General features: G+C 33.3%; 96 protein-coding genes, 1 riboswitch and 2 other annotated features (2 of these 99 cut by a window edge). Of the genes, 75 read left to right on the plus strand and 21 right to left on the minus strand.

All coding sequences use genetic code 11. The features are described from left to right. Both ribB and ribH read left to right on the plus strand, forming a co-directional pair. Window positions 1-171, plus strand: partial view of a 3,4-dihydroxy-2-butanone-4-phosphate synthase gene (gene ribB, locus JN168_RS05425; protein WP_042738374.1) — the 3' portion only. The gene continues 1014 nt to the left of window position 1, outside the view; the window shows 171 of its 1185 coding nt (coding positions 1015-1185); the start codon falls outside the window, past its left edge; its stop codon occupies window positions 169-171. Window positions 172-184: 13 nt separating this feature from the next. Then, window positions 185-646 carry a 6,7-dimethyl-8-ribityllumazine synthase gene (ribH, locus tag JN168_RS05430; protein ID WP_042738375.1) on the plus strand — a complete coding sequence of 154 codons (462 nt, stop codon included), beginning with the start codon at window positions 185-187 and terminating at the stop codon, window positions 644-646. A 189-nt stretch (window positions 647-835) separates the two neighbouring features. On the opposite strand, the gene JN168_RS05435 is transcribed toward ribH, so the two are convergent. Continuing rightward, a complete protein-coding gene (locus JN168_RS05435; RefSeq protein WP_107513106.1) occupies window positions 836-1837 on the minus strand; it encodes a proline dehydrogenase family protein in 1002 nt (333 codons plus the stop codon). Between the two features lie 271 nt (window positions 1838-2108). On the opposite strand from JN168_RS05435, the gene JN168_RS05440 reads away from it, so the two are divergent. From JN168_RS05440 to JN168_RS05450, 3 genes are all read left to right on the plus strand, one after another. Next, window positions 2109-2933 (plus strand): alpha/beta fold hydrolase, encoded by an 825-nt coding sequence (locus JN168_RS05440; protein ID WP_042738377.1) that lies wholly within the window; start codon window positions 2109-2111, stop codon window positions 2931-2933. A 387-nt stretch (window positions 2934-3320) separates the two neighbouring features. After that, entirely contained in the window at window positions 3321-4277 is a 957-nt protein-coding gene (locus tag JN168_RS05445) for an L-lactate dehydrogenase (RefSeq protein WP_042738378.1), read from the plus strand. A 145-nt stretch (window positions 4278-4422) separates the two neighbouring features. After that, a complete protein-coding gene (locus JN168_RS05450) occupies window positions 4423-4824 on the plus strand; it encodes a transcriptional regulator, SarA/Rot family (RefSeq protein ID WP_042738379.1) in 402 nt (133 codons plus the stop codon). A gap of 426 nt (window positions 4825-5250) precedes the next feature. Here the strand turns inward: JN168_RS05450 and mnmM are convergent, their stop codons facing one another. Further along, window positions 5251-5811, minus strand: a complete 561-nt coding sequence (mnmM, locus tag JN168_RS05455; RefSeq protein WP_042738380.1) for a tRNA 5-(aminomethyl)-2-thiouridylate-methyltransferase MnmM — start codon at window positions 5809-5811, stop codon at window positions 5251-5253. After that, a complete protein-coding gene (gene mnmL / locus JN168_RS05460) occupies window positions 5808-6761 on the minus strand; it encodes a tRNA modification radical SAM protein MnmL/YtqA (RefSeq protein ID WP_279526218.1) in 954 nt (317 codons plus the stop codon). The genes mnmM and mnmL overlap by 4 nt, the downstream gene beginning before the upstream one ends. A gap of 106 nt (window positions 6762-6867) precedes the next feature. Here mnmL and JN168_RS05465 point away from each other — a divergent pair, with 106 nt between their 5' ends. From JN168_RS05465 to JN168_RS05475, 3 genes are all read left to right on the plus strand, one after another. Then, on the plus strand, window positions 6868-8043 hold the full coding sequence (locus JN168_RS05465) for an MDR family MFS transporter (protein WP_042738382.1): 1176 nt from the start codon (window positions 6868-6870) through the stop codon (window positions 8041-8043). 92 nt (window positions 8044-8135) lie between these two features. Continuing rightward, window positions 8136-8335 (plus strand) — a binding site (T-box leader). 49 nt (window positions 8336-8384) lie between these two features. After that, window positions 8385-10799, plus strand: a complete 2415-nt coding sequence (gene leuS, locus JN168_RS05470) for a leucine--tRNA ligase (RefSeq protein WP_107642304.1) — start codon at window positions 8385-8387, stop codon at window positions 10797-10799. 17 nt (window positions 10800-10816) lie between these two features. Next, the gene (locus tag JN168_RS05475) at window positions 10817-11128 is read left to right on the plus strand and encodes a rhodanese-like domain-containing protein (protein WP_229367298.1); all 312 of its coding nucleotides are present in this window, start codon (window positions 10817-10819) and stop codon (window positions 11126-11128) included. 147 nt (window positions 11129-11275) lie between these two features. Here JN168_RS05475 and JN168_RS05480 read toward each other — a convergent pair whose 3' ends face one another. After that, window positions 11276-12544: a BaiN/RdsA family NAD(P)/FAD-dependent oxidoreductase gene (locus JN168_RS05480; protein WP_229367297.1), complete on the minus strand. Its 1269-nt coding sequence runs from the start codon at window positions 12542-12544 to the stop codon at window positions 11276-11278. A 327-nt stretch (window positions 12545-12871) separates the two neighbouring features. On the opposite strand from JN168_RS05480, the gene JN168_RS05485 reads away from it, so the two are divergent. The 8 genes from JN168_RS05485 (at window position 12872) to JN168_RS05520 (ending at window position 21455) form a co-directional block, all read left to right on the plus strand. Beyond that, complete coding sequence (locus JN168_RS05485; protein ID WP_042738386.1) at window positions 12872-14509, plus strand: putative polysaccharide biosynthesis protein; 1638 nt, start codon at window positions 12872-12874, stop codon at window positions 14507-14509. Beyond that, window positions 14506-15204, plus strand: a complete 699-nt coding sequence (locus JN168_RS05490) for a pseudouridine synthase (RefSeq protein WP_279526219.1) — start codon at window positions 14506-14508, stop codon at window positions 15202-15204. The genes JN168_RS05485 and JN168_RS05490 overlap by 4 nt, the downstream gene beginning before the upstream one ends. 14 nt (window positions 15205-15218) lie before the next feature. Then, on the plus strand, window positions 15219-15623 hold the full coding sequence (locus JN168_RS05495; RefSeq protein WP_042738388.1) for a YtxH domain-containing protein: 405 nt from the start codon (window positions 15219-15221) through the stop codon (window positions 15621-15623). A gap of 680 nt (window positions 15624-16303) precedes the next feature. Beyond that, window positions 16304-17713, plus strand: coding sequence for a dipeptidase PepV (gene pepV / locus JN168_RS05500; protein WP_042738389.1), 1410 nt, complete (start codon window positions 16304-16306; stop codon window positions 17711-17713). A gap of 2 nt (window positions 17714-17715) precedes the next feature. Continuing rightward, window positions 17716-18591 carry a D-amino-acid transaminase gene (gene dat, locus JN168_RS05505; protein WP_279526220.1) on the plus strand — a complete coding sequence of 292 codons (876 nt, stop codon included), beginning with the start codon at window positions 17716-17718 and terminating at the stop codon, window positions 18589-18591. A gap of 435 nt (window positions 18592-19026) precedes the next feature. Further along, entirely contained in the window at window positions 19027-19818 is a 792-nt protein-coding gene (locus JN168_RS05510; protein ID WP_042738391.1) for a phosphotransferase family protein, read from the plus strand. A gap of 12 nt (window positions 19819-19830) precedes the next feature. Then, window positions 19831-20469, plus strand: a complete 639-nt coding sequence (gene trmB, locus JN168_RS05515) for a tRNA (guanosine(46)-N7)-methyltransferase TrmB (protein WP_229367296.1) — start codon at window positions 19831-19833, stop codon at window positions 20467-20469. 158 nt (window positions 20470-20627) lie between these two features. Beyond that, on the plus strand, window positions 20628-21455 hold the full coding sequence (locus tag JN168_RS05520; protein ID WP_042738393.1) for a YtnP family quorum-quenching lactonase: 828 nt from the start codon (window positions 20628-20630) through the stop codon (window positions 21453-21455). A gap of 147 nt (window positions 21456-21602) precedes the next feature. On the opposite strand, the gene JN168_RS05525 is transcribed toward JN168_RS05520, so the two are convergent. After that, on the minus strand, window positions 21603-21923 hold the full coding sequence (locus tag JN168_RS05525) for a PepSY domain-containing protein (RefSeq protein ID WP_279526221.1): 321 nt from the start codon (window positions 21921-21923) through the stop codon (window positions 21603-21605). Between the two features lie 82 nt (window positions 21924-22005). Between JN168_RS05525 and JN168_RS05530 the strand changes: the two genes are divergently transcribed. The 10 genes from JN168_RS05530 (at window position 22006) to ccpA (ending at window position 35405) form a co-directional block, all read left to right on the plus strand. Then, window positions 22006-23082: a M42 family metallopeptidase gene (locus JN168_RS05530; protein WP_042738395.1), complete on the plus strand. Its 1077-nt coding sequence runs from the start codon at window positions 22006-22008 to the stop codon at window positions 23080-23082. A 14-nt stretch (window positions 23083-23096) separates the two neighbouring features. Further along, complete coding sequence (locus JN168_RS05535; RefSeq protein WP_042738396.1) at window positions 23097-23408, plus strand: thioredoxin family protein; 312 nt, start codon at window positions 23097-23099, stop codon at window positions 23406-23408. A 125-nt stretch (window positions 23409-23533) separates the two neighbouring features. After that, entirely contained in the window at window positions 23534-24397 is an 864-nt protein-coding gene (locus JN168_RS05540; protein ID WP_042738397.1) for a DUF1444 domain-containing protein, read from the plus strand. A gap of 17 nt (window positions 24398-24414) precedes the next feature. Next, entirely contained in the window at window positions 24415-25014 is a 600-nt protein-coding gene (gene ytpR / locus JN168_RS05545) for a YtpR family tRNA-binding protein (protein WP_107512672.1), read from the plus strand. A gap of 15 nt (window positions 25015-25029) precedes the next feature. Next, on the plus strand, window positions 25030-28983 hold the full coding sequence (locus JN168_RS05550; protein ID WP_279526222.1) for a DNA translocase FtsK: 3954 nt from the start codon (window positions 25030-25032) through the stop codon (window positions 28981-28983). A gap of 40 nt (window positions 28984-29023) precedes the next feature. After that, on the plus strand, window positions 29024-30337 hold the full coding sequence (gene murC, locus JN168_RS05555) for a UDP-N-acetylmuramate--L-alanine ligase (RefSeq protein WP_042738400.1): 1314 nt from the start codon (window positions 29024-29026) through the stop codon (window positions 30335-30337). 70 nt (window positions 30338-30407) lie between these two features. Further along, window positions 30408-30920, plus strand: coding sequence for a DUF948 domain-containing protein (locus JN168_RS05560; RefSeq protein WP_042738401.1), 513 nt, complete (start codon window positions 30408-30410; stop codon window positions 30918-30920). Window positions 30921-31001: 81 nt separating this feature from the next. Further along, window positions 31002-32381, plus strand: coding sequence for a hypothetical protein (locus JN168_RS05565; RefSeq protein ID WP_279526223.1), 1380 nt, complete (start codon window positions 31002-31004; stop codon window positions 32379-32381). A gap of 594 nt (window positions 32382-32975) precedes the next feature. Further along, the gene (locus tag JN168_RS05570) at window positions 32976-34067 is read left to right on the plus strand and encodes a bifunctional 3-deoxy-7-phosphoheptulonate synthase/chorismate mutase (RefSeq protein WP_042738403.1); all 1092 of its coding nucleotides are present in this window, start codon (window positions 32976-32978) and stop codon (window positions 34065-34067) included. 348 nt (window positions 34068-34415) lie between these two features. After that, on the plus strand, window positions 34416-35405 hold the full coding sequence (gene ccpA / locus JN168_RS05575; RefSeq protein WP_042738404.1) for a catabolite control protein A: 990 nt from the start codon (window positions 34416-34418) through the stop codon (window positions 35403-35405). Window positions 35406-35592: 187 nt separating this feature from the next. Here ccpA and JN168_RS05580 read toward each other — a convergent pair whose 3' ends face one another. Together JN168_RS05580 and JN168_RS05585 are read right to left on the minus strand one after the other, a co-directional pair. Continuing rightward, a complete protein-coding gene (locus tag JN168_RS05580; RefSeq protein ID WP_042738405.1) occupies window positions 35593-36750 on the minus strand; it encodes an acetoin utilization protein AcuC in 1158 nt (385 codons plus the stop codon). Window positions 36751-36763: 13 nt separating this feature from the next. Next, complete coding sequence (locus JN168_RS05585; protein WP_042738406.1) at window positions 36764-37396, minus strand: GNAT family N-acetyltransferase; 633 nt, start codon at window positions 37394-37396, stop codon at window positions 36764-36766. A gap of 179 nt (window positions 37397-37575) precedes the next feature. Here JN168_RS05585 and acsA point away from each other — a divergent pair, with 179 nt between their 5' ends. Continuing rightward, window positions 37576-39285 (plus strand): acetate--CoA ligase, encoded by a 1710-nt coding sequence (acsA, locus tag JN168_RS05590; RefSeq protein ID WP_042738407.1) that lies wholly within the window; start codon window positions 37576-37578, stop codon window positions 39283-39285. A 577-nt stretch (window positions 39286-39862) separates the two neighbouring features. After that, window positions 39863-41530, plus strand: a complete 1668-nt coding sequence (locus JN168_RS05595; protein WP_232155067.1) for a formate--tetrahydrofolate ligase — start codon at window positions 39863-39865, stop codon at window positions 41528-41530. Between the two features lie 40 nt (window positions 41531-41570). On the opposite strand, the gene JN168_RS05600 is transcribed toward JN168_RS05595, so the two are convergent. Continuing rightward, complete coding sequence (locus tag JN168_RS05600; RefSeq protein ID WP_279526224.1) at window positions 41571-42482, minus strand: transglycosylase domain-containing protein; 912 nt, start codon at window positions 42480-42482, stop codon at window positions 41571-41573. Between the two features lie 380 nt (window positions 42483-42862). On the opposite strand from JN168_RS05600, the gene tyrS reads away from it, so the two are divergent. After that, a complete protein-coding gene (gene tyrS / locus JN168_RS05605) occupies window positions 42863-44125 on the plus strand; it encodes a tyrosine--tRNA ligase (protein WP_042738410.1) in 1263 nt (420 codons plus the stop codon). A 108-nt stretch (window positions 44126-44233) separates the two neighbouring features. Here the strand turns inward: tyrS and JN168_RS05610 are convergent, their stop codons facing one another. Further along, window positions 44234-45556 carry a S1C family serine protease gene (locus tag JN168_RS05610; protein ID WP_279526225.1) on the minus strand — a complete coding sequence of 441 codons (1323 nt, stop codon included), beginning with the start codon at window positions 45554-45556 and terminating at the stop codon, window positions 44234-44236. A gap of 166 nt (window positions 45557-45722) precedes the next feature. On the opposite strand from JN168_RS05610, the gene JN168_RS05615 reads away from it, so the two are divergent. The 3 genes from JN168_RS05615 to JN168_RS05625 all read left to right on the plus strand — a co-directional run bounded on the left by JN168_RS05615 (window position 45723) and on the right by JN168_RS05625 (window position 49498). Then, window positions 45723-46343 carry a lysophospholipid acyltransferase family protein gene (locus JN168_RS05615; protein ID WP_107527626.1) on the plus strand — a complete coding sequence of 207 codons (621 nt, stop codon included), beginning with the start codon at window positions 45723-45725 and terminating at the stop codon, window positions 46341-46343. Between the two features lie 171 nt (window positions 46344-46514). Then, a complete protein-coding gene (nagE, locus tag JN168_RS05620) occupies window positions 46515-48014 on the plus strand; it encodes an N-acetylglucosamine-specific PTS transporter subunit IIBC (protein ID WP_232138709.1) in 1500 nt (499 codons plus the stop codon). A 362-nt stretch (window positions 48015-48376) separates the two neighbouring features. Beyond that, window positions 48377-49498: an HAD family hydrolase gene (locus tag JN168_RS05625; RefSeq protein ID WP_042738414.1), complete on the plus strand. Its 1122-nt coding sequence runs from the start codon at window positions 48377-48379 to the stop codon at window positions 49496-49498. Between the two features lie 266 nt (window positions 49499-49764). Here JN168_RS05625 and serA read toward each other — a convergent pair whose 3' ends face one another. The 3 genes from serA to JN168_RS05640 all read right to left on the minus strand — a co-directional run bounded on the left by serA (window position 49765) and on the right by JN168_RS05640 (window position 53141). Beyond that, window positions 49765-51381, minus strand: coding sequence for a phosphoglycerate dehydrogenase (gene serA, locus JN168_RS05630; protein ID WP_042738415.1), 1617 nt, complete (start codon window positions 51379-51381; stop codon window positions 49765-49767). Next, complete coding sequence (locus JN168_RS05635) at window positions 51374-52534, minus strand: pyridoxal-phosphate-dependent aminotransferase family protein (RefSeq protein ID WP_042738416.1); 1161 nt, start codon at window positions 52532-52534, stop codon at window positions 51374-51376. Before JN168_RS05635 ends, serA begins: the two co-directional genes overlap by 8 nt. A 166-nt stretch (window positions 52535-52700) precedes the next feature. Then, window positions 52701-53141 (minus strand): SACOL1771 family peroxiredoxin, encoded by a 441-nt coding sequence (locus JN168_RS05640; RefSeq protein ID WP_042738417.1) that lies wholly within the window; start codon window positions 53139-53141, stop codon window positions 52701-52703. Between the two features lie 79 nt (window positions 53142-53220). Between JN168_RS05640 and JN168_RS05645 the strand changes: the two genes are divergently transcribed. Beyond that, a complete protein-coding gene (locus JN168_RS05645) occupies window positions 53221-53967 on the plus strand; it encodes a glycerophosphodiester phosphodiesterase (RefSeq protein ID WP_279526226.1) in 747 nt (248 codons plus the stop codon). A 66-nt stretch (window positions 53968-54033) separates the two neighbouring features. Here JN168_RS05645 and JN168_RS05650 read toward each other — a convergent pair whose 3' ends face one another. From JN168_RS05650 to JN168_RS05660, 3 genes are all read right to left on the minus strand, one after another. After that, window positions 54034-54561: a GNAT family N-acetyltransferase gene (locus tag JN168_RS05650; protein WP_042738419.1), complete on the minus strand. Its 528-nt coding sequence runs from the start codon at window positions 54559-54561 to the stop codon at window positions 54034-54036. A 209-nt stretch (window positions 54562-54770) separates the two neighbouring features. Continuing rightward, a complete protein-coding gene (rpsD, locus tag JN168_RS05655) occupies window positions 54771-55373 on the minus strand; it encodes a 30S ribosomal protein S4 (protein ID WP_042738420.1) in 603 nt (200 codons plus the stop codon). 254 nt (window positions 55374-55627) lie between these two features. Further along, window positions 55628-56092 carry a GAF domain-containing protein gene (locus JN168_RS05660; protein ID WP_107512807.1) on the minus strand — a complete coding sequence of 155 codons (465 nt, stop codon included), beginning with the start codon at window positions 56090-56092 and terminating at the stop codon, window positions 55628-55630. A 227-nt stretch (window positions 56093-56319) separates the two neighbouring features. Between JN168_RS05660 and ezrA the strand changes: the two genes are divergently transcribed. From ezrA to JN168_RS05695, 7 genes are all read left to right on the plus strand, one after another. Beyond that, window positions 56320-58011 carry a septation ring formation regulator EzrA gene (ezrA, locus tag JN168_RS05665; protein ID WP_042738422.1) on the plus strand — a complete coding sequence of 564 codons (1692 nt, stop codon included), beginning with the start codon at window positions 56320-56322 and terminating at the stop codon, window positions 58009-58011. 242 nt (window positions 58012-58253) lie between these two features. Further along, a complete protein-coding gene (locus JN168_RS05670) occupies window positions 58254-59390 on the plus strand; it encodes a cysteine desulfurase family protein (RefSeq protein ID WP_042738423.1) in 1137 nt (378 codons plus the stop codon). Further along, window positions 59387-60610 (plus strand): tRNA uracil 4-sulfurtransferase ThiI, encoded by a 1224-nt coding sequence (gene thiI / locus JN168_RS05675; protein ID WP_042738424.1) that lies wholly within the window; start codon window positions 59387-59389, stop codon window positions 60608-60610. The genes JN168_RS05670 and thiI overlap by 4 nt, the downstream gene beginning before the upstream one ends. Window positions 60611-60688: 78 nt before the next feature. Continuing rightward, complete coding sequence (locus tag JN168_RS05680; RefSeq protein ID WP_042738425.1) at window positions 60689-61462, plus strand: sulfite exporter TauE/SafE family protein; 774 nt, start codon at window positions 60689-60691, stop codon at window positions 61460-61462. 357 nt (window positions 61463-61819) lie between these two features. Next, the gene (gene tpx / locus JN168_RS05685) at window positions 61820-62314 is read left to right on the plus strand and encodes a thiol peroxidase (RefSeq protein ID WP_042738426.1); all 495 of its coding nucleotides are present in this window, start codon (window positions 61820-61822) and stop codon (window positions 62312-62314) included. A 169-nt stretch (window positions 62315-62483) separates the two neighbouring features. Further along, on the plus strand, window positions 62484-63437 hold the full coding sequence (locus tag JN168_RS05690; RefSeq protein ID WP_107512808.1) for a class I SAM-dependent methyltransferase: 954 nt from the start codon (window positions 62484-62486) through the stop codon (window positions 63435-63437). 87 nt (window positions 63438-63524) lie between these two features. Continuing rightward, complete coding sequence (locus tag JN168_RS05695) at window positions 63525-64724, plus strand: acetate kinase (RefSeq protein WP_042738428.1); 1200 nt, start codon at window positions 63525-63527, stop codon at window positions 64722-64724. Window positions 64725-64858: 134 nt separating this feature from the next. On the opposite strand, the gene JN168_RS05700 is transcribed toward JN168_RS05695, so the two are convergent. Both JN168_RS05700 and JN168_RS05705 read right to left on the minus strand, forming a co-directional pair. Continuing rightward, window positions 64859-66037 carry an esterase-like activity of phytase family protein gene (locus JN168_RS05700; RefSeq protein ID WP_279526227.1) on the minus strand — a complete coding sequence of 393 codons (1179 nt, stop codon included), beginning with the start codon at window positions 66035-66037 and terminating at the stop codon, window positions 64859-64861. A gap of 359 nt (window positions 66038-66396) precedes the next feature. Beyond that, window positions 66397-66900, minus strand: a complete 504-nt coding sequence (locus JN168_RS05705) for a universal stress protein (RefSeq protein WP_042738430.1) — start codon at window positions 66898-66900, stop codon at window positions 66397-66399. 143 nt (window positions 66901-67043) lie between these two features. On the opposite strand from JN168_RS05705, the gene ald reads away from it, so the two are divergent. Beyond that, entirely contained in the window at window positions 67044-68159 is a 1116-nt protein-coding gene (gene ald / locus JN168_RS05710; protein ID WP_042738431.1) for an alanine dehydrogenase, read from the plus strand. Window positions 68160-68299: 140 nt separating this feature from the next. Here the strand turns inward: ald and JN168_RS05715 are convergent, their stop codons facing one another. Together JN168_RS05715 and JN168_RS05720 are read right to left on the minus strand one after the other, a co-directional pair. Continuing rightward, the gene (locus JN168_RS05715) at window positions 68300-68929 is read right to left on the minus strand and encodes a copper homeostasis protein CutC (RefSeq protein ID WP_279526228.1); all 630 of its coding nucleotides are present in this window, start codon (window positions 68927-68929) and stop codon (window positions 68300-68302) included. Further along, entirely contained in the window at window positions 68926-69978 is a 1053-nt protein-coding gene (locus JN168_RS05720; protein WP_232155062.1) for a M24 family metallopeptidase, read from the minus strand. The genes JN168_RS05715 and JN168_RS05720 overlap by 4 nt, the downstream gene beginning before the upstream one ends. A 190-nt stretch (window positions 69979-70168) precedes the next feature. On the opposite strand from JN168_RS05720, the gene JN168_RS05725 reads away from it, so the two are divergent. Beyond that, complete coding sequence (locus JN168_RS05725; RefSeq protein WP_042738434.1) at window positions 70169-70858, plus strand: metal-dependent hydrolase; 690 nt, start codon at window positions 70169-70171, stop codon at window positions 70856-70858. Window positions 70859-71138: 280 nt separating this feature from the next. Here the strand turns inward: JN168_RS05725 and JN168_RS05730 are convergent, their stop codons facing one another. After that, complete coding sequence (locus JN168_RS05730; protein ID WP_042738435.1) at window positions 71139-71552, minus strand: universal stress protein; 414 nt, start codon at window positions 71550-71552, stop codon at window positions 71139-71141. 230 nt (window positions 71553-71782) lie between these two features. On the opposite strand from JN168_RS05730, the gene JN168_RS05735 reads away from it, so the two are divergent. The 8 genes from JN168_RS05735 (at window position 71783) to pyk (ending at window position 83899) form a co-directional block, all read left to right on the plus strand. Then, a complete protein-coding gene (locus tag JN168_RS05735; RefSeq protein WP_042738436.1) occupies window positions 71783-73075 on the plus strand; it encodes a DRTGG domain-containing protein in 1293 nt (430 codons plus the stop codon). 38 nt (window positions 73076-73113) lie between these two features. Next, a complete protein-coding gene (locus JN168_RS05740; RefSeq protein WP_107580085.1) occupies window positions 73114-74049 on the plus strand; it encodes a DHH family phosphoesterase in 936 nt (311 codons plus the stop codon). A gap of 21 nt (window positions 74050-74070) precedes the next feature. Beyond that, window positions 74071-77271 carry a DNA polymerase III subunit alpha gene (locus tag JN168_RS05745; protein WP_229367282.1) on the plus strand — a complete coding sequence of 1067 codons (3201 nt, stop codon included), beginning with the start codon at window positions 74071-74073 and terminating at the stop codon, window positions 77269-77271. A gap of 249 nt (window positions 77272-77520) precedes the next feature. Then, window positions 77521-78753 (plus strand): NADP-dependent malic enzyme, encoded by a 1233-nt coding sequence (gene ystJ, locus JN168_RS05750; RefSeq protein ID WP_042738439.1) that lies wholly within the window; start codon window positions 77521-77523, stop codon window positions 78751-78753. Window positions 78754-78830: 77 nt separating this feature from the next. Continuing rightward, entirely contained in the window at window positions 78831-79697 is an 867-nt protein-coding gene (gene accD / locus JN168_RS05755) for an acetyl-CoA carboxylase, carboxyltransferase subunit beta (RefSeq protein ID WP_042738440.1), read from the plus strand. Continuing rightward, window positions 79690-80634, plus strand: a complete 945-nt coding sequence (locus JN168_RS05760) for an acetyl-CoA carboxylase carboxyltransferase subunit alpha (protein ID WP_042738441.1) — start codon at window positions 79690-79692, stop codon at window positions 80632-80634. Before accD ends, JN168_RS05760 begins: the two co-directional genes overlap by 8 nt. Before the next feature lie 514 nt (window positions 80635-81148). Next, window positions 81149-82117 carry a 6-phosphofructokinase gene (gene pfkA / locus JN168_RS05765; protein ID WP_042738442.1) on the plus strand — a complete coding sequence of 323 codons (969 nt, stop codon included), beginning with the start codon at window positions 81149-81151 and terminating at the stop codon, window positions 82115-82117. 21 nt (window positions 82118-82138) lie between these two features. Beyond that, window positions 82139-83899, plus strand: a complete 1761-nt coding sequence (pyk, locus tag JN168_RS05770) for a pyruvate kinase (RefSeq protein ID WP_042738443.1) — start codon at window positions 82139-82141, stop codon at window positions 83897-83899. Between the two features lie 646 nt (window positions 83900-84545). Here the strand turns inward: pyk and JN168_RS05775 are convergent. Next, entirely contained in the window at window positions 84546-85904 is a 1359-nt protein-coding gene (locus tag JN168_RS05775; RefSeq protein ID WP_042738444.1) for an amino acid permease, read from the minus strand. A 359-nt stretch (window positions 85905-86263) separates the two neighbouring features. Between JN168_RS05775 and JN168_RS05780 the strand changes: the two genes are divergently transcribed. The 25 genes from JN168_RS05780 to JN168_RS05900 form a co-directional block, all read left to right on the plus strand. Further along, window positions 86264-87382 (plus strand): citrate synthase, encoded by a 1119-nt coding sequence (locus JN168_RS05780; RefSeq protein WP_279526229.1) that lies wholly within the window; start codon window positions 86264-86266, stop codon window positions 87380-87382. 110 nt (window positions 87383-87492) lie between these two features. Beyond that, window positions 87493-88758, plus strand: a complete 1266-nt coding sequence (gene icd, locus JN168_RS05785; RefSeq protein ID WP_042738446.1) for an NADP-dependent isocitrate dehydrogenase — start codon at window positions 87493-87495, stop codon at window positions 88756-88758. A gap of 560 nt (window positions 88759-89318) precedes the next feature. Then, entirely contained in the window at window positions 89319-90029 is a 711-nt protein-coding gene (locus tag JN168_RS05790; protein WP_042738447.1) for a response regulator transcription factor, read from the plus strand. Then, window positions 90029-91732, plus strand: a complete 1704-nt coding sequence (gene pnpS / locus JN168_RS05795; protein WP_042738448.1) for a two-component system histidine kinase PnpS — start codon at window positions 90029-90031, stop codon at window positions 91730-91732. Before JN168_RS05790 ends, pnpS begins: the two co-directional genes overlap by 1 nt. A gap of 221 nt (window positions 91733-91953) precedes the next feature. Further along, window positions 91954-94584, plus strand: a complete 2631-nt coding sequence (polA, locus tag JN168_RS05800) for a DNA polymerase I (RefSeq protein ID WP_279526230.1) — start codon at window positions 91954-91956, stop codon at window positions 94582-94584. Between the two features lie 15 nt (window positions 94585-94599). Then, entirely contained in the window at window positions 94600-95472 is an 873-nt protein-coding gene (gene mutM, locus JN168_RS05805; RefSeq protein ID WP_042738450.1) for a bifunctional DNA-formamidopyrimidine glycosylase/DNA-(apurinic or apyrimidinic site) lyase, read from the plus strand. Window positions 95473-95488: 16 nt separating this feature from the next. Next, window positions 95489-96109 carry a dephospho-CoA kinase gene (coaE, locus tag JN168_RS05810; RefSeq protein WP_042738451.1) on the plus strand — a complete coding sequence of 207 codons (621 nt, stop codon included), beginning with the start codon at window positions 95489-95491 and terminating at the stop codon, window positions 96107-96109. Between the two features lie 453 nt (window positions 96110-96562). Then, the gene (gene gap / locus JN168_RS05815) at window positions 96563-97591 is read left to right on the plus strand and encodes a type I glyceraldehyde-3-phosphate dehydrogenase (RefSeq protein ID WP_279526231.1); all 1029 of its coding nucleotides are present in this window, start codon (window positions 96563-96565) and stop codon (window positions 97589-97591) included. A 423-nt stretch (window positions 97592-98014) separates the two neighbouring features. Beyond that, window positions 98015-98485: a transcriptional regulator NrdR gene (gene nrdR, locus JN168_RS05820; protein ID WP_042738453.1), complete on the plus strand. Its 471-nt coding sequence runs from the start codon at window positions 98015-98017 to the stop codon at window positions 98483-98485. Continuing rightward, window positions 98486-99883, plus strand: a complete 1398-nt coding sequence (locus tag JN168_RS05825) for a replicative helicase loading/DNA remodeling protein DnaB (protein ID WP_229367275.1) — start codon at window positions 98486-98488, stop codon at window positions 99881-99883. 3 nt (window positions 99884-99886) lie between these two features. After that, window positions 99887-100810, plus strand: coding sequence for a primosomal protein DnaI (gene dnaI, locus JN168_RS05830; RefSeq protein ID WP_042738455.1), 924 nt, complete (start codon window positions 99887-99889; stop codon window positions 100808-100810). Window positions 100811-101154: 344 nt separating this feature from the next. Continuing rightward, entirely contained in the window at window positions 101155-103092 is a 1938-nt protein-coding gene (thrS, locus tag JN168_RS05835; RefSeq protein WP_279526232.1) for a threonine--tRNA ligase, read from the plus strand. Between the two features lie 62 nt (window positions 103093-103154). Then, window positions 103155-103326: riboswitch (Lysine riboswitch) on the plus strand. A 209-nt stretch (window positions 103327-103535) separates the two neighbouring features. Continuing rightward, on the plus strand, window positions 103536-105023 hold the full coding sequence (locus tag JN168_RS05840) for an amino acid permease (protein WP_042738457.1): 1488 nt from the start codon (window positions 103536-103538) through the stop codon (window positions 105021-105023). A 62-nt stretch (window positions 105024-105085) separates the two neighbouring features. After that, window positions 105086-105213, plus strand: a sequence feature (ribosomal protein L20 leader region). Window positions 105214-105236: 23 nt separating this feature from the next. Then, window positions 105237-105764: a translation initiation factor IF-3 gene (gene infC / locus JN168_RS05845; protein ID WP_042739018.1), complete on the plus strand. Its 528-nt coding sequence runs from the start codon at window positions 105237-105239 to the stop codon at window positions 105762-105764. A gap of 27 nt (window positions 105765-105791) precedes the next feature. Further along, window positions 105792-105992, plus strand: a complete 201-nt coding sequence (gene rpmI / locus JN168_RS05850) for a 50S ribosomal protein L35 (protein WP_042738458.1) — start codon at window positions 105792-105794, stop codon at window positions 105990-105992. Between the two features lie 60 nt (window positions 105993-106052). Continuing rightward, window positions 106053-106409, plus strand: a complete 357-nt coding sequence (gene rplT / locus JN168_RS05855) for a 50S ribosomal protein L20 (protein ID WP_042738459.1) — start codon at window positions 106053-106055, stop codon at window positions 106407-106409. A gap of 156 nt (window positions 106410-106565) precedes the next feature. Continuing rightward, the gene (locus JN168_RS05860) at window positions 106566-107177 is read left to right on the plus strand and encodes an NUDIX domain-containing protein (RefSeq protein WP_042738460.1); all 612 of its coding nucleotides are present in this window, start codon (window positions 106566-106568) and stop codon (window positions 107175-107177) included. A gap of 12 nt (window positions 107178-107189) precedes the next feature. Then, a complete protein-coding gene (locus JN168_RS05865; protein WP_107511967.1) occupies window positions 107190-108113 on the plus strand; it encodes a hypothetical protein in 924 nt (307 codons plus the stop codon). A 176-nt stretch (window positions 108114-108289) separates the two neighbouring features. Beyond that, on the plus strand, window positions 108290-109600 hold the full coding sequence (gene tig, locus JN168_RS05870; protein ID WP_229367274.1) for a trigger factor: 1311 nt from the start codon (window positions 108290-108292) through the stop codon (window positions 109598-109600). A gap of 184 nt (window positions 109601-109784) precedes the next feature. Further along, window positions 109785-111047 (plus strand): ATP-dependent Clp protease ATP-binding subunit ClpX, encoded by a 1263-nt coding sequence (gene clpX / locus JN168_RS05875; RefSeq protein ID WP_042738463.1) that lies wholly within the window; start codon window positions 109785-109787, stop codon window positions 111045-111047. A gap of 210 nt (window positions 111048-111257) precedes the next feature. Next, a complete protein-coding gene (gene yihA, locus JN168_RS05880) occupies window positions 111258-111845 on the plus strand; it encodes a ribosome biogenesis GTP-binding protein YihA/YsxC (RefSeq protein ID WP_232138591.1) in 588 nt (195 codons plus the stop codon). Window positions 111846-112016: 171 nt separating this feature from the next. Further along, window positions 112017-113348, plus strand: coding sequence for a glutamyl-tRNA reductase (gene hemA, locus JN168_RS05885; RefSeq protein WP_042738465.1), 1332 nt, complete (start codon window positions 112017-112019; stop codon window positions 113346-113348). A gap of 21 nt (window positions 113349-113369) precedes the next feature. Further along, entirely contained in the window at window positions 113370-114191 is an 822-nt protein-coding gene (locus tag JN168_RS05890; RefSeq protein WP_042738466.1) for a cytochrome C assembly family protein, read from the plus strand. Between the two features lie 65 nt (window positions 114192-114256). After that, window positions 114257-115183 carry a hydroxymethylbilane synthase gene (hemC, locus tag JN168_RS05895; RefSeq protein ID WP_107511961.1) on the plus strand — a complete coding sequence of 309 codons (927 nt, stop codon included), beginning with the start codon at window positions 114257-114259 and terminating at the stop codon, window positions 115181-115183. 19 nt (window positions 115184-115202) lie between these two features. Continuing rightward, a protein-coding gene (locus JN168_RS05900) for a uroporphyrinogen-III synthase (RefSeq protein ID WP_107511960.1) crosses the window boundary here: on the plus strand, window positions 115203-115343 show its 5' end (the start). The gene runs 546 nt beyond the window's last position; 141 of the gene's 687 nt are visible here — the first part of the coding sequence; the start codon lies at window positions 115203-115205; the stop codon falls past the right edge of the window.

Here is a 115343-nt window from a genome sequence, read left to right on the forward strand (position 1 = left end):
TACTTTGGTATTGAGCAAGTCAATTTATTGAGCAATAACCCTAAGAAATTTGAAAGTTTACAAAACTATGGTGTTCAGATTGCACAAAGAATTGAGCTTGTTGTACCAACAAACAAATATAATCAAGATTATATGGATACAAAAAAAGTAAAAATGGGTCATTTAATATAGGAGGAAATTTGATATGAATTTTGAAGGTAAATTAATAGGTTCTGATTTAAAGGTAGCAGTAGTTGTAAGTAGGTTTAATGATTTTATTACAAATCGTTTGTTAGATGGTGCGAAAGATACACTCGTACGTCATGAAGTGGCAGCAGAGAATATTGATGTTGCTTATGTGCCAGGTGCATTTGAAATTCCGTTAGTTGCTAAAAAATTAGCACAAAAAAATGAATATGATGCAATTATTACTTTAGGTTGTGTTATTCGTGGTGCGACGACACATTACGATTATGTTTGTAATGAAGTGGCGAAGGGTGTTTCTAAAGCAAATGATGTATCGGATACACCAGTTATATTTGGTATTTTAACTACTGAAAATATTGAACAAGCAGTTGAACGTGCGGGTACAAAAGCAGGTAATAAAGGTTCAGAAGCTGCAGTTAGTGCAATTGAAATGGCAAACTTATTAAAATCTATTAATTAAGTTATAGCTTTTAATAAATGTCATTGTTCAATTGACTGTCAATTCAACTTTAAGGAAATAAAAAACAGTAATCTAGGCTATGACTTAGATTACTGTTTTTTATTTTAATGGTTTAGACATTGTGAAGTACTTTCATAATGCATCATCCATGTTTATTTATTGTAGTTACAAAATCACTTTAATACTGTGTTATTTTGAAGTGAACTTTTTGAAAAGTGCAATAGTTGCACCTAAAGCTGTTACACCTGCTGCAACAATACCAGCCTTTTTAAGCACTTCAGGTTTTGTAAATTCTTTGAACATTAAATTAAGGTTTTGTGGTCTTTCCGCTAAGCGTCTCATGAAATAACCAAACCAATCATCACCAAATGGTACATAAATACAGAAATTATAGCCATCTTTAGCGATTTCTTCAGCTAATTCAGTTCTAAATCCATATAACATTTGGAATTCATATCGATGTTTAGGTATATTATTATCCTTAATAAATTGTAAGATGTGAGTGATGACACGATCATCGTGCGTAGCAATTGATGTAACATTCTTAGCCGTCAATAATCTTTTCTTGATTAGACGTATGTAGTTTTCATCAATTTCCTCCTTGGTTTGGTAAGCAATATTATCAGCTTCTTTATAAGCCCCTTTAACCATTCTTAATCTAAGTTCTGGATATTTATCTACCAAAGCATCTGCTTTATATAAATATGCTTGAATAACAGTACCTACATTTTTAAATTCACCTTTTAAACGATCTAGCACTTGCGTGATATCGAATAAACTATCATACTTCTCAGTATCAATATTAATATGCATATTATTGAATTCATTGGCTTTCAATAATATTTCACGTAAATTACGATAAGCTAAATCAATATCAAATTCTGAACCTAATTGGCTCAGTTTAATAGACATATGGCCATTTAAATTATGATTATTAATCGCATACATCACTTCTAAGATTTGATCTTTTGCTTGTATCGCTTCGCCTTCGGTGTCCACAAATTCACCTAGGCAATCAACAGTAACTGTAATTCCTTTATCGTTTAAACGTTCAATTGTGTCTAACAAAGCAGGGATTGTGTTTCCTGCTACAACTTTATTCGCTCCTAACATGGGACCGATTTCTTTAGCTGCATTATTTAATAAAGTATTGTTAGATAGTCCTATAAAAAAATTTTTCACAATTGGCATATTAATTCCTCCCATTCTGCTAATAGCTTACCTTTCTATAATAGTGTAGCATGAATCAATTGTTAAAGAAATCGTTTACAATAAAATATATTACACTTTATATTTCATAGTACACTCATGTAATTGGTATAGAAGTGTTTTTATATATATAATGGCACAAAAATTAAATCATTCACGACAAACTACATGTTTAAAATGGAAATATCGTATACGATTTTGATACAATAAATGTAATGAATTAAATTTTTATATAGAAGGGGAAGTAGTAATTATGTGGAAATGGGAAACAGAAAATGAAGCTAAAGGCGTCATTGTGATCGCTCACAATATGCTAGAACATACAGGACGCTATGCATATGTTATTACCATGCTTCGCCGTAATGGATACCATGTGATTATGGGCGATTTACCAGGTCAAGGCCAAACTTCTCGTTCTAATAAAGGTCAAATTGAAAATTTTGACGTTTACCATGAGCATATACTTGAATGGATAAGAATCGCAAATGAATATAAGATTCCTACATATGTATTAGGTGTTGGATTAGGCGGCTTAATTATGTTGAATCTACTTGAAAAGGTCGACGTACCTATTGAAGGACTTATGTTAATTTCACCATTATTAGAATTTAAAAAAGGCAATAAAACACGTAAAGATAAAGTGATTTCAAACGTAGGGAAAATGGCCAAGGATAAACGCTTTAAAGTAGGTATAAAGGTTGAAGATTTAACACGTAATGAAGAGGTCATTGAAGAAACGATGAATGATCAATTGATGTTGCAAAAAGTTACATATAATTGGTACAAACAAATTACAGACATTATGAAAGAAACAGTGACACATTTAAAGGATATAGAATCTATACCTTTATTATTGATGTATGGTGATGCAGATAAGGTGGCAGATATCACTGCAATGAAACTAGTTAAAGATAAGGTCACAACCAATGAACTGTATTTTAAAGAATGGAAAGGTTTGTATCACGAGGTACACAATGAACCTGAACGTGATGAGGTAATGCGCTATATCTTAGCTTTCTTAAATAATAGTTCAAGTAATAATGGATTTGTAATTGATGATGAAAATGAACCTTCATAATGTGTCATGAATTAGTTATTTAGTTGAAAATTTATGATTGCTAGTTGGATTTTGAGTTGAAAGGTTATACGCCATATCTCAAGTTTTTGGTTTGGTTGATAATTTTCCCGCTCAAAATTAAAAAATACAAGTTGCTGTTGAGATACTCCGTTTAAAGTAGACACTGAAAAGTGAAGCCTTTGAAGGGAGTATTTTTATAATCTGCAATTCATTTAAAATGTAATACTTCTGAACTGTATGAATATATCAATAAAATATTGTGATTATTTTCACAAAAAATATTGCAAAAACTAAAATTGTTTGGTATATTTAATTTGTGAAAAAAATCACATAACAAACATAAATTAAATAAACTTTTGAATAGTATTTGAGGGAGGCAGTTTTAATATGGAAATGATTAAAGGAAACAAAGTTGTATTAGTTGGTGATGGAGCAGTTGGTTCTAGTTATGCATTTGCAATGGTTGCCCAAGGTATTGCTGATGAACTTGTTATTATAGATTTAGCGGAAGAGAAAGTGAAAGGTGATGTATTAGACTTAAATCACGGAGCACCTTATGGCGATTCCCCAGTTAATGTTAAAGCAGGACGATATAGTGATTGTAGCGATGCAGATTTAGTTGTTATAACAGCTGGTGCAGCACAAAAACCTGGTGAAACTAGACTAGATTTAGTTGAAAAAAATACTAAAATATTTAAATCTATCGTAAGTGAAATTATGGATTCTGGATTTGACGGTATATTTTTAATCGCAAGTAATCCAGTTGATGTATTAACTTATGTTACTCATAAAGTTTCTGGCTTACCTAAAGAACGTGTTATTGGTTCAGGAACAATCCTTGATACTGCACGTTTCAAATATGAATTAGCACAAGAATTTGGCGTATCTCCAAGTAGTGTTGAAGGTTCAATTATTGGAGAACATGGTGATTCAGAATTAGCTGTTTGGTCACAAACACGCATTGCAGGACAACCTTTATATAATATGTTAAAAGATGATCCTAGCAAACAACATAGAATTGATGAAATTTTCGTTAATACGCGTGATGCTGCTTATGATATTATCAAAGCTAAAGGTGCGACATACTACGGTATTGCAATGGGCTTATTACACATCACAAAAGCAATTTTGAAAAATCAAAATGTAGTTTTAACAGTATCTAGCTATTTAGAAGGTGAGTATGGACAAGACGATGTTTATATGGGTGTTCCTACATTAGTAAATAGAAATGGAGCAGTAAAAATATTTGAAACACCATTAAATGATGAAGAAATTAAATTATTTGAGCATTCTTCAAAAGTTTTGAAAGAAATGCAAAATAAAATCACGGATATAATTGCATAATTCATTGTTTATATTTAAACTGTAAATAAGATTAATTTTGTTTTAAAATCAAATATTTATAAAGAGTAGATTTACCACTCTTGGGGAATGTGATTTTACAAGTTAATCTAACATATATCATTTACTATGATTGGGGGAGTACTCTATGGGAAAGACACTTGCCGATAATGTTGATGGTGTATTGAGATTAGAATTAGTATTGCAAGACATCAATGATATCTTTAGCAAAGTTCAGAAGCAGTACAAAATGTCTAAAGAAGAAATCTTAATACTTCTTACTTTATGGAAAGAAGGATCAATGACTTTAAAGGAAATGGATGGTTTCGTTCAAATTAAATCATACAAACGTACAAGAACGTATAATGATTTAGTTGAAAAAGAGTGGATCTTAAAAGAAAGACCACAAAATGATGAACGTACAGTTATTATTCATTTCAATGAGAAATTGAAAGATCAAAGGGAAGATCTTTTGTCATTCTTTAAAGAAGAAATTGATTCAAAGTCATCAAGCATGCAAAACAGTCTTAAATCTATTTTAAATTTATAGGGAATGTTAAAGTAGGTTGAATTATAACTTTTACTGTAACATTAAATGCGTGAAATAATTATATTTGCGTAAATAGAGATTGGGACATGAACTCCCAATCTCAAAGGTAAAGAGCTGATCTGTAATGGATTGGCTCTTTTTTAAAAATTTTACACTATAACACAATACACAAGACGGATTGTAGTTCAATGTGCGACCAATTATATAAAAGCAAAAAACGTTAATTTCTATATGTTCTAAATAGAAATTAACGTTTTTGTTAAAGCTGAGCGCTGTGTATGTGTACATGCTACCATATGAAATTCACAGTGTATCGATATATGACATTAATAAAGTCACTAACTTGACTGCTATAATTTTGATTAAGATATTAAATTTATTTGCTTTAAATTTGTTATGCGCCTTATTGTTTGAAGTGTTCGGTATTTATCTTTTTTCTATTGCGCATATAAAAGGTGGATTATTTTGTTGATTAATAAATTGATATTGTAATACATGGGCTTGTTCTTGGTCGATTTGTGTTAAATAGTCAAATAATGCATCCTTTTCGATTTTCCCTTCAGGATGTCCATGATAAATCACTAATATAATGATACCTTCTTTGGATAATATTTGAAAAATATCCTCAATAGCTGCAATCGTCGTTTGTGGTTTGGTAACAACTGATTTATCTCCTTTAGGTAGGTAGCCTAAATTGAAGATTGCTGCATCGATATGACCATAATCAGTAGGTGGTATATATGTTTGCACATGCTCATGGCCGTCTTGAATCAATGTTACATTATCAAGGTGTTTCGTACGTTCAAAGGTATTCTGAATTGCTGTTTTTTGTATATCAAATCCATAAACTTTACCATCAGGTACTTGCTCAGCTAAAAATAATGTATCATGACCATTACCACATGTAGCATCAATCACAATGCTTTCTGAATTAACATGACTGGTAATTAATGATTTGGCAAATGGTAAAATGCGTTCTACCTTCATGATTTTACAGTACTTTCAAAGTATTTACCTTGATAAGAATTTCTTCTTGTTAATTCATTATCAATTTCATTTAGTACTTCCCATTTATTGACACTCCACATAGGACCTACCATTAAATCTATCGGTCCATCTCCTGTAATTCTATGAACGATCATTTCTTGTGGGATGATTTCTAATTGGTCACATACCAAGTTTGTATATTCTTCTTGAGACATGAATTCTAACATACCCTTATCGTATTGTTTGACCATCGGTGTACCTTTTAACAAATGTAATAAATGTATTTTAATACCTTGAACGTCCATTTTTGCAACTTCTCGAGCTGTTTCCATCATCATATTGTAATCTTCGCCTGGTAAACCATTAATGATGTGTGTGCAAATGTTAATATTATGCTTTCTCAATTTTGCAACACCATCATGATACGTTTGCATATCATGAGCTCTGTTTATTAAATCAGATGTTTCTTGGTGTACGGTTTGTAATCCGAGTTCCACCCATAAATAAGTACGTTCGTTTAATTCTGCTAAATATTCAACCACGTCATCTGGTAAACAATCTGGACGTGTTGCTATAGATAAACCAACGACACCAGGTTCCTTTAATACTGCTTCGTATTTTTCGCGTAATACTTCAACAGGGGCATGTGTGTTTGTAAAAGCTTGGAAATAAGCTATATATTGACCTTCGTGCCATTTTTCATGCATGCGATCTTTAATTTGTTGGAATTGTACTTCTACTGGGTCTGCGCGATTCCCAGCAAAGTCACCACTACCTGCAGCTGAACAAAATGTGCAGCCACCATGTGCAACAGTGCCATCTCTATTAGGACAGTCGAATCCGCCATCGATTGCTACTTTAAATATTTTTTGTCCAAATTTATTTTTTAAGTGGTAATTCCATGTATGATATCTTTTGTTTTCAAATGCGTAAGGGAAAAATTGACCCATGAGACATTTTCCTTTCTAAATTCATTCTAGTTAAAGATTTTAACATATTTTAATGCTATAGTGTTTAGAGTGAAATGAGAAAATTTGAAAGAAAGGAGCCTTTTAAATGAAAATGCCTAAATCTGTTTGGTGGTTGGTAATTGGTATGGCATTGAATATAACTGGCTCAAGTTTCTTGTGGCCGTTAAATACAATATATATGAATGATGTTTTGCACAAAAGTTTAACAATGGCAGGACTAGTGTTAATGATTAATTCTATAGGTATGGTTGTGGGTAATTTACTAGGTGGTACATTATTTGATAAATTAGGCGGCTACCGCACGATTATATTAGGAACTATCATTTGCTTGATGAGTACGACGCTATTGAATTGTTTCCATGGTTGGCCTTGGTATGCAGTTTGGTTAGTTGCTTTAGGTTTTGGCGGTGGAATGATTGTGCCAGCAATTTATGCTATGGCTGGTGCTGTATGGCCCAATGGTGGTAGACAGACATTTAATGCAATTTATTTAGCTCAAAATTTAGGTGTTGCGATTGGTGCTGCATCAGGTGGATTTGTTGCTGAGTTGAGCTTCAACTATATATTTATTGCGAATTTACTGATGTATGTGTTATTTGCAATTGTAGCAATAACACAATTCAATATTAAAATAGATGTCAAAGTTAAATCACCAGAAGCATTAAAGTTATTTTCTAAGTCTTATAGATTGTACTTTAAAGCGTTGATTGCATTATGTGTCTTATTCGCTATTTGTTGGATTGCTTATATTCAATGGGAGAGTACAATTGCTTCCTTCACACAATCTTTAAATATTACGATGGGTCAATATAGTTTGTTGTGGACAGTAAATGGTATTTTGATATTAGTGGCACAACCTCTGATTTATCCATTTATTCGGCTGATGAAAGGTAATTTAAAGAGACAAATGTTTGTAGGTGTCTGTATTTTTATAGTTTCATTTTTTGTAACAAGCTTTGCAGAACAATTTTCAGTATTTATGATAGGAATGATAATTTTAACATTTGGAGAAATGTTTGTGTGGCCTGCAGTTCCAACGATTGCAAACAAATTGGCTCCAGAGGGTAAACAAGGTTCGTTTCAAGGTTATGTAAATTCAGCATCGACAATAGGAAAAGCGATTGGACCATTGTTAGGTGGCATGATTGTAGATATTTATGATATTCAAAAAATGTTTCTAATTATGATGTGCTTATTATTCATCGCTATAATTTGTATATTTATCTTAAGTCACTATTTGAATAAGATAAATGCTTCATAACTTAAAAGTTTAGTAATTACAATGAACAATGAATCAAGCGAATAAAGCTTTAAATACATTTTACTACTTGAAATAAAGTGTTATTTAAAATATTATTAGTAATGTATAGGAGTAGTAACTTAAATACTTATCATCAGAGAGCTAGGGGATGGTGAAACCTAGTGTTAAGTGTTAAGTGAACTTACCAGAACGTAAAGTGAATTGATAACATCTCAAACTATTAATTGAAACGAGTGCACAAGATTTGTGAAGCAGGGTGGTACCGCGGCTGATTTAATTTGTCGTCCCTTTGAATTAAATAATAGTTAGGGATGTTTTTTTATTGAATAGGAGGAAAAGTAGTGAATTACAATCATAATAAAATCGAAAAAAAATGGCAGGATTTTTGGGAAGAACATAAAACATTTAAAGCAAGTGATAATCTTGGACAAAAGAAATTCTATGCATTAGATATGTTCCCGTATCCATCAGGTGCAGGTTTGCATGTTGGACACCCAGAAGGATATACTGCTACAGATATTGTTTCTCGTTATAAACGAATGCAAGGCTACAATGTTTTACATCCGATGGGGTGGGATGCATTTGGGTTGCCTGCAGAACAATATGCATTGGATACAGGCAATGATCCTAGAGAATTTACTAAGCAAAATATAGCAACTTTCAAGCGTCAAATTAAAGAACTTGGTTTTAGTTATGATTGGGACAGAGAAGTAAACACAACGGATCCTCAATATTATAAATGGACGCAATGGATTTTTATTCAATTATATAATAAAGGGCTAGCATACGTAGATGAAGTAGCGGTTAACTGGTGTCCAGCATTGGGAACTGTATTATCGAATGAAGAGGTAATTGATGGGGTATCTGAACGAGGAGGACACCCAGTTTATAGAAGACCAATGAAACAATGGGTCTTAAAAATAACTGAATATGCTGATCGCCTACTAGAAGATTTAGATGATTTAGATTGGCCAGAATCATTAAAAGATATGCAAAGAAATTGGATTGGAAGATCTGAAGGTGCAAGTATTAACTTTGATGTTGAAAATAGTAATGCCCAAATCGAAGTATTTACCACACGTCCAGATACAACTTATGGTACAACATTCTTAGTGCTTAGTCCTGAACATGAGTTGGTTGACGAAATTACTACCGATGATAAAAAGGAAGCTATTAAGCAATACCAAGAAGAAGCGGCGAAAAAATCTGATTTAGAACGTACTGGTTTATCAAAAGAAAAATCAGGCGTCTTTACAGGGGCATATGCAATTAATCCTTTATCAGGTGAGAAGGCTCAAATTTGGATTGCAGATTATGTACTTTCAACTTATGGGACAGGTGCGGTTATGGCTGTACCAAGTGGTGACCAACGTGACTATGAATTTGCTAAAGCATTTGATTTACCGATTGTTGAAGTCATCGAAGGTGGCGATTTAACTAAAGAAGCTTATACTGGTGATGGACCACATATTAATTCAGGTGAGTTAAATGGTCTTTATAACGAAGCTGCCATTAAAAAAGCGATAGAGTTATTAGAAGAAAAAGGTGTTGGAACTAAAAAAGTCAATTACAAACTAAGAGATTGGTTGTTCAGTAGACAAAGATACTGGGGTGAACCAATTCCAGTTATTCATTGGGAAGATGGTTCAATGACTACTGTTCCTGAAGAAGAATTACCATTATTGTTACCAGAAACAGATGAAATCAAACCATCAGGAACAGGTGAGTCGCCATTAGCGAATATTGATGAGTTTGTAAACGTTGTTGATGAAGAGACAGGAATGAAGGGACGTCGCGAGACAAATACAATGCCACAATGGGCTGGTAGCTGTTGGTATTATTTGAGATATATTGATCCAGATAATGAAAAAATGCTTGCTGATCCTGAAAAGCTTAAGCACTGGCTGCCTGTTGATTTATATATTGGTGGAGTAGAACATGCAGTATTACACTTATTATATGCAAGATTTTGGCATAAAGTATTGTTTGATTTAGGCGTTGTTCCAACAAAAGAGCCATTCCAAAAATTATTCAACCAAGGTATGATCTTAGGTGAAGGTAACGAAAAAATGAGTAAGTCAAAAGGTAATGTAATTAATCCTGATGATATTGTACAATCACATGGTGCAGATACATTACGCCTATATGAAATGTTTATGGGACCACTAGATGCTGCAATTGCTTGGAGTGAAAATGGACTCGACGGTTCACGTAGATTCTTAGATCGTATTTGGAGACTCTTGGTAACAGAAGATGATACGCTAACTGACAAAGTAGTAGCTCAAAATAATAAATCATTAGACAAAACTTATCACCAAACTGTGAAAAAGGTAACCGAAGACTTTGATACATTGAACTTCAATACCGCAATAAGTCAGTTAATGGTATTTATTAATGATTGTTACAAAGCTAATGAAATCTATAAACCTTATATTGAAGGTTTCATAAAAATGTTAGCTCCAATTGCACCACATATTTCTGAAGAGCTTTGGGCGAAACTTGGACATGAGGAAACAATCACTTATCAACCATGGCCATCATTTGATGAAGCGATGTTAGTTGATGATGAAGTAGAGATTGTGATTCAAGTTAATGGTAAGGTGAGAGCTAAGCTTAAAATTGCCAAAGATGCTACAAAAGAAGAAATGGAACAACTTGCGTTAGAGAATGACGTAGTTAAATCAGAAATTGAAGGTAAAGACATCAAGAAAGTGATAGCAGTACCACAAAAGTTAGTGAATATAGTAGCGAAATAATTTTAGGAGGGTTCAACATGGAAACAATTACAGTTGATGAATTAAAGGAAAAGGTACTCAGTTCAGAACCAGTAAAAATAATTGATGTTAGAACTGATGAAGAAACAGCAATGGGTATTATTCCTGGTGCTGAAACAATTCCTATGAATGATATTCCTGACAATGTAAATCATTTTAACAGTGATGAAACATATTATATTATTTGTAAAGTTGGGGGTCGTAGTGCACAAGTTGTACATTATCTTGAACAACAGGGTGTCAATGCCGTTAACGTTGAAGGCGGCATGGATGCTTGGGGAGACGAAGGCCTTGAAATTAATAGTATTTAAATAAATATATTAAAAAAAGCACGTACATGAGTGAGTAATTTTAATACTCAAAGTACGTGCTTTTTTATATGATTTAGAAACTCAATGAGGCTTATAGGTTTATGAATTAGTAGTGATTTTTGTAATTTAACTACAATTTATATGATGTTAATCTATTGTTGTGGAAAATGAACCTGCATTTAAACCAGCTACATGTCCGGTAACTAATGCACTTGTAATATTGTAACCACCGGTATAACCATGTATATCAAGTACTTCTCCGCATAAAAATAATCCTGGGACTAACTTAGACATCATCGTTTTAGGTTGTATTTCCTTTAAACTCACGCCGCCGCCAGTTACAAATGCTTTATCTATGGGTAATGTTCCGTTAACTTTAAAGGTAAAGCCTTTAAATAATGCTACAAGCGTATTTATTTGCGTATTAGAAATATGATGTGCGGTTAAGTCTTCGTCAATTTCTGCGCAGTCAATCATAAATTGCAAATATCTTTCTTCTATTAAACCATGTAAACTATTTTTTACATATTTATCTGGTGCCGCATTCAATAATCCTCTAATTTCTTGTTCTAAAGCATCAGTTGTTAGTTGTGGGAAGGCATCGATTTGCATTTCTATGTCTTGTTTCTTTTGATTTTTTTGTTCTTTATAGACAAATTGGCTACATCTTAACGCAGCAGGGCCACTTATACCGAAATGGGTGAAAATCATATCCATTTGATGTGTAATTCTCTTCTTGCCATTTTTTTTAAGAACTGACACGCCAACATCTTTCAAACTTAATCCTTTTAATCTTTTATCTTTAATAAATGGCTCGGCAGAGGTGATTGGGACTTCAGTAGGGAATAGTTCGGTAATTGTATGGCCTAATGAAGTCGCAAATTTGTATCCGTCACCAGTTGAACCAGTTTGTGGGACGCTTGTACCGCCTGTAGCAATTATTAATGATTTACTTTGATATTCCTTTTGATTATTCAAAGTCACTTTAAATGAATCTGGTGAAGTATATTCCACTTTTTCAACTGTGGATTCCTCTTTCACCTCAACTTTGTTTTGGTGTAATGTTGTAACAAGTGTATCTACAACGTCTTGTGCTTTATTAGACACAGGAAACATCCTGCCGTGATCTTCTTCCTTTAGTTTGACACCGCGTGATTCGAAAAAAGCTATAATTGATTCATTATCAAAAATTGAAAAGGGACTATATAGAAACTTTCCGTTTCCAGGAATATTCTTGATAATTTCATCATAAGGTAAGCGGTTAGTCACATTACAACGTCCTCCGCCAGATATTTTTAATTTTCTACCTAAACCTTTTTTCTTTTCAAGCAGTAAAACACGTTCTCCATCAGCACTTGCAGCAGCTGCAGCCATTAGACCACTAGGTCCGCCACCTATAATGATTGTTTGATACATTTTATTGCCTCCCTTTACTATATAGTGTTATTTTATATGAAGAAATATTATTTTACGATTAACACTTTAAACACATGTTTCCCACACGTTATATAACAACATTATATTTTAAAGGATAGATATTAAAAGGGCAAAGCTTTATTATCTAAATGGTTTAATAGGTTTTACATCATTTTAAAGATGATTAAATACATATAAGTTATTTGATTTATGCTTAACTTTAAGATTCATCATGCTTTCATTATATTTACTTTTGAAAAATAATTGTTAAAACGTTATGATAAAGTTTACGAGTGTAAAAATTAAATTTGAGATAGGAAGATCTGAATGAGTGAAAGTAAAGAATTAGTGCGGGGGACCTTCTTGATTACATTAAGTATTTTAATAACAAAAATACTGGGTGTAGTTTATATTATCCCGTTTTACGCAATTATAGGTGGCGAAGAAAAATTAGCACCTTTTAACTATGCGTATACTCCATATAATATTGCAATTGCAGTTGCAACTGCCGGCGTACCATTAGCGGCTTCGAAGTATGTCGCAAAATATAATGCGCTAGGTGCATATAAAGTCAGTCAGAAATTATACAAATCTAGTTTTATGGTAATGTCTATAACCGGTGTAATTGGTTTCTTATTACTTTATCTATTAGCACCAAGCATAGCGACGATTACATTAGCAAATGAATCAGGTGGCAAAGGTGCATGGACAGTTGCTGATATTACTTGGATTATTAGAATTATAAGTATGGTTGTAATCTTTATCCCGTTACTAGCTACGTGGCGAGGCGTCTTCCAAGGTTATAAATCTATGGGGCCAACAGCTGTATCGGAAGTGCTTGAACAAGTAGCTCGAATATTATTTATTTTAATAGGAAGTTATTTAGTATTAAATGTATTTAATGGATCAATTCTATCTGCGAATGCTGTTGCGACGTTTGCGGCGGCAGTAGGTGCAATAGCTGGTATCTTTACGCTTTGGTATTATTGGAGAAAAAGAAAACCACACATTTCAAAAATGGTAGCTAGTGATACAACAGGTATAAATGTTTCTTATGGTCGTATGTATAAAGAGATTATCTCTTATAGTATTCCGTTTGTAATTGTAAGTTTGAACTTCCCACTATTTAACTTAGTGGACCAATTTACGCATAATGCGGCATTGGGAGTAGCTGGTGTTCCAAACCAACTACACGACTATTTCTTCACAATATTAAACATGACAACGAATAAAATTGTAATGATACCAACATCATTAGCTTCTGGCTTTGCAGTAAGCTTAATTCCATTTATAACGAAGACTTATGCTGCAGGAGAAATTAATGAAATGCACCGTCAAATTAGAACATCGTTAGGTGTATTAATGTATATTACTGTTCCAGCTGCACTTGGAATCATGGCTTTGGCAGCTCCTTTATATACAGTGTTTTATAAATATAATGTCGATGGTAGTCACATGCTATTCTATTATGCGCCGGTAGCAATATTGATTTCTTTATTAGGTGTTACTGCATCAATGTTACAAGGTATAGATAAACAGAAATTAACTGTATTCATTATCTTAGCAGCAGTTGTTATCAAAGTTATTTTGAATACACCGCTAATTGTAGCTTTCCATTCAGCAGGTGCAATACTTAGTACAGCAATTGCATTATTATTTGCTGTATCATGTAATTTTGTTATTTTGAAAAAATATGCGAAATTCAACTTTAGTGAAACATGGCTACATTTTTCTAAAATATTCTTATATGGCTTAATTATGATGGTTGCTGTGGAAATTACATCATATATCTTACAGCTCTTTATTTCACAAGAACATAAAATCGGTGCATTAATTATTGTTATCATAAGTGTAGTTGTAGGTATGTTGATTTATGCTAGCTTCACTATGAAGAATAGATTGGCAGATGAATTCTTAGGTGATATTCCAAATAAAATTAGAAGGAAACTAGGCATTGCATCATGAGAATAGATAAATTTTTAAGTCATATGGGTGTTGGCACTAGAACAGAAGTAAAGCAATTATTAAAAAAAGGTGATATTTCAGTTAATAATCAAGTTGAAAAATCACCGAAGACACAAATTCAGCCTAGTGAAGACCAAGTTAAGCTAAATGGTGAGCGTATTCAATATGTAGATAAAGTCTATTTATTACTGAATAAACCTAAAGGTTATATTTCAGCGACCGTACATGATCACCATAAAACAGTGATAGACTTAATAGATGATTATAAGTATCTTGACTTGTTTCCTGTAGGTAGATTGGATAAAGACACGGAAGGGTTATTGTTGATTACCAATGACGGTGATTTCAATCATCAATTGATGAGCCCAACCAAACATGTTTCTAAAACATATGAAGTGATTTCTCAAAAAACAATTACAAAAAATGATATAAAATTGTTTAAAACGGGTATTGAATTGAATGAAGGATTGACAAAGCCTGCTGAATTAAAGGTAGGCGAACAAGAGAAACAGTCTTTCGTAACAATTTATGAAGGTAAGTACCATCAAGTCAAACGTATGTTTCATGCAATTGACAATGAAGTGATTGAATTAAAGCGAATTAAAATCGGTGACTTAGCACTTGATGATGATTTAATTCAAGGGACTTATCGTCATTTAACTGAGCAAGATTTTAAACAATTAGGATTAAAATAAAAGAGGTGTTTTTCATGTCAAAATTACTACGTGCATTAATCGGAGTTGGAGGCGCTGCAGCTGCAGTGGTACTATCTAAAAAGGAAAACAGAGATAAATTAAAAAATGAATATAGTAAATATAAATCCAACCCAGAATCTTACAAGCAAAATGCTAAAGATATCGCTACACAAATCAGCTCAAAAGCAGGAGAAACTTTTAATGAAGTGAAGCAAGATCCGAAAGGCTATGCTCAAAAGGTTAAACAAGATCCAAAAGGATTTGTTAATAGTCAAAAGGAACACTTCAAAGGTACAGCAGATAGCAATAAAGAAATTGAAGAAGCACGCTTTGCTGACGAAGGTGCAGCGGATCCTTCAAATAACTTACGTGTAGTTACTGAAGAAGAATTAAAAAATAATGGCAATAAAAAATCATAAGTAATAGTGTATACGAAAGTAGAGTAAAGAAGCTTTGAAATAGTATTTGGTACTCTATCATAGGTATTAATAATGAGTGGTACGGTGTTTTGACTTTAAAACACCGTACCACTCATTTTTTTTATTTTTGGATTACAGTGACGAGGATTATAAGTAAAATACCAAGGTTTACTAAAGAAATAGTCAGTACGCGTGTGTCTGTTTAAGCAGTTATTGTTTTTATATATGATAAGAATATGGAGCACTGTTAATGCTCGTATACTGTGGAATGAGTTGAGCAACATTCTCAATATCCATAATATGACCAAGCGCCACATAAACCAATAATCTGATGCTAACGGTTATGCTTGAAACAATAAAGCTCATGTTGTTTAGTATTTTGTTGTGTTAAATCCAACTGAAGTGGATGATTCTTTAATAAGTATATATTACAGTTTGTATATAGTGAGGATGGTTAATAACCCTTTGGTTGATTATTTATATGTATACTATTTCTAATATAGATCATTTGTTAGTTTTTGATACAGAATGGATAAAGCATAACATTTCAGTAGTTTTACTGTTTTAGGTGAAATATAACAGATAAAATTTTGAAATAATATTGTCATCTCACTGTAGTTTATCCGTTACTTCATGTAAAATATAAAATATATTAGTTTGAAGAAGGAAGTTGATCACGAATGTGGAGAGAAAAAGTACAAGAATACGAAAATCAAATCATCGAAGATTTAAAGGGATTATTAGCTATTGAAAGTGTAAGAGATGACAGTAAATCCTCTACAGAGAACCCTGTAGGCCCAGGACCACGTCAGGCACTTGATTATATGTATAAAATTGCAGAACGAGATGGTTTTGGTACACATGATGTAGATCATATTGCAGGAAGAATTGAAGTTGGATCAGGCGAAGATGTATTTGGTATTTTATGTCATGTTGATGTTGTACCAGCTGGTGAAGGTTGGGATACAAATCCATTTGACCCTGTAGTGACAGAAGATAAAGTGATTGCTAGAGGAACGTTAGATGACAAAGGTCCTACAATTGCTGCTTACTATGCTGTAAAAATACTTAATGACATGAAAGTCAATTGGAAAAAAAGAATACATATCATAATAGGGACAGATGAAGAATCTGATTGGAAATGTACTGATCGTTACTTCAAAACTGAAGAAATGCCAGCGTTAGGTTTCGCTCCAGATGCGGAATTCCCAGCAATACATGGAGAAAAAGGGATAAGTACATTCGATGTGATACAAAATGAACAAGCAGAGGAACAAGACGAACCAGAATACGAATTACGTTCATTTACATCAGGTCAAAGATACAACATGGTTCCTGATGAAGCAGAAGCACATATTAATGTGAAAGAAAATATGACAGATGTGATTCAAAACTTTGAACAATTCCTTGTAGATAATCAATTAGAAGGCGAGAGTTCGGTTGATAGCGGTGTTTTAGTACTGAATGTACAGGGTAAAGCAGTACACGGTATGGATCCATCTATAGGTATTAATGCAGGGTTATATTTATTAAACTTCTTATCTCAACTCGATTTAGATAAATCAGCTGCTAATTTTGTAGATTTTAGTGAAAAGTATTTATTCAACTCACATTTCGGTGAAAAAATGGGAATGAAATATCATACTGAAATCATGGGTGATGTTACTACTAATATTGGGGTAATAGAATATAATAATACTAAAGGTGGGAAATTTGGTATTAATTTAAGATATCCTGAAGGGTTCGAATTTGATGAAGCGATGTCTAGGTTTACAAAAGAAATAGCGGAATTAGGCTTTTCTATCGAATTAGGTAAAAACCAAACACCTCATTATGTAGAAAAAGACGATCCATTCGTTCAAACATTAGTACAAGCATATAGAAACCAAACAGGTGATGAGTCTGAACCATATACTATTGGTGGTGGCACATACGCACGTAACCTTGATAAAGGTGTAGCATTTGGTGCGATGTTTGATGACTCTGAAGATTTAATGCATCAGAAAAACGAATATATTACAAAAAAACAATTATTTAATGCGACAAGTATTTATTTAGAATCATTGTATGCATTATGTGTGGAGGAATAACTATGACAAAAGTATTAATCAATGAAAAACTTGTAGATGAACAAGAGGCAAATGTTCCGTATAACGACAGAGGTTATTTTTTTGGCGATGGTATTTATGAATATGTAAGAATTTATGATAACCATATTTTCACAGCACGCCCACACTTTGAAAGATTGTTAAGAAGTGCAAAAGAAATAGGCTTAGACTTAAAATATTCAGTTGAAGGATTAATTGAACTTGTTCAAGAATTAATCAATGCGAATGGCATAGTAAATGGTGGCGTTTATATTCAGGTTACTCGTGGTGCTGCGCCTCGTGACCATGCCTTCCCAACACCTTCAGTAGAAGCTAATGTAATGGCATTTACAAAGAATTATGGCCGTCCTTATAAAGAATTAGAGGAAGGTATCAATGCAGTGACTACCGAAGATATTCGTTGGTTAAGATGTGACATTAAGAGTTTAAACTTATTAGGAAATGTCTTAGCTAAAGAATTGGCAGTGAAGTACAATGCTAAAGAGGCAATTCAACATAGAGGAGACATTGTTACTGAAGGTTCTTCAAGTAATGTTTATGCGATAAAGGATGGAGAAATATACACACATCCAGTGAATAACTACATCTTAAATGGAATCACGCGTAAAGTGATAAAGCATATTGCAGAAGAACAAAATATTCCATTTAACGAAGAAACGTTTACATTAGACTTCTTAAAAAATGCTGATGAAGTCATTGTTTCTAGTACTTCAATCGAAGTAATGCCAGTAGTGAAACTAAATGGTGAATCTGTAGGTGATGGAAAAGTTGGTGCAATCACTAAAAAATTACAAGAAGGTTTCACACGCTATATAGATACAGTTAGTGGAGAATTTCAAGAAAATGGACAAAAAATATAACATAATTTAACGCCAAATTATGTTATAATGCTAACTGAGCCGAATTAAAATTCTATACGATTTATAGAAGTAAAAAGTCACTTTTTGTTTCTCATTTTTGGTTGAAATACATAGCCAAACAATATAAAATCTTTTATGAGACTTGAAATTTGAAAGTAGAAAATTTCATAAAAAAGATGGAGAAATTTAAAATTAAGTACTCTGTACCATGTTAATTTATGGTATGCTATACGGGTTGCTATAAATTAACATGATCAGTATGTACGAATTATAAAGTAAAAAGGAACTTGAACCAATAGGGACAAGTGTGTCGATTCTTACGAAAACACATTAAAATTGGTTGAAGTTTATAATTTTGTGAATGAAATTATTATATGTGGCTCTTGAAATTTGTTTTTCTAGAGCCATTTTCTAATTGAAAGTGAGGTGAACGTGTTGGAGCAGTTTTATCAATTAGGATGGACGCTTGATTCAGCAGGTGGTGCATCTGGGGAAGCTTATATGGCCGAACAAGATGGACAGAAGTTATTTTTGAAAAGAAATTCAAATCCTTTTATAGCGGCATTATCTGCTGAAGGTATCGTACCAAAACTAGTGTGGACAAAACGTATCGAAACAGGTGAAGTTGTAACCGCACAACATTGGAAAAACGGTAGAGAACTTACTTTCGATGAAATGCATGAGGAACGTGTAGCACAATTAATGAAAAAAATACACAATTCTAAAACATTACTAAATATGTTAAAACGTATGGAAATGGAGCCCATTACACCAGATATTATGTTGAATAAAATTAATGCCTCCTTATCTCGAGAAGTGCTAACACACCATGTTGTTAGAAAAGCGTTAACTTATTTAGAAGATCATTTACCTAGTTTAGATCCACGTTTCTTTACTGTTGTTCATGGTGATGTAAACCATAATAATTGGTTGTTATCTGATCATGATGAACTTTATCTAGTTGATTGGGAAGATGCGATGATAGCTGATCCTGCAATTGATTTAGGTATGCTGCTTTACAATTACGTTCCAGAAAGTAAATGGCCTCAATGGTTAGATGTTTATGGAGTGAAAGATTCATTAGATCTACAAAAACGTATGAAGTGGTATACAGCTATTCAAGCCATTGGAATGATACAGTGGTATGAAGAACAAAAACGTTATAAAGATATGAATATGTGGTTGAAATTCTTGAACGAAATGATGAATAACAATGCATTTATTTAAGGAGTTATCAATATGAGAATGCGTCATAAACCATGGGCAGAAGATTATCTTAAATCACATTCAGATATCGTTGATATAGACGGTAGTCGATCTGGGCATATCCGAGAATGGTTTAATAATGACCAGCCAATCTACATTGAGGTAGGTTCTGGCATGGGACAATTTATTACAACACTCGCAGCTCAAAATCCAGAAATAAATTTTGTTTCGATGGAACGTGAGAAAAATGTGATGGTAAAAGTTTTGGATAAAGTACTAGAACAAAATTTATCAAATATAAAGTTAATTTGTAATGATGCCGTTGAATTAAATGAGTATTTTGTTGATGGTGAAGTTGATAGACTTTATCTAAATTTCTCTGATCCATGGCCAAAGAATCGACATGCCAAGCGAAGATTGACATATCATACCTATTTAGCACTATATAAACAAATCTTAAAGAAAGATGGCGAACTTCACTTTAAGACAGACAATAGAGGTTTATTTGCTTATAGTTTAGAAAGTATGTCGCAATTTGGTATGTATTTTACAAAGATTAATCTAAATCTCCATGAAGAAGATGTAGAAGGTAATATAGAAACTGAATATGAGCGAAAGTTTTCTGAAAAAGGATCGAGAATTTATCGTATGGAAGCTAAGTTTCACTCATAATATGTAAATTGGTAGGGCGCATATGCTCTATCAATTTTTTTTATGTCGAAATTTAGGGTATACGATTAGAAACAATCATGATTGTATTAAACGAGGGTATTGTATTAGTATAAGGAGTGTTCAAGTTAATACATATCGATGGTTAGGAGGAAGTCTTTATGAGAATTGGCAAATTTAACGTACGTTATGTGAATGGAGGCATTACCAATATTGACGGTGGTGCAATGTTTGGCGTCGTGCCGAAAGCATTGTGGACAAAAAAATACGAGGTGAATGAGAAGAATCAAATTCCTTTACCTACACACCCTATTTTAATTCAAACTGAGGATAAAAACATCTTAATCGATACAGGTATCGGTGTAGGAAAGCTAACTGAAAAAGAACGTAGGAACTTTGGTGCTGAATATGAAAGTGATATAGATAGCGACTTAAAAGCACTGCATTTAACTAGAGCTGACATAGATATACTTATCTTAACTCATTTACACTTTGATCATGCCTCAGGGTTAACTGATAATGAAGGGAATGCTAGCTTTCCAAATGCTATCCATGTCTTTCAACAAGATGAGTGGCATGAGTTCCAAAGTCCTAATATAAGAAGTAAATCAACATATTGGCCAAAAAACAATGGTACATTTCAGAGAAATTTAATTCTTTTTGAAAAAGAATATGAAGTGTATCCAGGTATTACAGTTAGCCATACTGGTGGACATAGTTATGGCCACTCTATCATTACGATTGAAAGTGAAGGGGAAAAAGCGGTACATATGGGCGATATTTTTCCAACAACAGCCCATAAAAATCCATTATGGGTTACCGCTTATGATGATTATCCAATGGATTCAATCAGAGCGAAGGAGCGATTGATACCAAAATTTATCTATGAAGGGTATTGGTTCTTGTTCTATCATGACAATAATTATTTCGCAGTAAAATATGATAAAGATAGACCAAATGAGATACAAAGTTATCTGTCACGAAATTAAAAAATAGCTAAAGTAAGAGCGTTAAATCTAGATATAGAACACCATGTTCACATGTTGATGATCAACAGTTTCCCATTTTACAAAGTGTTTATACAATTGATTTAATATACCCACTAAACAAGTGTGGATATGCTCTTGCTTTAGCCTTTATTTTGTACATTCAATAATATCAATAATTTCTCCAGTCGAAGCATCTGCAAAGAAATCATAGTAAGTGATGTTGCCATTATGTTGTGTAGTAATACCACCTTGATATACAACTAATACTTTATCGCCATGATTATAATGAATGGTTTCATTTAATATGTATGAACCCACGACATTCATAAAATATGTTCTTACTTCCTTAATGACCTTTTCAGGATTAAGGAGTTGTTGATTTTTGCGACTATTAAATGCAAAACTTACTCCGACAATGGATGCAAGTAAAATAAATATTATGATGAATAAGTTTTTTTTATTCAACATGACAGAATCTACCCCCATTAAAGTCATATTAATAGTGTACCATATTGAAGATGATATAATAAATGTTAAGGAGTGAACGAAATTGAATATTGATCAACAAACAACAATAAGCAGAATTAAAACATTAACAGAATTGCATGGCGCACCAGGATTTGAGGATAACGTGAAAGATTATTTAATTTCTGCGATGGAACCTTATGTAGACGAATTTGTCTATAACCGTATGGGAGGGTTCTATGGTGTTAAACGCTCGAAAGTAGCAAACCCTAAACGTGTAATGGTAGCCGCACATATGGATGAAATTGGATTTATGATTACAAATATTTCAAAGCAAGGTATGATTCAGTTCACAAATTTAGGTGGTGTAGCTACTGATATTTGGCAAGGCCAACGTTTGAAAATAAAAACACGCAATAATGAAGAAATAACAGGTGTAGTTGCAAATATTCCTAAACATTTTAGAACCGGAAGTGAAGGGGCACCTAAAATTGAAGATTTAATGTTAGATATAGGTTGTGAAGATGATGCATCTGTTATAGCAAGAGGTGTTCAAATAGGGGACACGATTGTTCCTGATACACCACTTACACAGTTGTCTGATTATCGTTTTGCTAGCAAAGCATGGGATAATAGATATGGTTGTTTAATTGGGTTAGAATTATTAGAATTATTAAAAGATGAAACATTAGATTTTGATTTGTATGTTGGTGCAAATGTTCAAGAGGAGGTAGGTTTGCGCGGCGCACGTGCAGCTGCAGAATTAATTGATCCTGACGTAGCATTTGTAGTCGATTGTTCTCCTGCAAATGATATGAAAGGCAAGCAAAATTTGTCTGGAGAATTAGGTGGCGGCACATTAATTCGCATTAAAGACGGTACAATGTTATTGAAACCTAGCTTTAGAGACTATCTATTGGAAATCGCAAATGATCAAAAAATTAACCATCAATACTATATTTCACCTGGTGGAACAGATGGTGGTGAAATTCACAAAGCGAGAATAGGTATACCAACTGCTGTAATTGGAGTTTGTGCACGTTATATTCATAGTACAGACTCAGTGTTTGATATCAGAGATTACTTTGCCGCTAGACATTTGCTGTACGAAGCAACGAAACGACTTGATGATGACCAAATTCAAACTTTACAATATAAATAACTAGGAGAGATACTATGAAAACATTAGAAAATGAAACACAATTTAAAGAACTTAAGCAACAACAAACAGTATTTTTATTTACTGCAGACTGGTGTCCAGACTGTAAAGTTATTGAACCAGATTTACCACAACTAGAAGACAAATATCAAGAGTATAATTTTGTATCAGTGGATAGAGATAAATATTTAGATATTTGTATTGAACATGGTATTATGGGCATTCCAAGTTTCTTAGTTTATCGAGATGGCGAGCAAATTGGTAGCTATATTGGAAAAGAAAGAAAATCAATCGAACAAATCGATAGTTTTTTAGCGTCATTAAATTAAAAATTGAGTTAAAAAACCATAAACAGAATTTGAAAAATATATACCCTTAGAACGTACTTTTTTTCTGTTCCTAAGGGTATATTTATTGTAAACTGTAATAAGGCACGTAAATAGGAGTGTTAATTATGAATGTCTTTCAAATGAGAGATAAACTCAAAGAGCGATTAAACCATTTAGATGTAAAATTTAGTTTCAATCGCGATGAAGAAACGCTACGAATTTCTAGAACTGATAATAACCAAGGTGTTACAGTCAAACTTTCTACAATAGTAGCAAAGTATAAACAACAACAGGAAAATGTAGTAGATGAAATTGTCTACTATGTCGAAGAAGCAATTGAACAAATGAAAGAAAAGCAAGTAACTGATATAGAAAATATTCAAATTATGCCAGTACTTAGATCTCCAAGCTTTGATAAAAAAGATAAAAATGGTAATGCATTTGTGATTGAACCGCATACTGCAGAAACTAATATTTATTATGCTGTAGATTTAGGGAAATCTTATCGGTTAATTGATGAAAAGATGTTACAACAATTAAATCTTACAAAGCAACAATTAAAAGAAATGGCTTTATTTAATATACGTAAACTTGAAAATAAATATAAAACAGATGAAGTGAAAGGTAATATTTTTTATTTCGTAAATTCCAATGATGGATATGATGCGAGTAGAATTTTAAATACAAGTTTTCTAAATGATTTACAAAGTCAATGTGAAGGTGAAATGTTAGTAGCGGCACCACATCAAGATGTCTTGATTATTGCAGATATTCGTAATAAGACAGGATACGATGTAATGGCACATTTAACGATGGAGTTCTTCACTAAAGGATTAGTTCCTATCACTTCACTATCCTTTGGTTATGATCAAGGACATTTTGAACCTATATTTATCTTAGGTAAAAATAATAAACAAAAACGAGATCCTAATGTCATCCAAAGATTAGAAGCAACTAGAAAGCAATATGAAAATAAAGATAAGAAATAATTAAGGAGTTAAAAATCATGAATTTATTTTACAATAATGAAGCAGTCGGCGATGTCGCATTTTTACAAATTGAAGTTACTGAAGGGCCATTCGATTACGTAACAAAAGGTGATGTTGTAGAAATTAGAAATAACGATCAAGTTGTTGGATACAACATTTTTAATATTTCAAAAAAATCTCAAATAAGCGGAAACGGTCATATCAAGTTGACTGAAGCATTGGTTGCTGAGTTACAAACTGCAATTACAGATGCTGGCTTTGACTATAAATTAAATGCAGATTTTTCTCCTAAGTTTGTTGTAGGTTATGTAGAAACGAAAGAAAAACATCCAGACGCTGATAAATTAAGTGTACTAAAAGTGGATGTTGCTACAGAGCAATTACAAATTGTTTGTGGTGCACCGAATGTTGAAGCGGGACAGAAAGTTGTAGTTGCCAAAGTAGGTGCAGTTATGCCTAGCGGTATGGTAATTAAAGATGCAGAATTAAGAGGTGTAGCTTCAAGTGGTATGATTTGTTCAATGAAAGAATTAAATTTACCAAACGCACCTCAAGAAAAAGGAATAATGGTATTGTCTGATGACTACACAGTTGGTCAAGCATTTTTTGAAGAATAAGGAGGTAATGTATGAATGAGCTGGTTCGACAAGTTATTTGGAGAAGATAATGGTTCTAATGATGATTATCTCAATAAAAGAAGCCAACGACGTCAAAAAGCTAAGCAACAAGAAAAGCGTGAATCATTACTTCCACAAAACAATGACGTTTATGAAAGACCAAAGGGAAAATTTCGCTTTCCAGTAGACGGATTAGAGAGTGAACAAGCACACAAGGAACAAGTTGATTCCGAAGATAAACTTCATGAGACACAACAGAAGGACAGAACTCGAGGCGAAGATCAAGGCGAGCGTGTCAGTGTCAATCATTCACATCGAAGACGAAGAACTATGCACGAAAGTGCAAAAGCGCATACTACAAATGATGAAGTTAATTCTAACGTAGCGCACCAACATAGTAGTTACGAAGAAACGTCAAGAGAAAAGAAACAACATCATGGTAAAAGGATGCGAATTCAAACAGATGTTTTAAGAGCGAATACACATTCAAAGGCAAATCACCAAGCGCCTAAATATCATCAAAGTGAATTTAAAGCCAGTGAAGTGCCATCTGCAATCTTTGGAACTAAAAAACCGCGTCCTTTGCAAAATGGTGTGATTCCACCGACATCTAACGATACAGATGAAAGTGATAGCAAGATTGATAAGGTGAATACGGAGCAAAGTACACAGCACCGTAGTACAACATCATCCACATCAAAAGATACGCAACAAACAGTTTTTTATAATGATCAATATATAGATTCTAATGTATCTGATACTAAAAGTAATATTGAAAATAATGGTGAACATAAGTCAACTAATCAAGCGAATAAGTCACAAGAACAGTCTAAAGGACCAAAAAACAATACCATTAATATTGAAAATATTTATGCTTCTCAAATCGTTGAAGAGATACGTAAAGAACGTGAGAGAAAATTATTACAAAAACGTCAATTTAAAAAAGCATTACAACAGAAGAGACAACAAAATAATGATAATCATGAAGATAGTATTCAAAATGCAATTAATGAGATGTATGCAAAACAAGCTAAACATCATTTAGGTGAAAGTTCACTTGATGATTTGAATAGTTATGATGAATCTCAAAAAAATGGTGATTCAAGTTCAGAAGAGACGGGTTATAGTTCAGCTGAGTCAGATATTCAAAACGCTGAAAATCACTCAAATAATGAGTCTACAAGCTTGTTTAACTATGAAGAAATTGATTTGGATAATATTAGTGATGTACATACAGCTAACCAATCATATCAACAAATCGATGAAGTTACTGAAGATGATTTGAATAATACAGAAAATCATGATTCATATTTAACAAACAAAGATGATGAAGTAACAGAATCTATACAAGCTGCTGATCTGGAAGAGGATGATAGTGAGCAAAATTCTGGTATTGAGCATGCAACTAACCAAGACATTGCTACTTCGGCTTATAATGACTTAGATCAGAGCAAGCATCAAGCATTAGAAGATGAAATAGTTGATGCGCAATATCGTGAACTTGTAAATGAAAACGATAAAAACAGTGATGATAATAATGAAATAGAGCAAAATCAAGAATTAGCGTCCCATGATCATGATGAACAATCTACAATGAATTCAGTTGTCGATGATACTGACTATGAACAAAATGCTCAATCATATCAAACATCAGAAGCAACTTCTGTAGCTTATAGTGAATTAGATTCATCTTCTACAAGTGAAGCAGCTGATGCTGATATAACTACTACAAGTGAATTGGATTCATCTAAGCATTTATCGCAACTTGATAGTCAAAGTGTTGCAAACCAAAATGCAGAATTATCTGAAACTACAAGTGAGTCGAACGGCCACAATAATGAAGTGAAATCGTCAGAAACAATTGACAATGTATCTGATAATCCTAGCAAGGTAGTAGATGATACTGAAGATGATTCTAAATCAAATGCAGCTGATGCTAATACACAACAAGAAAATGTTGGCACACAGCAAGCAGTATCGCATGTGGAACATACGGATGACAATATTAAACAAAATAAACAAACATCAAATCAATCACAACACAATGCACCACTCAGAAAAGGTAGTAAACCATTTAATGTTGTTATGACACCATCTGATAAAAAACGCATGATGGATGCGAAAAAATCAAGACAAAACGTGTCTACATCACGTATGAATCAACAGCAAAATGAGCAAACAGTAGAAACACAAATTACTACTGATAACGTATTAGAAACAAGCGAAGCCAATACACAATTTGAGACAGTTTCAAATTCAACCAGTGAAAATAATCAACACCAAGATATTAACTTGAACCAAAGCGATTCTACAGTATCAGAACCTACATTAGAACCTGAATCAGCTGAATCGTTAAGCGTTGAAAATCAAACACGAGACCATTCAATAGCTGAACAAACGGATGATAAATTGGAAACATCACTCGATAATGAGGTGTTATCAGAATCTAATCAAGTGAATCAAGGAAATACTGAAATACCACCGTTACAACCAGAGTTCAATAAACATCCACAGGAAAGTGCTTCTAACACAGAACACCAAGATGATAATAATGAGAAACCAGTTATCAGAAGGGGACCAAATATTAAGTTACCGAGTCCTGTATTATTAGAGGAGCCAGAAGAACATGAAATAGATAATTCCTGGATTGAAGAGAAGAAGCAAGAATTGAATGAGGCTTTTTATTACTTTAATGTTCCAGCGGAAGTACAAAATGTTACAGAAGGTCCTAGTGTTACTCGTTTTGAATTGTCTGTTGAAAAAGGTGTGAAGGTTTCAAGAATTACTGCTCTACAAGATGATATCAAAATGGCATTAGCAGCTAAGGACATTAGAATTGAGGCACCAATTCCTGGAACGAGTCTTGTAGGTATAGAAGTACCAAACCAATCATCTACAAAAGTGAATTTGCGCTCAATTATAGATACACCGAAATTCAAAAATTCGGAATCAAAACTTACAGTTGCGATGGGTTATAGAATCAATAATGAACCATTATTGATGGACATTGCTAAGACGCCACATGCATTAATTGCAGGTGCAACAGGTTCAGGAAAATCAGTGTGTATTAATAGTATTTTAATGTCACTTTTATATAAAAATCATCCTGAAGAACTTAGATTGTTACTTATTGATCCGAAAATGGTAGAATTAGCACCATATAATGATTTACCTCATTTAGTTTCACCAGTTATAACAGATGTGAAGGCAGCAACACAAAGTCTAAAATGGGCTGTTGAGGAAATGGAACGTAGATATAAAGTATTTGCCAAATACCATGTGCGTAACATTACTGCCTTTAACAAAAAAGCAGCTTATGAAGATAGAATGCCGAAAATTGTTATTGTCATTGATGAGTTAGCAGATTTAATGATGATGGCCCCACAAGATGTAGAGCAATCAATTGCTAGAATTGCTCAAAAAGCACGTGCATGTGGAATTCATATGCTTGTAGCTACACAGCGACCATCTGTTAATGTAATTACTGGTTTAATTAAAGCTAATATACCAACTAGAATTGCATTTATGGTATCATCAAGCGTAGATTCTCGAACTATATTAGATAGTGGTGGCGCCGAAAGATTATTGGGTTACGGAGATATGCTTTATTTAGGTAGCGGTATGAATAAACCGATACGTGTTCAAGGCACATTCGTATCAGATGAAGAAATTGATGATGTCGTTGACTTTATCAAACAACAACGTGAACCTGAATATTTATTTGAAGAGAAAGAATTATTGAAGAAGACAGAAGCCCAACCACAAGATGATTTGTTCAATGATGTTTGTCGCTTTATGTTACAAGAAGGACATATTTCAACATCACTTATTCAACGACATTTCCAAATAGGTTATAATCGGGCAGCACGAATTATAGATCAGTTAGAACAATTAGGCTATGTTTCAGGAGCTAATGGTTCTAAACCAAGAGATGTATATATAACAGAAGCTGATTTAAACAACGATTAATTGAGAGAAAAATAAAAATTAATAAAAGAGGAGTGTTACAATGACACATTATCATTTTGTCGGCATCAAAGGTGCCGGTATGAGTTCATTAGCACAAATAATGCATGATCTTGGAAATGAAGTACAAGGCTCAGATATAAAAAATTATGTATTTACAGAAGTTGCATTAAAAAATAATGGCATAGAAATCTTACCTTTTGATGCAAAAAATATTAAAGAAGATATGATTGTCGTTCAAGGTAATGCATTTCCAGATACACATGAAGAAGTGGTAAGAGCACATGAATTGAAATTAGATGTAATTCGTTATCATGACTTTTTAGGTCATGTTATTAGCCAATATACGTCTGTTGCAGTAACAGGTGCTCATGGTAAAACATCAACTACAGGTTTACTATCACATGTAATGAATGGTGATAAGAAGACGTCATTCTTAATTGGTGATGGTACTGGTCTAGGTATTCCAGAAAGTGATTACTTTGCATTTGAAGCTTGTGAATACCGTAGACATTTCTTAAGCTATCATCCGGATTATGCCATCATGACAAACATTGATTTTGATCATCCTGACTACTTCAAAGATATCCATGATGTAATTGATGCTTTCCAAGAAATGGCACGTAATGTTAAAAAAGGTATTATCGCTTGGGGCGGAGATGAACATTTACGTGACATCAAAGCAGATGTACCAGTGTATTATTATGGCTTCTCAAAAGATGATAATGTTTATGCGGATAATGTTCAAATTAGTCCAAAAGGAACGCAATTTGATGTTTATGTAGAAAATAAATACTATGATACATTCTTGTCTCCACAATTTGGGGATCATAACATTCTAAATGCATTAGCAGTTATCACGATTAGCTATTTAGAAAATCTAAATGTAGCTAATATTAAAGAAGCACTTGAAACATTTGGTGGTGTGAAACGACGCTTTAATGAGACTAAAGTTGGGAATCAAGTTCTTGTTGATGATTATGCACACCATCCACGTGAAATCAGTGCAACGATTGAAACTGCTAGAAAAAAATATCCTGATAAAGAAGTTATTGCTGTGTTCCAACCACATACCTTCAGTAGAACTAAAGCATTTTTAGATGAATTTGCTGAATGTTTAAATACAGCAGATCATACATTTTTATGTGAAATTTTTGGTTCAATCAGAGAAAATAGTGGTAATTTAACTATACAAGATCTGATTGATAGAATTGATGGTGCAAAACTTATCGATGAAGAATCAGTGAATGCATTGGAACAATATAATAATGCAGTTATTTTATTCATGGGCGCTGGTGATATTCAAAAAATTCAACGCGCATACATGGAAAATGTTGGTGTAACTACCTCATTTTAATATGTTTATGTTAAAATGAGATGGGTAGTTATATTAAGTAACAACATATGTTTATTAGGAGGCGTTTTTAATGGAATGGATTTTACCTATAGCTGGAATTATCGCTGCGATCGCATTTCTTATACTAGTAATTGGTATCGTAGTTGTATTACTTTCAGTCAAGAAAAACTTAGATCATGTTGCTAAAACACTAGATGGTGTTGAAGGACAAATTCAAGGTATTACACGTGAGTCAACGGATTTACTTCACAAAGCAAACCGCTTAACTGAAGACATCCAAGGCAAATCAGATCGTTTGAACTCAGTGGTTGATGCCGTTAAAGGAATTGGTGACTCAGTACAAACTTTAAACGGTTCTGTAGACCGAGTTACAAACTCTATTACGCACAATATTTCTCAAAATGAAGATAAAATTTCTCAAGTTGTTCAATGGTCAAATGTAGCAATGGAAGTTGCTGATAAATGGCAAAACAGAAGAAATCGTAGAAATAGTGCAAGTTATAAAACAAGTGGAGTAGCAGACGATGCGAACTTCTCAAACGAAGGTAACCATAGCTATACTACACGAGTTGATAATAAATAATTCATATACTTAAACAAACAAATGCACTTAAATGAGGATTTAAACTTATTTAAGTGCATTTGTTATAGGGGGCTATCATTTATGAAGTATTACAATCGAGATAACTATGAAAGAAATTTAGAAAGTTACGAAGTGCCTGAATATTTTTCAAAAGGCAGTAGAAATGTCTTTGTCTATGGATTTATTGTAGGGGCAGTAATCGGCTCAGCTATAGGTCTAGTGACGTTAAGTAAACCACGTAATGACAAATATTCCGATAAACAATCTAAAGAAGACCAATTTAAATCTAGTATAATTAACCAAACAGAAGCAGATCAACGTGCTGCAGAGGAACAAGTAGCAGACATTAAAGCGTCGATTAATAACCAAGAAAGTGTATCAGCAGCCGAATTAGCGGCACAAAAGGATGCTATTAAAGAAGAAGTAGCAGAACATCATTTAGCAGATACTTCTCCAAATGCACAACAATCTCAACAAGATGTGAGTGCAACACAGAAGTCATCTGACGAAGAAAGCAATGTAGCAGAGTTAGAAACTAAACATATCGATGCTTCTAAGGAACCGAGCCAAAGTGAGGTTGCAGCCCAACAAGAAGCGATTAAAGATGAGACACAGAGTACGTCGGAAAATCATGCTTCAGCTTCATCACAATCTGAAACCAGTTCCGATCATAATGGCGCAAAAATTGCTGCAGCTACAGGTGGTACAGTTGCTGCAGCTGGAATCGCAAAAGCGGCAGCTGATAAGAATGATAAAATTGACAACGATGAGGAAACAGCTAATAGAACAGATGAATTAGTATCTGAAAACAAAAAATCAACATCCACTGAAGCACAAGAAACACCAAATTTAGTTACAGAAAGTAAATCTGAAACAACTCAATCAAATGGTACGACGAAAGCTAGTGCCGTTGTGGTTGGTACAGTAACTGCGGCAGGTTTAGCTTCAGCTGCTAAATCAAAACAAACTTTGATACAAAATGACACAAATGTTGCAGATAACACTGCTAATCTATTAACACCAGAAGGTATCAAAGGTAATAACAAAACGGAAGTTCCTAACTTAGTTACAGAAAGCAATGTTGAGACTTCTGTTGAATCAACTGATAAGGTAGATAATACAGCTGATAAAGGTAATAAAGCTGCAACTGCTACTTCAGCATCAAAACCTCATGATGCCGAACGAAGAGTGGAACAAGTACATGAAACTGTATCATTCAAAGATGGTATCATTACGCATGACAAAGCTGGTCAAAGTGGTAATAAATCAACATCAACATCTACAGCATCAACTCAAAGTGAAGAACAAGTTGATTATAATGATGGTATTATTTCTCACGGAAGTGCTAAAGAACAAACAGATGAAGACGCTAATAATTCGACATATACGAAAAATCGTCCTCAAGCAAAAAAAGCTGAAAAGGCAAAAAGTAAAATAGCGAAACGAACATTTAATGATTAAATGCTAAATCAAATTATTGAATAATATATTGATTATACTGAGTAATTACGTTGATTATAGACAAGTTTTAACAGCATTAGATACGAAATTTTTAAAGTAATGACTCGCTTAGTATACTATTTTCTAGGCTGCTGATTCCCTGATTACAGACGGGAGTCAGCAGCTTTTTTTAAATAAAAATTAAAACGCATAAGAAATATACCAAAATTAACTACAGTGATAGGCAAGGACAAAATGGATTTTTATGTGATAACTAGTTGAATTGTAGAAGCGAATAATGAATTGTTCACATCACGACTATGATTACAAATACGTTAATACATATCTGCTTTAAAACTGTATCGTGTTAAAGGTTTCAAAATAAATATTAACATTTTGTTATTAAATTAATAAATTTGATGAAAAGTGTAAAATATAACTAGTAACTGACTGAAAATTCAGTTATCATTAATGTTATTCACTTAAAAGTGAAAATTTTTTAAATAGTGACTTGAACTTATTGGTACTTATTGTTAGAATTACGTTTAACAAATATTTTATCGCTTTAAAGCAGAATAAAATATGCAGTTTAAAATTTTCATAGAGGTGACTTAAATGACAGATAAATTACAAGAATACAGAGACGAAATTGTTGAAATTAACGATGAAATTTTAAAGCTTTTATCTAAAAGAGGGAAATTGGCACAACAAATCGGTGAGGAGAAACGTAAACAAGGTACAATGGTTTATGATCCACAACGTGAAAAAGAAATGATTAATGTACTTTTAGATAAAAATGAAGGTCCATTTAACGATAATGTGATTAAGCAATTATTTAAAGAAATTTTTAAAGCCTCTACTGATTTACAAAAATCTGAAAATGAAAAACATTTATATGTTTCAAGAAAATTAAAACCAGAAGATACAATCGTCCAATTTGATAATGGTGGAATTATTGGAGATGGTAATAAATCATTTGTATTTGGTCCATGTTCTGTTGAATCACAAGAACAAGTTGATGCAGTAGCTGCAGAATTACAAGCGAGAGGCGAAAAATTCATCAGAGGTGGGGCATTTAAACCTCGTACTTCACCATATGATTTCCAAGGATTAGGTGTTGAAGGTTTAAAAATACTTAAAAATACAAAAGATAAATACGGCTTAAATGTAGTCAGTGAAATTGTAAATCCTGCAGATTTTGAAGTTGCCGATGAATACTTAGATGTATTCCAAATTGGTGCACGTAACATGCAAAACTTCGAACTTTTAAAAGAAGCAGGTCGCTCTAATAAACCAGTATTATTAAAACGTGGATTATCAGCAACAATTGAAGAATTTATTTATGCTGCTGAATACATTGCATCACAAGGTAATAATAATATTATTTTATGCGAACGTGGTATCCGTACTTACGAAAAAGCAACTAGAAACACTTTAGATATTTCAGCGGTACCAATTTTGAAACAAGGTACACACTTACCAGTTATGGTCGATGTGACACACAGTACAGGTAGAAAAGATATCATGCTACCGACAGCTAAAGCAGGTTTAGCTGTGGGCGCAGATGGCATTATGGCTGAAGTTCATCCAGATCCAGCAGTAGCATTAAGTGATAGTGGTCAACAAATGGACTTGAACGAATTTGATAAATTCTACAATGAGCTTAAGCCATTAGCAGACATGTATAACAGTAAACAATTAAAATAAGCACCATGCAAAATATACATTAGATAATAATGTTATTTGTGTAATTAACGATACAGATTAAAATATCCCTATGTTGTTTCTAGTTTGAAACACATAGGGATATTTCGTTAATTTAATTCTTAAATGTATTATTCTTAACAAGTATAAGGATATAAATGACTTGATTAGTAGACTACTGCAGTTATGGCGAGTTATTACACTGTATAAAAATAAAATGTAATTATATATAATGACATAATTATGACATTCAAAACAAAATGATTTTCTATTTATAAAAAATGTGGTAAACTTTGAAAAGTTGTGAAAACAGAGTATAATAACAAATAAATCGCTTACAAGGAGGAAATTATGACAGTTACAATATATGATGTTGCAAGAGAAGCACGCGTTTCAATGGCAACCGTGTCACGTGTCGTTAACGGAAACCAAAATGTTAAACCTGAAACGAGAGACAAAGTGAACGAAGTTATAAAAAAATTAAATTATAGACCAAATGCAGTAGCACGTGGATTAGCAAGTAAACGTACTACAACAGTAGGCGTAATTATACCAGATATTTCTAATGTTTATTATTCTCAATTGGCAAGAGGATTAGAAGATATAGCGACAATGTATAAATATCATTCTATTATCTCAAATTCTGATAATGATCCAGTTAAGGAAAAGGAAATTTTTAACAATTTATTAAGTAAACAAGTAGATGGAATTATATTCCTAGGTGGTACAATCTCTGAGGAAATCAAAGATTTAATTAATAAATCTTCAGTTCCAGTAGTTGTATCGGGTACAAATGGTAAAGATGATGGCATTGCTTCTGTAAACATTGATTTTAAAGCAGCAGCCAAGGAAATTACTAGTCAGTTAATTACCAATGGTGCTAAGTCATTTGCTTTTGTTGGTGGAGATTATTCTAAGAAAGCACAAGAAGATGTGTTAGCAGGACTACAAGAAGTCTTATCTCAACATCAATTACAATTAGACAACGACTTAATCTTTAATGGTAATGAGACATACAAAGATGGTGTTCGTGCATTTGAATCATTAAAATCAGCTAAACCAGATGCAATTTTATCTATTAGTGATGAGCAAGCTATTGGTTTAGTACACTCAGCACAAGATGTTGGTGTTAGTGTACCAGAATCACTACAAATAGTAAGCTTCAATAATACGAGATTAGTTGAAATGGTTAGACCACAGTTATCTAGTGTTATTCAACCGTTATATGATATCGGGGCAGTAGGTATGAGACTATTAACTAAGTATATGAATGAAGAAGAAATAGAAGAGCCTAATGTTATCTTGCCGCACAGAATTGAATATAGAGGTACAACTAAGTAATCATTTAATATTACGAAGTTAGACCGTTTCTTATATAAATAACCCCTTATTTTCACTGAAGTAATCATGTTAGAAAATAGTGTAATCTATCTTCTAATCTGTTGATTACCTTTTACCAATGAAGATAAGGGGGTATTTTTTATGTGGCAATTGGATTTGATTAATCATTGGCTAGGGAAGTGAATGATTAAATAAACCAACTCCGTACTTGTTGCGCACGTTTCATATTAATTTCACTAATTTCATCTTTTCTTGGAATAACTTGAAAATCTTCGCATTCATCTTGCCATGTATTTGGTAAGGTTATGGGCGCGTAATGTTGCCATTTTTTTATCCACGCTTCAGGCAAATTTCCTGTTAATGGACTTTCTCCTAAAAGAGCTAGAAATACATGTGTCCAAGCTCTTGGCACAACTTTCCAAATATTATAACCACCACCGCCAAACATAATAACCTTTCCATTGGTATATGTATCAGCTAATGATTTAATAATATAAGGAATTTGGTATAGTGCATCTAAGGTACAATGCATATGTGTCAATGGATCCAAATAATGTATGTCCACACCATGTACACTAATAATAATATCTGGATTAAATGATGCGACAACGGGTTCTATTGTTGCTTTAAATGTCTCTATAAATGATTCATCCTCTGTGTAGGGTTCCAATGGCATATTGACAGTATATCCGAATCCTTCTTCATTCCCACGCTCTGTGTAATGTCCTGAACCAGGGAATAAGAATTTTCCAGTTTCATGAATAGAATAAATTAAAGCTTGGTCATTCGTGTAAAAGCTCCATTGTGTACCATCGCCATGATGTGCATCTGTATCAATACAAAGTACACGTTGATTATAATATTTCATTAAATACTTAATCGCTATAGCAACATCATTATAGATACAAAAGCCATTTGCTCTGCCAGGTAAACTATGATGTAATCCACCACCTAAATGACAGCCATTAGTTATTTGATTTGTCATAACTTGATCAACTAAATTTAATGCTCCACCTACAATTCTAGCGCTATGCTTATGCATCATGCGAAATTGTTGTGTATCATCACCATCAAGACCATATTTTTTAGCTTCACTATCACTTAGAATTCCGTGCGATGCATGTCGAATTGCTTGAATATAATCATAGCTATGAATAAGTGCGATTTCATCATCTGTAGCGATGCGTGGCTTGATAATATGAGAGGGTTTAAGGTAACCTAGCTCTGTTAATAACTCCGTCGTTAATTTAAGGCGCATTTGATTAAATGGATGGCTGTTACTAAAGCGATATTGCAATAAATCATTAGAATAGACATAGCCCGTAAGTTGTTGCTTATTATTCATAAATTTCTCCCCTTTAAAAGAAAAAGCGATTCATATATCTGATATCATCAAACGCTTGTAATTGATCAATTGAAATTCTTGAACCAATCCTAGCCATTAAACAATTAGCAGGGTGACTGGTAATCTCAGGATCATCTGTAGCAAAAATTTCTAGGCCCCCATATCCCATTAATTTTTGCATGAGTTTTTTATATTCATAAACGTCAAGTTTTGCATTTTTCAAATCCCAATGCCAATAATACTCAGTAGTTAATACAATATAATCTTCATATTCGTCACCAGCTAGGCTAATCTTAATCAATTCGCTACCTAAACGTAAATGACGGTAAGGTAAACTGATTTCAATGGCACCGAGTTCAATGAGGTATTCTAAATTACCAGTTGACCATCTTTCTAGAGGATCAGGATAATGATATGTCACATAACCAACGATATGGTTGTCTAATCTCAAGACGAATATGCGACCTTCTGGTAACTCACTGATTTCCTTGACTGCCTCAAACTGTTCATCTGGTGAGCGGAAAGACTTCAAACCATTATCAAAGGTCATTTGATTTAGTTCACTGTGGGACACGGGACCTTCTATTACGAAATGGCCTTCATCTAAATTAAAATCTTTGTATTGATATGTTTTAATATGTTTCATTTTCTCACTCCAAACTACTTCATATGTTTAATATATCCCAATTCGTTTACTCATATTATATGTTAAAAAATAAAAAAATAACATAAAAATGTATTCGCTTACATCATATTATTTTGAAAATTCGGAAATTGTTCGATATAATATTTTTAAAGTAAACGATTTCATAAGGGGGATTTAAAATGAAAGTAGAAGTATATAAAGGGGATAACGGTAATTTTAACCTTCAGAATTATGAACAAACATATAATAACTTCGATTGGAAAGAAGTTGAAAAGGTATTTTCATGGTCAGAAACAGGTAAAGTTAATATGGCATATGAATGTATTGATAAACATGTGGATGAAGGAAAAGCGGATAAAATTGCATTAAATTATAAAGACGATAAGCGAAAAGAAAGCTATACGTTTAAAGAAATGCAGGAAAATAGTAATAAAGCAGCTAACGTATTAAAAGATAAAGCGCATGTAGAAAAAGGAGATCGTGTATTTATATTCATGCCTAGAACGCCAGAATTATATTTTGCGTTATTTGGTATTTTGAAAATTGGAGCAATCGTTGGACCATTGTTTGAAGCATTTATGGAAAAAGCAGTGTCTGATAGACTTGAAAACAGTGAAGCAAAAGTGATTGTTACTACTAATGCTTTATTACCAAGAATACCAAAAGATAAATTGCCTCATTTAGAAACAATCGTAGTTGTAGATGAAGAGGTTGATGCTGAACATGTTGATTTCAATAGTGAATTTGAAGCTGCAAGCGATACATTTGATATTGAATGGCTAACATTAGATGATGGCTTAATCTTACATTATACGTCAGGTTCAACAGGTCAACCCAAAGGTGTATTACATGCACAACGAGCAATGTTACAACACTATATTTCAGGTAAGTATGTATTAGATTTCCAAGAAGATGATATTTACTGGTGTACTGCCGATCCAGGATGGGTAACTGGTACATCATATGGTATCTTTAGTCCTTGGCTAAATGGAGTGACAAATTGTATTGCGGGTGGAAGATTTTCTCCTGAGGCTTGGTATGGAATGATTGAAGAATTTAAAGTGACGATTTGGTATACAGCACCGACAGCATTAAGAATGTTAATGAGTGCAGGTGATGATATTGTTAAGAAATATGACTTATCAAGCTTGAAGAGTATCTTATCAGTTGGAGAGCCTTTAAATCCTGAAGTAATCAAATGGGCAAAAGAAATTTATAATAAACGTGTGTTAGATACTTGGTGGATGACTGAGACAGGTGGACATATGATTGTTAACTATCCATCTATGGATTTAAAGTTAGGTTCCATGGGTAAACCACTGCCAGGCGTAGAAGCGGCAATTGTTGATGATCAAGGTAATGAGTTACCACCTAATCGTATGGGTAATTTAGCTATGAAAAAGGGATGGCCATCAATGATGGTATCAATTTGGAATAATCCTGAAAAATATGATTCTTACTTTATTGGCGATTGGTACGTTTCAGGTGATTCTGCATATCAAGATGAAGATGGGTATTTCTGGTTCCAAGGTCGAGTTGATGATGTCATTATGACTGCTGGAGAACGTGTTGGTCCATTTGAAGTGGAATCTAAATTAGTTGAACATGAAGCTGTTGCCGAAGCAGGTGTGATTGGAAAACCAGATCCAATAAGAGGTGAAATTATTAAAGCATTTGTCGCATTACGACCTGGATATGAACCGACAGATGAATTGAAGGAAGATATCCGTAAATTTGTTAAAGAAGGTTTGGCTGCGCATGCTGCTCCTAGAGAAATTGACTTTAAGGATAAATTACCTAAAACACGTTCAGGTAAAATAATGAGACGTGTATTAAAAGCCTGGGAGTTAGACTTACCAGAAGGTGATTTAAGTACAATGGAAGACTAATGGCTAACCTGTAAAAAGAGTTTAATTATTAAATTTTTAAATACAATAACCGTGATGTGTGCTTTTGATAAGTAGTACATTGTTATCACAACTACGTTAGTCAAAAATCATCAATATACAACAATTGATTTTTCATATTTCTATATCAAAATGCATGTTATTTTGTTATTACGACAAGAATAATAATATAAATTAAACAAAAAGCGCCAATTTCTAACATGATTTTTAGAAATTGGTGTTTTTTTCATGTTAATCTTTGAATTTATTATAAATAGTTACTTTAAAATATAATCGTTAAACTTGATGAAATGAAGTCCTCTAAAATTAAGATATTACGAATTTAAGTTAAGCTTATTAGTTCAATTAAAATATATTTCTACTGTGTTTCGGTTAGTTTTAAAAAAATATAAACATGCTATTTTATAATTTTATAGCGCACAAAATTGAAAGCGCTATCTAAAATTGTCGACAATATTTCTCAAGTTGGTTAATATAAGTATATAAGGACTTAAATATACATCAGTTACTTTAATCAATGCACAAAAAGTGAAATTAATATTTAAAGGGGCGAATGAATTTGGCACATTTATCAGATTTAGAAATTGCTAATCAAGCAACATTACAACCTATAGGAGATATTGCTGATAAAGCAGGTATACCAAGCGATGCATTAGAACCATACGGTCACTATAAAGCGAAAATTGATATTAATAAAATTAGAAAGAATAAACAAAAAGGGAAGGTCGTATTGGTTACAGCAATGAGTCCAACACCTGCTGGGGAAGGGAAATCAACAGTTACAGTTGGATTAGCAGATGCATTTAACCAATTAAATAAAAATGTAATGGTTGCCTTAAGAGAGCCAGCTTTGGGGCCAACATTTGGTATTAAAGGTGGGGCTACTGGTGGTGGCTATGCTCAAGTATTACCTATGGAAGATATAAACTTACATTTTAATGGTGATTTCCATGCTATTACGACAGCTAACAATGCATTGTCAGCATTTATAGATAACCATTTACATCAAGGTAATGAATTAGGTATAGATCAGCGACGTATAGAATGGAAACGTGTACTTGATATGAATGATCGTGCTTTACGTAATGTTATTGTCGGATTAGGTGGCCCTGCACAAGGTGTCCCACGTGAAGATGGTTTCAATATAACTGTAGCCTCTGAAATAATGGCTATCCTTTGTCTTGCTACTGATATCGCAGATTTAAAGAATAAAATCAGTAAAATTACAATAGGATATACAAGAGAACGTCAGCCAGTAACAGTTGCAGATTTAAAGGTTGAAGGTGCACTTGCAATGATTTTAAAGGATGCGATTAAACCTAATCTCGTACAAACAATTGAAGGTACGCCAGCACTTGTCCATGGTGGTCCATTTGCTAATATTGCACATGGTTGTAACTCTATATTAGCTACAGAGACAGCACGTGACTTAGCAGATATCGTGGTGACTGAAGCTGGTTTTGGTTCAGATTTAGGAGCTGAAAAATTTATAGATATCAAAGCGCGTGAAGCAGGATTTGAACCAGAAGCAGTTGTTGTTGTAGCAACAATTCGTGCTATTAAGATGCATGGTGGCGTGGCGAAAGATAATTTAAAAGAAGAAAATATCGAAGCTTTACAACAAGGAATTGTGAACCTCGAAAGACATGTTAATAATGTTCGAAAATATGGTTTAGAACCAGTAGTTGCCTTGAATGCGTTTATACATGATACTGATCAAGAAATAGAATTTGTAAAAAATTGGGCACAGACAAATAATGTGAGATTGGCATTGACTGAAGTATGGGAAAAAGGTGGCAAAGGTGGTACAGATTTAGCGAAAGAAGTATTAGAAATCATTGATCAACCACAATCTTTTAAGCATTTATATGATTTAGAACAGCCATTAGAAGATAAAATAAAAACAATTGTTACAGAAATTTATGGCGGTGCGAAGGTTACATTTTCTGCAAAAGCAGAAAAGCAACTAAAACAATTCAAACAAAATGGTTGGGATCATTATCCAATTTGTATGGCGAAAACACAATATTCATTCTCTGATGATGCTACTCAACTAGGTGCGCCAGAAGGGTTTGAAATTACAATTCGTGAATTAGAAGCAAAAACAGGTGCTGGGTTTATTGTTGCGTTGACAGGTGCAATAATGACGATGCCAGGTTTACCAAAGCAACCTGCAGCACTGAATATGGATGTAACTGATGATGGACGTGCGGTAGGATTGTTCTAATAATGATTAAAAGCGAGTCGTTCTTAATAGGCGACTCGCTTTATTTTGTTATGAGATGAGCTTTAATATCGAAATGTTCAGCTGCAGTAAATGTTTTTTTATCTATTTTACCTTCTACTAACATTCGCTTTAATACATAATGCTGTCTGTTTAGTCCAATTTGAATTTGTTGATCATTTTTTAAAGTGCCATCAATTTTGTATGGCGTATAGAAGTAAGGGCTTTGTAGCATACCAACTAAATAAGCTGCCTCAGCAACATTTAGGTTTGCAGAAGATTTACCAAAGACACTATACGAAGCAGAGGCTATTCCAGTAATATTGGCACCATGACTATCTCTACCAAATGGAACAATATTGAGATAAGTATAGAGAATTTCATCTTTGGTTAACACTTTTTCTGCACGCAATGCTAAGATTAATTCGTTTGCTTTACGACTGTATGTTTTTTCATTAGAGAGTACTTGATTTTTAACTAATTGTTGTGTGATGGTACTGCCACCTGTAGAATTGTCCATATTAAAGATATCTTGACCGATTGCCCGTAAAATTGCTTTCGGTAAAATGCCGTTATGCTTAAAATATAAACTATCCTCTGATGAGGTTAATGCTTTTATAATATTATGATTTACCTCATTGGGACCGACAATTAATGGATTTTGTGAATGACTATATTCATAAAGTATATGTTTACTATGATAATCGATATCTTCAGTTCCGTTAATCGTCAATAGTTCTGTACGTAATTTATTATCCGACATATGAATGGACTCTTGTGTTAAATGTTGGAAATAAAATACAAATATTGCCAACATAATAATAAAGGTACAAGTAAAAATACTAAACAGACCTATGTAAAAACGCTTTATTTTTTTGTAAATAGATTCAAAACGATTGAGTTGTGGTTGTGATGTAAGATAATGTTGACTCGTTTCATAGGTTTTGTATTTCATTTTGTACCTCCTTGTTATGCAATATTATAACATAATTTAACATATTGACTTTTAAAATAGAGTTAATTATAATTAGTATCAATTCGATATGGTTTTTGGATTTAGGACAAGTAGTATAAGGATACATCTTCAGAGAATTAGTGGTCGCTGCGAACTAATGTTGTACGTTATATGAATACACCTAATTAAGAATGTAATCCAAACGTTTAAGTTAATGAACGTATCATTAATAAAGTTGTTTGACTTAAGTATGGTGGTACCGTGCAATTGCGCCCTTACATTAATTTGTAAGGGCGTTTTTATTTTTATTTTTAACATGTACAAGTAGAAAACTATCTAAATTCTAAACCAATATCATAAATAAATAGGAGGTTGTTTAAATGGCAAATGCATTAATTGATGATTTAACTTGGAGAGGCTTAATCTATCAGCAAACAGATGAAAGTGGCATCGAAACGTTACTGAATAAGGAGCAAGTTACATTATATTGTGGAGCAGACCCAACGGCTGATAGTTTACACATCGGTCATTTACTACCTTTCTTAACATTACGCCGATTCCAAGAACATGGACACCGTCCACTTGTCCTTATTGGTGGCGGTACTGGTATGATTGGAGATCCATCTGGTAAATCTGAAGAAAGAACTTTACAAACAGAAGAACAAGTTGAATTAAATGTTGCAGGTATCAGCAAACAGATGCATAAAATATTTGAATTTGATACAGAGCAGGGAGCAAAATTAGTTAATAATAAAGATTGGCTCGGTCAAATCTCATTGATTGATTTCTTAAGAGATTATGGTAAACATGTGGGGGTTAACTACATGTTAGGTAAAGATTCAATTCAAACACGTTTAGAACATGGTATATCATATACTGAATTCACTTATACGATTTTGCAGGCCATTGATTTTGGTCATTTAAATCGAACTTATAACTGTAAAGTACAAGTTGGTGGATCTGATCAATGGGGAAATATTACTAGCGGAATAGAATTAATGCGTCGTATGTATGGCCAAACAGAAGCTTATGGTTTAACAATTCCATTAGTGGTAAAATCAGATGGTAAAAAATTCGGTAAGACAGAAGGCGGCGCAGTATGGTTAGACCCAGAGAAGACGAGCCCATATGAATTTTATCAATTCTGGATAAATACTACAGATGATGATGTTATCAAATTCTTGAAGTACTTCACATTCTTAACGCAAGAGGAAATTGAAAAATTAGAACAATCACTTGCAGAAGCACCTCATTTAAGAGAAGCTCAAAAAGCTTTAGCTGAAAATGTAACACGCTTTATTCATGGGCAAGATGCATTAAACGATGCAATTCGCATTTCACAAGCATTGTTCTCAGGTGATTTACAATCATTATCTGCAAAAGAATTAAAAGAAGGGTTTAAGGATGTACCACAGGTAACACTAAGCAACACTACAACAAATATTGTAGATGCGATAGTTGAAGCTGGTATTTCAAGCTCTAAACGTCAAGCACGTGAAGATGTTAATAATGGTGCAATCTATATTAATGGCATAAGACAGCAAGACACTGCGTATGAATTAACAGTAGCTGATAAAATAGAAAATGAATTTACAATTATTCGCCGTGGTAAAAAGAAATACTTTATGGTGAATTACCAATAATTTTTTAAACTTTAAAAGCGGTCAACCAATCGTCGATAGTATTGGTTGACCGCTTATTTGAATGGATAATTAATTTAATAACTGAATAATATTGAATGTGGTTAGTATTTATTCAAAAATACTTGATCCACTTTCACGATTGGATTCTGTATCATCTGAAGATTGAGTTGTTTGTGATTTTTGTTCTTTAAGTTTAACATCGATTGATTTTTCTTTACCGTCTCTTTCAATTGTTAATGTCACAGAATCGCCAGGTTTTTTATTTTGATATAAATAGGATCTGACATCGGTATCTTCTTTGACGGATTTATTATCAATAGCAGTGATAATATCTCCTTTTTTCAAACCATTGTCGTCATCAACTTTAGCGATATAGACACCTTCGGAACGTTTGGTGTTTAATTGTTCTTTGTATTGTTCCGGAATCACGCTTAGGTTTAATAAGCCAATACCAATTGATGGGCGCTCTATTTTACCATTTTTAACTAATTCTTTGATCGTAACCTTAACTTCGTTACTAGGAATTGCAAAGCCAATACCTTCGACTTGTTCGTTAGCAATTTTCATCGAGTTGATACCGACTAAATTACCATTGATATCAACAAGAGCACCACCAGAGTTTCCAGGATTAATGGCAGCATCTGTTTGTAATACATTGACTTTGTTTGTGCCTGCTGATGTTTGTGTATCGATTGTACGCTCACTTGCAGAGATTATTCCAGAAGTGACTGAGTTTGCAAACTCTAAACCTAATGGATTCCCCATAGCAAATACACTATCTCCAGTTTTTACTTTTGAAGAATTAGCAAATTGAATCGCTTTTGTTCCCTTAACGTCATCAATTTTTAATACTGCTATATCTGTAAGTGCGTCTTTGCCGATTAATTTAGCGTCAACCTGCTTAGAGTTATGTAGTTGTACCTTGATATTGCTTGCGCCATCAATAACATGGTTATTAGTCACAATATAGGCAGAGCCATTACTTTTTTGATAGATTACACCAGAACCAACACCAGCTTCTTCTGATTTGGAAGACTTTCCTTTTAATAAATCATCAAGACTTTGAGCCTTTTGCATATTAATGACACCGACAATGGCGGGTGAAACGTCTGTTATCATTTGATTTACGGAATCATATTTGTCACTTTTACCATCTAAGGTATTTCCACCACGACTACTTGATGATTCTTGGACATTTGAACCGTCATCGTTTAATATTGTGCGGTCCATAAATTTACCTATCCCAAGAACAATGAGTGCACCTAAGACACCTGCGACAAGTGCCACGACAATGGTCTTAAACCAAGGGAATCTTGGTTTATTGTATGAACGTGGGTTCGATGCTTTATGATAAGAGCCGTTCGAATCTTGTTGCGTTTGTTTAAAAGTGTGTTCGCTTCTTGGGTTATTATCATTATTATTATCTGACATATGTTACCTCCAATCCATTCACATACTCTATTATGAAAGGTTTTGCAATGATTTGCTAGTAAATTCACTTCATACTTTAGACTGAATTACAAATTAGCTTGTACGTGTTTAAACTAAGTGATAAAATCAGTAGGTGATAAATAGCAAATAAAAAGTAGGTGGAGAAATGTATAAATTTATCAGTGGTCTCTTGAAATTAATTATTGTGAAATTAAGCAATAGTTTAGAAGTTCAAGGTCGTGAAAATATACCACAATTACATAGGTATGTCGTAACATGTACACATGAAAGTTATAACGAAGTCATTATGTTAGGCATGGCAATACATCCTAACCAAATCCATTACATGGCTAAAAAAGAGTTATTCAAGAATAAATGGTTTGGTAGATTTTTATCTTCATTAAATGCGTTTCCTGTAGATAGAGAAAACCCAGGACCGAGTACACTTAAAAAACCAATTAATTTATTAAAACAAAATAAAACAGTCGGTATATTTCCTACTGGCTCACGTAAAAAATATGCTGAAGGTGAACCATTAAAGCGTGGTGCAGTTACAATTGCGATGATGGCACAAGCACCTATCTTACCAGCAGCGTATGTAGGTCCGAGTGAAATTAAAGGTTTGATTACTGGACAAGCGGTGATTAAGTTTGGTCAACCTATCGAAACAAAGCACTTACCAAAAGATATGAAACGTAATGAAAAATTAGACTATTTAACTACAGAATTAGAAAAAGCTACAAGACAATTACAGCAAGAGTTGGATGCATATGTAGCTAATAAATAAAAAAAATTTTTATTAGCTAAAAAAATTGATAATAAAATCCGATAACTTAAAGATTTATGTTATTATATTACTGTACAATAACTATAAGTTGAACGTATATAAACACCATGTGGGCTAATTGTGCGCGTGGTGTTTATTTTTTTGAAATTTAAACTGAAATGGGGAATGAATATGTTTAGTTTCTTTCAACGCTTAGGTAGGTCATTGATGCTACCGGTAGCAGTATTACCTGCTGCTGCAATTATTGTGGGGATCGGTAATGCGCTTACTGCAATGGGACTGTTGCCAACAGTGGCGAAATTTTTCTCAAGCGCCGGTTCGACAATATTAGAGCAGTTAGGAATCTTGTTTGCAATAGGTGTTGCATTGGGAATGGCAAAGAAAAATGATGGTGCTGTCGCATTAGCTGCGGCTGTGGGCTTCTTCTTAACTACAGTTGTTTTGAGTCCTGAGAAATTGGCACCGTTATTAGGAGTAAAGCAATCTGCAGTTGATAGTGCATTTGAACAAATGAATAATCAAAACGTATTTATTGGATTGATTGTAGGTTTGATTGCTGCTTATACGTATAACAAATTTAGTAAAACAGAACTTCCAGCGGCTTTATCATTCTTTAGTGGTAAGCGTTTAGTTCCAATATTAACAGCATTCTTCAGTATTATACTAGCTGTGATAATGTTGTTCGTTTGGCCATTTATCTTCTCACTTATCGTAGCATTTGGAACATGGATTATTAACCTTGGACCATTTGGCGCATTCTTATATGGTTTCTTTAATAGATTATTAATCCCAACAGGATTACATCATGCATTGAATGCAGTATTTTGGTTTGACCTTGCAGGTATCAATGATATTGCCAAATTCCAAACAGGAGACGGTGCAGTACATGGTGTGACGGGTCGATACATGGCAGGTTTCTTCCCGGTAATGATGTTTGGTATTCCTGGTGCAGCGTTGGCAATGTATCATACAGCAGAATCAAAGCAAAAGAAACGTGTCTATGGTTTAATGTTAGCTGGATCTATTTCAGCATTCTTTGTAGGTGTAACAGAACCAATTGAATTTGCATTTATGTTTGTAGCGCCAATACTATTTGTCATTCATGCCTTTTTAACAGGTTTATCAATGTTTATTGCCGCTTTATTCCATTGGACTGCTGGATTTGCATTTAGTGCAGGTTTAATTGACTATGTGTTATCGTTAATTAATCCAGTGGCAAATCATCCATATATGTTAATTGTACAAGGCCTTGTATTCTTTGTATTGTATTATGTAATATTTAGATTTGCGATTAAGGTATTAAAATTAAATACACCTGGTAGAGGTGATAACTTATTGCCTGACCCTACATCAGACGAAGCAACAACAGGTGATGTTGAGCACAGCGATGACTCAAGTGAAACGAGTACTGTGACAACGAATAAGTATACTAAGATAGCAAGTGATATTCTGAGTGGTTTAGGTGGCAAAGAAAATATCATGACCTTAACCAATTGTGCTACTCGTTTACGTATAGAATTACATGATAATACTTTAGTCGATGAGACGAAAATTAAACATGCAGGTGCTGTAGGTGTGACTCAAAGTGGTAAACATAATACACAAGTCATCATCGGTACTCAAGTACAGCAAGTAGCTGATGAAATAGAATCACAATTAGAAAGTAAATAGTTATACAAAGTCTGACGTCAAATGAATGTTTATTTTGACGTCAGTTTTTTATTTTGAATTATTTAAAAAATTGATAATAATTAGTTAGAAGTTTAATCGTTCACTCATACGCATGCTTAATAGTTAATAGAATTATCCACATAGTCGACAAAATCAAAGCAAGATAGGTACTTTATGCTACATTAAAGTTGTTATAATTTTTATTTTTATAAGCTTTAATGAAAATGCACTCTGCTAAATTGCAAAGTATTCAAATTTCCATAAAAATTTGAATAAATTCAAGAAATACATTTGCGCTTTTTATATGTAAATAGTACGATATACTAGTATCAGAATTTTCTGATTAAAGGAGAGTAGGTAGGATGAAGTCGGTATTATTTGATGTAGATGGTGTATTTTTAAGTGAAGAAAGGTGTTTTGATGTATCAGCATTAACAGTTTATGAAATGTTGATGAGTAAAGATTACATAGGTTTAGATCCATCGGTACAATTTGAAGGATTAACTGATAGTCAAATCACTGAAATAAGAAATATTGTTTTTTACAATGATGAAATATTAACTAAATTAAAGTCGTTAGGACTTAACTCTAATTGGGATATGTTATTTATTGTTGTAGCGATTCATTTTATAAAATTGTGTCAGGGATTATCAAATGACCAGCTATCGGACGTATTAAACCCTAAACAATTTAATCAAAATACTTTGGCATTTGTCGGTGAACATATCTCAAATGTAACACTTGATTTTTCTGCACCTTTAGCATTTTTAGATGGTGTGAGTTCTGGAAAGGACAATATCTATAAATCATTAGTTACATATGCAAGTGAACATTTAAACACAACTGAAACGGAATTATTTGAATTGAAAAGTGCGTTTTGGACATTTGCACAAGAGATTTACCAAGAATGGTATTTAGGTTATAAATTATTTGAGGAAGTTGAAAAGAAACCAAAGCGTTCGAACTTTAAAAATGGCTATATATATGATGAAGTCGTATTAAGACCAGTTGCTGAAATTAAATCATTACTTGAAGATTTAAAAAATGCAGGCTATCATATTGCAATCGCAACAGGGAGACCACGAACTGAAACGATTGTTCCATTTGAAACACTTGGAATTAAAGCATTGTTTGAAGAACAACATATAGTTACAGCAAGTGAAGTGCTAATCGCTGAAGATCATTATCCAGATTTAAAGCCACTAGGAAAGCCTAATCCGTTTAGTTACTTAGCAACTTTAGAAGGTAATGAGTTAGACCGTTATAAACATTATGCTACAAATCAAGAGAATCGTGTAAATAAGGACGATGTATTTGTAGTAGGGGATTCCTTAGCGGATTTATTAAGTGCTAAAAAAATTGGTGCAACATTTATAGGACCACTGACTGGATTAAAAGGTCAAAATGCACGGGAAGAGTTAGAATCTTATGGTGCAGAATATATAGTTGATCATGTCGGAGAAATTAGAAATATTTTATTATAAATAATTACAATTACTAACAATGATTAACGATTAATATCTCATATTACATCCTTTATTGAAGGCGTTGCAATGCGTTCGATATAAAGGATGTTTTTTAATTTACAATTAATTTCACTTATTATAAGTGATGTATTGTTTAGAATTCATTTGGATAGACAATAAAGATTGAATAAAAAGCAGCCCTCAGAAAATCTGAGGGCTGTTAATCTAGTATTTATGAGCCAAATTTTTACAAAATATTATTTCTGTATGATTTGGTTTTTGACTTAAATATTATAATTCGTATCTTGTGGAATATCTAATTCAACGCTACGTACGTTATTGAAACCTTCAATTTGGAATAGGGCATCAATAACATCTTGGTTTACAGGGTGGTCAATAGATAATACCATTAATGCATTGCCACCTAAGTTTGTTCGACCAAGGTGCATCGATGCAATGTTAATATCAAACTCACCAAGAATTTGACCCGTACGCCCAACAATACCTGGTTTATCTGTATGATTGATAACAAGTTGGTGTTGTTCCGGTTTAAAGTCAACTGGATAATCATTAATTCGCACAATACGTGGGCCATAACCATTGAGTACAGTGGCACCAATTTTAATTTGTGTATCCTTATTGATTAAAGTTAACTCGATATAGTTACTGAAACCACGATGTTTGGTATTCTTTTCAATATTATATGAAACACCTTGTTCATTCAATAATACAAGCGCATTGATTAGGTTAACACGTTCACCTAAATCTTGACGTAAAACACCTGAAACAAGTGTACGTGTAATTAAGCTCGTATCATCAAGTGCTAAATCACCTTCGTATTTAATGTGCAATTCGCGAGGCGCTTTTTCTAATAATTGAATACCTACTTCACCTGTTAGTTTACTTAATTCGATATATGGTTTTAATTCTTCATTAATTTCATTATAAGTCATTCTTGGCGCATTGATTGCATTCAATACATTACCATTTTCGAAAATATCGACAATTTCATTCGCTACTGAAACGGCAACTTTCTCTTGTGCTTCAACAGTTGAAGCACCTAAATGAGGTGTAACGACAACTTTATCATGTTTAACTAATGGTGATTCAGTTGCAGGCTCAGTTTCAAACACATCTAGTGCTGCTGCTTGAATTCTATCTTCGTTCAGTGCATTAAGTAATGCTTCTTCATCAATAATACCACCACGTGCCACATTAATAATTTGTAATGTTGGTTTGGCTTTAGCGAAGAATGCTTCTCCTACAATACCTTTAGTTTTAGGGGTAAGCGGTGTATGAACAGTTACGAAATCAGCTTGTTCAGCAATTTCGTCTACAGTAGCTCGAATAACATTGAGTTCTTTTGCTTTATCTTCAGAAAGATATGGATCAAAAGCTAAAATTTTCATGCCAAAACTTTGCGCACGTTTAGCAACACCTAAACCAATACGTCCAGCACCAACGACACCTAATACTTTATTGTATAATTCAGTACCGCGATATGTCTTACGATCCCATTTACCTTCTTTTAAAGACTTATGCGCTTGTGGAACATTTCTGGCCATTGATAAAATCATTGCCATAGAATGCTCTGTAGCAGAAATTGTATTACCATCTGGTGCATTAATAACGATAACACCATGCTTAGTAGCAGCATCGATATCAATATTATCGACACCAACACCAGCTCTTGCAATTACTTTTAGATTTGGCGCAGCAGCGATAACATCTGCAGTAACTTGCGTTTGGCTACGAACGATTAAACCTTCAAAGTCAGCTATTTTTTCAATTAACTCACTTTCGGAAAGTTCAGTATTTGTAACAACTTCAAAGTCTTTATGATCTGTTAAACTTTTTAAACCTTCAGGTGAAATAGGGTCAGATACTAAAATTTTATACATATGCTTTTACAACCTCCATATATTGAGTAATTGCTGTACCAATGTACGCTTCATTTCTAAATTCTGATACGATGATTTCAAGTGCAGAAACGACTTGTAAGATATCAAATGGTGAAATTTGACCCATATGGCCAATTCTTAAAATTTCACCTTTAAGATGGCCTTGTCCGCCAGCAATTGTTATAGAGAAGCGATTTTTAAGTTCATTTTTAATAAAGTTTAATTCATCTTTCGTCTTAGGCACAAATGCTGTAACAGTAGGTGACGCATAAGCATCTTCTACAAGTAAATCTAAATCTAATGCTTTAAGCGCTGCTCTTAATCCATCTCTAATAGCATAATGACGTGCGACAACTTGATCTAAACCTTCTTCTTCGATTAATTGAGCATATGCAGTTACACCTCTAAATAAAGCTACGTTAGGTGTGAACGGTGTTGAATTATCAGCTTGAGATTTTAAATATTTATTTAAATCTAAATAAAATCTAGGCGTAGTAACTTCTGCAAATCTTGCTTTGGCTCGATTGTTATAAGCTACAAATGCTAGACCAGGGGGTAACATGATTGCTTTTTGACTTCCTGAAATTAGGACATCAATTTGATCACGTTTTAAATCAACATCAACAGCGCCGATACAACTTACGCCATCTACAACGAAATAAATAGATTCATCAAAGTCTTTTAAGGCATGACCTAATTCATTTACTGGATGTAATACTGCAGTTGAAGTCTCACAATATTGACTGAATACAGCTGTAATATCTCTGTTTAAAGATTTTAAGAAGTCAATGAAATCTGGAACATTTACTGCTTTACCCCATTCAACTTCAAAAATATGTACGTTTTCATAATAAGTCTCTGCAATTTGTTTAAAGCGGTTACCAAAAGCACCAGATACAATAATTACGATATCGTCTTCTGGATTAGCTAAATTTAACATACTTGCTTCTAAAGAACTTGTACCACTTGATGTTAATATCATTACCTCATTTTCTGAACCAAAAACGGGTTTCAATGCTCGAAAAGCTTCTTCGGCAATTGTTTCAAAATCACTAGATCGATGGCCGACCATTGGTAATTGTGTTGCATGTAATATTTGGTCCGGTACAGGTGTTGGGCCGGGCGTTAATAACAAAGGATGATAGTATTTCATATTGTAATTCCCCCATTGAGTAAGATTTAATAAGTTTAGCAAATTTTCAGACAATATAAAAGTCTAAAAATTACAATTTTTTGAAAATTAACAAAATACAAAAGTAATGTAAGGGCATACATTGCTTTTGTATTCAATTTCTATATCGAAAATAAAAAAATTTAAATTATTTTATTTTAGGTTGTATTTTTACGTTAACGTTGCCGCGAATTGAATTCGAAATCATACAATTATTATCAGCAATTTTTAATAATTTATCTAATTTCTTTGCTAATTGTTCTTTTTGCGTAGATTTAACACTAATAATAGGGTAATGAGTTATTGTATCCATTTTAAATTTTGAATTTTCGAATAGGGCAGTCCCACTTGAAAATTGTTCGATTTCAATTGACTCAAAGCCTGCGCGTTCTAATACCGCAGCAAGTGAAATAATGTAACAAGATGCAGCAGCAGAAACTAGTAATTCGTCTGGATTTGTCCCTGTTCCGTTACCACCTAAGCCAGCAGGTATTGATATTTGTTCTGTTAATACATCTCCATTAAGATCACCAACAGACTCACGTCCACCTGACCAGTGAGTTGTGACGTTAAAATCATGCTTTACCATTATAATTGACCTCCAGTTTAAATGTGTTAATTTATAGTTTAGATTATAATATGAAATAAAGGAAGAGAGGCGCTTTACAATGACCGATCAAAAACCGAGAAGTTTGGATGACATTAAACTTATTGCGCATAGGGGATTATCGACGCAATACCCAGAAAATACGCGTGTTGCATTTGAAGCAGCACTAGAATCAAATGAAGTGGATATATTAGAAATTGATATACATAAAACAATAGATGATCAATTAGTTGTGATTCATGATCCTTCCATCGATCGTACATCGAATGGTACGGCGAAAATAAAAAATAATACTTTAGAAGAATTACAACAATATGATTACGGTTTTTGGAAAGAAATCAAATATGCAAATCAAAAGTTGTTAGTATTAGATGATGTATTAGAACTTATTGCACGGTCATCCAAGGGGTTAATGATAGAAGTAAAGCAACCCCAACAATATCTTGATATTGAAAATATATTAATCAATAAATTGCAACAGTGGAATATAGACAGTGATAAAATATCGATACAGTCCTTTAATAAGAAGTTTATTAAAGCGCTCGCCGCTAAAGACGTGCCATATAAACTAGGGGTGTTGATTAATCGTAAAAAGCACTGGTACAAAAAGCCTCGATTTAAAAAGATTTCAGAATATGCTTCCTTTGTAAATGCACACCAATCTGTTGTGTCAAAACGTTTTATCCATAAGGCGCATCGGTATGATTTAAATGTTTATGCATACACAGTAAATGATACCTATAAAGCTGAGAAACTTTTACGTTATCCACTTCAAGGTTTAGTTTCTGATAATCCTGAATTACTGTAAAATGAATTAAAGGTCTAAAACATATGATTATCGTAAGTGATAATCTAGTTTTAGACCTTTTTATAATTATTTGATATGTGATAAATCATTGTCGAAATGGTTGATCCAATTCTTTTTAAATAAGCCCATGATATAACAATCACTATATTCACCGCGTGTATAGAAGTGTTCTAATAATGTCCCTTCAATAGCAAAGTTTTGTGACTGATATATATGTACTGCTTTATCATTATTGATATCAACATATAAATATACCTTATGTAAATTTAATACTAAAAACGCGTAATCAATGGCCATTTTAAAGGCGCTTTTAGCATACCCCTTACCACTAAAGTCAGGATCAACAATAATTTGTATCTCACAATTACTATGAACAAAGTTGATTTCTACTAATTCAACAATACCTATGCGTGTATTATCGACTTCGATAATAAAACGTCTTTCTGATTCATCATGTAAATGTTTCTTGTACAATGATTGTAGTTCGCTTAAAGATTGGTAAGGTTCTTCAAACCAATATGACATAATAGAGTATTCATTATTTAAATGATGGACAAATTCTAAATCTGTTTCTTCTAATGCTCTAATAATCAAGCATATCACTCCTTTAATTATAGAATAAAGAAATGATTATAAAATGTAAAATGTTTAATAAAATAATTATATTATAGAATGTATGATTTGCAATGTGGTTGGTTGATTCTATAACAATATATTTATTGAGAGAAGAAAGGGGGAGCACATTGATTAATAAAAAAACCCAAGAACAAATGAATGTTCTTGGGTTTGCAAGATAAAAGATATTATCTTGAGTAGTACTCAACGATAAGTTGTTCGTTGATTTCAGCAGGTAATTCACTACGTTCTGGAACGCGGATATATTTACCTTTTAAGTTGTCAGCATCAAATTCTAAGTAATCTGGTACAAAGTTATTGATTTCAACTGATTCAGCAATGATATCTAATTTTTGAGATTTTTCACGTACTGAAATTTCTTGACCTGGTTTTAATGTGTAAGATGGGATATCTACACGTTTACCGTCAACTTCAACGTGACCGTGGTTAACTAATTGACGTGCTTGACGACGAGTACGAGCTAAACCTAAAGCATATACAACTGCATCTAAACGAGCAGCTAATAATTGCATGAAGTTTTCACCGTGTACACCATGTTGTTTACCAGCAGTTTCGAATGTGTTACGGAATTGTCTTTCAGTCATTCCATATAAGTAACGTAATTTTTGTTTCTCACGTAATTGTAAACCATATTCTGATAATTTTTTACGTTGGTTAGGACCGTGTTGACCTGGTGCGTAAGGACGCTTTTCTAATTCTTTACCAGTACCACTTAATGAGATACCTAAACGACGAGATTTTTTCCAACTTGAACCTCTGAATCGAGCCATAATAAGACTCCTCCTTTTTCTTTTTTGTTGTTATGAAAAAACAAAAAAGAGTGTTGCATGCTTACTTGGATATATTGTTTTATGTGTCCTCGCCTTATAGCTACGGTTACACGGCACGCCCGCATCGGGAACAACATAGAGCCAACTAATATACAACTGCTATTTTCGTTTATTCACACAAAGTACATTTTAACACGCTATATCAATCTGTCAATAGTTAATCCTAGTTTAAACTAAATACTGAGCATGTTTGATTATGAAATTTGTTGTTCAATCACTTTGACAATCGCTTCTAATTCGGTTTGATCAGTTGTTGTAAATCTACCAATAATAGGTGCATCAATATCTAGTACACCAATCACTGCACCATCTTTGTGTATGGGTACTACCACTTCTGATTTACTGTTGGCATCACATGCAATATGACCAGGAAATGCATTAACATCTTCAACTAATTGTGATTTGTCTTCAGCAACTGCAGTGCCACATACACCTTTGCCCACAGCAATATGGACACAAGCAGGATGACCTTGGAAAGGACCTAAGATGAGTTCACCATTTTCCATTAAATAGAAACCGACCCAGTTAATTTGGTCCAGATTATCATTTAACAATGCAGAGACATTACTGAGTATTGCAATGACATTTGATTCATCTTCAATTAAACTTGCAACTTGCTTTCTTAATAAACTATAATTTGTTTCTTTTACTTCGGTCATCTTTATTACCTCACTTTTTACTTTTCATTTAGTATAAAGACTGTTTTAATAGTAATCAATCAAATGATTTGGAAGGGTTTTATCAATCGGACTTATAAAATTTATAATATTGAGTTTGATTTGCTTATTAAAATAAAATAAATTCTTAACAATTCATCTATTTCTATTTTAATGAAGTGGGTAAGTACGTTATAATAGGTAGTGATAAAATAGGAGGAGAAGAACATATGGCGTTGTATATCATTTTAGCAATTATTGTTATAGTACTGATTATTATCGGTGTATTATTCTATATGCGTTCTAATAAAAGCCAAATGATTGAAAAGGCTGAAGAACGAAAGGCTGAGGTAGAAAAATTACCATACGATGAAAGTGTATCTCAGTTATCAAATTTAACATTAACAGGTGAAACAAAATCTACATATGATCGCCTAAACAAAACGTCAGAAGACAGCAAACAGCAATACTTGAAACCACTTGACGAAAAAATCCATAACGCAGAAGGTCTATTATATAAATTTAAATTTTCACAAGCTCAAACAGAAATAGATGAAGCGCATGAGTTAATGGATCAATACGAAGAGAATTATAAAAAAGTAACTGCTGATGTTGAACAAATTCAATCTGTACATAAACAAAACGACAAATTATATGAAGCATGCAAAGTGGATTATCGTGAGATGAAACGAGATGTTCTAGCAAACCGACACCAATTTGGAGAAGCTGCAGAACCGTTAGAACAAGAAATTGAATCATTTGTGCCTGAAATGGAACAGTATGAAGCTTTAAAGGAAGAAGGCAATTATAATCAAGCTCACGATCATATCAAATTATTAAATGAAGATATGAATTACTTGAAAAAGGACATGACTGAAATCCCTGACTTGATTAGGGAAGCTCAAAAAGAATTACCAGGTCAATTCCAAGATTTGAAATATGGCTGTAGAGACTTGAAGGTTGAAGGTTATGATCTTGATCACGTGAAGGTCGATAGTAATTTGCAAACTTTAAAAACGGAATTGAGTTTTGTTGAGCCTATGATTAGTCGTTTAGAACTGGATGACGCGAACGATAAGTTAAACAGTATTAATGATCGTTTAGACGAAATGTATGAATTGATTGAACATGAAGTGAAAGCGAAAAATGATGTAGAAGAAACAAAAGAAGTCATTACAGATAATTTATTTAGAGCAAAGGAAATGAATTATACATTACAAACTGAAATTGAATATGTACGTGAAAATTACTATATTAACGAAAGTGATGTTCAAAATGTACGACAGTTTGAAAATGAAATTCAGAATCTAATTTCTGTATATGATGAAATATTAAAGGAAATGTCAAAGACTGCTGTAAGATATAGTGAAGTTCAAGATAACTTGAAATACATTGAAGAACATGTTGAAGTTATTAATGACAAACAAGAAAAATTACAAAACCATCTTATTCAATTACGTGAAGATGAGGCTGAAGCCGAAGAAAATATCTTACGCGTCCAAAGTAAAAAAGAAGAAGTATATCGAAAGCTACTTGCATCTAATTTACCAAGTGTACCTGAAAGATTTATTATTATGAAAAATGAAATTGACTACGAAGTAAGAGAGGTCAATAAAAAGTTCAGTGTGCGTCCAATTCATGTGAAGCAGTTAAAGGATAAAGTAGCTAAAGTCGTATTACAAATGAATAAATTTGAAGACGAAGCTACAGATGTCTTGGTAAATGCAGTTTATGCAGAGAAATTAATCGAATATGGTAATCGTTACCGTAAAGATAATTCAGGCGTAGATAAGAGCTTGAATGAAGCAGAACGATTATTTAAAAATAATAGATATAAACGTTCAATTGAAATTTCAGAACAAGCTTTAGAAAGTGTTGAGCCTGGTGTTACAAAGCACATTGAGTCTCAAGTGACTGGTTAATTATTTTTAAATGTAGAACGGTAGATGAAAGACACGAAATGATTTTATTATTTCGTGTCTTTTCTTTTTTGGAAATACGAGTATAATGCTAAAAGGGTAAGTACATTTATAAATGTACTATTAAATATTAAGGAACTTTAAATCATTTAGGTAATGTTTAATTTGTAAGATAAATTATATTCTAGGTTATAAATATTACCAATTCCATGATAAGTAATAAATTAATTGAGGAGGATAACGTTGTGATATATCTTGATAATGCTGCTACGACCAAACCAAATCAAGATGTTTTAGATACATTTTTAAAGGTGAATCAATCGCTATATTTTAATCCTAATAGTCCACATCAGGCTGGTTTACAAGCAGAACAATTATTAAATCAAGCTAAGGCACAAATCAAATCATTGTTTAATTTAGATAATGAATTTGATATTATTTTTACAAGTGGCGCGACAGAATCAAATAATATTGCACTACAAGGTGTTGCACGTAAGAAAAAATTATTTGCAAATGAAATTATAACCTCGGTTTTGGAACATCCTTCAGTATTAGAAGTGGTCCGTGCTTTAGAAGAAGAAGGCTTTACGATTAAATATGTTGATGTTACTAAAGAAGGTCAAATAGACCTTAAACATTTACAGAGTTTAATGAATGATAAGGTAGGCTTAGTGACTTGTATGCATGTCAATAATATTATGGGACAAATACAACCAATTACAGAAATTGTAGATATTGTCAGTGCATATCCTAAAGCACATTTACATGTAGATGCAGTGCAAGCAGTCGGCAAAGTGCCGTTAATCTTTGATGGTGTGGATACTTTGAGTTTAAGTGGGCATAAGTTTAATGGTCTAAAAGGACAAGGTGTACTATTTGTTCGTAATAGACATGAAATCATACCTGTCATGCAAGGTGGAGGTCAGGAATATGGCTTGCGTAGTGGGACAGTTAATTTACCAGTCGATATTTCTATTGTTAAAGCCTTGAAATATGCTGTACAGCACACGCAATCATTAAATAGACAACTCAATCAATACAATGAACAGATCAAGGCTTATATACAGAACTTTCCCAATGTAATCATTAATTCACCAAGTGCAGCTGCACCACATATCATAAATATTGGGTTCCCAGGTGTTAAAGGTGAAGTATTAGTGAATGCCTTTTCTAAACACAATGTTATGTTATCAACAACCAGTGCATGTTCGTCTAAGAAATCAAGTTTAAATGAAGTACTATTGGCAATGGGTATACCAGCAATTCAAATCGAAGGAAGTATTCGAATATCATTAGGCGCTAATACGACAGACAATGATATTGAAACCTTTAAAGATAAATTTAAAGCAGTATATGAAGAAGTAAGGGAGTTGTTAAAATGATATATGATCATTTATTAGTAAGGTATGGCGAATTAACATTAAAAGGTGCAAATCGTAAGATGTTCGTCAATCAATTACGTTCAAATGTAAAGCGTTCATTAATGCCGTTACAAGGGTATAAAGTGAAAGCTAATAGAGATAGAATGTATATCGAACTAGAAGAAGGTGCAGATATTAAAGAAATGAGTCAAAGGCTATCGAAAGTCTTTGGCATATATTCTATCAGTCCAGTCCTAAAAATAGACAAAACTATGGATGCTATTAAGGAGCAAGCAATTGAATTTGCTAAAGGATATAATGACGGTGACACTTTCAAGATTGACGTGAAACGTTCAGATAAACAATTTCCATATGATACTTATGAAATACAACGAGAAGTTGGTGGCGCTGTATTACAAGGGGCTGAACATGTATCTGTCAATGTTCGCAACCCAGACCATACGATAAAGGTAGAGGTACGCTTAGACGCAGTGTATATTTATGATGAAGTTATTCCAGGGGCGGGCGGCTTGCCTGTTGGCACTGGTGGAAAGACATTATTGATGTTATCTGGTGGTATTGATTCTCCGGTTGCAGGTATGGAAGTCATGCGCCGCGGTGTTACGATTGAAGCGATTCACTTTCATAGTCCGCCGTTTACAAGTGAGAAAGCAAAGGAAAAGGTTATTGAACTGACACGTATCTTATCTGCACATGTGGGTCCTATCAAATTGCATATTGTGCCATTCACCACATTACAGAAACAAGTAAATAAAGTGGTTCATGAACGTTATACAATGACGTCTACAAGACGAATGATGATGCGTGTTGCTGATAAATTAGTACATCAAATTGATGCTAATGCTATCGTAAATGGTGAGAATTTAGGGCAAGTCGCAAGTCAAACGTTAAAGAGTATGTATGCAATTAATCATGTCACTTCTACGCCTGTATTACGTCCATTGTTAACTTTGGATAAAGAAGAAATTGTTAAAAAGGCTAAAGCAATTGGCACTTATGACGTGTCAATTCAACCATTTGAAGATTGTTGCACGATTTTCACGCCAAAGAATCCTGTTACTGAACCTGATTTTGATAAAGTTGAAAAGTATGAAGATGGCTTTGATTTTGAACCACTTGTTCAAGAAGCGGTGGATGGTATTGAAACACTAACTATAACTAAAGATTATCAAAGTGATAAAGATACAGAAACACAAGCACTGGCAGACGATTTATTTTAATTCATGAAATATGTACGTCAAGCTTAGGTAGCTAAAGTGTAAACTGTTTTGAAATCATGAATATAAAGGGGTAATCAAATGTTAGAGTGGAATGTATCAATAGTAATTATAGTGATATTATTAGGATTTTTAGCAGCATTTATAGATGCTGTTGTGGGCGGTGGTGGACTGATTTCTATCCCTGCATTATTAGCAGTCGGAATGCAACCCTCAATGGCGTTGGGTACTAATAAATTAGCCAGTGCCTTTGGTTCGATGACGAGTGCATTTAGATTTTTACGCTCTGGTAAAGTAGATTTAAAGATAGTTGCCAAATTATTCCCGATTATTTTTGTTATGGCAATGATTGGGGCTAGTGTTGCTACATTTTTACCTGCTGAACTTTTAAAGCCGGTTGTAATTGTAGTGTTAACATTAGTGATGATTTACACATTAGTGAAAAAGGACTGGGGCAGTGTACGAACATTTACGAAACTTAGTCTAGGTAAGGCCATTTTATTTGTTTCACTTATGTGTTTAATTGGTTTTTATGATGGTTTCCTCGGTGGAGGTACCGGTTCGTTTATGTTATTTGTTTTATTAATGTTTGGCTTTGATTTTCTAGGTGCAGCTGGTAATGCAAAAGTACTTAATTTTGCTTCGAACCTAGGTGCACTCATCTTGTTTATTTGTCTACATGAAGTTGATTATTTTTATGGTTTGATTATGGCAGTAAGCATGATTGCAGGGTCTTATGTTGGCGCACAATTTGCTATTAAAAAAGGTGTAGGCTATGTAAAAGGATTATTTATAGTTGTAACTGCCATTTTAATTATTAAAAATATTTATGATTATATTACACAAATGTCATAAGTTCTAATGATATCAATTCAATATAAATAGGGGATGGCCGCATCATTAACATGTATTGTTAATGATGCGGTCTTTGTTGTTAGTAGCACTGTTTATATGTATTAAATTATTTCAATTAACATAAAAAATCTTGTAAGATAGTTGGAGTTTGATGTTGCGTAAAATGAACGCATTAATCGTTATTCAATATGAGTTATTATATAATTGGGATAATGATAAAGTGACATTTATTTTGAAAAAATGAATGATTTGTATTATTTAAAGTAATTATAAACGATTTTAAATCAGAAAATTTTATTTCAAGACTATAAAAAGTTATAATGTAAAGGAAAGCACTTATTTATAGGAGGCGTACAAATGACGCAAATTACATTTAAACAAGAACCAATGACATTATCAGGCTCACAAGTAAACGAAGGAGATGTGGCTCCGGACTTTACAGTATTAGACAACGACTTAAATGCGGTGAATTTATCAACTTATGATGGCCAAAAGAAATTAATTAGTGTTGTGCCATCTATAGATACAGGTGTATGTGATCAACAAACACGTAAATTTAACGAAGAAGCAGCACAAGAAGAAGGTGTTGTATTAACGATTTCTGCTGATTTACCATTTGCACAAAAAAGATGGTGTGCAGCTAATGGTTTAGATAACGTAGTTACTTTAAGTGACCATAAAGATCTTTCATTTGGTAAAAATTATGGTGTAGTAATGGATGACTTACGTTTATTAGCACGTTCAGTATTCGTTTTAGATAAAGATAATAAAGTTGTTTATACTGAAATCGTTCCAGAAGGAACTGATTTCCCTGATTTCGAATCTGCATTAGCAGCATATAAAAACTTATAATTTAATAAATGTGTGATTGAAAAACTTTTAACTTAGTAACTGTAGTTTAACAATCAAACAGTATCATTGACATTATAAAGCATACTGTCCATAATTATTTGGTAATATGAGTTAGTTATTAACTTATTTCAAACGAATTATGGACAGTTTTTTTAGAAAGGACTATTAAATGGCACAAGAAGAAACAGTAACAATAATGGAAAAATTATTTAAAGCGCTTGACGAAAAGGCAAAATCATTAAATGAGGAAAATGGTCAAAGTTTTATTGAAAACTTAGGGCTAGCTATGGAAGATATATATAGAAATAATAGAGACCTTTTAGAACAGGCTACATTACAAGATCGTAGAAAGGCATTTCAATTTTCTTATCTAAGCTTACTACAACAAGAAGATATACAAGCGAACCACCAAATCACACCTGACTCTATTGGTTTGATTCTTGGATTTTTAGCACAACGTTTTTTAAAGAAAAATGAAGAAATGCACATCGCAGATATCGCAAGTGGAGCAGGTCATTTAAGTGCTTCAGTACATGAAGTGTTATCTGATCATACATTAATGCATCATTTAGTTGAAGTAGATCCAGTATTATCAAGAGTGAGCGTTCACTTAGCTAATTTCTTAGAAATACCATTTGATGTTTACCCACAAGATGCAATTATGCCACTGCCTTTTGAAGATGCAGACGTCGTTATTGGGGATTTACCTATTGGTTATTATCCAGTTGATGATCGAAGCCAAGAAATGGCACTGGGCTTTAAAGAGGGGCATAGTTATTCTCATCATTTATTAATAGAACAAGCAGTAACTGCATTGAAACAATCAGGTTACGCTTTCTTAGTAGTACCGAGCAATATCTTTGAAGGTGATAATGTGAAACAGTTACAGAATTTCATTGCAACAGAAACAGAAATGCAAGCATTTTTAAATTTACCTGCAACATTGTTTAAAAATGAAAATGCACGTAAATCAATATTAGTGCTACAGAAGAAAGAAGCTCAAATCACGAAACCTGTAGAAGTATTGCTTGCCAATATACCTGACTTTAAAAACCCACAACAGTTCCAGGCATTTTTACAAGATTTGAATGCATGGATGGAGCAAAATCACCCTGAAAATTAAACTGTAATACTCTTGAATTCAACCTGTATTAATGATTAAATAGATATGGATATAAAAAACTTAATTAAAATTGGAGGCATTATGTTTATGTCAAAATTAGTTTTGGCCATTAACGCTGGTAGTTCATCTTTGAAATTTCAACTTATTGAAATGCCGGACGAAAATCTTGTTACTAAAGGACTTATCGAAAGAATTGGTTTAAAGGACTCTATTTTTACTATTGAAGTCAATGGAGAAAAAATTACAGAAGTAAACGATATCGCGAATCATGAAGATGCAGTAAATATTATGTTAGAAAGCTTTAAAAAGCATGGTATTATCGACAGTATTTATGATATAGATGGTACAGGTCATCGTGTTGTACATGGTGGAGAGCTATTCCCTGAATCAGTATATGTTACTGATGAAGTAGAAAAGCAAATCGAATCATTAAGCGAACTGGCACCATTACACAACCCTGCAAACTTAATGGGAATTCGTGCGTTCCGTAAATTGTTACCAGAAATTCCACATGTTGCTGTATTTGATACTTCATTCCACCAAACTATGCCTGAAAAATCATTCCTTTATAGTTTGCCATATCAATATTATGAAGAATACGGCATTAGAAAATACGGTTTCCATGGTACGAGCCATAAATATGTATCTCAACGTGCAGCTGAAATACTAGGTAAACCATTAGAAGAATTGCGTATTATTTCTTGTCATATTGGGAACGGTGCATCAATTGCTGCTATCGATGGCGGGGAATCTGTAGATACATCAATGGGATTCACACCATTAGCAGGTGTAACTATGGGTACGCGTTCAGGTAATATCGACCCTGCTTTAATTCCATTTATTATGGAAAAAACAGGTAAGAGTGCTGAAGAAGTATTAAACACATTGAACAAAGAATCAGGATTACTTGGTATTTCTGGAACTTCTAGTGATTTGCGTGACATCATTGAAGAGTCTAAAGAAGGTAAAGAAAGAGCGCAACTTGCATTAGACGTATTTGCATCTCGAATTCATAAATATATTGGTTCATATGCGACACGTATGCATGGCGTAGATGTTATTGTCTTTACTGCAGGTGTCGGTGAAAATTCTGATCCAGTAAGAGCCAAAGTATTAGAAGGTTTGGAATTTATGGGAGTTTACTGGGACGCTAAGAAGAATGAAGGTATCCACGGTGAAGAAGGCTTTATCAACTATCCACATTCTCCAGTAAAAGTCATTGTAATTCCTACAAATGAAGAAGTTATGATTGCAAGAGATGTTGTTGAATTTGGTAACGTTAAATAATAGTTACCTAGAGAAAATTAATATGATAAACGCTTCATAACATATTAGTAGTCACTCTATATTGTCTATAGGGTGACTACTTTTTTGTGAAATTATAAATTTATCATAAATATTGAATTGTTAAAATTACACAATTAGTTTGATTTATCTTCTGGTTGAACTTCAAAAGCAATTAATTCAGTTTTTTGTGATTGATTAAAGTTATTATCTGTCACAAGTACTAGACTGTCATTGCCATTTGGTAATTGCTTGCCAAATGTCATACCTTCAATGTTGTCAATCTTACCAATGTCCTGTTCATTTAGGTTGGCAACCAGTTGTTTATGAACAGGTTTGATTTTTTTATCCTTAATTGAGTCCATATTTTTTATTTCAGTAGCATTTTTAGTGTCAAATTTATAAATACGTACATAATTATGGTATGCTCCGTCAGCTGATTGGACACTTGCACGTTCCAATGCTAAAAATTCATGATTATTAATCGCTAGCAATTCGGAAATGCCATTTTCTGCTGTCTTATTTGCACCAGGATTACCAGGTACAGCATCGAGAGGGTATGCATATTCTGATATTAACTCACCATTACGATTATATTGAGTAATTCGTGAAAACGATCCAGAACGTGTAGTTGATATTTGTCCGTCTTGTAGCAGTGAACCTTCCATTGAAGTCCAAATTGACTGCCCGTCTGTTGAAAATGTGCTGCCTTCTAGCGCAAGGTTATTTCTAAAGCCATGTTTATTATCTTTATCCATTTTTATATTGTTTGTAATAGGTATGTTAGTAAGAAACTGACCGGTTGAATCAGCTTCTCTTATAATGGGATTTAAGCCTAAGGAACGGTCACCCTCACTCGTATATAATATGTTTTGTGTTATTGGATCTATTCTAACTGATTCTATGTCTGCCACTGCCTGATTCTCTTGGTGTTGGTATTTATTTTTATTTGGATAGCTTGAACCATCAGGTTGTTTGAATGTATGTACATTAGTGAATTTTGTGTGCTTAAAGCCATGTTGATTATAATTAATTTTTGCTTCGTAAAATCTTGCCGGACTCTTTTCTGAACGGTCATCACTTGCTAGATACCAATTGTTGTTTTTAGCATCGTACGAGATACCTGATAAACCACCAACAGTTGTGCCTTTGTATGATTGATTGTGAGGTATGGTTGTTGTATCTATCCATTTCAAATGTTCAACTGAATGGTTTTGTTGAGATTGAGCATCTATGTATGTAGGGGAGTTTAGAGTTGAAATTGAGATCATGCCAATTGTAATACTAGAAATGATTAATTTGTTTAAATTGCGCATGCGCTTCATCCTTTCATTCTTAAGTTAAATCTATCATAAAGTAGATTTATGAAGTGAACATGAAGATAATTTGTCAATTGGATTAATATGATAATTTTCATATTAATGCAACTTCAGGTTTGAGAAATTTACAGTGTAGGTGACGTGAAATTTTTAGTTTGAATGTTAGCTTTTGAAATTAGTAGGGTGAGTTAAGTTATATCTTTAATGAATAAAAAATCGACAACTTCTATGTGATATCAATAGAAATTGTCGATTTTCATTTGTCTAAGTAATTATAACTTAGGCATTTATCTAGAAAATATTTGAGATTATATTACTGCGCGTCTAATGACCAACAAAGTAATATACAATCAATATTAACGAGCTTGGTATTGTGATCTGAATTCATCAGTTGCTACTTGTGGTTGGAAGTCCTCTGGGATTTCTTCAGTTCTAACGACTAATACATCACAAGGTGAATGGCGAACAATTGCTTCAGATACAGATCCTACGATAAAACGTTCAACAGCATTGAGTCCTGATGTACCACACATAATTAAATCTGCATCTACATCAGCAGCTAATTTTTTAGGAATAATAGCTTTAGGTGAACCAAATTCTAAGCGTGTTTCCACATTTGCGACACCTGCGTTTGTAGCGACTTCCTTATAGCCGTTGAGAAGATCTTCGGAAAAGTTCTTAGATTTCTCAGTGAACTGTGCATCATATACTTCATATGATGAGTAAGTTCTAGAATCAATTACATTTACGACTGTTAGTTTCGCGTCGTTACGTTTTGCAACATCTACAGCTTTGTTAAATGCCCATTCAGCTTCATGTGATCCATCTACAGCAATTAAAATATTTTTATAAGTTAGCATCACAATTACCTCCTTAATTCTTCTTGGTTATAGTATACCACCATTTACAGAATATTAACACAATTTAAATGTTGTAAAACTTCCCTAAACTATGATTGCGCTTTCATAAGATACGCGTTACTATAAATTTGGAGGTGGATGTAATGATTATTGGTATTCCAAAAGAAATAAAAAATAATGAAAACAGGGTGAGTCTTTCACCAAGTGGTGTTCACGCTTTAGTTGAACAAGGACATACTGTAATAGTTGAACAATCTGCAGGTTTGGGGTCATATTTTGAAGATGTTGACTATACAGAAGCAGGGGCTAAAATTGTTAAGGAACCATCCGAAGTATGGGACGTAGATATGGTGATGAAAGTTAAAGAACCATTGGAAGAAGAATTCCAATTCTTTAAAGAGGGGCTAATTTTATTCACTTATTTACATTTGGCAAACGAAGAAAAATTAACAAGGGCGTTATTAGACAATAAAGTGGTAGGTATTGCGTATGAAACTGTGCAATTACCTGATCGCTCATTGCCACTATTGACACCAATGAGTGAAGTAGCGGGACGTATGTCAGCTCAAATTGGTGCAGAGTTCTTACAAAAATATAAAGGCGGTATGGGTATCTTATTAGGTGGCGTACCGGGTGTATCTAAAGGCCGTGTATCTATTATTGGTGGCGGACAAGCCGGAACAAATGCAGCTAAAATTGCATTAGGACTTGGTGCAGATGTTACAATTTTAGATGTAAATCCAAAACGTTTACAAGAAATTGATGATTTGTTTGATGGTAGAGTGCATACTATCATGTCAAATCCTTTAAATATAGAGAATTGTGTTAAAGATAGTGATTTAGTTATCGGAGCAGTTTTAATACCAGGTGCAAAAGCACCAAACTTGGTAACTGAAGAAATGGTTAAAGGTATGAGAGACGGGGCTGTAATTGTTGACATTGCCATTGACCAAGGTGGTATTTTTGAAACTACGGACCATATTACTACACATGATGCGCCAACATATAAAAAACATGGTGTTGTCCATTATGCTGTGGCAAATATGCCAGGTGCAGTTCCAAGAACATCAACGATTGCATTAAATAATGCTACATTACCATATGCACAACAGCTTGCTGGTAAAGGTTATTTAAAGGCTCTACAAGATAATCCAGCATTGGCATTAGGTTTAAATACTATTAATGGACAGTTGACAAACAAAGGCGTGGCAGAGGCATTTGATATGTCATACAGTGCAATTGATGCAGCCTTAAAATAAGCTTTATAATAAATTGACATGGATTGATAATAAATAAACAGATCATCACTTAGAGGTTATATACAATCGTTAGTGATGACCTGTTTTTTTGTTGTTATGAGTTATTTTAAGACGTTTTGCAAATAGTTTATAGGATACCCTTAAACTATTTTAGTACCATGTACTTCTTGGAAGGGGAAAGCGTGAAGTAAAGCTTGAACATTATCTTTCGTTACGCCTCCTCCAGGCATAATTTCAATTTTTCCGCCAGAATTGACGACTAATTTTCCTAAATGATTTAAATTATCGAAAATATTAGTTCCAGCAGGACCGCCATGAGTTAATAAACGTGTGAATCCTAAATCGATTAATTGATGTAATGCTTTGATTTGACCTCGTTGGTGAATCTCATCGAAAGCCATATGACAAACTGATTGAACCGGTGCGGCAAGTTGCTTTAAAGTCTTCATTTGCCATTCATTAAGTGTGTAATCTTCTGTTAGACATCCAAATACAAAATAATCTACATTGAGTGACTTTAATGCTTTGATATCACGCTGCATAATTTCAATATCATATAGACTATAGACGAAATTACCACCACGTGGTCTAATCATCACTGCCAGTTCAACATGATTGATATGGCAAATTTCAGCCGCAATTTCTGTCATACCATAGCTTGGTGTTGTACCACCCACTGCTAAATTATCGCATAATTCAATACGGTTAGCGCCATTTGCAATAGCTTCTTCAACTTGTTGAATCGTTTCTACTACAGCTTCTTTAATCATTTTTCATATCCTGTTAAAATTTCATAACCGTCTTCTGTAACTAAGATATCATCTTCAATACGTACTCCTGCAACACCAGGTACATATACACCAGGCTCCACAGTGACTACCATACCAGCCTCGAATTGATTGTTGTTAGAACTAGATACATCTTGATATTCATGCTCCTCTAAGCCTAAACCATGTCCAAGTCTGTGAGGGAAATATTCGCCATAACCCGCTTCGCTTATAATATTTCTAGCAATTGCATCAACATCTTTAATCGTGACACCAGGTTTAATTGCGGCGATTGCTTCTAGTTCAGCCTTTAATACCACATCGTAGATAGCTTGCGCTTCTTTACTTGGAGTTCCAAATTGGACTGTTCGTGTCATATCACTGCAATAATTATCATAAATGACACCTAAATCAAATAACACAAATTCATCCTGTTGAAGCTTACGATTTCCAGGTGTACCGTGTGGTGACGCTGCATGATCGCCGAATAGGACCATCGTATCGAAACTCATTTCATTTACACCATAACGCTTAATTTCATTTTCAATATGATTGACAACTTCACGCTCTGTAACACCTTCTGATAAGTATGCTACGCCAATTTCAATACACTTATCTGCAAGTTCACATGCTTTTTTAATTTTTGTGATTTCACTGTCACTTTTAACGTTGCGTAGTGCTTTGATTGTTTGATCAATATCACCAAATTGATTGACATTAAATGCATCAATTAATTCACGTTGACGGTGTACTGTTAAGTGATGTGCTTCGATTAGCAATTTATTATACGTTGCATGATGTTTATCTAAAGCATTTTCAGTATCTAAATAACCAATGATTTCACCTTCGAAAGGAGAGTTCTTTACTTCGTCAACTTCTAGTTGTGGGCAAAATAAAATTTGTTCACCATTATTCTTAATTAATAATGCTAATAAACGCTCATGAGGATCACTTAAATAGCCTGTAAAATAAAAAATATTCAATGGTGTGGTAATCCATGCTGCATCAGCTTGCTGTTGCTGTAATTCGGTTGTAATTTGTTCTAATTTCATAAATTAAATCATCCTCCTGTATTCATGCTCACTACAATTTTATGTTAGTTTCTTGTGGAATTCAAAACTTTAATGTTTTTTTCAGGAAAATCTACATTATATAGTGAGCATTTAGGTTAGACTTGTGTTATAAAAATACGTTCACGTGGTATAGTAATTTCAAATAGACAATTGGGAGGATTTAACTAATATGAAATTATCTTTTCATGGACAATCAACAATATATTTTGAAGCTAATGGTAAGAAGGTAATCGTTGACCCATTTATTACAGGAAACGAGCTTTCAGATTTAGATCCTAGTACGTTAGAGGTTGATTATATTATTTTAACGCATGGTCATGGTGATCATTTTGGTGACACTGTTGAACTAGCCAATAGAAATCATGCTACTGTTATTGGATCTGCTGAACTAGCTGATTATATTACTACAAATAAAAATGTGGAAAATGTCAGACCGATGAATATTGGTGGTAAAGCTGAATTTGAATTTGGTAGCGTGAAATTTGTACAAGCATTTCATAGTTCAAGTCTAACTGATGATAATGGAATACCAGTTTATTTAGGTATGCCAATGGGCGTAGTATTAGAAATTGAAGGTAAGACGATTTATCACACAGGTGATACAGGTCTATTTAGTGATATGAAATTAATTGCGGATCGTCATCCAGTAGATATTTGCTTCGTACCCATCGGTGATAATTTCACTATGGGTATCGACGATGCAAGTTATGCAATAAATGAATTTATTAAACCGAAAGTGACGGTTCCAATTCACTATAATACATTTGATTTAATCAAACAGGATCCAAACGAGTTTAAAGCAGCAGTCTCAGTTGGTGAAGTACAAATATTAGAACCTGGTGAAGCTGTAAAATTTTAATTAATTAATAAGTTATGGAGAAATCGTATATATACGATTTCTCCATAACTTATTTTTTGTGTCTAAAGAAAATAGAATATTATTCCTAAACGTTACTTAAACAATAATTTATGGTTAGTGGATTTTTTAAGTAATGGATATTATGTTTCGTTAAAGGGGTTGTATGTAAAGAGTTACCGTAACTGTGCTAACGTTGCAGAGAAGATTATTTATAATATGAGGTATGATCAACAAAAATAAAAAGCCTGAAGAACTTTGTAGAACTTCAGACTTTTTAATATTACTTTACAATGAGTACAGGGATGTTCGCTCGTTTAGCAACTTTATGGCTTACGCTACCCAAGACGAATTTTTTCTTATCTTCGGCTTTTCGGTTACTTAAGACGACGATTTCGTATTTACCGCTATTTGCGTGTTTGACTAATTCTTCCTTGGCATTACCACGTACAATAATTTCATCATAGTTTATGCCATAATCATCTAGGGCATTACGTGTACTTTCTAAACCTTCACTACGTTTTTCAACAAGTTTATCTAGATGTACACCAGATTTGATTGAAGTTTGTGCGTCTTGTTCGCTAATTGCATTTAAAATCGTTACAATAGTACCTTCGCCTGATAATTTTGAAACTTGTTCTAAAGCTTTTTCATTTTTAAGTGTTGTATCTACACCGAGTAAAATATTTTTGAACATTCGTTCATCCCTCCTTAAATAGTATTTTAATAAAAGACTAATCATAATTGCAATTAAATTATAATAATTTACATATAAATATGGCAAAATAGAATTTTAATGCCAACTTTACTCCAAAGGAGACTAAAATTTATTATAAATCACTATATTTTGAATTGTTACATCGCATTTTTATATATAAAAAGTTATAATATCAGAGAAACGGTTCAAAAATAAATGAGGTTATTAACATGACAAAACATGAACAAATATTATCTTATATTGAATCACTCGCTATCGGGCAGAAAATTTCTGTTCGTAAAATAGCAAAGGACTTAAATGTTTCGGAGGGGACTGCTTACCGTGCAATCAAAGACGCAGGACAACTAGGGCTGGTTGCAACGATTGATAGAGTAGGTACTGTACGTATTGAAAAGAAATCAAGAGAGCAAATCGAACAATTGACCTTTGGTGAAATAGTAAAGATAATTGATGGACAAGTATTAGGCGGGCGTAATGGATTAATAAAAACATTGTCAAAATTTGCAATCGGCGCGATGGAGATAGAGGATGTAATTAAGTACTTAAGTGCACATACCTTGCTTATTGTAGGTAATAGAAAGGATGTCCAGTTAGCAGCATTGGAAAGAGGAAGTGCCGTGTTGATAACTGGTGGATTTAGCACTTCGAATGAGATTATTAAATATGCTGACGAACATGATTTACCGATTATTTCTTCGAATTATGATACTTACTTAGTAGCAAATATTATCAATAGAGCTATGTATAACCAAATGATTCGTAAGGAAATTTTGGTCGTTGAAGATATTGTAAAGTCCGTACAAGGTGATACAGTTATATTTGATCATATGACTTTGGCTGATTATAAAGATAAAGCTAAGAAAACTGGTCATACTCGTTTTCCAGTGATTGATGAAGATTGGCGTTTAGTTGGTATCGTAACCAGTAAGGAAATTATTAAGATGGATGAACAAGATACGATTGCTAATTATATGACTAAATCACCAATCAATGTTCAATTGTCGACCACAGTTGCTAATTGTGCGCATATGATGATTTGGGAAGGTATCGAATTATTGCCTGTAACAACGGTAAGTAAAAAGTTGATAGGGGTTATTACGAGAAAAGATGTATTAACTGCAATGCAATTATTGAGCAGACAACCTCAAGTAGGGGAAACAATTAACGACCAAATTGCTAAGCACATTACCATTGGTGGAGAAGGCATACAAGTTCAGATAACACCTTTATTAACGAACCAATTTGGTACATTAAGTAAAGCTGTTTTTGTTGCAATTATTGAAGAAACAATTAGATACGAAATTCGAAAACTAAAAAAACTAGAAGTGATGATTGAGAGTTTGAATATTATATATATTAAAACAGTACAAATCGAATCAGAATTAACGGTACAGTATGACATGTTAGATGTTGGTAGAAACTTCGCGAAGTTAGAGGTTAAGATGTCGAATGAAGGACAACAAGTTGCTAAAGCGATGATTATTTGCCAAATGATAGATTAATGCAGAAAAAATCCATTTTAGAAAAGGAAGAGAGAGAAATGACAACAGAATTTAATGAAATAATGAATAAAATACAAGAAAGTGACACTGTAATTATTCATAGACACGTTAGACCAGACCCTGATGCATACGGTTCACAATTAGGTTTACAGTCTTACTTGAAGTTAAAGTTTCCAGAGAAAAATATTTATGCTGTTGGAGAAGCTGAACCATCATTAGACTTTATTGGTACGTTTGATACGTTAACAAATGAAGATTACCAAGGAGCATTAGTCATTGTTTGTGACACTGCAAATGCGCCACGTATTAGTGATACACGATTTGATTTAGGTCAGTACCTTATTAAAATTGATCACCATCCCGCAGTGGATCAATACGGTGACTTAAATTATGTTAATGATCAAGCATCTTCTACAAGTGAAATTATATTTGATTTTATAAATCATTTTAACGATATATCATTGATAGATGCCGCAACAGCTAGATTGCTATATTTAGGTATCGTAGGAGATACAGGACGTTTCTTATTTAATAATACAACGTCGCATACGCTAGAAGTAGCTAGTCACTTATTACAGTTTCCGTTTAGTCATAATGAAGAACTGAATAAATTAGGTGAAAAGGATCCAGCCTTATTGCCATTCCAAGGCTATGTTTTACAAAATTTCGATTTAAATGATAAAGGTTTTTGTAAGGTCATCATTACAAAAGAGGTACTAGAGCAATTTGATATTGCACCAAATGAAGCATCATTATTTGTCAATGCGATTGCTGACATTAAAGGCTTGAAAATTTGGGTGTTTGGTGTGGATGAAGGCTCTGAAATCAGATGTCGCATTCGCTCTAAAGGTATTGTAATCAATGATATTGCTAGCGACTTTGGAGGCGGTGGTCATCCAAATGCTTCTGGTGTATCAGTTGCTGATTGGGATCGATTTAATGAATTAGCCGACGCATTAAATAATAAATTATAACAGTTTAGGAGGTATTTGCTGATGGTTGCCCATTTAAATATTCACACAACTTACGACTTATTAAATTCTAGTTTGAGAATTAATGATGTGGTTACTAAAGCCGTTAAAGAGGGGTATTCTGCTTTAGCGATAACAGATACAAATGTATTATATGGTTTACCGCAATTTTATGATGCTTGTATTGCAGCAAATATCAAACCTATTTTTGGTATGACGATATATTTAACTGATGGTTTAACTTCATTAGAAACCGTTGTACTTGCGAAGAATGAACAAGGCCTGCAGAACCTTTACATGCTTTCTTCAGCCATTAAAATGAAAGATAAAGAAGAAACGCCAGTTGAATGGTTAAAGAAATATGCAGCGGATTTTATTATTATTTTAAAAAAAGTAGATGAAGCACATCAAAATATTGTAGAAACGCTAGTTGAATTTGAAAATGTTTATGTGAACCAAGAGAGCATAACAACATTTGAATTGCCAATTGTATGGGCGCAATCTTCGCGATATTTAAATAGAGAAGACAATGAAACTATAGCTGCATTATCAGCAATCAAAAATAATACTAAAATTGATTTAGTTCATGCTGCGCCAGATTATAATGAACATTTATTCAATAATGAAGAAGTTTCATCATTAGAAATTGATAAGGATGTATGGCATCGAACACAAAAAATTGCAACACTTTGCACTGCAGAATTACAATATCATCAATCACTATTACCAAAATTCGCTACGCCGAATGGACAAAGTTCTAAAGCTTATTTATGGTCTATGCTATCAAGTCAATTAGATAAACTGACACTAAACGATAAGCAATCTATTGAGTATCAACAAAGATTAAAGCATGAATATGATGTTATCACTGGTATGGGATTTGAAGATTATTTCTTAATCGTAAGTGATTTAATACACTTTGCTAAAGCGAATGATATCTTTGTAGGGCCTGGGCGTGGTTCTGCAGCAGGGTCATTAGTTAGTTATTTATTAAATATAACAACGATAGATCCAATTCAATATAACTTGCTATTTGAACGTTTTTTAAATCCTGAACGTGTGACAATGCCTGATATCGATATAGACTTTGAAGATACAAAAAGAGATGAAGTGATTCAATATGTACAAGATAAATATGGTCCACACCATGTGGCGGGTATCGTTACATTTGGACATTTATTAGCAAGAGCTGTGGCAAGAGATGTTGGTAGAATCATGGGCTTTGATGAAATAACATTAAATGAAATTTCTAAACTTATACCTCATAAACTTGGAATTACTTTGGATCAAGCATATGAAATACCTGAATTTAAAGCATTTGTACATAGAAATCATAGACATGAGCGTTGGTTTGACTTAAGTAAAAAGTTAGAAGGGCTTCCTCGACATACATCAACACATGCGGCGGGAATTATAATAAATGATCATCCCTTATATGAGTATGTACCACTTACTAATGGTGATAATGGTTTATTAACACAATGGACGATGACGGAAGCAGAGCGTATAGGCTTATTGAAAATAGATTTCCTCGGCTTGCGTAATTTATCTATTATTCATCAAATTGTGAATCAAGTGAAAAAAGACAAAAATATTACAATCAATATAGAAGATATCCCTTTTGATGATCCAAAGGTCTTTGAATTATTATCGCGAGGAGATACAACAGGTATATTCCAACTTGAGTCAGATGGTATACGTAATGTTTTGAAAAAATTACAACCAGAACATTTTGAAGATATTGTTGCAGTTACTTCACTTTATAGACCAGGTCCTATGGAAGAAATTCCAACTTATATATCTAGAAGACATAACCCAGAAAAGGTTATATATCTGCATAAAGATTTAGCTCCAATCTTACAAAAGACCTTTGGAGTTATTATCTATCAAGAACAAATAATGCAAATCGCTAGTACTTTTGCAAACTTTAATTATGGTGAAGCGGACATTTTAAGGCGTGCGATGAGTAAGAAAAATCGTGCAGTATTAGAAAAAGAACGTAAGCATTTCGTAGATGGTGCGCTGCAAAATGGCTATGATGAAAGTTTAAGTAAACAAATTTTTGATTTAATACTGAAATTTGCTGATTATGGTTTTGCACGTGCGCATGCGGTGAGTTACTCAAAAATTGCTTATATCATGAGTTATTTAAAAGTACATCATCCGAACTATTTCTATGCAAATATCTTAAGTAATACGATTGGGAGTGAAAAGAAAACAGCCCAAATTATCGATGAAGCCAAACAGCAAAATATTAATATACTAAGTCCAAATATCAATTATAGTCATTGGTTCTATAAAGCAACAACAAAAGGTATTTATTTGTCTATTGGTGCGATTAAAGGCGTGGGATATCAAAGTGTGAAATTGATTGTCGATGAACGCCATGCTAATGGACAATTTAAAGATTTTTTTGATTTTGCAAGAAGAATTCCAAAGCGAATCAAGACAAGAAAGTTATTCGAAGCATTAATATTAGTTGGTGCTTTTGATGATTTAGGTAAAAATAGGGCGACGCTACTTCAATCAATTGATCAAGTTTTAGATGATGTATCTAATGTTGAACAAGATGGATTTATATTTGACGTGTTAACACCTAAAGCCTCCTATGCAGAAACAGAGGAACTCGAAGATCAAGTATTAAGTGATTATGAAAAGGAATACTTAGGATTTTACGTTTCCACCCACCCTGTTGAAAAGGCGTTTGAACAAAAACAATATTTAGGTATTTTTAAATTAAATAATGCTAGAGACAATCAGCCGATTTTTATACAAATTGATAGTAGTCGTAGAATACGTACTAAAAAGGGTCAAAATATGGCCTTTGTAGTCCTCAATGATGGCATCAATACGCTAGATGGTGTGATGTTTCCAGATACCTTTAAAAGGTTTGAAACCGACATAGCTGATGGTGCAACCTATGTAGTAAGAGGTAAATTCGAACAACGTAATAATAAACGCCAGTTAATTATTCAACATATTGAAAGTATTGAGCATTTTGAATCAGAGAAATTAAACCATGCACAACAAATAGTCATCAGGAATGTAAATGACCTTACGGATATTCAACAAATATTGTCTCAGACTGAACATAATCAGATACCGGTAAATTATTATGATGAATCGACAAAACAATTAAAAACAATTGGACATATTTCTATTGAAAACAACCAAATTGCACTGTTGTTGAAAAAGCTATCACCATGGGATATAAGAATAATTTAACTTTATTCACCCTTTAAACTATGGTATAGTTGACTGATGGTTGAGTAATATTGACCATCAGTTTTAATTTTTAAAAAATTAAAAAATCAAACGATTAAATAATAAATATCTATATGTTTTTATTACAATCAATAACCCGCCAAATTTTTTACGATTTGGTAACGATATCATTTGTAATTTGCGTTATAGTGTAATAAAAATATATATGACGAATCATTATATTAAATGAATGTAAAGGGGTAGATTCACGTGACATTAAGAGACGAAGCTTTACAAATGCATAGAGAAAATCAAGGTAAATTAGAAGTAGCACCTAAAGTTAAAGTTACAAATAAAGAAGAGTTGAGTTTAGCGTATTCACCAGGTGTAGCTGAACCATGTAAGGAAATACATGAGGACCCTCGTAAAGTATTTGAATATACTATGAAAGGAAATACTGTAGCAGTAGTAACTGACGGTACGGCTGTATTAGGTTTAGGTAACATTGGTGCAGAAGCAAGTATTCCAGTTATGGAAGGTAAAGCTGTACTATTCAAGAGCTTTTCAGGAATTGACGGTGTACCAATTGCTTTAAATACTACGGATACAGACGAAATAGTGAATACAGTGAAACTTTTAGAACCAAACTACGGCGGTATTAACTTAGAAGATATTTCAGCGCCACGTTGCTTTGAGATAGAAGAACGCCTTAAAAAAGAAACTAAAATCCCGGTATTCCACGATGATCAACATGGTACAGCTATCGTTACTGTCGCTGGTATGATTAACGCATTAAGAATAGTTGATAAAGATCTATCTGACATTAAAGTTGTATTAAATGGTGCAGGCGCAGCAGGCATTGCAATCGTTAAACTATTATATTCTTATGGCGTACGAGATATGATTATGTGCGATTCTAAAGGTGCGATCTATGAAGGTCGAGACTATGGTATGAATGATACTAAGGCTTATGTTGCTAAATGGACTAACAGAGATAAAAAAGATGGTAGCTTAAACGACATCATTCAAGATGCAGATGTATTTATTGGTGTTTCTGTGGCCGATTTATTAACAAAAGAAATGGTAGAATCTATGGCAGATGATCCAATTATCTTCGCAATGGCAAATCCTAATCCTGAGATTAAACCGGATATTGCTAAAGCAGCAGGTGCAAAAGTGATTGGAACAGGTCGTTCTGACTATCCAAACCAAATTAACAATGTATTAGCGTTCCCAGGTATTTTTAGAGGTGCTTTAGATGTAGAAGCAACACATATTAACGAAGAAATGAAACAAGCAGCCGTAGAAGCGATTGCTAATTTAATTGAGCCTGATGAATTGAATGCAGATTATTGTATTCCAGGACCGTTTGATAAACGCGTTGCACCGTCTGTTGCAAGAGAAGTTGCAAAAGCAGCAATGGAATCAGGTGTCGCAAGAGTTGATGTTGATCCTGAATCAATTTATGATAAGACAATGAAATTAACAGATTTAGATAAATAATAATCATAATTGCTTATTTCAAACGTATTAAATGGTTATATATGGGAAAGTAGCAATGGTTATGTGGAGGTTTACCAATGTTTAAAGATTTTTTCAATAGAAGTAGTAAAAAGAAAAAGTATGTAACTGTATCTGATTCAAAACAAAGTGACGTACCAGCAGGTATAATGACGAAATGTCCTAAATGTAAGAAAATCATGTATACTAAAGAATTGTCTGAAAATCTTAATGTTTGCTTTAACTGTGATCATCATATTGCATTGACAGCATATGAGCGAATTGAAGCAATTGCGGATGAAGGTACATTTGTAGAGTTTGATAAAGGCATGACCTCTGCAAACCCATTAGACTTTCCAAGCTACGAAGAAAAAATTCAAAAAGACCAACAAAAAACTGAACTCAATGAAGCTGTAGTAACTGGAACAGCTAAACTTGATGGTGTTGCTTATGGCGTTGCTGTTATGGATGCTCGCTTTAGAATGGGTAGCATGGGGTCAGTTGTTGGTGAAAAGATATGTAGAATTATTGAATATTGTACCGATAATCGACTTCCATTTATTTTATTTTCAGCAAGTGGTGGAGCCAGAATGCAGGAAGGTATTATCTCATTAATGCAAATGGGTAAGACTAGTGTGTCATTGAAACGACATGCCGATGCAGGTTTATTATATATTTCATATTTAACAAACCCAACTACTGGTGGTGTTTCTGCGAGCTTTGCATCTGTAGGTGATATTAATATCAGCGAACCTAAAGCATTGATTGGTTTTGCAGGCCGCCGTGTAATAGAACAAACAATAAATGAGAAGCTACCTGATGATTTCCAAACTGCTGAGTTCTTATTAGAACATGGGCAGTTAGACAAGGTTGTACATAGAAAAGAAATGAGACAAACATTGTCTAGTATTTTGAAACTGCATCAAGAGGTGAAAAAGAATGCTTGATTTTGAAAAGCCACTTTTTGAAATAAAAAATAAAATTGAATCATTAAAAGAATCACAAGAAAAAAACGATGTAGATTTGCAAGAGGAAATCGAAATGCTTGAAGCATCACTTGAACGTGAGACAGAGAAGGTCTATACAAATTTAAAACCTTGGGATCGAGTTCAATTAGCACGTCTACAAGAAAGACCGACAACACTGGATTATATTCCTTATATATTTGATTCATTTATAGAATTGCATGGGGATAGAAATTTCCGTGATGATCCAGCGATGATAGGTGGAATCGGTTATATCAACGATCAGCCTGTTACTGTTATTGGTCAACAACGAGGTAAAGATACTAAGGACAATATTTATAGAAACTTTGGGATGGCTCATCCAGAAGGTTATCGTAAAGCCTTGAGATTAATGAAACAAGCTGAAAAATTTAATCGCCCAATCTTTACTTTTATTGATACTAAGGGTGCTTATCCAGGAAAAGCTGCAGAAGAACGAGGACAAAGTGAGTCTATTGCTAGAAACTTAGTCGAAATGGCAGCACTTTCTGTACCTGTTATATCAATTGTTATCGGTGAAGGCGGAAGTGGTGGCGCACTCGGTTTAGGAATTTCAAATCGTGTGTTAATGCTTGAAAATAGTACATATTCAGTTATATCACCAGAAGGAGCATCTGCATTATTGTGGAAAGATAGTAATTTAGCAAAAATTGCTGCGGAAACAATGAAAATCACAGCTGATGATTTACATGAATTAAATATTGCAGACGAGGTCGTTAAAGAACCAATCGGTGGAGCGCATCAAGATGTAAAAGCTCAAGCATTGAATATTAAGGCTGCATTTGAAAAGCACCTTACTGAATTGACGGAATTGGATGAACAAGCACTTATAGAAGATCGATATCAGAAGTTTAGAAATATTGGTTCTTTTACTGAGTAAATACGACACAATGGGCTCGATGATTTGTTTAATCACAGATAATTTTGCCGAAAGTAATAAACAGAAATTTGGGACATAAAATTTAGAAAAATAGCATTCAGGTGATTGGATTCAATTTATCTGAATGCTTCTTTTTATTCCCTATTTCGTATTGTTGGCTCACCAAAATATTACGTATTGCATTATAATGCCATATTAAAATGATGTAAAAATGAGCAAATCAATTAATGAATTACTTATTAATTTTAAATATGCTGAATAATGTTCAATACTTATTATGATTGGCATTATTAAACTTAGATAACTGTTTAAAATACAGTACAAAAAGGTAGATACATATTAGGATTAAAAATTTGATAATAGTGAAAAATGAGCAAACGCTTTCTATAATGATTTCATTCTATACCTCGATTAAAAACGTTTACATTAGTCATAATGCCTTATTTTAATGGCACGTACCACAAATTTATGGTATTTTTAGAGTAAGAAATTCAAGTTAGAAAGGTATGTCGTCATGAAAAAAATTGCAGTGTTGACAAGTGGTGGAGATTCACCAGGTATGAATGCAGCGGTTAGAGCTGTCGTTCGTAAAGCGATTTACAATAACATTGAAGTTTATGGTGTTTACCAAGGTTACCAAGGGTTGTTGAACGATGAAATCGAGAAATTGGAACTTGGTTCAGTAGGTGATACAATCCAACGTGGTGGTACATTCTTGTATTCAGCAAGATGTCCTGAATTCAAAGAACCTGAAGTACGTAAAAAAGGTATAGAAAATTTACGTAAACGAGGTATTGAAGGGCTTGTAGTTATCGGCGGTGACGGAAGTTACAGAGGTGCTCAACGTATCAGTGAAGAATGCCAAGAAATTCAAACAATTGGTGTGCCTGGAACAATTGATAATGATATTAATGGTTCAGACTTTACAATTGGTTTTGATACTGCGCTAAACACTATTATCGAATGTGTTGATAAGATTCGTGACACAGCATCAAGTCACGCACGTACTTTCATCATAGAAGTCATGGGGCGAGACTGTGGAGATTTAGCTTTATGGGCTGGTTTATCTGTTGGTGCAGAAACAATTATAGTACCAGAAGTAGAAACTGACATCAAAGATGTTGCAGAAAAAATTGACCACGGTATTAAACGTGGTAAAAAACATTCAATCGTAATGGTAGCAGAAGGCTGTATGTCTGGTGAAGCTTGTGCGAAAGAATTAACGAAATATATTAACGTCGATGCACGTGTATCTGTACTAGGACATATTCAACGTGGTGGAAGCCCAAGTGGTGCTGACAGAGTGTTAGCTTCACGTATGGGAGGGTATGCAGTTGACTTATTATTACAAGGTAAATCTGCAGTCGGTGTAGGTATCCGTAATAATGTGTTAGTTGACACACCATTTGATGAAATATTCAAATCGAATGATCATGAATTTGATTATGAAACATTTGAATTAACAAATGAATTATCTATTTAAAAATACTGGGAGGCATTAATAATGAGAAAGACTAAAATTGTTTGTACTATAGGGCCAGCATCTGAATCAGAAGAAATGTTGGAGAAATTAATTAAAGCAGGAATGAACGTTGCACGCTTAAACTTTTCACATGGTGATCATGATGAGCATAAAGCACGTATTGATACAATCCGCAAAGTATCTAAAAAATTAGGTAAAACAGTAGCTATTTTATTAGATACTAAAGGCCCAGAAATTCGTACGCACAACATGAAAGATGGCGTGATTGAACTTGTAAAAGGTTCAGAAGTTATCGTAAGCATGACAGAAGTAGAAGGTACGCCTGAAAAATTCTCAGTAACTTATGACAACCTAATCAATGATGTTGAAGAAGGTTCATATATTTTATTAGATGATGGTTTAATCGAATTACAAGTTAAGAAAATTGACAAAGCAAATGGCGAAGTTCTATGTGACGTATTAAATACTGGAGAACTAAAAAATAAAAAAGGTGTTAACTTACCAGGTGTTAAAGTAAGTTTACCAGGTATCACAGATAAAGATGCAGATGACATTAACTTCGGTATCCGTGTTGGTGTTGACTTTATCGCTGCAAGTTTCGTTCGTCGACCAAGCGATGTGTTAGATATCCGTAAATTATTAGAAGCACAAAATAATACAAATATTAGTATTATTCCTAAAATCGAAAACCAAGAAGGTATTGATAATATTCAAGAAATCTTGGAAGTTGCAGACGGATTAATGGTTGCTCGTGGTGACATGGGTGTTGAAATTCCACCAGAATCAGTTCCAATGGTTCAAAAAGATTTAATTAGACAATGTAATAAATTAGGTAAGCCTGTTATTACCGCAACTCAAATGTTAGATTCAATGCAACGTAATCCACGTGCGACACGTGCCGAAGCAAGTGACGTTGCCAATGCTATTTATGACGGTACAGACGCAGTTATGTTATCTGGTGAAACTGCTGCAGGACAATATCCAGAAGAAGCTGTTAAAACAATGAGAAACATTGCGGTTTCAGCTGAAGCAGCTCAAGATTATAAGAAATTATTATCTGACCGTACAAAATTAGTAGAGACTTCACTAGTTAATGCAATTGGTGTATCTGTTGCACATACTGCATTAAACTTAAGCGTTAAAGCAATTGTAGCTGCAACTGAAAGTGGTTCAACTGCACGCACAATTTCTAAATACCGTCCAAAATCAGATATTATTGCTGTTACGCCAAATGCAGAAACTGCACGCCAATGTGCTTTAGTATGGGGTATTCACCCAGTTGTTAAAGAAGGTCGTAAGACAACTGATGCACTATTAAACAATGCTGTTGCTACTGCTGTAGAAACAGAACGTGTTAAAAATGGTGATTTAATCATTATCACTGCGGGTGTACCTACAGGTGAACAAGGTACAACAAACATGATGAAATTACATCTAGTTGGTGACGAAATTGCTAAAGGACAAGGTGTTGGTAGAAATTCAGTAGTTGGTCATACATTAGTTGTTAATAATGCAAGTGAATTAGAAGGTAAAGACCTGTCAGATTCAATCATTGTAACTTCTTCTGTAGATGAAACATTGGTTCCTTATATTGAAAAAGCAATTGGTTTAATTACTGAAGAGAATGGTATTACTTCTCCAAGTGCTATCATCGGTTTAGAGAAAGGTATACCAACAGTAGTAGGCGTTGAAAATGCTACATCTGAAATTCAAAATGATGTATTAGTTACTGTAGATGCAAATCACGGTAAGATTTTTGAAGGATACGCTAACGTACTATAATTTCTGATTGACATAAATTAATAATTAGCGTCTGGGACATGAATACCCAGCATTAAGCCCATCATAGATTTTTGATCTTTGATGGGCTTGTTATATGTATTAATATTCTGTATTGTTACTGCTCGCTCACCTAGGGGCTGGATCTAGATCGAACCAAGATCTCGACACGCATCCAACAATCTCATATGCCTTGCAAGCCATATGCAGTTCTTACTTGTGAATACTACAAAAATAAGACACTACCGTATGATTTAATAAACTTCATTAAACCAAATTAGCGAGTTACCTTATGTATAAAAATTATGATAGGTAGCAATTAACTATACCAGTGCAAACTGCAATGCTTATCCCTAAAAATGGTATCGCACAAATTGTTTTATTTTCTAGTGTAGTTATGTTTTGTATATGTGATAAGTATAATGACTCAATACAAATTGAAATTTTCCCAATATAAACAAAAAAATTGTTAAATAAAAAGAGAGCCATTCCATCACGGAATAGCTCTCTTTTATTGCGTTTGAGACAAAAACCTTCAAACTACTAAGTTAAATAACAATAATAACAAAGTTGCCCGCTAAATTTTTAAATACTCTAGAATCAATGCTTTAATGGCTATCTATGTATTTATGCAACTCGTAAATGGTTGTTATTGAGATTTTTCTACTTTTTTATATCTAAGATACATTAAACATAGAATAATGAACCAAATAGGTGTTAAGAACACCGCGATTCTAGTATCAGCATTTACAAATAATAGACAAAATACTAATACAAAGAATACCAATATCGCGTAGCCCATGTATTTACCACCAGGTAATTTGAAAGTAGCCTTTTTATGTGCTTCAGGATTACGACGATGATAATTAATATATGCCACAATGATTAATGCCCATACAACGATGAACAATACAGTTGATACCGTAGTGATGTATGTGAACACTAAAGTAGCATTTGGAATAATATAATTTAGTAATGCTGCAATTAATAATAGTGCACATGATGCGAAAATCGCAATATGTGGAACACCATTTTTATTAGTACTACTTAAAATTGGTGGTGCTTGATCTTTCTTTGAAAGTCCGAATAACATACGACTGTTTGAAAAGATACCACTGTTACATGAAGATGCTGCAGCTGTTAATACTACAAAGTTAATAATACCAGCAGCAAATGGAATACCTATTAATGCAAACAATCTCACGAAAGGACTCTCTTCAGGATTAATTTGTGCCCAAGGAATAATAGACATAATTACTGCTAAAGCACCAACGTAGAATACTAATATACGTAAAGGTACACTGTTGATTGCTTTTGGTAAGGTAGTCTTAGGATCCTTTGTTTCCCCAGCGGTAACCCCTATAAGTTCGATTCCGACAAATGAGAAAAGTGCCATTTGGAATGACATAACAAAACCACTCATGCCTTTAGGGAAGATACCATTGTTGTATAGATTAGTTAGAGAAGCATGACCAAATTGTGTCTTATAAGCCATGATTATCATGATAGCACCAACAACAATTAACGCGATAATTGTAATAATTTTTATAATCGCAAACCAAAATTCTAATTCACCGAATAATTTGGCACTTAATAAATTTAAAGACATTAACACTAGTACGCAAAACAAAGCGCTTAACCAGTTTGGAACATTTGGGAACCAGAAACTGACGTATTTTGCTACGGCTGTTACCTCGGCCATACCTGTTATTATCCAACAAAGCCAATAAGTCCAACCTGTAACGAATCCGGCAAATGAACCTATGTATTCGTTAGTAACGTCGGCAAACGATTTGAAATTCGTATTTGCTACTAAAATTTCACCTAAACCTCTCATAAACATAAATAACATAAAACCAATGATGATATATGTTAGTAATATTGAAGGTCCGGTTAATGCAATAGTTTGCCCAGCTCCAAGGAATAGTCCAGTTCCTATTGCTCCCCCAATTGCAATAAGCTGAATGTGACGATTACTTAGTTCTCTTTGTAATTGATTTTTCCCCATATTAATAACTCCTTTATTTAGCTAACTATTATTATCCTATGTTATTAAAAATAAAACAACTATTTTTATAAACATTAAATGAAGCAGAAGTTTAAAAATACATTAATAATTTGTTATTAACCATGATAACGAATTAAAAAGTTATAAAAATTGATGTGTGTCAACTTACATATTAAAATGGATATATAACCATTTATAGGTTTTAGCAATTATAGGCATATAAATAAATGAATATTTCTTATGTTATGGAATTGAAGATGTTTTAAATCAATCCTAAGTTGTTCACAAAAATGACAGGATTGGATATAATGATTTGTGAAAGCCATTTCATAATGAAATAGAAAAGGGGAAATTTATATATGGCAGAGTTACAAAAAGGTTTAGAAGGGGTAATTGCAGCTGAGACTAAAGTGAGTTCTATTATTGATAGCCAACTTACATATGCTGGCTATGATATTGATGACTTAGCTCAAAATGCTGAATTTGAAGAAGTAATTTATTTATTATGGCATTATCGATTACCTAATAAAGAAGAATTACAAGAACTTAAAGATAAACTCTATGAGTATATGACTTTAAATCCGAGAGTTTATAATCATTTTAAAGAATATGCAACTGGCAATGTACACCCAATGACTGCTTTAAGAACTTCAGTATCATATATTGCACACTTCGATTCACATGCTGAAGACGAAGATGAGTCTCAAACAATGGAAAGAGCCGTACGTATACAAGCTAAAATCGCTTCGTTAGTAACAGCTTATGCTCGTGTGAGACAAGATAAAGAAATTGTTAAACCAAATAAAGATTTAAACTATGCTGGAAACTTCCTATATATGTTACGAGGGGAATTGCCAACTGATATTGAAATTGAAGCGTTTAATAAAGCGCTCGTATTACATGCTGACCATGAGTTAAATGCGTCAACATTTACTGCTAGATGTGCAGTATCTTCATTATCAGATATGTATTCAGGTATTGTTGCCGCTGTTGGCTCGTTAAAAGGCCCATTACATGGTGGTGCAAATGAGCGTGTAATGAGCATGTTATCTGAAGTGAAATCAATTGACGAGGTTGATGAGTACATAGATAACAAGATTAAAAATAAAGAAAAGGTAATGGGCTTTGGTCACCGTGTTTATAAAGATGGAGATCCTAGAGCGAAATACCTGAAAGAAATGAGTAGAAAGATTACTTCAGAAACAGGACAAAGTCAATTGTTTGATATTTCAGTTGAAATTGCTGACAAAATGAAAAAAGAAAAAGGATTAATCGCTAATGTCGATTTCTTCAGTGCTACTGTTTATCATAGTATGAACATCGAACATGATTTATTCACACCTATTTTTGCGGTAAGTAGAACATCTGGTTGGATTGCACACATCTTAGAACAGTACAGAGATAATAGAATTATGCGTCCTAGAGCATCTTATATTGGTGAAACAAATAGAACTTATGAACCAATTGAAAATAGATAAGTTCATAGTAATTAAGTAATTTGTTTTACTATTTATTTGCAACATTGGTTGTAATTTAGTTAGCATAGGATTCAATCACTAAATAATTAAAATTAACGGAGGTTTTACACATGGCAGGAGAAAAAGTAATTAAAACAAACGAAGGTTTAACAGTACCAAATAATCCAATTATTCCATTCATTATCGGTGACGGTATCGGACCAGATATCTGGAAAGCTGCAAGTCGTGTTATCGACGCTGCTGTTGAAAAGGCTTATAACGGTGAAAAGAAAATTGAATGGAAAGAAGTATTGGCAGGACAAAAGGCATATGATGAAACAGGCGAATGGTTGCCTCAAGAAACTTTAGATACAATCAGTGAATATCTAATAGCAATTAAAGGTCCTTTAACTACACCAATTGGTGGAGGTATTCGTTCATTAAATGTTGCTTTAAGACAAGAATTAGACTTGTTTACATGTTTACGTCCGGTACGTTGGTTCCAAGGAGTACCTTCTCCTGTTAAACGTCCTGAAGATACAGATATGGTAATCTTCCGTGAAAATACTGAAGATATTTATGCTGGTATTGAATTTAAAGAAGGTACACCAGAAGCGAAGAAATTAATCGATTTCTTACAAGACGAAATGGGTGCTAAAAATATTAGATTCCCTGAAACATCAGGTATTGGTGTGAAACCAGTTTCTAAAGAAGGTACAGAACGTTTAGTACGTGCTGCGATTCAATATGCATTAGATAATAACCGTAAATCAGTAACATTAGTGCATAAAGGTAATATCATGAAGTTTACTGAAGGTGCATTTAAACAATGGGGTTACGATTTAGCGCAAAATGAATTTGGTGATAAAGTGTTCACTTGGCAACAATATGACAAAATTGTTGAAGAAGAAGGTAAAGATAAAGCGAACGCTGCTCAAGAACAAGCTGAAAAAGATGGCAAAATTATCATCAAAGATTCAATTGCTGATATTTTCTTACAACAAATTCTTACACGTCCAGCAGATCACGACGTAGTAGCTACAATGAACTTGAATGGTGACTATGTATCAGATGCATTAGCAGCACAAGTTGGTGGTATTGGTATCGCACCTGGTGCAAATATTAACTATGAAACAGGACATGCAATCTTTGAAGCTACACATGGTACTGCTCCAAAGTATGCAGATTTAAATAAAGTAAACCCTTCTTCAGAAATCTTAAGTGCTACATTAATGTTAGAACACTTAGGTTGGCAAGAAGCTGCAGATAAGATTACTGCATCAATCGAAAAAACAATCGCTTCTAAAGTAGTTACTTATGACTTTGCTCGTTTAATGGATGGGGCTAAAGAGGTTTCTACTTCAGAATTTGGTGACGAATTAATTAAAAACTTATAATTTAAATAATGAGATTGGAGTATAATTAACTCTGTCTAAATGTAAAACGTCAATTTCTATTGTGAGATAGAAGTTGGCGTTTTTTTTGAAAATGGTTAGTTATTCCGTAGACTACAGCACATTATATTAACCCTTGTCTTGTTGAAGTGTACACTATGCTATTAGTTTGAAGGTAAAGTAACGTACCTATATAAATTTTTTATCTGATATATAATACCTTGAGCATTATAGTAATCTAATTGTAATAACTGTTTGAAACTATACGCTGGATAAGTGGTTATAGATGGTGCTATTTGAAAAGTGGGTACATTTATCTGGAATAAAATAATCAATTTTTAATGTTAAGGTTTTATGAAGATGATTTTAAGGAATAATAAAAGACAATAATCAAAAATAGCATAACAGAGAGTTTATATTATAATTATCTGAACTTTATACTAGCTTAATAATTTGCTAATATTAGCTCAATGTAAAGATTATGTAAATATCGTTAGAACTATGTTATTTTTATTTAAAATTAAGTTATAATCAACTTGTAAACATAAATTTGGAGGTACATTATGTCACAAAAAGTACTTGTAGTAGATGATGAACAATCTATTGTAACCTTGTTAAAATATAATTTAGAACAAGCAGGATACATAGTAGATGTTGCTTATGATGGTGAAGAAGCATTGGAAAAAGTTAACACTACAAACCCAGAGTTAGTCGTATTAGATGTCATGCTTCCAAAAAAAGATGGTATTGAAGTATGTAAAACAATAAGATCAGATAAAAATCTTGTGCCAATACTTATGTTAACGGCGAAAGATGATGAATTTGATAGAGTGTTAGGACTAGAACTTGGTGCAGATGATTATATGACAAAGCCATTCTCACCAAGAGAAGTAGTAGCACGTGTAAAAGCTATTTTAAGACGCTCTGCAATGATTAACGAAGCGAAGACAGTAGAAAATGATGAATCAGACATTATCATTGGTTCTATTCGAATTAGACCGGAGTACTTTGAAGTATATAGAGATGACGTATTATTAGAATTAACCCCTAAAGAGTTTGAGCTATTATTGTATTTAATCGAAAGACAAGGACGTGTTATCACACGTGAACATATGCTGAACTCAGTTTGGAATTATGAATTTGCGGGTGATTCTCGAATTGTGGACGTACATATTAGTCATTTAAGAGATAAGTTAGAAGAAAATCCAAAGCAGCCTAAACTAATAAAAACAGTTCGTGGTTTAGGGTATAAATTGGAAAGACCTAAGGTATAATGTTGAAATTCCATCAACGACTCTTATTTCTATTGTGTACGATTGTGATTCTAAGCTTTTTAGCTTTGGGTGCAATTATTTCACATGTTGTTTATAATACGGTTTCAAATAGCCAAAATGGAGATTTGGAACATCAAGCTCAACACTTATTAAGTTTGTACAACCAAGAAAAGAAATCTGAGATAGTTAATATTGCGAAAAATGAAAAATTAACTGTCGAAATAAAAGATGAAGATGGTGTACTTTTCACTACACAAAAAGGATTAAAGATTAATAAAGAAATCTTTAATGAAGCGAATCCATCCACTTTGATTTACGATAAAGTGGATAATGATCGTCGATTTACGTTCCATACGGATATTAAAGATAAACAGATTTATATTAGTGGTATTAATAATTATATTTTAGATTTGCAAATTAAGATTTGGAAATATATTGGTTTGATTGGCTTATTCGTATTAGTTATTATGTTTGCTGTTGTAAGAAGTATTAATCGTACATATATTAGGCCGATTAATGAAGTGACTTATGCAACCAATTTATTAGCTGAAGGCTATTATCATGTGCGTGTTCCAGAAAGTAATGTAAAAGAAACAAGAGAGTTGTTTGTCACAACGAATGAATTGGCTCGTAAGTTACAACTGTTAAATCATAAGCAAAAATTACAGTCAAACAGATTGAAAACTACAGTGGAAAATATTCCAAGTTCAATTTTGATGATTGATAAATACGGTGAAATTGTCGTAGCTAACCGCGCTTATTATGAGGTGTTCACACCGGATGAAGCAGTAGAACATAAAAGTTATGGCGATTTTATTGATGGTAAAATTCAAAGCTTAATTACTGAGGCGTTTAGAGTTGAAAAGCCAGTATATGATCAAGTAGAACTAACTTTAAATCAAGTACATCAAAAATATTTTGATACTGCTTGTGTGCCGATATTATCGAAATCAAAAAAGCATCTCTATGGCATGGTGCTAGTACTACATGATATTACAAATCTGAAAAAATTAGAAAACTTACGCCGTGAATTTGTCGCAAATGTCTCTCATGAACTAAAGACACCAATTACATCAATTAAAGGATTTGCAGAAACTTTATTAGATGGCGCGATGAATGATAAACAAACATTAACTGATTTCTTAAATATTATTTCTAAAGAATCAGATCGTATCGAAACTTTAGTGTTTGATTTACTCGAGTTGTCACATGTAGAACAGCAGACAGAAATTGAAACAGAACCAGTTAGTCTTTCTGAAATTGCACAATCAACGATTCAAAATATGCAAACCATAGCAGAAGATAAAAATATATCCATTATTGATGAAATTGAACCAGATATCGTAATAGATGCTAACAAAGACAAGGTTTCTCAAGTGGCTATTAATCTTCTGTCTAATGCAATAAGTTATTCTTTAGATTCAAGTCAAGTCATTGTTAAAGTGTATAAAGACATGAATAAACGCATCTTAGAAGTGCAAGATTTTGGCATGGGAATAAGTGAGGAAGATCAGAAGCATATTTTTGAAAGGTTTTATAGAGTTGATAAAGCGAGAAGTAGAGATTCAGGTGGAACTGGCTTAGGTTTATCTATCACTAAACATATTATGGAAGCACACAATGGTAGAATTAATGTGTTTAGTAAGTTAAACGAAGGTTCTACGTTTAGAGTGACCTTTTTTGAAACAAATCAAGACCAATGATGACTGTATAATATCATCATTATTAAATAATTTGATTATAGCGCAGAAGTGATAACAACCACTGTCGCATGTATTTTAGGACTAATCTCATAAAAGATTAGTCCTTTTTATTATGATTATTAAATGGCGCATTTTGTTATGTTAAATTGCTGCGAATCAATACGGTTTAAGTCTGTATTTGTGATAAAATAGTAGGTAAATATGTGTTGGAGGTTAATATATTGAATAAACTAGTCTTAATAGATGGTAATAGTCTTAGCTTTAGGGCATTTTATGCGTTACCACTTTTACAAAATAAGGCAGGTATACACACCAATGCCGTATATGGTTTTGCGATGTTACTTGAGAAAATAATTAAAGAAGAACAACCTACACATTTCTTAGTGGCATTTGATGCTGGCAAGACGACATTTAGACATGAAACTTATGGAGAATACAAAGGCGGTCGTCAAAAGACCCCACCAGAATTAAGTGAGCAGTTTCCATATGTTCGACAGCTATTAGATGCTTATCAAATTAAGCGTTATGAGCTTGATAATTACGAAGCTGACGACATTATAGGAACTTTGAGTAAAGAGGCTGACCAATCAGGTTTTCAAACAATCATTGTTACTGGTGACCGAGATTTAACACAACTGGCAACGGATAATGTTACAATTTATTATACGAAAAAAGGCGTGACAGATGTAGATCACTATACACCAGACTTTATTGCCGAAAAATATGACGGTTTAGTTCCAAACCAAATCATAGACATGAAAGGTTTAATGGGAGATACATCAGATAATATTCCTGGCGTTGCTGGCGTAGGTGAAAAAACAGCAATCAAGTTACTTAAGCAATTCTCTACTGTTGAGAATGTTTATGAACATATTGATAAAGTATCAGGTAAGAAATTAAAAGAAAAGCTAGAGAATAGTAAAGATGATGCAATTATGAGTAAGGCATTGGCTACGATTAATTGTGAGAGTCCTATAGAAGTGAAGGTTAGTGATACAAAGCTACCTGATGAATTAGATGAAACAGCCAAAGTAGAATTGTTCAAGAAATTAGAGTTTAAACAATTACTAGAACAAATTGATGTGGATAGCGATAATAGTAATGTCGAAGAAAAGGAAATTTCAGTAGTAGATCATTTTGATCAAATAGATTTTGCTACATTAGAGGAAGCGAATATTCATTTTGAACTTGATGGTACAAACTATTTGAAAGATGATATTTTGAAATTTGGATTTTATGATGGTTCACATCATGTAGTAATTGATGCAAATGACATAGATAAACATAAAGATCTCGTTCAATGGTTAGAAAATGGTCAAACTGCAAAAGTGGTTTATGATGCTAAAAAATCGTATATCACAGCGCATCGTTTAAATATCGATTTGAAAAATATTACATTTGACACAATGTTGGCAAGTTACATCATTGATCCATCGAGAACGATAGACGATGTGAATTCTGTCGTAACTCATTATGGTCAACACTATGTAAAAGAGAGTGTTGCTATTTATGGTAAAGGTAAGAAACGTTCGATACCAGAAGATGATGTGCTTAATCATTACATCGCTACCATTACTGAAGCAATTAACCAATCATATCCATTAATGCTTGAACAACTGACTGAGTATAATCAAGCAGAATTACTATTTGATTTAGAGTTACCATTGGCAGAAATTTTAAGTCAAATGGAAGAAATTGGTATTTATACCGATGTAAATGATTTACAAACGATGGAAAGCGAAATTCAAAGTAAATTAGATGAATTAATTCAAAATATTTATGATGCGGCAGGAGAATCATTTAATATCAATTCACCTAAGCAGTTAGGCGTAGTATTATTTGAAAATCTACATTTACCAGTTATTAAAAAAACAAAAACGGGTTATTCTACGGCTGTTGATGTATTGGAACAATTGAAGGGCGAACATCCTATCATCGAGTATATTTTAGAATATAGACAATTGGCTAAATTACAATCAACTTATGTTGAAGGATTACAGAAAGTAATTAGTAAAGATCAGCGCATTCATACAAGATTTAATCAAACCCTAGCTCAAACAGGTAGATTATCTTCAATTGATCCGAATTTACAAAATATTCCTGTACGCCTAGAAGAAGGTAGGAAAATTAGAAAAGCATTTAAATCTACAGATGAAAATAACGTTATATTTTCTGCGGATTATTCGCAAATTGAATTGCGTGTTTTAGCACATATCACACAAGATGAAAGTATGATGCAAGCATTCATCAATGATGAAGATATTCATACTGCAACAGCAATGAAAGTATTTAATGTGGAACCTAATGAGGTTGATGCTATGATGCGTCGACAGGCGAAAGCTGTAAACTTTGGTATAGTATATGGCATTAGTGATTATGGCTTAAGTCAAAGTTTAGGAATTACTAGAAAGCAAGCAAAGCAATTTATTGATGATTATTTAGATAGCTTTCCAGGCGTGAAACAATATATGGAAGATATTGTTAAAGATTGTAAAGCGAATGGTTATGTGGAAACACTATTGCATAGACGTCGTTATATTCCAGATATTACGAGCCGTAACTTTAATTTAAGAAGTTTCGCTGAACGTACAGCAATGAATACACCAATTCAAGGTAGTGCTGCTGATATTATTAAATTAGCGATGGTGAATTTTGCTAAAGCAATTGATGATACAGATTTTCATGCGAAGTTATTATTGCAAGTACACGATGAATTAATCTTCGAAATTCCTGAAAATGAAGTATCAGAATTTGAGAAATTTATAGAAGATATTATGGATAATGCATTAGATTTAGATGTGCCATTGAAAGTAGAATCTAGTTATGGCAAGACGTGGTATGATGCAAAATAGAAAGTTGGTACAATAATGCCGGAATTACCAGAAGTTGAACACGTAAAAAGAGGAATTGAACCATTTGTTGTCGATCAGAAAATTGTAGGTGTACACTTTTCAAATAAAGTAAAAGAAGGTAAGGCAGCAAATAAAGAAACGATTATCAAAGGAATGGAATTAGATACGTTCCAAATGTTCACGCAACAATTTATAATTGAGAAGGTAGAACGCAGAAGTAAATATATTGTTTTCTATCTTAAAAAACAGCATGAGCATCGTATTTTAATCAGTCATTTAGGTATGGCTGGTGGATTCTTTGTTGTAGACAAAATAGAAGATATTACAAACACGAATTATAGAAAGCATTGGCATGTTGTGTTTAAACTAGCAAATGGCAAGTTGCTTGTGTATTCAGATATACGACGATTTGGAGAAATTAGAAATGTGGCCTCATTTGATGCCTATCCTTCATTTTTAGAAATAGCGCCTGAACCATTTGAAGATGGTGCGTTAAGTCATTATTTGTCATGGTTTGATAAGAAACTGTATCAAAATAAACCAATTAAACAGATGATACTAGACCATAGAGTCATTTCAGGTTGTGGAAATATTTATGCTTGTGAAGCGTTATTTAGGGCTGGTATACATCCTGCTAGGTTATCAAAAGATTTAAAACATCAAGAGCGAGAAATGGTGTTTTATTATGTTCGAGAAGTCCTAGAAGTGGGTATAAAAAATGGAGGCACAAGCATATCAGATTACCTACATGCAGATGGTAGTAAAGGTACGATGCAACTACATTTAAATGTATATAAACAAAAGCAATGTAAAGTATGTGGTACTGATATAGAAACACAAGTTATCGCAACGAGAAACAGTCATTTTTGTCCGACATGCCAAAAGTAAAGGAAGAGTGAGTATTATGCCAAAAGTCATAGGATTAACTGGTGGTATTGCTACAGGTAAATCAACTGTATCTGAATTATTAACTATACATGGTTTTAAAATTGTCGACGCTGACGTTGCATCACGAAAGGCAGTAGAAAAAGGAACGACAGGTCTCGCTCAAATTCGTGAGCACTTTGGTGAGGAAGCGATTTTAGAGAATGGTGAGATGGATAGACAATATGTTGGAGAACTTATTTTTAATTATCCTGAAAAGAGATTAGAACTCAATGAAATAGTCCATCCAATCGTCCATGAAATTATGGAACAAGAAAAAGAGGCCTATTTAGAACAAGGATATAATGTAATTATGGATATTCCATTACTTTATGAAAATGAATTGCAGGATACTGTCGATGAAGTTTGGTTGGTATATACATCTGAAAGTATACAAATCGAGCGTTTAATGGAACGTAATGATTTAAGTTTAGAGGATGCTAAAGCGCGTGTCTTAAGTCAAATTTCAATAGATAAAAAGCGTCGAATGGCAGATCATGTAATTGATAATAGAGATACCAAACTTGAATTAAAGCAAAATGTCGAAACATTATTGATTGAAGAGGGTTATATTGATAATGAAATAGAAGATGGACAGTAATTACTTTAGTCATATTAAATAGCATGTATGTAATTGTTATTAACTATAGGTGCTTAAGTTAATCTCTTTAGCAAGTTTAACGAAGATAAAAACACTGATTTATTAAGGCGTTAGCTTCGAAATTTAACGTTTTGAAACGTAGCTAAGTTGTAACGCTTTTAACAATATATGCTAAATAATGAGAGTAACACATTGATACAAATAAAAATAACGTCAATTCCTATGGCATAAGTACATTAAATAGGAATTGACGTTTTTTTATCATTTAGTCTCATAAATTAAGATATATTTTGCATTAATAGCCTAATTATTACAGCATTTCGGGATAATAAAAGCTTTATATTACAGCATAAATAAAAAATTGAAATTTCTAAAAGAAAACGCTTTCTTATTCAAAGTTTTATGTTATACTATTTCCATAAAGTATAACACAAAGATGAGGGGTGCTTTTTAATGGCTACAAATATTGCAATTAACGGTATGGGCAGAATCGGAAGAATGGTATTAAGAATCGCATTAAAAAATAAGGACTTAAATGTGGTTGCAATTAATGCAAGTTACCCTCCGGAAACAATTGCTCACTTGATTAATTACGATACTACACATGGTGCATATGATTTAACTGTGGAACCAGTTGAAAATGGTATCAAAGTTGGTGATCATGAAATAACATTAGTTTCAGATAGAAATCCAGAAAATTTACCTTGGAAATCAATGAACATAGATATCGTAATAGAGGCTACTGGTAAATTTAATCATGGCGACAAAGCAGATGCACATATTAAAGCTGGGGCTAAAAAGGTATTATTAACAGGACCATCTAAAGGTGGAGACGTACAAATGATAGTTAAAGGCGTTAACGATGATCAATTGGATATCGAAACATATGATATCTTTAGTAATGCTTCATGTACTACAAATTGTATTGGTCCAGTTGCAAAGGTATTAAATGATCAGTTTGGTATCGAAAATGGCTTGATGACAACAGTACATGCGATTACAAACGATCAGAACAATATTGATAACCCTCATAAAGATTTGAGACGTGCAAGATCTTGCAATGAGAGTATCATACCAACTTCTACAGGTGCTGCGAAAGCATTAAAAGAAGTGTTGCCAGAATTAGAAGGTAAATTACATGGTATGGCCTTAAGAGTACCTACAAAAAATGTATCTTTAGTAGATTTAGTTGTAGATTTAGAGAAATCTGTTACAGTTGAAGAAGTTAACGAAGCATTCAAAGCACATACATTAGGTGGTGTGATTGATACAGAAGATGCACCATTAGTATCTATGGATTATAATACAAATCCACATTCTGCTATCATTGATACACAAAGTACGATGGTAATGGGTGATAAAAAGGTTAAAGTAATCGCTTGGTATGATAATGAATGGGGTTATTCTAATAGAGTTGTAGAAGTAGCGGCACAAATTGGTTCGTTAATTGCAAATCAGACATCTGCCGTGGTTAATTCTTAATATAAAATATAATAATCAATGTAGAGTAAACTATCTCTAATGAGTTAAAACGTCGATTTCTATTGTTAAAAATAGAGATTGGCGTTTTCTTAATTATGTGAAGTTGTTACTATTTAAGCGTATTTAGTATACCTCGGTCAGGAAAATGATAACACCATGTTGAATTGCAACAATAATATATTAACGTTTGAATCGTATTGTGATAAAATGACTTGCCAAATGAGATGGTCGAAATCATTACGCTTTTTCAATATTATATGGCGCATTTTTATTAGGAACCAAGAAAATGGGTGTAAATTATAAATTTTAATATAATAAAACAACTAAAAGTAAAGTGATTTCAGTTGAAGTGTTGCCATTCTTTTGTGGGACTCATATTTATAGTATAATGAAAATTAATCAAATTGAGAGGGTGATAAGACGATGAAATGCCCGAAATGTAATTCGACGCAATCACGTGTCGTCGACTCTAGACATGCTGATGAAGTTAATGCGATTCGTAGAAGAAGAGAATGTGAAAAGTGTGGGACACGTTTTACAACTTTTGAACATATAGAGAAGAGACCATTAATCGTCGTGAAAAAAGACGGAACAAGGGAACAATTTTTACGTGAGAAAATCTTAAACGGACTTGTGCGATCATGTGAGAAAAGACCTGTACGATATGAACAGTTAGAGGAAATTACAAATAATGTTGAATGGCAATTGCGTGATGCAGGTCAAGCTGAAATTTCTTCGCGAGAAATTGGGGAGTATGTAATGAACTTATTGATGCACGTGGATCAAGTATCTTATGTGAGATTTGCGTCTGTCTATAAAGAGTTTAAAGATGTCGATCAATTATTAGAATCGATGCAAGGTATTTTAGCAGAGAATAAACGGAGTGATTCTTAGATGGGATTACAGGCAAATGATTATGGATTGCGACCGCATGATAACTTTAATGTCATTCGTAATTTTGAAATCAATCACAGACATTTGCAAATACTAAATAGATTATTTACACCACTTATAGGTCCTGAGGCAATTGGTTTATACCATTATTTAAACCAATTTGTTGAGCAGTCAGCCGACACAATTGCTACACATTATATTATTATGAGTGAATTAAAGATTAATTTGCTAGAATTTCGAAAACAAATGGATTTGCTAGAAGGTATTGGGCTAATGAAATCCTTTGTAAAGCATGATGAACAACTTTCTTCATTTGTCTATCAATTGGTGCAACCACCATCTGCTAAACAATTTTTTAATGATCCAATGTTGTCAGTCTATCTTTACAGTGAAGTCAGTAAGCAGCGTTACCATCAATTAAAGCAGTATTTCGAAGCAGAACATACTGTAGCAATGCAACACTATCAAGAGGTCACGCGAACATTTACAGATGTATTTAAAGTACCTAATCATCAAGTTAAAGTGGATACGAGTAAAATTCCGAACGACCAACATTATAATGGCATCGAGCTTTCAGATGTAAAGTTTGATTTTGAGACATTATATGACCTATTGCAGACACATTTTATTAGTAAAAAGATTATCAATAAAGATGCAAAACAGTTAATCACACAGTTAGCTACTTTATATGGTTTGACACCAGAATCGATGAAACGCATTATCTTGAAATCGATTACTAGTGCCCAAGAACTTTCTTTTGAAGAGTTAAGAAAGCATGCTCGAACTTATTATTTAATTGAACATGAACAACAGTTACCTAAATTAAATAAAAAGGGTGACGCAGTTTCAAAATCTGCACCAACTCAACAAAGTGAACCAACTCAACAAAGTGCATCAACGGAAAGTAAACAACAACAATGGTTACAGCAACTAGAAGAAACGAGTCCGATTGACATGTTAGCTTCTTGGTCAGAATCTGAACCAACTGCACAACAAAAGTTTATGATTGAAGATTTAATTGAACGAGAAAAACTATCATTCGGTGTCATTAATGTATTACTTCAATATGTTATGTTAAAAGAAGATATGAAGTTGCCAAAGACTTACATTTTAGAAATAGCGTCCAATTGGAAGAAAAAAGGAATTAAGACTGCAGAGCAAGCATATCAACAAGCGATGAAAGTGAATAAGGCACAATCTGAACCACGTAATCATGCTCCAAAGTATAAACAACGTCAATTAGCGTCAAGAGAAATGACGCCAAAATGGTTATTAGAAGCTAAGGATCAGGATGATCATCCTGCAACTGCAAACAATGAACCAGAAGAAGATGAAAAATTAAAGGCTGATAGAGAAGCCTTTCTTAAACATTTGAAACAACAATGGAAGGAGGAATAAGCTATGAAGTCTTTTAGTAATATAATGGGCGACTCTAATGATTTATCAAAGCGCATTGCTAAAATTAAAAAAGATGTAATAAATGATCCTGATGTAAAAGCTTTTTTAGAGTCAAATCAGAAGAATCTAACTAATGCTATGATTGATGAAGATTTAAATATTTTGCAAGAATATAAAGATCAACAAAAACATTATGATGGCCATGCATTTGAACAATGTCCGAACTTTGTAAAGGGGCATGTACCAGAGTTATATATTGAACATGGACATATAAAAATTAAATATTTGCCATGTCCATGTAAAATAAAGCATGATGAAGAACGATTCAACTCCCATCTAATTACTTCGCACCATATGCAACGCGATACTTTAAATGCTAAATTAGAAGATATTTATATGGATAAACGTGATAGATTGGACGTAGCTATGGCGGTAAATAAAGTGTGTGAACAAATCACCAATAAAGAGACGGGTGTTAAAGGACTTTATTTATATGGGCCATTTGGTACAGGCAAGTCATTTATAATGGGAGCAATCGCCAATCAGTTAAAGACTAAAAAAATTCCTTCAACTATCGTATACTTACCAGAATTCATTCGAACATTAAAGGGTGGATTTAAAGATGGTTCATTTGAAACTAAGTTATCACGTGTAAGAGAAGCGAATATCTTAATATTAGATGATATCGGTGCTGAGGAAATTACGCCGTGGGCACGTGATGAAGTGATTGGCCCATTGTTACATTATCGTATGGTACAAGAACTACCTACATTCTTCACATCTAACCTGAGCTTCAAAGAATTGGAACATCATCTTTCTGTGACCCGTGATGGTACAGAGCAAACTAAGGCGGCTAGAATATTAGAGCGTATTAAAGCATTGGCTACACCATACTATCTTGAAGGAAAAAATTATAGGAACGATTGAAATATTGAATAATTGTTGTATAATATAGATAAATCTAAATCAATATGAAATTGTCAAAGACATGATGGACCAGTGAATACTTTACAGAGAGCCAAGTGAGATGAGATTTTGGTAAGTATACTTGTTCATTACTACTTTGTAAATGGTGTGCTAAATCACATCCGGCTCAAGACCGTTATCTTAAGTAGAGTAGGCAAAGTTAACTTTAAGTTAGACGATGTCTTATTTTAGGGTGGTACCACGATGACCTCGTCCCTTTTGGGATGGGGTCTTTTTGTTTTTTTAGTAGTGTGTTTGACAGTTCATTATTGATGATAGTACATATGAAAAATAGGAGGGTAATTATGGAGCAAATTAATATAACATTTCCAGATGGCAATTCGAAGGTGTTTGATAAAGGCACAACAACTGAAGATATAGCACAATCTATTAGCCCTGGTTTACGTAAAAAAGCTGTTGCAGGTAAATTAAATGGACAATTGATTGATTTAACACGTCCAATTGAAACTGATGGGGAAATTGAAATCGTAACACCAGGTAGTGAAGAAGCATTAGAAGTGTTACGTCATTCGACAGCACATTTAATGGCACAAGCTTTAAAACGTCTGTATGGAGATGTTTGCTTTGGTGTAGGTCCAGTGATTGAGGGTGGATTCTACTATGACTTCGATATGGAAGAAAGTATATCATCTGATGACTTTGAAAAAATTGAAAAGACAATGAAACAAATAGTCAATGAAAATTATCCAATAGAACGTAAAGTGGTAACTAGAAATGAAGCAAAAGCATTCTTTAGTGATGACCCTTATAAACAAGAATTGATTGATGCAATACCTGAAGATGAAAATGTAACATTATACTCTCAAGGTGAATTTACAGATCTTTGTCGAGGTGTACATGTTCCAACTACTGCGAAAATAAAAGAGTTTAAACTATTATCTACAGCTGGTGCATATTGGCGTGGTGATAGCAATAATAAAATGCTACAACGTATTTATGGTACTGCGTTCTTTGACAAAAAGGATTTAAAAGCACATTTACAAATGCTTGAAGAAAGAAAAGAACGTGATCACCGTAAAATTGGTAAGGAGTTAGAATTATTCTCTAATAACCAACTTGTTGGTGCGGGTCTACCTTTATGGTTGCCTAACGGTGCTACAATTCGCCGTGAAATCGAACGTTATATTGTCGATAAAGAGGTGAGCATGGGATATGATCACGTGTATACACCAGTTATGGCAAATGTTGATTTATATAAAACATCTGGTCACTGGGATCACTATCAAGATGATATGTTCCCAACAATGAAATTAGACGAAAATGAAGAAATGGTACTACGCCCTATGAACTGCCCGCATCATATGATGATCTATGCGAATAAACCACATTCATACCGTGAGTTGCCAATTCGTATTGCAGAGTTAGGTACAATGCATCGTTATGAAGCAAGTGGGGCAGTATCAGGATTGCAACGTGTTCGTGGTATGACTTTAAATGATGCGCATATTTTCGTACGTCCAGATCAAATTAAAGAAGAATTCAAACGCGTTGTTAATCTTATAATTGATGTTTATAATGATTTTGGTTTTGAAAATTATTCATTCCGATTAAGTTACCGCGATCCTGAAGATAAAGAAAAATACTTCGATAATGATGATATGTGGAACAAAGCTGAAAGCATGTTAAAAGAAGCGGCTGATGAATTAGAATTGGATTATGAAGAAGCAATCGGTGAAGCGGCGTTCTATGGTCCGAAATTAGACGTTCAAGTTCAAACTGCAATGGGTAAAGAAGAAACATTATCTACTGCACAACTCGATTTCTTATTACCTCAAAAATTCGATTTAACATATATCGGAAATGATGGTGAACAACATCGCCCAGTAGTTATACACCGAGGCGTAGTGTCAACAATGGAACGATTTGTTGCATTCTTGACTGAAGAAACTAAGGGTGCATATCCTACTTGGTTAGCACCTAAACAAGTAGCTATTATTCCAGTTAATGTTGATTTACATTATGATTATGCACGTCATATTCAAGATGAGTTGAAATCACAAGGCGTACGTGTAGACATTGATGATCGTAATGAAAAAATGGGCTATAAAATAAGAGAAGCTCAAATGCAAAAAATTCCTTATCAACTTGTTGTTGGTGATAAAGAAGTTGAAAACAATGAAGTAAATGTAAGGAAATATGGTTCTCAAGATCAAGAAACACTTGAAAAAGATGAATTCATTTGGAATCTTGTAGATGAGATTCGTTTGAAAAAACAAAGATAGTCTTGAAAGTCTTTACAAAATAATGTATATTACAAGTTAGTGAAATAAATAAAATTCATAAAATTTGAGTTAGAGGTTGCGTTTTTAATAAGTAAGCATTTTGATGTCGAATGGGGCATATGACGAATGTTGAAAGGTAAAATCGCCGAAACAGACTTTATCCATTTATACTGTTTGTTGGGTCAGTTATCGAAAGAGACTGAACTGTCACATATGTGATGTGCTACCTATATACATGCTATTATTAAATTGGTTGCATATCTATTAGGTATGCAACCTTTTTTTAGGCGTAAAACTATAAAGCATATGCTTCGGGAAAGAGCAAAATTATAGTGACTACTGATGTGAATAATCATAAGCTGTCAGTATGAGACAAACTATAAAGACACTGGCTAAAACATATAGAAAGTTAACCTCTAAGTTTACAAAGAAAGGAAGCTTCTATGGCAAAACAAAATAATCAGAATGATGGTATACAAAGGGGACTTAAAGACCGTCATATTTCAATGATCGCAATTGGAGGTTGTATCGGAACTGGGTTATTTATGACTTCAGGTGGTGCAATCCATGACGCTGGAGCTCTAGGTGCATTGCTCGCCTACGCTATAATCGGTGCTATGGTATTCTTCTTAATGACATCACTAGGTGAAATGGCTACTTATTTACCGGTATCTGGTTCATTTAGTACATATGCAACAAGATTTGTAGATCCTTCATTAGGATTTGCATTAGGATGGAACTATTGGTTTAACTGGGTAATAACAGTAGCGGCAGATGTTACAATAGCTGCACAAGTTATACAATATTGGAGTCCTTTAGCAGGCATTCCAGCGTGGTTGTGGAGTTGTTTATTCTTAATAATTATCTTTGGTTTAAATGCTTTATCAGTTCGAGTTTATGGAGAAAGTGAATATTGGTTTGCTTTGATTAAAGTCGTAACAGTTATTATCTTTATTGCGATTGGATTGTTAACGATTGTAGGTATCATGGGTGGCGAATTTGTTGGCTTTGATACATTTACAAAAGGAAATGGACCAATCTTAGGTGATGGTATTGGTGGAAGCTTATTATCTATATTAGGTGTATTCTTAGTTGCCGGATTCTCATTCCAAGGAACAGAATTGATTGGTATTACTGCAGGTGAATCTGAAAATCCAGAGCGTGCAGTACCTAAAGCGATAAAACAAGTATTCTGGAGAATATTATTATTTTACATCTTAGCGATATTTGTTATCGGTATGTTAATTCCATATGATAGCTCTGCGTTAATGGGTGGAGATGATAGTGTAGCTACATCACCATTTACATTAGTCTTTAAAAATGCTGGTTTAGCATTTGCAGCGTCATTTATGAATGCTGTCATCCTTACCTCAGTATTATCTGCAGGTAATTCTGGAATGTATGCATCAACACGTATGTTATATTCAATGAGTAAAGATAAACTAGCCTTTCCAATTTTTGGTAAAACTAACAAATACGGTGTACCGTATATTTCATTATTCGTAACTGCATTAATTGTAATCGGTATTTTCTTATTACAACATGTAAGTGGAGATGCTTATCAATATATCGTTGCAGCTAGTGGTATGACCGGTTTTATTGCATGGGTAGGTATTGCGATAAGCCACTATAGATTTAGAAAGGCATTTAACAAGCAAAATTATGATAAATCTAAGCTTAAATATACTGCTAAACTATTCCCATTTGGACCTATTTTTGCCGGTATATTATGTGTGATTGTTATCATTGGTCAAGACGTTGATTTCATCAAAACAGGTGACTTTGATTTAAATCGCTTTGTCATTACTTATATGGGAATACCAGTATTCTTAGTGTTCTTTATCTATCATAAATTACGCTATAAAACGAAGAAGATTCCTTTAGAACAAGTTGACTTACGTCAAGATGTAAAAATGGATGAAATAAAATAATTTAATAAAACTGTTGACTTAGCCAATTAATGTTGATATGATAGGTAACGTTGAATACGAAACGAACCAAGAAGAAGCTCCCGCTTCTCACCTGTAGCGACGCTAATTGCAGTTGGCAGGTCTATATATACATGGATTGTCATGTGTAGAGAAGAGCGGGTATGTTATGTACTCGCTCTTTTTGCTTGGGATAATTTCGTAAAAATCTTGGAGGTGTCAACCATAGCAAAAGATCAAACTCAAGTTAACGAAAAGATTCGCGCAAAAGAATTACGTTTAATTGGCCAAGATGGAGAACAAATTGGCGTTAAAACGAAAAACGAAGCCCTTGAAATGGCTGATCGTGTTGGTTTAGATGTAGTCTTAATGGCTCCAAACGCTAAACCACCTGTTGCTAGAATTATGGATTACGGTAAGTATAAATTCGAACAACAGAAAAAAGAAAAAGAAATGAAGAAGAAACAAAAAACAATTAATCTTAAAGAAATTCGTTTGAGTCCAACAATTGAGGAACATGATTTCCAAACAAAATTGAAAAATGGTCGCAAATTTTTATCTAAAGGCGATAAATGTAAAGTTTCAATTCGTTTCAGAGGTCGTGCGATTACGCACAAAGAAATTGGTCAACGTGTTTTAGAGAAATTTGCAGATGAATGTAAAGATATCGCAACAGTTGAACAAAGACCAAAAATGGACGGGCGTCAAATGTTTATTACGCTTAGCCCATTAAACGAAAAATAATAAAGATATTACAGGAGGAAATGAATCATGCCTAAAATGAAAACACACCGTGGAGCAGCTAAACGTGTTAAAAGAACTGGTTCAGGTAAATTAAAACGTTCAAGAGCTTTCACATCTCACTTATTCGCAAACAAATCTACTAAGCAAAAACGTAAATTACGTAAAGCTTCATTAGTACACAAATCAGACATGAAACGTGTAAAACAATTATTATCTTATAAAAAATAATTGACGCAAAAAGTCAGAAGAACATATTAAGTACGAAGATATTTAGAGGAGGAATTTATTATGCCACGAGTTAAAGGTGGAACAGTAACAAGAGCTCGTCGTAAAAAGACGATTAAATTAGCTAAAGGTTACTTCGGTGCAAAACGCACATTATATAAAGTAGCAAAACAACAAGTAATGAAATCAGGTCAATATTCATTCCGTGACCGTCGTCAAAGAAAACGTGATTTCCGTAAATTATGGATTACTCGTATCAATGCGGCTGCACGTCAACATGACATGAGCTATTCAAGATTAATGAATGGTTTGAAAAAAGCTGAAATCGATGTTAACCGTAAAATGCTTTCTGAAATTGCTATTTCAGATGAAAAAGCTTTCGGTGAATTAGTAGCTAAAGCTAAAGAAGCTTTAAAATAATATTTCAAAATAAAGAGATGTACACCTTTGTACATCTCTTTATTTTATATTTATACTTAAAAGATGGTACATATATGTTGTGTTTAATAAACATTTTGATATATAGCGTTATCATTTGATAAAATGGCTGTAAAGTCAGATTCAAAGGAGTAAATTATGTCTAAGTTTGATGAAATGATAACAGTAGTACCAAGATCTACATTATTTAATGAAGAAAAAAATAAATTTAATGGTTTCTTGGATAAAAATTCAGTGAAAGGTCAAGAAATATTTGATACTTTGACTAAATATGAAGTGAAACGTCGCGGAGATATGGAGGAGGACCCTACATATAAACAACTCATTTCATATTGTATTTTGGAAAATGAGCGTGATGAAATTTTAGTTTACGAACGTTTGTCAGGTGGCGGTGAAGCTAGATTACACGGACAATCATCGATTGGTGTTGGTGGCCATATGAATGATGTTAAAGGTGCAGACTCAATTAATGAAGTGTTAAGAGTTAACGCACAAAGAGAACTAGAAGAAGAAGTTGGATTATCTGCTCAAAAATCTCAAAACTTAGCCTACATTGGCTTTATTAATGATGATACTAATGAAGTTGGAGAAGTACATATGGGCGTTGTGTTTAAAATTAATGTCAATAGTAGTGATGTTGAGGCAAAAGAGACCGATACTTTAAGAATAAAGTGGATGGATCAAGCAAAAATTGACAATTATGATGATTTTGAAACATGGAGTGCTTTAATATTACAAGCATTAAAGTAGAGGTGTATGGCTATGTCTGATATTATCCCTTTTCCGCAATCACAAAAAAAGTTAACACGAGACATCAAAGAATCTTTACACAATGGTCATTTCGATCATGCGTATGAATTGTTTGAGGATTATGAAAGACAATTTGAACTTGATGACGCTTTGGCATTATTGAAATGTTCCATGCTATATCAAATGAAACATTATTTAGAATTACGTGAAGAGGCTATCATTTTATTAAAGCAAGGCATAACAAAGTACGATGAATTAATGGTCTATTATATTAAAAGTTTAAGTGGTTTAGGACAATATTTTGAAGTGGTCGAAGTCATTGACCAAATTATTGATGAGGTCAATGATCATAGAACACGTATGGAGTTGTACCCTTTAAAGGAATATGCTCTCAGTCAACTAGAACAACATAATGAACGTGCGTCACAACAACTACAACAATTTGACGTATTGTCTTTGAGAGAACAGGTCAATACAGTGTTAACTTTAATAGATCATAATCAATATAATTATAAAAAAACGGTGGCAAATCTTATAGAAGCGTTACCGTTAGCACCTAATGTGATAAGCATTATGCTTGAATATTTACGTTTTGCAAGTTACAGTGAGCCAGTACAAATTAAGAAGTACGGGTTTGATTTATTACCGATTCCTAAAGATTTAGCAGGACTGGACCATACAGACATAAAGATACAAGTTATACCAGAAGTGCTCAATCGTTTAGAAGATGACGCTGCACAAATAACAGATGAAGCACATCACTTAATGAATAATCATGCGATTTTATTATACCCACTTGATATTCTTGAGTTTGCACCACTAGCAGTTTGGATAGAAGCATATGTAAACTATTTCAAATCGATGTTGGGGCTAGAGGAAATAGATGAATCAAACGAAGTTACCAAATTACTTGTATCCATCGATATACAGGAATAATTTAATTAAGTTTGTGTAATTTGGGTAAGTAAATATGGTAGTATTAAAAAATCGAATTAATTAAAATTTCAACATGCCAATTGTTTTGTATGTTCCGTGTTTGTGTAGAACATTGACGTATGCTATAATAATGGAGTTGAAAAAATAAAATAGGATAATCATGGAGGTTTTTATACATGACAGCAACTTGGGAAAAAAAGGAAGGTAACGAAGGTGTATTATCCGTTACAGTTCCAGCAGAAAAAGTAGACAATGCAATTGATAAGGCTTTTAAAAAAGTAGTTAAACAAATTAATGTACCTGGTTTCCGTAAAGGTAAAGTACCACGTCCAATCTTTGAACAACGCTTTGGCGTAGAAGCATTATATCAAGATGCAGTTGATATCTTATTACCAGAAGCTTACGGTGAAGCAATTGATGAAACTGGCATTAAACCAGTTGATCAACCTGAAATCAATGTTACTTCAATTGAAAAAGGTAAAGACATGACTTTCGAAGCTACTGTAGTAGTTGAGCCTGAAGTACAATTAGGTGACTACAAAGGATTAGAAATCGAAAAACAAAGTTCTGAATTAACAGACGAAGAAGTTCAAGAGTCTATCGATCACCAATTAGGCCACTTAGCTGAAATGGTCGTTAAAGAAGATGGTGCTGTTGAAGAAGGCGATACAGTAAACATCGACTTTGATGGTTATGTTGACGGTGAACAATTCGAAGGTGGACAAGCTGACGGTTACGATTTAGAAATCGGTTCAGGTTCATTTATCCCAGGATTCGAAGAACAATTAGTAGGTGTTAAAGCTGGTGAAGAGAAAGATGTAAACGTTACTTTCCCAGAAGAATATCACGCTGAAGAATTAGCTGGTAAAGAAGCTACATTCAAAACTAAAGTAAATGAAATTAAATTTAAAGATGTTCCAGAATTGACTGATGAAATTGCTAATGAGTTAGATGCTGAAGCGAACACAGTTGACGAGTACAAAGAAAATTTACGTAAACGTTTAGCTGAACAAAAAGCAACTGAAGCAGAAAATGCTCAAAAAGAAGAAGCGATTAACAAAGCTTCAAACAATGCAACAATCGATATTCCAGAAGCGATGATTAATACAGAATTAGATCGCATGGTTCAAGAATTTGGTCAACGTATGCAACAACAAGGTTTAAATCTTGAAACATACTTCCAAATCTCTGGTCAAGATGAATCACAATTAAGAGAACAAATGAAAGACGATGCTGAAGAGCGCGTTAAGACAAACTTAACATTAACAGCAATCGCTGATGCAGAAGAGGTTGAAGTAACTGATGCTGACATCGATAAAGAATTAGAAAAAATGAGTGAACAATTTAATATCTCAGTAGAAGATATTAAACAAACACTTGGTAGCACAGACATCGTTAAGAATGACGTGCGTATCCAAAAAGTTATCGATTTATTAGTTGATGAAGCAAAGTTAGTAGAACCATCTAAAGATGACACTGAAGCATAACTAAATATAAACTAAGCAAATTGTTTTGTGAATTATATGTTAGTTGTTTAATATAGTAATCCAGTAGCAGATGCATTCATTAATGTATCTGCTACAGTACTTTATGCAAAAAACTTGGAATTGTATAAGTTGCATATTAAAATACTATTTAGTATAGTCTTTAGGGAATAGGGGTGTAAATAGAATGTTTAAATTCAATGAAGGTGAAGAGAATTTAAAATGCTCTTTCTGTGGTAAAGATCAAGATCAAGTGAAAAAATTAGTCGCAGGAAGTGGCGTATATATATGTAATGAATGTATCGAGCTATGTTCTGAAATTGTAGAAGAAGAATTAGCTCAAGCTGAACCAGAAGGTTTAACTGAATTGCCAACACCTAAAGAAATTATGGATCAATTAAACGATTATGTTATTGGTCAAGAAAAGGCTAAGAAATCATTAGCAGTTGCAGTATATAATCATTACAAACGTATTCAACAGTTAGGTCCGAAAGATGATGAAGTTGAATTACAAAAGAGTAACGTTGCATTAATTGGACCTACTGGTAGTGGTAAAACGTTATTAGCACAAACGTTAGCTAAAACTTTAAATGTACCATTTGCTATTGCAGATGCTACAAGTCTGACTGAAGCAGGTTATGTTGGTGACGATGTTGAGAACATCTTACTACGATTAATACAAGCAGCGGACTTTGATGTAGATAAAGCTGAAAAAGGTATTATTTATGTCGATGAAATTGATAAAATAGCTAGAAAATCAGAAAACACATCTATTACTAGAGATGTTTCTGGTGAAGGTGTACAACAAGCATTGCTTAAAATCTTGGAAGGAACAACTGCTAGCGTTCCGCCACAAGGTGGACGTAAACATCCTAACCAAGAATTGATTCAAATTGATACGACGAATATTTTATTCGTACTTGGTGGCGCTTTTGATGGAATCGATGAAGTAATCAAACGTAGATTAGGCGAAAAGGTCATTGGTTTCTCAAGTAGTGAGGCATCTAAATACGATGAAGATGCAATTTTAGAACAAATTAGACCAGAAGACTTACAATCATATGGTCTAATACCAGAATTTATTGGTCGTGTGCCAATTGTGGCTAACTTAGAAACATTAGATGTAGATGCGTTAAATAATATTTTAACGCAACCTAAGAATGCATTAGTTAAACAATATACGAAGATGTTAGAATTAGATGATGTTGAGTTAGAATTTACTGAAGCAGCTCTAGCAGCAATCAGTAAGAAAGCAATTGAACGTAAGACTGGTGCTCGTGGTTTACGTTCTATTATCGAAGAAGCATTAATTGATATTATGTATGATGTACCTTCATCTGAAGGCGTTGCTAAGGTTGTAATCACTGATGAAACAATCACTGAAGAAAAAGAACCTGAGCTATATGATAAAGATGGTAATCTTATTAATAAAGAACAAACATCAGCTTAAATAGTGTTTATGTAAAGTCCTAAGTTGTTATCATATCAACTTAGGACTTTTTTTGTTTTATTGATTTGAAAGTCATTTGTATATATCGTGTTGCAAATTTAAAATTATTTTTAAGCTACAAATTACAAGGCCAGTAAATAGTCGTATTCATATAAGCAAAACTGTAATATAATAGAACAGTCAAATTAGTAGAAAAGAGGGTCGACAAAAATGAAGATAAATCCTAATGAAATAGAATTATTAATCAGCGCAGTAAAACCTGAACAATATCCAGAAACGGGTCTTACAGAAGTGGCGTTAAGTGGAAGATCTAACGTTGGTAAATCTACATTTATTAACAGTATGATAGGTAGAAAAAATATGGCACGTACCTCCCAACAACCTGGAAAAACTCAAACTTTAAATTTTTATAATATCGATAATCAACTTGTATTCGTCGATGTACCAGGATACGGTTATGCCAAAGTGAGCAAGAAACAACGTGAAGCATTTGGTAAAATGATTGAACGCTATATTTCAGAAAGAGAATCTTTAAAGTTGGTCATACAACTTGTTGATTTAAGACATAACCCAACTGAAGATGATATCTTAATGTATAATTATCTTAAATATTATGAATTACCGACATTAATCGTTGCGACAAAGGAAGATAAAATTCCAAAGGGTAAAGTACAAAAACATTTAGCAAATATACAGCAAAAGTTAGAAATGGAACCAGAAGACGATATAATTAGTTATTCATCTGTGAAAAATAATAAGCAACAACAAATTTGGGATAAGATAGCACGTTATTTATAATCATTTAAAACTGTAATCAATTTAGATACGAAATTGTCTAATTTCGACTAAATTATGACAACAATTTGAATGTAAATTATAATTCTTCTAATTTAGTTAAGCAACATGCTTAACTACAGCAATAATTGTGTTATAATTTAGTTATTGTAATATGTATGGAGGGCGTTATAAATGCATTTAATTGCGGTAAGCATTAATCATCGTACAGCAGATGTAGCACTTAGAGAAAAAGTTGCTTTCAAAGATGATGCCATACGTTCAGCCAATGTTGATTTATTTGAGACAAAATCTATTTTAGAGAATGTTATTTTATCAACATGTAATCGTACAGAAGTATATGCAGTCGTAGATCAAATTCATACGGGTCGTTACTATATTCAACGCTTTTTAGCACGATCATTTGGATTTGATGTCGAAGAAATAAAGGAAATGACAGAAGTAAACGTGGGGGACGAAGCAGTAAATCATTTATTGCATGTCACTTCTGGTCTAGATTCTATTGTACTTGGTGAGACTCAAATTCTAGGACAAATAAGAGATGCATTCTTTATTGCCCAAGATGAAGAAACAACAGGTACGATTTTTAATCATCTTTTTAAACAAGCTATTACTTTTGCGAAAAAAGCACATAACGAAACTGATATAGCAGATAATGCAGTAAGTGTTTCTTATGCAGCAGTTGAACTTAGTAAGAAAGTATTTGGCAAAATCAACAATAAGCAAGCTTTAATCATTGGTGCAGGGGAAATGAGTGAGTTATCACTTCTAAATTTAATTGGTTCAGGAGTTACTGATATTACGATTGTGAATAGAACACTAAGTAAAGCACAAGATCTTGCAACGAAACATAATGTAAACTTTGAACCAATGTCATCATTACCAAAACTTTTAGCTAAAGTTGATATCGTTATTAGTTCTACTAGCTCTGAGAATTATATCATCACAAATGAAATGATACAGTCTATTGCGAATGAACGAAAAACTGACTCTTTAGTACTTATCGATATCGCAGTACCAAGAGACATTGAGCCAAACATAGATGCCATTCAAAGTATCTTTAATTATGATGTTGATGATTTGAAAGGATTAGTAGATGCTAATTTAAGAGAACGTCAAGATGCAGCTAACGAGATAATGCAACGTATACCATCTGAAATAGCTGCTCATAATGAATGGGTTAATATGTTAGGTGTTGTACCAGTTATTAGAGCTTTACGTGAGAAAGCAATGAATATTCAAGCTGAAACCATGGAAAGTATAGATAGAAAGTTACCAGGTCTTTCAGAGAGAGAACGTAAAGTCATCTCGAAGCATACAAAAAGCATCATCAATCAAATGTTAAAGGATCCAATTAAACAAGCTAAAGAATTGAGTAGTGATAGAAAAGGCAACGAAAAATTAGAGCTGTTTCAAAACATTTTTGACATAGAAGCTGAGGCTGGTTACGAACCACGTAAGAAAAAGAGTGAAGTGACTAATAGTCAAATTCTAAGTTTTGAATAAGCATATTCAAATGGTGATGATATGCAAGAAACTTTATTTATTAGGTTAAATGAACTTATATTAGTATTTTATTTAATCAGTATTGCTTGTTATTTTATCGACTTTGTTAAGAAACATTACATCGTAAGTAAAGTGGGGTTCGTTACTTTGGGGATTGTTTGGGTATTACAGACAATCTCTTTATCTTTTTATATAAACGCAACCCAACATGTCCCGTTAAATAATATTTTTGATGTGTTATTTGCACTTGCTTGGTTAATCATTTCTATATCTATTGTCATCAGTGTGATAAAGCAAATTAATATATCGATTTTCTTATTTAATTTAATAGGATTTGTATTTATTGCAGTAAATACGTTCCAACCTATGCACTATCAAAGTTCAATTGGTCAAACGACTGTGATTAATGAACTGTTAGTCGTGCACATTGCATTGGCAACGATGAGTTATGCACTTTTTGCCTTTGCTTTTGTAAACTGTATTTTATATTTCATTCAATATAAAAATTTAAAGCAAAAGCGTTTTAACCAAAAGTATTTTAGAATAGCGAGTGTAGCAACTTTAGAACAAGTTGTTTTTTATAGTACATTAATAGGATTTTCGCTTATTATTTTAAGTATCATTTTAGGTGCACAATGGGGCTTTAACACGCTTGGTGTAAAGATATTAATTGATCCAAAGGTATTTTTATCTACGATTATAACCTTATTATATGGTGTTTATTTACTTTTTAGGGTAAGAAAAAAGATAGAGTCAATTAAACTCATTTACTTTAATGCAATATTATTCTGTCTAAGTATGATTAATTTATTTTTTGCTTCACATTTTTCAAGTATACATTAAATATCGAATTATATAAGCTATTCATGATTTAATGACATACAGTCATTGACACAAGGAGGCACATCATGCGTAAACTAGTCGTTGGTTCTCGTAGGAGTAAACTTGCTTTAACACAAAGCCAACAATTTATAGATAAATTAAAGGCCATTGATGAAAATTTAGAAATTGAAATCAAAGAAATCGTTACTAAAGGTGACCGAATTATCGATAAACAATTATCGAAGGTTGGTGGTAAAGGTTTATTCGTTAAGGAAATTCAAAATGAATTATTCGATCATTCAATAGATATGGCAATTCATTCACTTAAGGACGTTCCAAGTGTTATTCCTGAGGGCTTAACATTGGGGTGTATTCCAGACCGTGAAAATCCATACGATGCCTATATAGCAAAAAATCATGTTCCATTAGATGAGTTACCTGATAATAGTATTGTAGGAACGAGCTCATTAAGAAGAGGTGCGCAAATTCTAGCTAAGCATCCTAATTTACAAATAAAATGGATACGTGGAAATATCGACACTCGTCTTAAGAAATTAGAAACAGAAGATTATGACGCCATTATTTTAGCAGCAGCAGGACTTAAACGTATGGGTTGGTCAGATGATATTGTAACTTCTTATCTAGACGAAGATACTTTGATTCCCGCAATAGGCCAAGGTGCATTAGGTATTGAATGTCGATCAGATGATCAAGAGTTACTTGATTTATTACAACAAGTACACAATGCAGATGTTGCAGATTGTGTTACCGCAGAGCGTACATTCTTAGCAGGAATGAATGGAAGTTGCCAAGTGCCAATTGGTGGTTATGCTACTAAAGGTTCTGATGGTTTGATTGAATTCACAGGATTAATTATGTCACCAGATGGTAAGACACGTTATCAACATACAGAACAAGGTACAAATCCTGTAGAATTAGGTGAAAAGGTAACAGAAGTATTGAATGCACAAGGTGCATATGAAATAATTAAGACATTAAACGAATCTGAATAAATCGTTTGAGGTGAAATCAATGAGACCAGTTATAGTTATGACACAAACTAGTAAATTTAAGAGAGAGGATGTATGTATACTACACAAACCATTAATTGATGTAGCGCCATTATCCTTTGATACTGAATTACTAGAAGTTAACTATGACTGGCTTATTTTT

This window comes from Staphylococcus gallinarum (assembly GCF_029774255.1).
GTDB classification, from domain to species: domain Bacteria; phylum Bacillota; class Bacilli; order Staphylococcales; family Staphylococcaceae; genus Staphylococcus; species Staphylococcus gallinarum.

What these genes read in the sequence shown, in the direction of transcription:
- JN168_RS05535 (WP_042738396.1), top strand. Translation starts at nt 23,097, where the DNA reads ATGAAAACATTAGAAAATGAAACACAATTTAAAGAACTTAAGCAACAA.
- JN168_RS05485 (WP_042738386.1), top strand. Translation starts at nt 12,872, where the DNA reads ATGAGTGAAAGTAAAGAATTAGTGCGGGGGACCTTCTTGATTACATTA.
- JN168_RS05585 (WP_042738406.1), bottom strand. Translation starts at nt 37,396, where the DNA reads ATGAAACATATTAAAACATATCAATACAAAGATTTTAATTTAGATGAA.
- rpsD (WP_042738420.1), bottom strand. Translation starts at nt 55,373, where the DNA reads ATGGCTCGATTCAGAGGTTCAAGTTGGAAAAAATCTCGTCGTTTAGGT.
- JN168_RS05450 (WP_042738379.1), top strand. Translation starts at nt 4,423, where the DNA reads ATGGGAAAGACACTTGCCGATAATGTTGATGGTGTATTGAGATTAGAA.
- JN168_RS05740 (WP_107580085.1), top strand. Translation starts at nt 73,114, where the DNA reads ATGACAACAGAATTTAATGAAATAATGAATAAAATACAAGAAAGTGAC.
- thiI (WP_042738424.1), top strand. Translation starts at nt 59,387, where the DNA reads ATGATATATGATCATTTATTAGTAAGGTATGGCGAATTAACATTAAAA.
- serA (WP_042738415.1), bottom strand. Translation starts at nt 51,381, where the DNA reads ATGTATAAAATTTTAGTATCTGACCCTATTTCACCTGAAGGTTTAAAA.
- clpX (WP_042738463.1), top strand. Translation starts at nt 109,785, where the DNA reads ATGTTTAAATTCAATGAAGGTGAAGAGAATTTAAAATGCTCTTTCTGT.
- ribH (WP_042738375.1), top strand. Translation starts at nt 185, where the DNA reads ATGAATTTTGAAGGTAAATTAATAGGTTCTGATTTAAAGGTAGCAGTA.
- JN168_RS05735 (WP_042738436.1), top strand. Translation starts at nt 71,783, where the DNA reads ATGACAAAACATGAACAAATATTATCTTATATTGAATCACTCGCTATC.
- JN168_RS05580 (WP_042738405.1), bottom strand. Translation starts at nt 36,750, where the DNA reads ATGAATAATAAGCAACAACTTACGGGCTATGTCTATTCTAATGATTTA.
- JN168_RS05440 (WP_042738377.1), top strand. Translation starts at nt 2,109, where the DNA reads ATGTGGAAATGGGAAACAGAAAATGAAGCTAAAGGCGTCATTGTGATC.
- JN168_RS05495 (WP_042738388.1), top strand. Translation starts at nt 15,219, where the DNA reads ATGTCAAAATTACTACGTGCATTAATCGGAGTTGGAGGCGCTGCAGCT.
- dat (WP_279526220.1), top strand. Translation starts at nt 17,716, where the DNA reads ATGACAAAAGTATTAATCAATGAAAAACTTGTAGATGAACAAGAGGCA.
- JN168_RS05695 (WP_042738428.1), top strand. Translation starts at nt 63,525, where the DNA reads ATGTCAAAATTAGTTTTGGCCATTAACGCTGGTAGTTCATCTTTGAAA.
- JN168_RS05465 (WP_042738382.1), top strand. Translation starts at nt 6,868, where the DNA reads ATGAAAATGCCTAAATCTGTTTGGTGGTTGGTAATTGGTATGGCATTG.
- ccpA (WP_042738404.1), top strand. Translation starts at nt 34,416, where the DNA reads ATGACAGTTACAATATATGATGTTGCAAGAGAAGCACGCGTTTCAATG.
- JN168_RS05560 (WP_042738401.1), top strand. Translation starts at nt 30,408, where the DNA reads ATGGAATGGATTTTACCTATAGCTGGAATTATCGCTGCGATCGCATTT.
- rpmI (WP_042738458.1), top strand. Translation starts at nt 105,792, where the DNA reads ATGCCTAAAATGAAAACACACCGTGGAGCAGCTAAACGTGTTAAAAGA.
- JN168_RS05720 (WP_232155062.1), bottom strand. Translation starts at nt 69,978, where the DNA reads ATGAAATTAGAACAAATTACAACCGAATTACAGCAACAGCAAGCTGAT.
- nagE (WP_232138709.1), top strand. Translation starts at nt 46,515, where the DNA reads ATGTTTAGTTTCTTTCAACGCTTAGGTAGGTCATTGATGCTACCGGTA.
- JN168_RS05775 (WP_042738444.1), bottom strand. Translation starts at nt 85,904, where the DNA reads ATGGGGAAAAATCAATTACAAAGAGAACTAAGTAATCGTCACATTCAG.
- JN168_RS05780 (WP_279526229.1), top strand. Translation starts at nt 86,264, where the DNA reads ATGGCAGAGTTACAAAAAGGTTTAGAAGGGGTAATTGCAGCTGAGACT.
- JN168_RS05520 (WP_042738393.1), top strand. Translation starts at nt 20,628, where the DNA reads ATGAGAATTGGCAAATTTAACGTACGTTATGTGAATGGAGGCATTACC.
- JN168_RS05825 (WP_229367275.1), top strand. Translation starts at nt 98,486, where the DNA reads ATGGGATTACAGGCAAATGATTATGGATTGCGACCGCATGATAACTTT.
- tig (WP_229367274.1), top strand. Translation starts at nt 108,290, where the DNA reads ATGACAGCAACTTGGGAAAAAAAGGAAGGTAACGAAGGTGTATTATCC.
- icd (WP_042738446.1), top strand. Translation starts at nt 87,493, where the DNA reads ATGGCAGGAGAAAAAGTAATTAAAACAAACGAAGGTTTAACAGTACCA.
- murC (WP_042738400.1), top strand. Translation starts at nt 29,024, where the DNA reads ATGACACATTATCATTTTGTCGGCATCAAAGGTGCCGGTATGAGTTCA.
- pfkA (WP_042738442.1), top strand. Translation starts at nt 81,149, where the DNA reads ATGAAAAAAATTGCAGTGTTGACAAGTGGTGGAGATTCACCAGGTATG.
- JN168_RS05570 (WP_042738403.1), top strand. Translation starts at nt 32,976, where the DNA reads ATGACAGATAAATTACAAGAATACAGAGACGAAATTGTTGAAATTAAC.
- JN168_RS05865 (WP_107511967.1), top strand. Translation starts at nt 107,190, where the DNA reads ATGTCTGATATTATCCCTTTTCCGCAATCACAAAAAAAGTTAACACGA.
- coaE (WP_042738451.1), top strand. Translation starts at nt 95,489, where the DNA reads ATGCCAAAAGTCATAGGATTAACTGGTGGTATTGCTACAGGTAAATCA.
- pnpS (WP_042738448.1), top strand. Translation starts at nt 90,029, where the DNA reads ATGTTGAAATTCCATCAACGACTCTTATTTCTATTGTGTACGATTGTG.
- mnmL (WP_279526218.1), bottom strand. Translation starts at nt 6,761, where the DNA reads ATGGGTCAATTTTTCCCTTACGCATTTGAAAACAAAAGATATCATACA.
- JN168_RS05480 (WP_229367297.1), bottom strand. Translation starts at nt 12,544, where the DNA reads ATGTATCAAACAATCATTATAGGTGGCGGACCTAGTGGTCTAATGGCT.
- thrS (WP_279526232.1), top strand. Translation starts at nt 101,155, where the DNA reads ATGGAGCAAATTAATATAACATTTCCAGATGGCAATTCGAAGGTGTTT.
- JN168_RS05700 (WP_279526227.1), bottom strand. Translation starts at nt 66,037, where the DNA reads ATGCGCAATTTAAACAAATTAATCATTTCTAGTATTACAATTGGCATG.
- hemA (WP_042738465.1), top strand. Translation starts at nt 112,017, where the DNA reads ATGCATTTAATTGCGGTAAGCATTAATCATCGTACAGCAGATGTAGCA.
- JN168_RS05445 (WP_042738378.1), top strand. Translation starts at nt 3,321, where the DNA reads ATGGAAATGATTAAAGGAAACAAAGTTGTATTAGTTGGTGATGGAGCA.
- JN168_RS05640 (WP_042738417.1), bottom strand. Translation starts at nt 53,141, where the DNA reads ATGGTAAAGCATGATTTTAACGTCACAACTCACTGGTCAGGTGGACGT.
- JN168_RS05840 (WP_042738457.1), top strand. Translation starts at nt 103,536, where the DNA reads ATGGCAAAACAAAATAATCAGAATGATGGTATACAAAGGGGACTTAAA.
- gap (WP_279526231.1), top strand. Translation starts at nt 96,563, where the DNA reads ATGGCTACAAATATTGCAATTAACGGTATGGGCAGAATCGGAAGAATG.
- JN168_RS05745 (WP_229367282.1), top strand. Translation starts at nt 74,071, where the DNA reads ATGGTTGCCCATTTAAATATTCACACAACTTACGACTTATTAAATTCT.
- ald (WP_042738431.1), top strand. Translation starts at nt 67,044, where the DNA reads ATGATTATTGGTATTCCAAAAGAAATAAAAAATAATGAAAACAGGGTG.
- JN168_RS05635 (WP_042738416.1), bottom strand. Translation starts at nt 52,534, where the DNA reads ATGAAATACTATCATCCTTTGTTATTAACGCCCGGCCCAACACCTGTA.
- JN168_RS05600 (WP_279526224.1), bottom strand. Translation starts at nt 42,482, where the DNA reads ATGAAATACAAAACCTATGAAACGAGTCAACATTATCTTACATCACAA.
- JN168_RS05625 (WP_042738414.1), top strand. Translation starts at nt 48,377, where the DNA reads ATGAAGTCGGTATTATTTGATGTAGATGGTGTATTTTTAAGTGAAGAA.
- ytpR (WP_107512672.1), top strand. Translation starts at nt 24,415, where the DNA reads ATGAATTTATTTTACAATAATGAAGCAGTCGGCGATGTCGCATTTTTA.
- tyrS (WP_042738410.1), top strand. Translation starts at nt 42,863, where the DNA reads ATGGCAAATGCATTAATTGATGATTTAACTTGGAGAGGCTTAATCTAT.
- trmB (WP_229367296.1), top strand. Translation starts at nt 19,831, where the DNA reads ATGAGAATGCGTCATAAACCATGGGCAGAAGATTATCTTAAATCACAT.
- JN168_RS05490 (WP_279526219.1), top strand. Translation starts at nt 14,506, where the DNA reads ATGAGAATAGATAAATTTTTAAGTCATATGGGTGTTGGCACTAGAACA.
- JN168_RS05760 (WP_042738441.1), top strand. Translation starts at nt 79,690, where the DNA reads ATGCTTGATTTTGAAAAGCCACTTTTTGAAATAAAAAATAAAATTGAA.
- ezrA (WP_042738422.1), top strand. Translation starts at nt 56,320, where the DNA reads ATGGCGTTGTATATCATTTTAGCAATTATTGTTATAGTACTGATTATT.
- JN168_RS05860 (WP_042738460.1), top strand. Translation starts at nt 106,566, where the DNA reads ATGTCTAAGTTTGATGAAATGATAACAGTAGTACCAAGATCTACATTA.
- nrdR (WP_042738453.1), top strand. Translation starts at nt 98,015, where the DNA reads ATGAAATGCCCGAAATGTAATTCGACGCAATCACGTGTCGTCGACTCT.
- JN168_RS05565 (WP_279526223.1), top strand. Translation starts at nt 31,002, where the DNA reads ATGAAGTATTACAATCGAGATAACTATGAAAGAAATTTAGAAAGTTAC.
- mnmM (WP_042738380.1), bottom strand. Translation starts at nt 5,811, where the DNA reads ATGAAGGTAGAACGCATTTTACCATTTGCCAAATCATTAATTACCAGT.
- yihA (WP_232138591.1), top strand. Translation starts at nt 111,258, where the DNA reads ATGAAGATAAATCCTAATGAAATAGAATTATTAATCAGCGCAGTAAAA.
- accD (WP_042738440.1), top strand. Translation starts at nt 78,831, where the DNA reads ATGTTTAAAGATTTTTTCAATAGAAGTAGTAAAAAGAAAAAGTATGTA.
- mutM (WP_042738450.1), top strand. Translation starts at nt 94,600, where the DNA reads ATGCCGGAATTACCAGAAGTTGAACACGTAAAAAGAGGAATTGAACCA.
- JN168_RS05645 (WP_279526226.1), top strand. Translation starts at nt 53,221, where the DNA reads ATGACCGATCAAAAACCGAGAAGTTTGGATGACATTAAACTTATTGCG.
- JN168_RS05790 (WP_042738447.1), top strand. Translation starts at nt 89,319, where the DNA reads ATGTCACAAAAAGTACTTGTAGTAGATGATGAACAATCTATTGTAACC.
- JN168_RS05680 (WP_042738425.1), top strand. Translation starts at nt 60,689, where the DNA reads ATGTTAGAGTGGAATGTATCAATAGTAATTATAGTGATATTATTAGGA.
- JN168_RS05890 (WP_042738466.1), top strand. Translation starts at nt 113,370, where the DNA reads ATGCAAGAAACTTTATTTATTAGGTTAAATGAACTTATATTAGTATTT.
- JN168_RS05540 (WP_042738397.1), top strand. Translation starts at nt 23,534, where the DNA reads ATGAATGTCTTTCAAATGAGAGATAAACTCAAAGAGCGATTAAACCAT.
- JN168_RS05705 (WP_042738430.1), bottom strand. Translation starts at nt 66,900, where the DNA reads ATGCTAACTTATAAAAATATTTTAATTGCTGTAGATGGATCACATGAA.
- rplT (WP_042738459.1), top strand. Translation starts at nt 106,053, where the DNA reads ATGCCACGAGTTAAAGGTGGAACAGTAACAAGAGCTCGTCGTAAAAAG.
- JN168_RS05475 (WP_229367298.1), top strand. Translation starts at nt 10,817, where the DNA reads ATGGAAACAATTACAGTTGATGAATTAAAGGAAAAGGTACTCAGTTCA.
- JN168_RS05690 (WP_107512808.1), top strand. Translation starts at nt 62,484, where the DNA reads ATGGCACAAGAAGAAACAGTAACAATAATGGAAAAATTATTTAAAGCG.
- JN168_RS05435 (WP_107513106.1), bottom strand. Translation starts at nt 1,837, where the DNA reads ATGCCAATTGTGAAAAATTTTTTTATAGGACTATCTAACAATACTTTA.
- JN168_RS05550 (WP_279526222.1), top strand. Translation starts at nt 25,030, where the DNA reads ATGAGCTGGTTCGACAAGTTATTTGGAGAAGATAATGGTTCTAATGAT.
- pepV (WP_042738389.1), top strand. Translation starts at nt 16,304, where the DNA reads ATGTGGAGAGAAAAAGTACAAGAATACGAAAATCAAATCATCGAAGAT.
- JN168_RS05525 (WP_279526221.1), bottom strand. Translation starts at nt 21,923, where the DNA reads ATGTTGAATAAAAAAAACTTATTCATCATAATATTTATTTTACTTGCA.
- JN168_RS05730 (WP_042738435.1), bottom strand. Translation starts at nt 71,552, where the DNA reads ATGTTCAAAAATATTTTACTCGGTGTAGATACAACACTTAAAAATGAA.
- dnaI (WP_042738455.1), top strand. Translation starts at nt 99,887, where the DNA reads ATGAAGTCTTTTAGTAATATAATGGGCGACTCTAATGATTTATCAAAG.
- JN168_RS05725 (WP_042738434.1), top strand. Translation starts at nt 70,169, where the DNA reads ATGAAATTATCTTTTCATGGACAATCAACAATATATTTTGAAGCTAAT.
- JN168_RS05715 (WP_279526228.1), bottom strand. Translation starts at nt 68,929, where the DNA reads ATGATTAAAGAAGCTGTAGTAGAAACGATTCAACAAGTTGAAGAAGCT.
- JN168_RS05610 (WP_279526225.1), bottom strand. Translation starts at nt 45,556, where the DNA reads ATGTCAGATAATAATAATGATAATAACCCAAGAAGCGAACACACTTTT.
- hemC (WP_107511961.1), top strand. Translation starts at nt 114,257, where the DNA reads ATGCGTAAACTAGTCGTTGGTTCTCGTAGGAGTAAACTTGCTTTAACA.
- acsA (WP_042738407.1), top strand. Translation starts at nt 37,576, where the DNA reads ATGAAAGTAGAAGTATATAAAGGGGATAACGGTAATTTTAACCTTCAG.
- pyk (WP_042738443.1), top strand. Translation starts at nt 82,139, where the DNA reads ATGAGAAAGACTAAAATTGTTTGTACTATAGGGCCAGCATCTGAATCA.
- JN168_RS05615 (WP_107527626.1), top strand. Translation starts at nt 45,723, where the DNA reads ATGTATAAATTTATCAGTGGTCTCTTGAAATTAATTATTGTGAAATTA.
- JN168_RS05660 (WP_107512807.1), bottom strand. Translation starts at nt 56,092, where the DNA reads ATGACCGAAGTAAAAGAAACAAATTATAGTTTATTAAGAAAGCAAGTT.
- tpx (WP_042738426.1), top strand. Translation starts at nt 61,820, where the DNA reads ATGACGCAAATTACATTTAAACAAGAACCAATGACATTATCAGGCTCA.